This window comes from Pontibacter toksunensis, assembly GCF_042686245.1.
GTDB lineage: Bacteria > Bacteroidota > Bacteroidia > Cytophagales > Hymenobacteraceae > Pontibacter > Pontibacter toksunensis.
This window is the reverse complement of record NZ_JBHUOX010000013.1, coordinates 57,672-173,014: the sequence shown is the minus strand read 5'-3', so window position 1 is coordinate 173,014 and position 115,343 is coordinate 57,672. Positions and strand designations below refer to the sequence as shown.

Genomic DNA, 115,343 nt, shown 5'->3' with positions numbered 1-115,343 from the left:
GCGGGCGTAGCCGATGAGCATGGGCGGGTGAAGTGAAAAGGTGAACAGTAGAATTCTACCCTAATATAGTCAAAAAAGATAAAGAAGCAAGGGTTCTTGGGCGTTCATTAGTAGACCGGGTTTCTGGACTGATTGGGGCCGGAAACGGGTAGGGTCGGCGGGGGAGGCGGGAGGAGTCCAGAAAACGAACGTTGTTTGGACTCACTGTTTGTGTGACTCGTCCTAAAATCAATGGATAGCGCGAGCACTATTGAAATAGGCATGACAACTGAAGCTCCCGAAGCACGGTATATCTGTATCTGCTTCAGAAAAAGCCCCTTATGTTAATGGAACCTGAAGAGTCCTTCCTAAAATATGGGCTGGAATGCATAGGCCTTTGCTATGCATGGGCATTTGGTGAATGAACTGGTGATCTCTGCTGAGAATCCCGTACAGAAAAAATCTTATGCTATAAATGCATTCCCTGGAGCTATTTATCACCAATAGAGAAACGCCATGGGAAAAGCACTGCCACTTCAGATCGTAAACCCACATGCCGCTGGCATAGACGTGGGATCCCGCAGCCACTTTGTGGCCATAGACCAAAACAGGGAGAATGTCCGCTCATTTGGCATTGGCACCAAAGACCACCAGGAGCTCATTCTGCACTTGCGCGATGCAGGGGTCACGTCAGTGGCCATGGAAAGCACAGGGACCTACTAGCAGACCCTTTTCAATGCGCTTCAGAAAGCCAGATTCGAAGTGCTGCTCGTCGGGGGAAGCCAGACAAAGCACGTGCAGGGGCGCAAAACGGATGTACTGGACTGCATGTGGATCCAGAAGCTGCATTCCCTGGGTTTACTGTCGGGCAGCTTTCTTTTGAGCGACACGCTCCAGGAGCTGCGCACCTACTATGACCACAGGCAGCACCTGGTGGAGCAGATCTCCAGGTACACGCACAAAATGCAGAAGGCGCTCCGGCTGATGAACGTTAGGCTGGACGTGGCCATCCGTGACATCACCGGCAAGTCAGGGCTGGCCATCATAGAGGCGATTCTGGCGGGGAGCCGGGATCCGCAGTACCTTGCCTCTCTGGTGGACGTGAGGATGAAAAGGTCCAAACAGCAGATCGCCGAGGCGCTCCAGGGCTCCTGGCGGGATGAGCTGCTGTTTGAGCTGAGGGCTTGCCTTCACTTCTACAGGCTCTATGAAGAAGCCCTGAAGGAGTGTGACCAGGTGATCGAGCGCTCCCTGATAAAGCATGCGCCGCAGCAGACAGCAACCGAACCCGAAGAGAAGGCAGTGAAACTGCCTAAGAAGAAGAGCAGTAAGAACGCTCCCGGCTTCAATGTCCCTGAGCTTGCCTACCGATACTTCAAAACTGACCTTTTTGCTATCCCCGGTATCAGCTACGGCACCGTGCTCTGCCTGCTGACGACGATGGGAAATGACCTGCACAGGTTCCCTTCCGGCAAAAGCTTTGCCAGTTGGCTGCGCCTGGTGCCCAATAACAAGATAAGCGGTGGCCGTGTGATCAGCAGCCGCACCCGAAGGGGTAAGTCTTCATTGGCCTTGGCTCTTCGCCAAGCGGCTAATGCTATTGGCAACCAGAAAGAGCATGAACTCACGCCGTTCTTCAGAAGAATCGCCTTCAAGAAAGGGAGGATAGCCGCTATCACGGCAACGGCAAGGAAGCAGGCCGTCATCATTTGGAACATGGTCACCAAGAAAGAACCCTACAAGAAAAAAGAGATAAAGGAAACCAATGAGAAAAGCAGACGGACAGGGTTAAGGCAGGTGGAAAGACGCATTCAGGCGCTTCAACTAAATCAGGGCGAACTTGAAAAACTTTTCTCAAGAGCTTCTTTTTTAGCTACTTGAAATAGAGTTGTACAGAAAACATTGACCGTTTGTTGTTAATTCTTCCTTGTATTGACAGGCATGTTTAGTGGTGTTTCAAAGCTTGCACCTACGCCTCGTAAGCGGTAACCAAGACAAGGCCAAACACAAGATGAGCGATAGCACTTGTCGCCAGTACGGCAAGCGGCTTGGGCTGCTGCCAAAAGAATCCGCTTGGACCGACGAATGGCCCCGCCACCAGTTGCGCAGCAAGGGTGCTGACGATGCCGACAATGATACCCCTCATCCACACAGAGTGCCCTGGCACCATGCTCCTCCAACGTGCATACATCAGCCCCAGAATGATGCCGTTCATGAAATGCGTGGCCAGCCCGAAGAGATAAGGGGCCTGGCCGAAGGAGTAAGCCATAAGGCGGCTAGGATCGGCGGGAGGAAGACCAACAGCGCGCACCCAATGGGCCGCTACAGTCATCAGGTAGGTGGCAATGATGCCACTAAAGCATCCTCTCCAATAATTAGTGTATTCATAAGTGGCTTTATCGGCTTGAGAAAGAGAAAAGGCTGCCTCTTCAGGCAACCTTTTTCATAGTAAGTCAAAACTACTTCATTCAGCTACAGTGCTTTTTTAAGGCAGGCTTACTGCTCGAACTCCTTCACCTTCGCATCCGGGACGAAGAACCTCTGCGGCTCAAACTCTTCCAGGTCTCTGCCTTCTGCTACTCTGCTGACCCAGTCCTTGTTGGCCAGTGCCGCCTTGCCCAGGGTAATCACATCCACCTCACCCCTTTGCAGCATCGACTCACCCTGCTCAGGGTTGTTCAGGTTGCCGTTCACCACCACGGGCAGCTTCCCATACTTTTTCGCCAGTGCGGCAAGCGTAGGACCTCCCTCATTGAAAGCGGGCTTATCGGCATTGAACTCGGTCACATGGATGAAGTCCAGGCCCGCTCTGCCCAATGCTGAAAAAATGGTCTCGGCATCCCTTTCCTCGCCGGCCCACTTGTGCGTATAGTCGTTGACTTTGCCCTGGGAGATTCTTATCCCCACCGGAAAGCCTTCGCCCACTGCCTTGCGGCAGGCCTGCACCGTCTCCACCAGCAGCCTTACCCTTCCCTCTGTGCTGCCGCCGTACTCGTCCTGCCGCTGATTGGTGTAGTCGGTGAGGAACTGGTCAAGAATATAGCCGTTGGCGCCGTGGATTTCTATGCCGTCAAAGCCAGCCTCCTTGGCGTTGCGGGCCGCCTGTGCGAATCCTTTGACCACATCGGCAATGTCTTCTCTGCTCATCTCCTTGGGTACAGGGTAAGCCCCCTCGCCGCCATAGAACCCCAGCTGCTCCCCCTTAGGCTGAACGGCAGAGGGGCCGATGGTTTCTTTTGTGTAAAAGCTGCCCTGTGTCAAGGCGCCGGCATGCATGAGCTGGCAGATAATCTTTGCCCCTGCCTCATGCACGCTTTGGATAACTTCTTTCCAGCCGGCCACGTGCTTTTCATTCGCAATGCCCGGCTGGTTCAGGTACCCCTGGCTGTGCTTTTCATCCGGGTAGGTTCCCTCGGTGATAAGAAGGCTGAAGCCCCCTTTCGCATACCGGGTGTAGTACCTCCTCATCGTCTCGTTTGGTACGCCGTTCTCCTCGGCCGATGTTCTGGTCATGGGGGCAAGGCCGATGCGGTTCCTGAGCTGCAGGTTTCCAAGCCGCCCCTCAGAGAACAGCAAAGGGTACTTATCTTTTCCTGTTTCTTGATTACTCATATGATAATTGTATTAATATAAGCTTTGCAACTTGCGCTGGCTCCTCTAGCGAGGCAGTCACTCTTCCCAGTTGCTATAGGTTTTATAACTGGAACACCTGCAAAAGGTTGGCGCTGGCAAAGCAACGCGCGAAAACTGCCTGCCTCCACTACAGGCAGAAAACCCCTCGCCCAGGGTCCCGTTTCTCTAAAGACAAACTAAATGATTAACGATGGACCTAAAGAATAAGAAAGTACTCATTACAGGTGGCAGCGCCGGTATAGGCAAAGCAATCATAAAAGAGCTGGTGGACCGGGGTGTGCAGGACATCGCGGTCATGGGAAGAAGAAAAGAACCGCTGGAAGCGCTGAAATCAGACTTCCCTTCCGTTAACTTCCTCCCCATCCAGGGAAACGTTGGAAAGGCTGAAGACCTGGACAGAGCGGTTTCCGCTGTATCTCAACAGTGGGGGGCGCTGGACATCCTCATCAACAATGCGGGTGTGGTAAGTGCCGGTTTGCTTGCCGAACAGAAGGACGAAGACATCATCAACCAGATTAACATCAACGTGACAGGGCTGATACTGTTAACGAAAAAGGCGCTCCCCCTGCTGCAGAAGAGCAAGGGAGGGGCCATCATGAACATTTCCTCCGGCTTCGGGTACATTGCCATGCCGTTCTACAGCGTGTATGCAGCCACAAAGGCGGCCGTAGGTCAGTTCTCGGATGCCATGAGGAGGGAGCTCCACCAGTACCCGCTGCACGTGATGACAGTTTACCCTTCCGCCACTAACACTGACATGATGGAGACAGCCAACGTCGGAGAGATGGACACTCCTGAAGAAGTTGCCCGTGTTTCTGTTGAAGGTCTGCTGAACAGGGAGATAAACGTCATCGTTGGCGGTAAGGAAAGAGAGGAGCATATAAAGCTCAATTTCCTGGAGCCAAGGAAGTTCGATGAATATGCTATCGCAAACTACGAAGGCATGAGCGAGATGGCCAGGAACCACCGTTCCATGTAGCACCTGCTGTAGCTTTTAAATGATAATAACACTTTAGAGCCAGCTCTGCAGAAACACTGTGGGGCTGGCTTTACTGCTCTAAGCCAGCATCCTTTTCTTCCGGAGCTTTTCCCTTTTTGTCGGCCAAACGACTAAACACCGATTAGTGAGGCGCGTACCTGCTAAAGGTGAAGCGAACAGACGCCTCACCCTTTAAATCCAGTGAGCATGTTAAAACCAAGAAATAAGGTACCGGAACTGTCTCTCCCTTTGGCTGGTGGAGGATAATGGTCTATAAGTGAAGTTGAGAAGGCAGATTTCCTGACGCTGCTGATTGTTTACAGGGGCTACCACTGCCCTGTCTGCAAGTCCTATATACCGCAGCTGGACAAGATGAGAATCCAGTTTGAGGAGATGGGGGTGCAGGTGATAGCGGCAAGCTCCGACTCTAAGGAGAGGGCAGAGCAGACTGTAGAGGAGTGGGAGATAAACGAGCTGAAAGTGGGTTACGGGCTCTCCATTGAAAAAGCAAGGGAATTCGGCCTCTATATCTCCAAAGGTATCAAGGAAGAGGAGCCGGAAATATTCAGCGAGCCGGGGCTCTTTCTTATAAAGCTGGACAGACCCCTTTATGCGGCAGCCATTCAGACCATGCCCTTTGCCAGACCAAACCTGAGGGAGCTGCTTCAGGGGCTTCAGTTCGTCAAGCAAAGCGACTATCTCGCTAGGGGAGAGGCTTAAGTCTGTTGTCCCAGGATAGAAGTATTAGCTCATAAGCGAGTTTATAAAAGTTGGACTTTTTAGCAGGAGCCCCTTTTGTGCCGCTTATGTATGCCACAAGTGCCGCTTGTGCCATGTGTCCATAATGTAAAATGTTATCCTGTAGAAGGGTAATAAATCCAGAACAGGGTACAGGCTGCAGCTGAGGTAAAAAAGAAGCTATAAAAGATACTTGTATGTAAAATGTATGCAAATAAAAAAGCACTTACCAGTTTTATCTTGTAAGTGCTTGATTATAAGTGGAGAATATCGGAGTCGAACCGATGACCTCTTGCATGCCATGCAAGCGCTCTAGCCAGCTGAGCTAATCCCCCTTGTGTGGCACAAAAATAGAGGAAATATTTTAGATGTAAAAACATCCAGCTGAAAAAATGCAAAAGAAAAGGAGCAGCGAAAGCTGCCCCTTTTTAATATATATTCTAAGAACTGCTTAGTTGAAGATGTAACGAAGGCCAATTTGTGCTCTCCAAACATCATCTATACCAGCTGAGGTGTTGAATGTGTTAGTTAGCAGCTGGTTTCCGATTGTCTGCATTCTGTAAACAGGAACATTATCATCATTTACACCCGCAGCTATAAGCGGTGAGGTTTGCAGCACTCTGTTGTTCACACCCCAGTCACTGTTAATCAGGTTACCAACGTTGAAGATATCACCTCGTAATTGCAGTGTGTTACGCTTACCACCAACGTTCACGAAGAACTCCTGTACAACACTAAGGTCAGTCTGGTATACCCAAGGCATGATAGCACCGTTACGCTCTGCATACTGGCCACGGCGTGAGTTCAGGTACTCGTCCTGTGCAATGTATGCCTCGAAAGCGGCAGCCTGCTGCTCTGGTGTAAAGACAACTATTGTTTTGCCATCCGCATCCTTACTTGTGATAGGTAAGAAAGTAAGTTCACTGCCAGTGTTTGGTACATAGAGCAGGTCGTTGCCAAAAGTGCCATCACCGTTCATATCGCCGTTATAGGTGTAGCTGAAGCGGCTTTGGTTACGTGCTTCGCTGAATATGGAGATTTGCGTAGCACCGAATCCTGCATACTCTTTACGGTAAGAGATGGAGCCGATTACACGGTGCCGCTGGTCATTGTCAGAGAAAGCAAGCTCAGGGTAGTTGTTGCCGTTAACGCTACGGATACCGCTGTAAGTACCACCCGCTGTGCTACCGGCCGACAATAAGTCTTTCGCCTCACCGAAGTTATAAGCCAAACGGGCAAACAGACCGTTGTTGAAAGGCTTTTCTAACTGAGCAGTGAAAGAGTAAGAGTATCCTTTATCTGTGTTAGTCAGGTAAGGAGCTGAGGTGATGGTAGGGTTGATGCGGCTTGCTTCGTTGAAGGCATCATTTCGCAGACCAAAGCCTGGGTACATCAAACGGTTATCCGGGCCACTAAAAGAAGTAGTGGCAGGGGCCAGGTTGATGTTGATATAGTTGGCACTGTTCAAGTTCTTGCTGTAAATGAACTCCACTGTACCTACTATACCAGCGAAAAGAGCTTTGTCAACAGCAAGGTTGCTTCTCCAAACCTGCGGGAAAGAGAAGTCTTTATCAGAAACGTTAATTTCGTAAGAGCTTGGCAGTGTTGGGTTAGCTGGAATATGCGTGGTTGGGTCTGGGTTGAATGGATACTGTGTTGTTCTGTCATTCGAGATAAAGCCTGTCAGCACACCATTGTTTCCAATCTGGTTAGAGATCCACACGAATGCAGGGCGACCAGAGAAGATACCTGAACCACCACGTATTTGCAGTGTCTTGTCATCCAGCACATCCCAGTTAACACCTACACGTGGTGACCAGAGAACTTTAGTGTCCGGAAGTTTAGCAGTATTTACCTGCAAAGGATTGCCATCCGCATCTTTGAAAGTCATTTCAGCTACGGCAGCGTTTTCAAATCCTGTTTCGTCAAACGCAGATACATCAGCACGTAAACCAAATGTTACTGTCATGTTACGCATGGCAGCCCATGAATCCTGCAGGTATAACCCGCTATAGGTTACTCTTGTAGGCTGAACAGGCTCAGCGCCGCCAGGCAGTGCCGAGTAACGCAACTGGAATCTTCTTAGCTCAACAGGTGATGTTGCAAGGTTTGGATCTTCCAGGTATCCGTTAGCGGCAGTATAAAAATCATCCAATGAATTGAACACATACACACTCTGTGAACCTGGGAAGAAAACGTTTTCGAATGAAAGACGCTCTACGTTAACACCAGCAGTTAAAGTGTGGGCTCCAGCATAATATGTGAAGTTGTTCTGAAACTGTAGTGTTGTATAGCTAAGTCTGTTGTTTGGGGTAAATGGCTCGAAACCGGCAGTAATGTAGTTAGCGCCAGCATTCTGAATCTCGATAAGCGGGAAGAAATCGCCACGTGAGCCTCTGTCCTCGTTCTGAGACGTGTAACCAACAATCATATTGTTAGAGAACTTAGAACCGAAGGTTGAGTTCAATTCACCGATTACAGAGTGTATTTTCTCATACTGGATATAATTCGAGTTCTGGTAGTTCAGCGCATTCAGGTTGGTTCTGCGGTTACCGAAGCCAAGGGAGGAGCTGTTGCTAGTTAAGGCATCTCTTTCAGAATCGAGCATGTTGTAACGGATACTTGCTCTGTGGTTGTTGTTGATGTTGTAATCCAGCTTGGCTAGGAACTTGTTGCTTTTTGTTTCGTTGTCATAACCCTGGTAAGGGCCTGTCTCATAACCGAATCTGTCTCTCAGGAAGGTGCTTAGGTTATTTAAGTCAGACTCCAGTACGCGGGTTACGTTACCTTCTACATCCTCACCGCCTTTGTTGGCTCTGAAAGTAGTAGCTGGCTCAGTACGGCGCTCAATTTCACCGTTCACGAAGAAGAATAACTTGTTTTTGATAATCGGGCCACCCAAACGGAAACCTGCCTGTGTATTGTTGAAGTTGTCAGAAGCTACTTCTCTTCCTTTTGCTTCAGTACCGATGAACTTCTCATTCTGGACGTTGTAAAACACAGAACCGGAGAATTCGTTTGTACCTGAGCGGGTTACAGCATTTATGCCTGCACCAGTAAAGCCACCTTGTCTAACGTCATAAGGAGCTAAATTTACCTGTACCTGCTCAATAGCGTCCAGGGAGATAGGAGCAGTACCTGTACGGCCTCCAGGCTGTCCGCTCAAACCAAAGCTGCTGTTCAGGATAGAACCGTCCACTGTGATGTTGTTCAGGCGGTTGTCCTGCCCACCGAAAGAGGTGCCACTTGCCTGAGGCGTTAAACGTGTGAAGTCGTTAATGGAACGGCTGATTGTAGGTAGGGCGGTGATGGCCTCACGGGAAATATTCGTGGCAGCACCAGTACGCTCTGAACTAATCACAGCATTACGGTCAGAAACAACCTGCACCTCGCTGAGTTCATTAGACTGCTGCGCCAAGGCAACATTCAGGCTTTGAGCAGTACCAAGATTTAAGTTGATATTGTTGTAGACTTTGTCCTGAAAACCTACATAGCGAACTGTTACAGTGTAAGGTCCGCCAACACGCATGTTAGGGATTGTGAACCTTCCATCTACTTGTGTAGCGGTACCATAATTAGTTCCGGATGGGGTATGAACTGCGACTACAGTTGCTCCAGGTAGGCCTTCGCCGTTACCATCGGTCACAACACCTGTCAAAGAAGAGGTAGTAACCCCTTGTGCCCAGGCATACTGCGTCATCAGTGTCATCACCAGGATGAGACTTAAAAGACTATAAAACTTTTTCATAAAAGGTTGGTTGATTTGGCCGCAAAAGTAAGGCGCTTATTCTTCACTATCAACCCTATGCAAGATTATTTAATTGTTAACTTCAGCTTGTGTATTTGAGAAAGCGGGTTAGCAAATTTAATATTGCCAATATCTAACCAGATAGAGACATTATATAAAAAAGGCAGAGCTTTTGCCCCGCCTTTTTGCCAAATAAAGAAACTGTGCTTAGTTAAATATATACCTTAATCCTAATTGTCCTCTCCACCTCGACTGAAAGTCGTTCACAAAATAAGGATTTCCGTTAGTCAGGCCTCTGCCCGTATAGTTGAACATTGGTGTATTCGTACCCGTTTCATATCCAACAAAGTCAATGGCCTGAAAAGCGTTGAAGTTAGCCTGGTATTGTCTTCCCCAGTCTCTGTTCAGCAGATTGGTGAAGTTGAATACATCAAATGTTATCTGGAGCCTGTGCGTATTATCTGACTGGTCCAGTTTAAATTCCTGTATAAGACGGAGGTCTATCTGGTTTGTCCAAGGTAAACGGTCGGCGTTGCGCTCTGCATACTCTCCTCTTCTGGCGCTGAGGTAGTCGTTGTCAGATATAAAGGCATCAAGTTCTTCCCACTGTTCTTCCGGAGTAAGCGTACCCGGTATTACATTTCCGCTACGGTCTGTAACAGGCACTAGGTTTATCTCAGATGCGTTTCTAGGAATGTATATCAGGTCATTTGTTCTGCCCGCGTCACTGTTGATGTCACCATTATAAATGTAAGATAACGGCAATCCAGACTGACCATTGTAAAAAGCCGAAATAGTGGTGGAAGCAAAACCAAGGTAGTTTAGTACATAAGATACACCTGCCACCACTCTGGAACGTATATCATTGTCGGCGAATGCTGCCTCTACATTGTTAAGGCCATATACCTGATTCACATTTATCCAGTTGGATCGCGCCTGGCTTGAATTACCAGGGTTGACGTCTTTAGCGCGAGCATAAGTATAGGCCACTGATCCGGATAAGCCTGTTTCATAGTTTTTCTGAATCTGCCCTGTAACGCTATAAGCGTAACCCTCGCTGGTATTGGTCAGGTAGATGATATCCTGAAATGAATTGCCTTGTATTCTGCCGAAAACTGGACGATTGTCTGCACCATCCAAAGTACCTCTCTGCTCTAAGTTTAGGTTCTGGTAATAAATGTTATTCAGGTTCCTGGAATATATACCCTCCAGAGTCGCTATAAAGTCACCTGGTAACCTTTGGTCAACAGCTGCATTTACCCGGAACAACTGCGGAAACTTAAAATCAGGATCTGTTATGTTAATCTCAGATGTTCTGTCAGAAAGGCCCAGAGCAGACGCATTTGGCTGAGCTGCAGGGTTGGGTTCGAAACGGACATTTGCAAGAGTAGAGCCAGAGGTAAGGGCGACGCTTCCTAACAAAAGGCCCGTATTGGTGTACTGGTTAGCTATCCAAACAAAGGGAGCCCTACCGGTAAAGATCCCAACTCCCCCGCGCACCTGCGTAATGCTGTTGTCAAAAACATCCCAGTTAACTCCTAGCCTGGGAGAAAGCATATACTGGGCACCCGGGGTTTTGTTCGTGGCAAGTCCCCGGCTAGCGAATGCTTCGTTGAACTCCTGATTGGCAGGAGGGTCGTCATTAAAGGTTGGAATGTCTAACCTGAGTCCAGCAGTTACCTTTAAATTGTTCATGATGGCGTACTCATCCTGGGCGTAAAATCCAAGCTGGAAAGCAGAGAAGGCTGCACCCTGCTGCCGGTTACTGGTTCTGGAGTAATTTCTGAAGAAAGCGGAAGGAGCTTCTTCATCCGGTGTGCCAATTGCTTCAAAAGCTTCGATAGAGTTATACTCGTAGGCACCAAACTCCTGCCTGATGAATAAGTTAAACGTCTTGTAGAATTCGTTGTGCGTACCAAGGGTAATAGTGTGCTTGCCCAGGAAGATGTTGAAGTTATCTGTTATAGTCAACACATCCTGGTCCAGTTGGTTTTGTGCGGAAAAACCCTCACTACCCAATGATATTGTTCTGCCGCCTGAAAGCCTCAGGGTAACACTGGGAAACGGATCTCCTATGATATCACGGTCATCGCGCACCCTTGTATAACCGATAATGGCCTCATTGGAATACTGATTTCCGAACTGGCTTCTGAGCTGCAATACACTGGAGTTTGTAGTGCTAGGGAAGAACTCTGCATTGTTGGAGAACCTCAGTGCATTAGGGTTTCTGCTGTTGTCAATGTTTTCGCCATATACATAGCTGTGGCGAAGCGTTAGTTGGTGGTTGTTTGTGATGTTCCAGTCCAGGCGGGCAAATATTTTATCACTTAATGTCTGATCTTCTATGCCCCTAAAGCTTCCCGGGTCATATCCAAGGCGGTTGGCCGCTGCCAGTACACGGTTTGCTTCGTCCACTGTGATGTTGGATGTTGCAGAACCCGGCTCGAATAGGAGGGGAGCAGTTCTGTTGGTCTTCTCGCCGTTTACAAAAAAGAACAGCTTATCTTTTATGATAGGACCGCCTACCCTTAAGCCTGCCTGGTAATCAGTGTACTCCGGCAGCCTTGTTCTTTCATCATCCGGGCTTCTGCCGACCAGCCTCTCATTGTTGCCAAAGTAGTATGCCGAGCCTGTAAATCTGTTAGAACCGCTTCGGGTGATGGCATTGATGCCGCCGCCGGTGAAGCCGCTCTGGCGCACATCAAAGGGAGCGATAACTACTTGGATGGCCTCTATCGCATCCAGGGAAATAGGTTGTACTCCTGTTTGTCCGCCATTTGTTCCTGAACTGGAAAGGCCGAAAACGTCATTGTTTACAGTACCATCAATTGAGAAGTTATTGAAGCGATTGTTCTGACCAGCAAAAGAGATGCCCGAGCCAGCTGTTGAAGCCTGTGGTGTAATACGCGTAAAGTCCTGTATACTTCTCGATATAGTTGGGAGTGACTGAATCTGCTCCGTAGAAATATTAGTAGCTGCCCCAGTCCGATCAATGCTAATCAGGTCGTCTCTCTTGCTGACCACCTCTACCTCCCCTAATGCCTGGCTACTTGGAGCCAATGCATAATTAAGTGTCAGGTTTTGGCCCAGTCCCAGGTTTATATTCTCTGTAACTTTATCCTGGTAGCCGACATACCTTACTGTTACAATATAAGGCCCGCCAACCCGCATGTTCTGGAAATTGTATCGGCCTTCTGTATTGGTGCCTGTGGCATATTGTGTGTTTGTCGGAGTGTGCACTGCGATAACAGTTGCTCCCGGAAGTGCTGTGCCGTCCTGATCTTGTACCACCCCGTTCATGGCAGCAGTGGTTGTGCCCTGAGCCCATGCCATCTGCACCAGCAGCAGAAAAGAAAAGCAAAATAGTAATCGTTTGTAAATAATTTGCATAACTCTTAATAACTGATTGAACAACAATATTTTCGCTTAGTTATTACGTACGTGAGTTAGGGGCTTTTAATATTAACTTAATGTAAATTTTCTATTTTAATGCAATTTCCAGCTGTTACTTCAGAACACCGGCGGCCTTACGGCTTTGATGAAAATCTTCTGGAAGTGGTCGGCATACAGGTTGGTTTCTATTACGCCAACCGAGGAAGAGGCATGTATGAAGCGTACCTCATCCTTGCTTATCACCTGGGTTACCATGCCCACATGCGTAATGTCGCGGCTAAAGCGGTTGGCTCCGAAAAATACCAAATCGCCTTCTTTTATATCTTTTGGTCTTACCTTCTTCCCGTAGCGGCTCTGCTCATCCGAAGTGCGCGGAAGGCTCACATCAATCGACTGAAAGGAGGTGCAGAGTAGTCCGGAGCAATCCATGCCCACCCGGGTAGTGCCACCCCACTTGTAAGGTGTGCCGGTGTATGAACGGGCAGCCTCAATAACAGTGGCTACATCCTGATCTAAATTACGGGACCGGGTTCGGGTGCGGCTGGTGCGGTCTTTAGAGGAGGCGATGGTTCTGCCGGCGTTGCCACCTTTTCGTGCTTGGCGCTTCTCTGCGGCTATTTCACGGGCAGTCTTGTAGGTCTCACCGCGCTTGCTGAAAGTTGGCTTTGTAGATTGGCAGGACGCTGCCAGCAGCAGAAAAAAGATGAAGAGGGCGGAAGTAGTAAAATGTGTTTTCAAAGCGTATTTTAGCATTCTGAGTGCAACAAGTAATCTTAACTGATGGCCAAAGTACTGAATAACCTTCCTTTTTAAAAATGAAATTTAACGCTGTTACGCCAAAATTAGTAGACGGTCTCTCTGCCATAGTGGGCGCAGAGCACGTGTTGTTGCCAGCCGCTGCTGACGATATGCTTCGCTACACGCACGACGAAACCGAGGACCTGCGTTACGAGCCGGAAGTGGTCCTTAAACCTGCTAACGCCTCCGAGATAAGTCTTATTATGAGGTTTTGCAATGAAAATTTACTGCCGGTTACCCCCCGCGGTGCCGGTACGGGCTTAAGTGGGGGAGCTTTAGCCGTACATAAAGGGGTTGTGCTTTCTACTGAGCGGCTGAACAAGATTATCCGGATAGACGAGCGCAACCTGCAGGCCACGGTAGAGCCGGGTGTTATTACCCAGGTGTTTCAGGAGGCTGTTATTGAGCGGGGGCTGTTTTACCCACCGGACCCCTCCAGCCGGGGCAGCAGTTTTTTGGGAGGCAACCTGAGCGAATCCAGTGGCGGGCCAAGAGCCGTGAAGTATGGCGTGACAAAAGACTATGTGCTAAACATGGAGGTGGTGCTGCCTACAGGGGAAATTACATGGACGGGCGCCAATGTGCTCAAGAATGCCACCGGCTATAACCTGACGCAACTAATGGTGGGCAGTGAGGGTACGCTGGGCATCATTACAAAAATCGTATTCAAGCTCATCCCTTTCCCGCCGCAGAACCTGGTCATGCTGGTGCCTTTCAGAAAAGAAGAAAAGGCCTGTGCCGCTGTTTCCAGGATTTTCATGGCCGGTATTGTGCCCTCGGCGCTGGAGTTTATGGAACGGGAAGCCATTGACTGGGCAGACCGCTACCTGGGCTTTAACACTAAAAGGCCGGCAGACGAGCTGGCGCACCTGCTGATAGAGCTCGACGGCAACGACATGGACCTGCTCTTTAAAGATGCGGAGCGGGTGTATGAGGTGCTGGAGCAATTTGATGTGGGAGACATACTGGTAGCAGATACTGAGAAGCAGAAGGCAGAATTATGGCAACTGCGTCGGAATGTGGCACATGCCGTGAAAGCCAATTCTATCTATAAAGAAGAAGACACCGTGGTGCCGAGGGCAGAACTGCCCAAGCTGCTGCGGGGCGTGAAGGAGATAGGGGAGAAGTATAATTTCAAGTCTGTTTGCTACGGCCACGCCGGCGACGGGAACCTGCACGTAAACATCGTGAAGGGCGACATGAGCGATGATGACTGGAACAACAAGCTCCCAGAGGGTATAAAAGAGATATTCAGGTTGTGTGTGGAACTGGGTGGGACTATTTCAGGTGAACATGGCATTGGGCTGGTGCAGAAGCCCTACATTGGCCTGGCGCTAAACGAGGTGCAACTGCGGCTGATGCGCGGTATAAAAGAGTTGTTCGACCCACGTGGCATTCTGAACCCGGGTAAAATATTCTAAAACAAAACAGGCGCAGTACATACGTTCTGCGCCTGTTTTATTTTACAGTCAGCTGAAGTGGCAGCGCCACGCCAACGACTATAATATTTTGTCCTTTTTCTCATGATTCTTTTTTTTCGTCCATGTCTATGTTCTTGGTTTCTGCCAGCTCATTGTCCATGTTGCGTAGGTTCATCCAGGAATGCATCAGGTTTATATGAGACTCGTTCAAGGGGGCGTGGTGCGCATTATTCATGTATGACGCCTGATCCGGTCTTTCCATAGAAAATAGCTTTTCCTGCGGCTGGGTAATTTTTCCGGTAGAGGGATAGGCCCTTAAGATAGCCTCATCCAAAGATTTTTTGGGTTCCATAAAATTTAAGTTTTGAAAATTTATTGATGTATTAATTCACGCTTCATACTCTCTTCCTTCACAAAGTTGCTCACATAGCCGGCAATCTCCTCCGCGTTCTCTTCTTGCAGAAAATGACCACTGTCTTCAAACGGAATGACATAGCTTTCGTGGAAGAACTTTTTCCAGCACTGGAGCGCCTCTATCTTTATAAGCTTGTCCCGTTCCCCCCAAAGTATAAGCGTCGGAATGTTCTGTATCTTTTTCCGGTCCTTCCAGAGTTCATCGTACCAGTGTGTTATGCCTACCAGCTCCCGGGCACAGGCTAACTTGCGCACATGGTCGTCCGGGTTTCCCAGGGCTTTCACATAATGCTGGCGAATTGGCTCCGGCATCTTATCCTCCCCTTCAAACAGTTCGTCTATAAGTGTGTGAGCCGACACATTCAGCTTAGAGTGCAGGAATTTGCCCAATGGCCCCACCAGGTATTTGCTGGTACCTGTAAAAGACTGGTGCTTTGATAATGACCAGGTCCAGGAGTTCAGCATCACAATGTTCTTTACTTTCTCCGGATGGTTTATGGCATAGGCAAAACCGATAGGCGCCCCGAAGTCATGCACGAGCAGTGTTATATCCGTTAACTGAAGGTGCTCCATCAACTGCTCGAAATTAGCGGCATGTGCCCGTGGTTTATAGCTCCAGTTCTCCGGCTTGTCTGACAGGCCGAAGCCAATCATGTCCATAGCAATACACCGGTACTTCTTGCGCAGTATCTTGATTAGGTTGCGGTACAGGAACGACCAGACGGGGGTACCATGGATCATTACAATCGGCGGCCCTTCTCCCTCGTCTATATAATGCATCTTACCCGCCTCTACTTGTATATATTTGGACTTGAAAGGATACTCTTTCTTATCCAGCCAGTCTGGTTTCATAAATTTTAAGGATGCTCTATACATTAGATATACTTTTAAAGCGAAAGCAAGTTGCTTCATCCACCCAAAAAGCTTTCGCTTTAAGACAAATATTTAGGCACCGCCTTTAGGCTGGCAGACAAGGTTAAAATATTAAGTTTAACTTTGCCCGAAGGTATGTGTGGTATAACAGGAGTATTTGCGTTTACGGAGCTGGGGTATAAAGCAATGGAACTGCTGCCAAAGGCTGTGGCCGCGCTGCAGCATCGTGGCCCTGATGCCGAAGGCCTGTTTTTCAACGGCCCCGTAGGGCTCGGCCACCGCAGGCTTTCCCTCATTGCGCCCACTGCTGCCGCCAACCAGCCTTTTAAAAGTGACAACGGCCGTTACACCATCGTCTTCAACGGGGAAATCTTCAACTATAAGAAGCTTCGAAAAGAACTGGAGGCAAAAGGAGCCTTCTTCCGGAGCGACTCCGATACAGAAGTGCTGCTGCAACTGTACGCCCGGGAACGGCAGGAGTGCCTTAAGAAACTGACCGGCTTTTTCTCGCTGGCTATTTACGATGCCGAAGAAGACAGCCTCTTCCTGGCCCGCGACCGCTTTGGAGAAAAACCCTTGCTGTTCTACAAAGATACAGACAAGTTCCTGTTCGGCTCAGAACTATCTGCCTTACTGAAGCTGGGTGTTCCACGTGAAGTAGATTACACCTCACTTTACCAGTACCTGCAACTCACCTATGTGCCTGCGCCAGCCACTATGCTGCAGGGGGTGAAAAAACTTTTGCCCGGTCAGTCGTTGTACGTGCGGGGCAGCAGAGTGCAGGAGAATGTGTGGTACCGGCTGCCGTTTGATGGCGAGAAGGCAATGCAGAACCCGCTTAGCTACACACAGCAGCAAGCGAAGCTAAAGCATCTCCTGCAGCAGGCTGTCACAGACAGGCTGGTGGCCGATGTGCCTGTGGGGGCCTTCCTGAGTGGGGGTATAGATTCCTCGGTGGTGGTAGCGCTGGCGGCCCGGCAGGTAGAGAAACTGAAGACCTTTGCCGTCGGCTTCCCTGAGCAGCCTTTCTTTGACGAAACCCGCTACGCCCGCCTGGTGGCAGATAAGTACGACACCGAACATACAGAACTGCTCCTTTCGAACAACGATCTTTACAAAAACCTCTTTGGGGCACTCGACAGCCAGAGCGAGCCTTTTGCCGATTCTTCTGCGTTGGCAGTTTATACTTTAAGCAAGCATGTGGGGCAGGAGATAAAGGCGGTTTTAAGTGGCGACGGTGCTGATGAGCTGTTCGGGGGCTATAACAAGCATCTGGCGGAGTACAGAGTACTGGCTGGCGGAGCCAAAGCTGGAGCTGTAAAGAAGTTAAAGTTTTTGTGGGATGTGCTGCCGAAGTCAAGGAACTCATTTACCGGAAACAAAGTAAGGCAACTGCAGCGTTTTGCTATAGGGGCAGGAATGCTCCCCCAGGAGCGATACTGGCTATGGGCAACGTGGCAGAAGGAAGAAGAGGCATTGGCTTTGTTAGCACCAGAAAAACGGGTGGCGGCACAAAGCAGGCTGTACCTTGCACGCAAAGGAAGGGCGCTGGAATGTGTGAGTAGAAAACATTATGATTTGAACCACGTATTGTGTGCCGATTGGCGCCTGGTGCTGCCAAACGACATGCTGATGAAGGTTGACTTAATGGGAATGGCAAACAGCCTTGAAATCCGTAGTCCTTACCTGGACCACAGGTTGGTTAAGTTTGCTTTTTCACTGCCGGCCTCATCAAAGATTGATGAAAATCTGCAGAAAAAAATTCTGCGGGACACCTTTCGGGAGCTGTTGCCAGTTAAGTTATATAAACGGCCGAAGCAGGGGTTTGAGATTCCGCTTCTCTCATTTCTTCAGTCGGAGGGGAGGTGCCTGATAAATGAATATCTTTCTGATACATTTGTTTTATCGCAGGGTATCTTTGATGTACAGCAGGTGCAGCGCATCCGGCAGGTTCTGAACTCTGACAAGGCGGCACTTGTGCAAACGCAGGCATGGATGCTGCTTGTGTTCCAGTATTGGTGGAGAAACTATATTGCTTAGGAATACACAAATTAATCTCATATGTTTAGCAACCTTATTTGATTATCTACTGTATTCAATACTAGTAATATTTATGTATATATATTATTGAATTTAGTTAATAAGATTTGAATTATGAGAATAGCCGTTGTTGGTACTGGATATGTAGGCCTGGTGACAGGAACATGTTTCGCAGAGGTGGGTATTGATGTGACTTGCATCGACATCGACCAGAAAAAAATAGAAAACCTGAAAAAGAACATCCTGCCGATTTACGAGCCGGGCTTGGAGGAAATGGTAGCACGTAATGCCCAGAAAGAGCGCCTTTCCTTCTCTACTGACCTTGCCACAAGCATCCAGGGATGCGATGCGGCTTTTATCGCTGTGGGAACACCTCCAGGCGAGGATGGCAGTGCCGACCTGAAGTATGTGCTGGCCGTTGCCCGTAGCATTGGCCAGAACATGAACTCTTATTTAGTGGTAGTTACCAAGAGCACCGTACCGGTAGGCACAGCCAATAAAGTACGTAAGGCTATAGAAGAGGAACTGGAGGTGCGTGGCGTGGACATTCCATTCGATGTGGCCTCCAACCCTGAGTTCTTGAAAGAGGGAGCTGCCATAGACGATTTCCTGAAGCCAGACCGTATTGTGGTGGGCGTGTGCTCTCAGCGGGCTCAGGAGGTAATGAAGAAACTCTACAAGCCGTTCCTGATGAACGGACACCCGCTTATCTTTATGGATGTCCCTTCTGCAGAGATGACCAAATACGCCGCCAACGCTATGCTGGCCACTAAAATCAGTTTCATGAACGACATCGCGAACCTGTGTGAAATCATGGGTGCCGACGTGAACATGGTACGTAAGGGTATAGGCAGCGACGTGCGTATCGGTAACAAGTTCATCTATCCAGGCATTGGTTACGGCGGTTCATGCTTCCCGAAAGACGTGAAGGCGCTTATTCGCACAGCTTCAGAGAACGGCTACGAGATGAAGGTCCTTAAGTCAGTGGAAGATGTGAATGAGAACCAGAAGTCAGTGCTTTACAACAAAATACTAAACCACTTTAGCGGTGATCTTGCAGGTAAGACGTTTGCCATCTGGGGCTTGTCCTTTAAGCCGAAGACAGACGACATGCGGGAGGCACCGTCGCTGGTAATCATACAGAAACTGTTGGAGCAGGGCGCCAAAGTGCGAGCCTACGACCCGGTGGCCATGAAGGAGGCGCAACACTCTTTGGGAGATTCTATCGAGTACGGCAAAGATGAGTATGAAACCCTGATTGATGCAGATGCACTGCTGCTGGTAACAGAGTGGCCGGAGTTCCGCTCTCCAAACTTTAATGTGGTGAGCAAACTGATGAAGGAGAAAGTGGTATTTGACGGCAGAAATATATACGATGCCACAGACCTGAATGAGAAAGGCTTCACTTATTACGGTATAGGCGTGAAGCAGCAGGTGCCACAGCAACTGGACGCTTCGATATAAAGAGATATGTCAGGTAAAAGAGTGCTTATAACAGGTGGGGCCGGGTTTTTAGGCTCGCACCTTTGCGATAGGTTTATAAAGGAAGGCTATCATGTGGTAGCCATGGATAACCTGATCACAGGTAATCTCGAAAACATCGAGCACCTGTTCAAACTGCCGAACTTTGAGTTCTATCACCACGATGTTTCAAAGTTTGTGCACGTGCCAGGAGAACTAGACTATATCCTGCATTTTGCATCACCGGCCAGCCCCATTGACTACCTGAAAATTCCGATCCAGACGTTAAAGGTAGGCTCGTTGGGTACCCATAACCTGCTGGGCCTAGCCAAAGCGAAAGGTGCGCGGATGCTTATTGCCTCTACTTCAGAGGTATACGGCGATCCTCAGGTGCACCCGCAGCAGGAAGACTATTGGGGGAATGTAAACCCAGTTGGCCCGCGTGGCTGCTATGATGAGGCAAAGCGCTTTCAGGAAGCCATGACCATGGCTTACCACATGCACCATGGATTAGAGACACGCATTGTGCGCATCTTTAACACCTACGGTCCGCGTATGCGCCTGGATGATGGCCGTGTGCTGCCTGCCTTCCTGAGCCAGGCCCTGAGAGGAGAACCACTCAGTATTTTTGGGGACGGAAGCCAGACGCGTTCTTTCTGCTATGTAGATGACTTGGTGGAAGGCATCTACCGCTTGCTGCTAAGTGACTATCACCTGCCGGTAAACGTTGGGAACCCATCCGAGATCACGATAAAGGAGTTCGCTGAGGAGATCTGTAAGCTTACAGGCGTAGAACTGAAAGTAGAATACCAGCCCTTGCCAAAAGATGATCCGCAGAAACGCCAGCCAGACATCACCAAGGCCAAAGAAATCCTAGGCTGGGAGCCGCAGGTGGACCGGGCGGAGGGTCTGAAAAGAACACTGGAGTATTTTAAAGATAAAATTAAAACTCCTGCCGAACAGGAAGCATAACTGTCCCAGAACGAAAAGCAAGGAGGCAGTCTGAACAGACTGCCTCCTTGCTTTTACAGGTCATCGCTTAAAAGAATCTCCCGTAGGCGCTCACCGGCTTTACCGTCAAACTTATACATCCATTCCTCAATGAACTTTGCCTTATGAGGCAGCTGCTTCTGGTGTAAAGTTTTTATGTTTTGTAAAATGCTGTGCAGTTCCTCCAAATCATAAACTGGTTCTGCCACGCCAGCATCAATAAAAGACTTTGATACATCAATTTTGCCCATAGGGTGGTTCTCTAAGGTAACAACAGTAGTGAACGGCAAGGCCATCAGCGGCAGTAAGTAAGTAGAAAAGAAGCCAATAATAAGATTAGTATGTGGTAAATGTGACGTCAGCTCTTCATTGTCTATGAGTTTTACATTGTCGAAGGAGGTCCATAAATTTTTATCCGATTCAGGTTGTACAGGGTGAAGCTTTACGAGAAGTTGATACCCATACCGGTTGCAGATAGATGCAAACGTTTCAACAAATTTCCTGTAGTTCTTTTCATTCCAGTTAAAGAAGCGCCTTGGTACAAGTCCCTGATCAAGGAAAATGATTTGTTTTTTATTATTGGAAGCCAATTTAAGTCCTGCTAAATGGTCATAGCCAGGAAATCCTATAAAGTGAACTTTTTTGTCTTGTGGCAGGTGATCGTAGTGAACATGTACCTCGTAAACTTTTGGACTAAATGAAATATAAGCTTCTGCCATTCGTAAGGGAGATGTGACCTTCTTCCACGTTTCCAAGAAGTGGTTGTTTCTTCTAACAGTGTAATACTGTTGGAAAAAAGAAGCATAAGGGCTGGGCAATAGCCTAATAGACCTTATCAGGAATAATCTCGTTCTTATTCTTGAAAAAAGATGGGTAAATTTTTTTGTAGCGTCTAACTGAGACGTAAAACTTTTTTGAGCAATAAAGCTTTTTTCGAAACGGAGATTTATATTCACATCCCTTACACCGTGATCAATGAGATACGTAGGAATATTCAGGCTCTTACAAGCTAAATTTAGTACAACATGATAATATGACTCTATAAAAAGGAACAACACCTTTTTAGGCTTTATCTGCTCCAATAAATTATATACATTTTGGTAGTCACTCCAAAAAAGTGCACTGCCATAGGTTTTATAGTAATAACTTGTGACCTCTTTTTTGGATGAAAACTCAAGGAAGAAGAAGTTAAAGTCTTCCTTGCTCTTTAAAAACATGTCGATGTACTCTCTTCTGTTGTAATCCCCAACCACTAATAAATTTGATTTCCCTGACATTTTATTGAAATTTGATGAATTACCTACTTTTCTTGATTTGAAGCAACGAATTCTGCATGTAACTGAGTCACTGAACAGGGGAGGAGCAGAGGTGCTTTTAGTAGGTTCTGTTAATGCTTTGCCTGATGAGTTCGAGAATGTTGTTGTCTATTTACAAGAACCATCTACACTGAAGCCTGCATTGAACAACGTGTCTGCAGTTTACTGTCTTCACTATAAAGGTAAAAAAGACTTGGTTCCTGCAGCCCTTCGCTTATCAAAAATAATTCAGAAGCATAAAATAAAGTTAGTGCATTCTCATCTGTACTGGCCTACTATCATCGCAAGGCTGGCTGTCAGCAAAAAGGTACCCTTGATATTTAGCGTGCATAGCACCATAACTGACGATGCCTTTAAACCGAATATTCTCAGCAAATACCTTGAAAAGCTAACCTACAGCAAGAGGCAAACAGGTGTTTTTGTGTCGAAGACTGCTTTAGATGACTATAGGCAGCACATTAAAGCGACTGGTGAAAATGTAGTGCTATACAATTTTGTTAAAAATGAGTTCTATGCTGAAGATGCTGAATGGAAACAAGCAAGTTCTCCTAATCAGCTAAAACTGGTTACGGTAGGCAACTTAAGGCCTCAAAAAAATCATCTCTTCCTGATTGAGTGTGTACGTTTGCTGGCTGATGATGGGGTCACTCTTGATATTTATGGTGCTGGTCATTTCAGAAGTGCTTTAGAGTTATACATTGCTGAAAATAACATCAATAATGTAAAGCTTATGGGAAGCCACCCACATCCTGAACGAGTGCTTAAGCACTATGATATTTTTGTCTATGCTTCGCGCTACGAAGGGTTTTGTATAGCCATGGCTGAGGCTATGGCAGTTGGCTTGCCTTGTGTTGTTCCAGGTTTGAAAGCTTTGAAAGAAGTTTCTGGTGAGGGACAAATATATTATGCACCAGAGGATAGAGAAGCATTCCTGAAGATAATGAGAGACTTGAACAGTAAACCAGAAAGTTTGATAAACTATTCGACAGCAGCAAAGCGGAAGGCGCTTGAGTACAGATGCGAAAAATACGTGAATGAACTTGCGGCTTTGTATTATCAAACTTTAAAGCTTTAGATATGGCTGGCAAAGCTTTTATGTTCCTAAGTTATTGGGGCATAAATGATGTTTTAACGGCATCAACTGTCATTCCTCATGCATACGAGGTAACCCGCTTTAGTAAAGATAACAGAGTTATACTTGTTACAGTTGAGCGAACTATGCCTGTAGGAGATGTATTGAATGGTGATGTAAAGGACAGTAGTTTTCGACATAGAGCTATGTACAGTAAAAACTACCCACTCAACCTCCTAAATAAGATCAGCGACTTTATGACGTTCCCAATGCAGCTAGAGCAAATTATTGTGGAGGAAAAAGTGGAGGTAATTATTGCGGCAGGTACCTTGGCCGGTACATTGGCCATGCTTGTTCACAGGAAAACAAATACGCCCTATTATGTTAGCTTTTACGAGCCACATGTTTTGTACATGCGTGATACGGGCGTCTGGAAGAAGTATGATCCCCGCTATCTTTTCCAGCTTAGATGGGAGAGGGAGCAAGCTCAGGAGGCAGAGGGGCTGATTACTGTTTCAGAAAAATTCAGACAGAAAGTTATTACTAATAACTTGTCTTCAGAAGAAAAAGTGCGCTCTGTGCGTAATGCACCGGATTTATTCACCTTTTCCTTTTCTGAGGGAGACAGAGCAATGGTGCGAACAGAATTTGTAGCTTTGCATACTACGGTGGGCATTTACGTTGGCAAGTACGGCGATTTGTACTACAAAGAAGTAGCCTTTTCCATCTATAAAACGTGTTTTGACACCATACCTGATTTCAGACTCATTATCCTTTCACCACAGCCGCAGAAAGAAATCTACAAATTACTACAGCAGTATCAGATTGATACAGCTAAGGTTCATGTTGCCTCTGTGCAGCACAGAGAGGTTCCTCAATACCTGTCTGCGGCCGATTTTGCTTTTGCTACTATAAAGTCCTACCCCTCCGCCAGGTACTGCTCCCCTGTTAAAATCGGCGAATACTGGGCAAACGGGCTGCCGGTACTTTTGACGGAAGGCGTTGGCGACGACAGTGATATTATCAAAAAGGAGGGTGGGGGCGCAACGTTCAACCTGCAGGAGGAGGGAAGCGTGGAGAAAGCGCTTCAGCAGATACTGCAGATACTGGAAGACCCGAACCACCGGCGGGAGATACCGAAACTGGCCCAAAAGTACAGGTCACCGGAGCGGATAAGGGAGGCGTACGCCTATTTCTTCGGACAAAAGCAGGAGGGGCAAAAGTGAGGGTTTTGTTTGTGGTGTCTTACCCGGTAGGGCAGGCGGCTTCGCAGCGCTATCGGGTGGAGCAATGGCTGCCGGTATTGGAAGAGCGGGGGGTAACGTATACCCTCGCGCCGTTCTGGAGCCAAAGTGCCTGGGCCGTACTATACAAACCGAACCACTACTGGCAAAAAATAGTGGGGCTGGTATCTGGCTTCACAAGCCGTTTACTTTTGTTGTTTAAGCTGCCGTTATACGATTTCATCTTTATACACAGAGAAGCCACGCCTGTCGGACTGCCATGGTTTGAGTGGCTGGCGGCAAAGGCCTTCCGGAAGAAGATCATTTTCGATTTTGACGATGCTATCTGGCTACCTAATACCACGTCAGAAAACAATTGGGCTGCAAAATTGAAGTGGCACCACAAAACAGGTAGCATATGCCGGTGGAGCCATAAAATAAGCAGTGGGAACGGATACTTGCGGAACTACGCCTTGAAGTATAACCCAGAAGTGGTGCTGCTACCTAGTGTGCTGGATACAGAAAACCATTACAATGAGCAAAAAAAGCAGCACACGCAGGAGGTAGTGATAGGCTGGATTGGTTCACACTCTACCGTGCCTTACCTGCAACTGCTGGAGCCGGTGTTGCAGCGCCTGGAGCAACAGTATAAGTTTAAGCTGTACGTGATAGCGGACAAGGCACCTCAGCTGCAGCTGAAGTCACTGGAATTTAAAGTGTGGCAAAAAGAGACGGAAGTACAGGAACTGCTACAGTTCAACATTGGCTTGATGCCCTTGCCTGAAACCGAATGGGCAAAGGGAAAATGTGCGTTCAAAGCACTGCAGTACATGGCGCTGGGCATTCCGGCTGTGGTTTCGGGTGTAGGGGCTAATGTACAGGCGGTGGTGCATGGCACTTCAGGATACATCTGCACTACTGAGCAGGAGTGGTATAAGCACCTCGAGACTCTATTTCTTAACCCCGAAATGCGTTCAAGTATGGGGGGAGCGGGTCAGGCCTGGGTAAGGCAACATTATTCCTTGCAGGCACACAGGCAAACATTTCTTAGCCTCTTTTCTTTATAGGCTTCTTCTTTTTCAGGTCCTTCAGGTATTCTTTTGCTTCCTTGTAATTTTCTGACTTCTTCTCGCTGATTTGCATCACTACTTCATAATAGTGCTTAGCAGCAGCAGGATTGTTTTCCTGTTTCGCGATGCGGGCTAAGTTAAGGTAGGAGTTAATAAAATACCCAGAATCACGTTCATTTGACATCTCAGCAAACATGATGGAGTTCTTATAGTACTGTTCCGCTTTTTCGAAGTTGCGGTACTTGTGCTGGTTGATATAGGCCAGAATATAAGAGGCATAGCGTCCGCTCACAGCCTCGTAACCTGGCATTTGCTGCTCCAACTTGTTCAGAATATCCAGCGATACCCGTTCAGCTTTAGAGAAATAGCCCTGCACAAACAGCAAACGGGCATAGAAGCGCTGGAAATAAGCATTATCTGGGTATTTCAGCGCGAGGTCTTCTGACAGACGCAGTGCCTCGTCCATTTTCTTTTCGTCGTTCGCATAAATCTTCATCAGGAAGAACTTTGACTCTGTGCCGGTGTAGAAGCCGGTATTAGCCACATAAGCCAGCTGCTTCAGCCCAAGGCGCTTATCTCCGTCCGGGAAAAAGACCAGAACAGGACGCAGCATGGGGTAAGTCTCATGAATCCAGATGGAGTAGTAGTTGAACAATGCCTCGCCAAACAGGAACTCAGGGCTCAGGCCATTGCCTGCCTTAGCCTTTTCCATAAAGTCCAGGGCACGCTTGCTGGCCACGGTGGCTTTGCGCCAGTTGCTGCGCTCAGAGTGCAGGCGTGCTGAAAAGCCATAAGCGGCTGCCAGAAAAAAAGACGCCTCAAAGTCTTTTTTATCCTGGTCATACATCTTTTCCGCTTTCTGGATGGTCGTGTCCATATACGCAAAGAAAAGCTCGTCGTACTGTTTCGTCTGTATGTTGGTAGGGACAATTTTCCACCACTGGCTCAGGCCCATCAGGAAGTAGGGCAGTGGATGCTGGGGGTAACGGCGGCGCATCGATTTGAACTGCTTCTCGGCCACAGCGTACTTGAAGTTGTACATATTGTCTACGGCACCCTCTAACTCATACTGAATATCCTTGTTAAGCAGCAGCATTCCTTTTACACTACCTGCCGCCGGAATCACCTCAATCTGGTCGAAGGTTACGTGCCGCATGGCGGTAGTGTCTGTAGGCGCTTGTTTCTGTTGCGCAAAAGCTACAGCTGGTAAAACAAAAGTGAAGATGATAAAGATTAACTTCTTCATGAATAAGTCAAAAAATTCAGAGTTGAACAGAGCCGTTCTTTATTGCAGCCTCCGTAGATTCTAAAAGTACAACATTTCTTCTAATTTTGAATTCCATAAAACGAAAATAATTATGAAACTACTGGAGCAGCTGTGCCAAATCCATGCCCCGTCCGGCAATGAGCAAAACCTCTCAGAATTTCTTCTGAACTATATTCAAGAACATAAAAGCCAGTGGAAAGTGCAGCCTCAAGTATTGCATGGCGAAGCTTTTCAGGACTGTATAGTGCTGGTATTTGGCAAACCCAGGAGTGCAATTTTTGCCCACATGGACTCCATTGGTTTTACAGTGCGTTATGGCAGGCAGTTAATTAAAATAGGCGGCCCCGGCATCGAAAACGGTTATAAATTGGTAGGCGAAGATGCGCAGGGAAAGATTGCGTGTACCCTGGGACTTGATGAAGAAGAAGGCGAACTGACTTATGTGTTTGAGCGGGAGATAGAGCGGGGTACGGAGCTGGTTTTTAACTGCGATTTCAGGGAAACAGAGGATACTGTGCAAAGCTGCTACCTGGATAACCGATTGGGTGTATGGAGCGCACTAAAAGTAGCGGAGACGCTGGAGAACGGTGTCATTGCCTTTAGCTGTTGGGAAGAGCACGGTGGTGGCTCTGTCTCCTACCTCTCCAGGTACCTCTATGAGCAGTATGGGGTGAAGCAGGGCCTTATTTCCGACATCACGTGGGTAACAGAGGGAGTGCGTGCCGGCGAAGGCGTGGCCATCTCTATGCGCGACAGCCTGATACCGCGCCGCGCCTATGTACAGCGGATTATCTCAATAGCAAAAGAATCAGGAATACCGTTCCAACTGGAGGTAGAGGGTGCTGGCGGCAGCGATGCCAAGGAACTGCAGCGCAGCGACTATCCCTGGGATTGGTGCTTTGTTGGTGCCCCGGAAGATAATGTGCACACCCCGGATGAAATCGTGCACAAGAAAGACATCGAAAGTATGGTAGCGCTATACAAGGTGCTGATGGAGAAACTTTGAATGACCGTATCTTAAACTCTGCTTTAGTAGCTGCACTAGTTCACTATTCGCTGCCCTCCTCCTGCGAACGCTTAAAGGTAATTAACTAACATTATCCTATAGAAGCAATAGGTGGTGCGGAGAAGCATGGGAATCCCTAAGGCTGCTATTAAAGAGGTGGAAAGTAATTGTGGAATAGGTTAAGTAATTTTTCAGTCATAAACTATGTTTGGCAGGACAGAATTAAATAAACAGTATCAATGGCAGAAGTATGAAAAGCACAGTAGCTACAAAGTCTCTGATATTATAACCGTATCTGACATAAACTTTTAATCAAATGTCAGTGTAAAACCATAAGTCATTCATAATCAAAGAGGTTGATCCTGTCGCAGGGCCAACCTCTTTAACTTTGTGAAATACCCAGACACAGATAGTAAAATAGGAGCTAAACTTAATACATACCTGATGTTGTAACTTCTTAAAAAGTAGACGTATAGCCTTCAGGTGCAGGAGCAGGAATGGTAGCGGAACATTTGGAAAAGTCTATAAAATATTATTTCTTTAATAGAGATATATAAATATTTCTTAACCCTTAATCATACTGAATGGAAACTATTCTTTACGCAATTCCTGCTTTTGGTCTGGCGGCGCTGGTATATACCTGGATAAGGTCGGCTTGGGTGACAAAACAACCGACCGGCAACGAGCGCATGAGCACCATCGCCCGCTACATTGCTGAAGGAGCAATGGCCTTCTTAAAATCTGAATACAAGGTGATGGCTTATTTTGTCATCATTGCTTCGATATTTTTATTCTATTTAGGTTATACAGGCGAAAAGTCGCATCCGCTGATAGTAGTAGCCTTTATCATAGGCGCCATCCTGTCGGCGCTGGCTGGCTTTATCGGGATGCGGATTGCTACCAAGTCTAACGTGCGTACAGCTGAAGCAGCGCGTAGCAGCCTTGCCAGGGCTTTGAATGTTTCTTTTGCGGGTGGTTCTGTGATGGGGATGGGAGTGGCCGGTTTGGCCGTGCTGGGTTTAGGGTCGCTATTCATTGTTTTCTACTACATGTTTGTGTTCAGCACCGGCGAAGATGTGAACGGTGTGGAAATGGAGCGCGCGCTTGAGGTACTGACAGGCTTCTCGCTGGGTGCTGAAAGTATCGCCCTATTTGCCCGTGTGGGGGGCGGTATTTATACCAAAGCGGCCGACGTGGGTGCCGACTTAGTGGGAAAGGTAGAAGCCGGTATTCCGGAAGATGACCCTCGCAACCCCGCTACTATTGCCGATAACGTAGGTGACAACGTAGGTGACGTGGCCGGTATGGGCGCTGACCTTTTTGGCTCTTATGTAGCCACTATCCTGGCCACCATGGTATTGGGCCGCGAAGTAGAGGTAGTAGACAATTTCGGGGGACTCTCTCCAATTATACTTCCTATGCTGATTGCAGGCCTCGGTATTGTTTTCTCCCTTATCGGAATGTTGTTCGTGCGCGTGAGCGAAGGCGGCGATGTGCAGGCTGCACTTAACCGCGGAAACTGGATTTCAGTTATCCTCACAGCCATAGGTGCTTATTTCTCCATCCACTGGCTGCTCCCGGAAAGCCTCAACCTGCGCAACTTCGACTTCACTGCTAATGGCGTTTTTCTGGCGGTTATAGTGGGCCTGGTGGTAGGCGCACTCATGAGTATCATCACGGAGTACTATACTGCAATGGGCAAAAAGCCGGTAAACTCGATTGTGCAGCAGTCATCAACCGGGCATGCCACTAACATCATTGCCGGTCTGGCCGTGGGTATGCACTCTACGGTGTTGCCCATCATCGTGCTGGCGGCGGGCATTGTGCTCTCTTATTCTGCGGCGGGTTTATATGGTGTGGCCATCGCAGCGGCAGGTATGATGGCTACTACAGCCATGCAGCTGGCCATTGATGCTTTTGGGCCTATTGCCGACAATGCCGGTGGTATTGCCGAAATGAGCGAGCTGCCGAAAGAAGTACGCGAACGCACAGACATTCTGGATGCCGTAGGCAATACTACTGCTGCCACTGGTAAAGGTTTTGCCATTGCTTCCGCAGCGCTTACCTCACTGGCCCTTTTCGCTGCCTTTGTGGGAATAGCTGGTATACGGAGCATCGACTTATACAAAGCGCCTGTACTGGCAGGTCTGTTCATCGGAGCCATGATACCCTTTATCTTCTCGGCACTGTGCATTTCGGCAGTGGGTAGAGCGGCTATGTCAATGGTGCAGGAGGTGCGCCGGCAGTTCCGCGAAATACCGGGCATCATGGAAGGTACAGGTAAACCGGAGTACGAGAAATGCGTGGCCATTTCCACAGAAGCGGCCATCCGCGAAATGATGCTGCCAGGCGCCATTGCCCTGCTCGTTCCGATTATCATCGGATTCGGCTTCAGGGATGTGTTCCCGGATACGTCTTCTGCGGAAGTGCTGGGCGGTACTTTGGCAGGGGTAACGGTATCAGGTGTACTGATGGCAATGTTCCAGTCGAACGCCGGTGGTGCGTGGGATAACGCCAAGAAATCATTTGAGAAAGGCGTGATGATAAACGGTGTGATGGAGTTTAAAGGCTCAGAGCCTCACAAAGCCTCTGTTACCGGAGATACTGTGGGTGATCCTTTTAAAGATACTTCCGGTCCATCCATGAACATCCTCATCAAGCTCATGTCTATTGTGTCGCTGGTGATTGCGCCACATATTGCGCTGGAGCAGGAGCCTGCTATTCCGGAGGCACCAATCGACCTGGAGCCCATCAACCTGGACGTAAAAGAGCTGTACCCGCAAACAGCCAAAGTAGGCATTAACCTGGAGAACACGGTGATGTTCGGGCAGGTCCTGCTGCGGATGTAGTACTGCTGCTATAGTTTGTATAAGCCCGACCTTTGTGTTGGGCTTATTTTTTTATTATACGTACCTTTGTACAGGCACCAAAAAATTTCTGATGAACCCGCGTACCATTCAACTACACGACTGCAAATTCGATACTTACATTTATGAGGATGAGATTATAGCCCGCATTGTGATGCTGGCTGAGCAAATTGACCGCGACTATGCGGAGAAACAGCCGCTGTTTCTGGGGGTACTCAATGGCTCCTTCATGTTTGTGTCAGACCTGCTGAAACGAATCACTATTCCATGCGAAATCTCCTTTATCCGCCTCTCCAGCTACCAGGATACCAAAAGCACAGGTAAGGTAAAAGAGATACTGGGCCTGTCAGAAGAGGTGCAGAACCGCCATGTGGTTGTGCTGGAGGATATTGTAGATACAGGCCATACAGTGCAGGGATTGCTGCAGCAGTTGAAAGAACGCGGGCCATCTTCTGTGGAGGTAGCCACCCTTTTACTGAAGCCGGAATGCCTGCAGCACCAGCTGGATATCAAGTATATAGCCAAGTCAATACCGAATGATTTTGTGGTAGGCTACGGGCTGGACTACAATGGGCTGGGGCGTAACCTGCGCGACATCTACAAGATTATTCCGTAACCCTACCGGTTGTTTGCCGCGTTAGCAAAAATTCAGGGGCAACTGTCACGCATGGCCAGCCCATACTCTCAATATTAGAAACTACATCAATTAATACTTACATTTGTCTTTTATTATTAAGCCAAGATATGCTCAACATCGTTTTGTTTGGACCTCCAGGTGCTGGTAAAGGTACCCAAAGTCAAAAGCTGATAGAAAAATACAACCTGATTCACCTCTCTACCGGTGATTTGCTCCGCTCACAGATTGCCGCCGGCACGAAGCTGGGTATGGAAGCAAAGAAACTGATGGACAACGGCCTGCTGGTTCCAGACGAGGTGGTGAGTGGCATGATTGACAGCAAAGTGAAAGAGCATCGGCATGCGGCGGGTTTTATTTTCGACGGCTTCCCGCGCACAGTGCCGCAGGCCCAGAGCCTGGACAAACTGCTGCGGGAAAACGAAACAGAAATTACGTGCATGATTGCCCTGCGTGTGGACGATGAGGAACTGACAAAGCGACTGCTGCTGCGCGGCCTGACCTCAGGCCGTCCGGACGACCAGAACGAGGAACTGATTCGCAAACGCGTGCTGGAGTATAATACCAAAACAGCTCCTGTGGCAGATTATTATGCCGGGCAGGGAAAATACCTCGCTGTGGATGGCATAGGGGAGATAGAAAGCATCTTCAACGAACTGTGCCAGCAGATAGACGCATTAAAAGAACAACAATAGAATATATAAGCACATTTACGCTTACCCGATTTGGCTTCAAGCAACTTTATAGATTACGTTAAGATTTGTGCACGCTCCGGCCACGGTGGCGGCGGTTCCGCGCACTTTCACCGCGATAAAATGACGGCGAAAGGGGGCCCTGACGGGGGAGATGGCGGCCGTGGCGGACATATTATCCTGAGAGGAAACTCCCAACTCTGGACACTGCTGCACCTGCAGTACCGCAAGCATGTTATCGCTGAGAACGGCCATAACGGAGGTCCTAACCACTCCTTTGGAGCACAGGGTAAGGACGACGTGCTGGAAGTGCCGCTCGGTACCATTGCCAGGGATTCTGAAACCGGGGAGATTAAATGTGAAATAACCGAAGACGGGCAGGAGATAATCCTTACTCCAGGTGGCCGCGGTGGCCTGGGAAATGCTCATTTCAAGTCATCTACAAACCAGACGCCACGCTATGCCCAGCCCGGCGAGCCTGGCATTGAGGAGTGGGTGGTGCTGGAACTGAAGTTGCTGGCTGATGTAGGCTTGGTCGGTTTCCCCAATGCCGGCAAATCTACGCTGCTCTCCGTTGTTTCTGCGGCAAAACCTAAAATAGCCAATTACGCCTTTACCACCCTCGAGCCTAACTTGGGCGTGGTGGCTTACCGCGATTACAAGTCTTTTGTAATTGCCGACATACCCGGTATCATAGAAGGAGCATCAGAGGGCAAAGGCCTGGGGCTAAGGTTCCTGCGCCATATAGAGCGGAACTCGATGCTGCTGTTCATGATTTCGTGCGAAAGTGCCGATATAGCAGAAGAGTACCGGGTGTTGCTCAATGAACTGCAGACATTCAATCCGGAGCTGTTAGATAAAAAGCGCATCCTGGCCATTACCAAGTCTGATATGCTGGACGAAGAGCTGGAGTCTGAAATGCGGGCCACTTTACCAGGAGATTTATCTGCCGTATTTATCTCCAGTATCACCGGTAAGAACATCCCTCAACTCAAAGACATGATCTGGAATGCACTGAACAGCTAATCTAAAACCTGTTTAGTAAAATGATAATCGGTAGAAAGCTGCAAAGCTGGCTACCGATTTTTTTGTACTAAAAATATGGTGGGTAGCTTTACAATACCATTATCTATTAAATGTTGCGCATGAATCTGTTCTACAGTTACCAAACAGCTTTAACCCCCTCCTAACCCATCCAAGGAGGGGAAATTACCTATAAACAGGTAAAATACAATGCGCATAAACAATTTGATATTGGTATAAGAAGCACGTTTTATAGCTCGAATATTCAGTCATTCAAAATTAACTTATTTAGAATTACCCAATGCCAGAATGGCACAAATGCGTGTTTGGCAAGTTAATTGACAAAGAGAAGGAGACTTATTAACCTAACTTTTTAAGGCATTATGTCAGATAAAGATATTAAGAAAGAGCAGGAGAACGAAGAAGTAAAAGATACTACTGCCAATACTACTGAAGCAGATGCTCAGGAAGAAGATGAGAACTACGCAGAAGATGCTGAGACTACAGAAGCCGCACAAAATGGCGGACCAACTGCAGAATTGGCAGAAATGAAAGATAAATATATCCGCTTAATGGCTGAGTTTGAGAACTTCAGGCGCAGAACAGCCAAAGAACGCATCGACCTTGCCAAGACAGCCACACAGGACCTGATGGGCGACTTGCTGCCGGTGATTGATGACATGGAGCGCGCACGTCAGTCTATAGAAGCAACTAAAGACGTGGATGCAATGTTGCAGGGACTCGAGCTGGTGTTCCATAAGCTGAAGCATGTAACGCAGCAGAAAGGCCTGAAGCCGATGGACATTGGTGCAGGCGACAGTTTCGATAGTGACATGCACGAGGCTGTTACCCAAATTCCGGCCCCGTCAGAAGAGCTGAAAGGCAAGATTGTAGATGTGATTGAGAAAGGATATACGCTGAACGATAAGGTTATCCGTTTCGCGAAAGTAATAATAGGAGCGTAAGCTATGGCTAAGAGAGATTATTATGAGGTTTTGGGGCTAAGCAAAGGCGCAGGCCAGGATGAGATAAAGAAAGCTTACCGCAAAATCGCCATCAAATTCCACCCCGACAAGAACCCTGACGACCCCACTGCCGAAGACAAGTTCAAAGAGGCAGCGGAGGCGTACGAGGTGCTGAGCGATCCGCAGAAACGCCAGCGCTACGACCAATTCGGTCACCAGGGTATGAACGGCGGCTTCGGCGGCGGTGGCATGAATATGGAGGACATCTTCTCGCAGTTCGGCGATATCTTTGGCGGCGGTGGCGGAAGCCCGTTTGAGAGCTTCTTCGGAGGCGGCCGTTCAGGTGGAGGCCGGCGCACCCGCAAAGGCAGTAATCTGCGCATTAAACTAAAGCTTAACCTGGAGGAGATAGCCAACGGCGTTGAGAAGAAGATAAAGGTGAAGCGTTACGTGGCCTGCGGCACCTGCGGTGGTAACGGCGCGAAAAACGGCACCGACATGCAAACCTGTAATTCCTGCCAAGGCTCTGGCCAGGTGCGCAAGGTGGTGAACACGATGCTGGGCCAGATGGTATCCACAGCTACCTGCCCTACCTGTAATGGGGAAGGACGCATCGTTACAAACAACTGCGAGACCTGCCACGGAAGCGGCCGAGAGCTTCAGGAAGAAGTTATCTCCATTAATGTACCAGCCGGTGTAATGGATGGTATGCAGCTGTCTATGAGCGGCAAAGGGAACGTGCCGGAGCGCGGTGGCGTACCAGGCGACTTGCTTATCCAGATAGAGGAAGAAGCACACCCAACACTAAAGCGCGAAGGCAATAACGTTATCTTCGATCAGTACATCAGCTTTGTAGATGCGGCCTTGGGTGCAGAAATTGAAGTGCCGACAATTACGGGTAAAGTAAAAATCACCATTAAGCCAGGTACGCAAAGCGGCGAAATCTTCAGGCTGCGTGGCAAAGGCGTGCAGGACATCAACGGTTACGGCAAAGGAGACCAGCTGATTCACATCAACGTGTGGACGCCTAAGTCGCTGAGCAGCGAAGAGCGGGCAACACTTGAAGGCCTGCGCGATTCCAATAACTTTGCACCACATCCAGGCAAGAACGAAAAAGGCTTCTTCGAAAAAGTGAAAGACTACTTTCAGTAGGAGAACTCAAAATACAGCAATAAACAAGCCCTGCTTTTTTATAAAGGCAGGGCTTGTTTGTCTTCGATTCAATCCACCCGCTGTTTCATCTGGATAAAAACTGCCTTTGTCGATATAAATAAAGGTAAACTATATATTGTTGCTGCTTTCAGTATAGAAAGGTATTTTTGGATACATCTAAAAGAATATCAGCTTTGAGCATTCTGAAAATTGAAGGCGTAACCAAAACCTACGCCAATCACGTGGCACTCGATAATGTGAGCTTCGAGATTCCAACGGGCTGTATCTTCGGTTTATTGGGCCCAAACGGTGCCGGAAAGACCTCCCTTATCCGCATCATCACTCAAATTACCGGGGCAGACAGTGGCAAAATCTTCTTCAAGGGAGAAAAGCTGAAGCCAGACCACATCAAGGATATCGGGTATCTGCCGGAGGAGCGCGGGCTTTACAAGAAGATGAAAGTAGGCGAGCAGTTGCTGTACCTGACGCAGCTCAAAGGGCTAAGCAAATCCGATGCGACGGCACGCATCAAAACATGGATAGACCGCTTTGAAATACGCGACTGGCTGGGCAAGAACATCGAAGATCTCTCGAAGGGAATGCAGCAGAAGGTGCAGTTTATCGCAACTGTCTTGCATGAACCTGCACTCATTATCCTGGATGAGCCTTTCTCCGGCTTCGACCCGATTAATGCCAATCTCATAAAAGATGAAATCCTGCGCCTGCGCGACAACGGGGCTACCATTATTTTCTCAACCCACCGGATGGAATCAGTAGAGGAGTTGTGCGATAATATTGCCCTTATTAACCGGGCACAGAAAGTGCTGGACGGGCCTGTGAAGGAGGTGAAAGACGCCTACAAGACCGATACATTCCAGGTAATAGGAAATGGCCAGCTCATGGTGATGTCACCGGACTTCCAGGTGATGGAGCAGCATAACAACCACGGCGTTTTCAGGGCCAACATCAGGCTGCTGAACAACACAACGCCGAACGACCTGCTGCGGTACCTGATCCAACGCGTGGAGATACACTCCTTTATAGAGCTGGTGCCAAGTATAAATGATATTTTTATTCAAAAAGTAAAGGAGACACACCATGTCTAAAATCTGGTTGATTATACAGCGGGAGTACCTGACGCGTGTCCGCAAGAAGAGCTTCATCATCATGACGCTCCTGACGCCTGTGCTGCTGGCGGCGTTCATGATTCTGCCGGGTCTGCTCATTACCATGTCCGGAGACACAGAGACCGTGATGGTGCTGGACAAAAGCGGCTTGTTTGAAGGTAAGCTGAAGAACCAGAAGGACCTGAAGTTCGTTCAACTTGCCGGTTCATTGGAGCAGGCAAAGATGGCGTACCAGGAAACGGATTACACGGCGCTGCTTTACATACCGGAGATGTCGATAGACGACCCAAAGGGAATTACCGTGTATGGCAAGAAAAACACCAGCCTGCAAACCCAGATACGCCTGGAAAATACACTGGATAAGGAGATTGAGAACCAGCGCTTTCTGGCGTCCGGACTGGACCGCGAAATGCTGGACAGGATTGAGGCGAACGTAAAGGTGAACACCATCAACTTGAGCGATGAAGGCGAGAAAGACAACAACGCCATTATCACTTCCATTGCTGGAGTGGTCGGAGCTGTTATCATCTACTTCTTCATTTTCCTGTATGGCGTGCAGATTATGCGCGGCGTAATTGAGGAGAAAACGAGCCGTATTGTGGAGGTGATGATTTCGTCGGTGAAGCCTTTCCAGCTGATGATGGGTAAGATTGTCGGCATTGCGGCAGTAGGGCTGACACAGTTCCTGCTTTGGATTGTACTTTCGTTCGTATCTGTAACTGCCGTGTCTGCAGTTTTCGGTATCGATGCCGCACCATCGCCGGCAGCGCAGTTTGCTGCAGGGCAGGCCGCTGCGCAAGGGGAGGAAATAGAGGAAGAAGAGGCTACAGCAGCCACCGTAGATAATGCAGCGGAGGAAAACGAGGTAGCCAACACCATAAACGACATAAAGCGTGGTGTTTCAAACCTGCCCATCGCCTTAATTTTTGGTTGCTTTCTATTTTACTTCCTGGGAGGTTACCTGCTGTACGGCTCTCTTTTCGGAGCCATCGGAGCAGCCGTCGATAACGAGACAGACACGCAGCAGTTCATGATGCCTATCACCATCCCGCTGATTATCTCGTTCATCATGTCATACTCCGTAGTACTGAAGAACCCCGATGGACCGGTAGCTTTCTGGATGTCAATCATTCCATTGACTTCACCTATTGTGATGATGGTGCGCGTGCCGTTTGGTGTGCCTGCCTGGGAACTGCTGCTCTCCATGGCGTTACTGGTAGCTGGTTTTATCTTCACCACCTGGATAGCGAGCCGCATCTACCGTGTTGGTATTTTGATGTATGGCAAGAAAATCAATTATAAAGAGTTGTCGAAGTGGCTGTTTTATAGAGTATAAACACCCAGTCAAGCATAAAACAAGTATAGTCGGCCCCACCAAAGGCCGGCTATTTTTTTGTAAATTGGGTTGATAATTTCGAATTGAATGAAAAAAATGTCTCTCCTAATCCTGTTTCTCCTGATGTTTACTGTTAATGCCTCTGCCCAGGATAGGGATAAGCCTGCTTACCGGCTCTTCACGAAGAGCGGGAAGAGTATAAGCTATGGCAAAATGCTGAAAGAGCTGAAGGAAGCCGATGTGGTGTTGTTCGGGGAGCAGCACAACGACCCGATTGCGCATTGGTTGCAATTGGAGTTAGCCAAAGATTTGCACCAGGCACACCCGCAGAACTTTGCCATTGGCGTGGAGATGTTTGAGGCGGATGTGCAATTGGTGCTAAATGAATATTTGGCAAACCAAGCACCTGAAAGTAACTTTGAGCAGGAGTCGCGGCCGTGGCCAAACTATAAAACAGACTATAAACCGGTGCTGCGTTATGCCAGAGAGAAGGGAATACCGGTTATTGCTACCAACGTCCCGCGCCGCTATGCCGCCATGGTATCAGCAGGTAGCCTGAGTGCCTTGGGAGGTGTGTCTGAAGATGCAAAAAAGTATATTGCTCCGCTGCCGATAGCCGTGGACTTGAACCTGCAGGGCTACAAGCGAATGATGGGTATGTTCGGGAGTAATATGCATGGCAACACCAAAAGCGAGAACATAGTGCAGGCACAGGCGCTGAAAGACGCCACCATGGCGCACTTTATACTACAGCAGGTAAATCAAGGCAAACAGTTACTGCACCTCAACGGGGCTTATCACTCTGATAACTTCGAAGGCATTGGCTGGTACCTGAAGCAGGAGCAGCCACAACTGAAAACCTTAACGCTGACTACCGTTCTGCAGGAAGACCTCGATAATTTATCGAAGGAGAATAAAGAGAAAGCCGACTTTATTATTGTGGTGCCCGCCAGCATGACCCGAACATATTAGAAACTATACTGAAATAGCTTCTGCTCTAAGACCTAGCAGCGTGCGCAACTCCTGCGGGTATATGTAAAAGTAACACATAAAAACAGCAAAGCCCGGTTGAACAACCGGGCTTTGCCTGTCAAAAAGAAAGAAGGTATCTGGTTATGAAGAGAAAGAGCTTCCGCAACCACACGTGCTCTTCGCCTGCGGGTTGCTGAATGTAAAGCCACGTGCATTCAGGCCATCCTGGAAGTCTACTTCCATGCCCATTACATACATGCCGTGCTTCTTATCCATGATTAGTGTCAAACCATCTATATCAAAGGTTTCATCAGACTCCTTTGGCTTATCAAAGCCGAGCAGGTAAGACATACCGGAGCATCCACCGCCTTGCACACCAACGCGCAAACCGTATTCTGCCGGTACATTTTTTTCCTGCATTATATTTCTTGCCTCAGCTAAGGCTCTTTCAGTCAAAGTGATAGGTGCAGTTCTTGTTTCTGTTGCCATAGTGTATGCTCTTTATTTGTAGCCACAAACTTACAAAATTCTCCTGAATTATGTCGTATGGTTGCCTGTTGTACTGATTAAACAGCCAAACCGGGGGAATGATTCATGTATCTTCCGTTAATTTTTTACGATATTTGAGCTTTCATCAGACAACAAACATGAACGAATTTCTCATTTTTATTATAGACCTCCTGAAGATTGCATTGCCAGCCATTATTGTGGCGGTGGCCATGTACTACCTCGTGAAGAAGCATTATGAGCGCGACTACAAGGTAAGACTGCTGGAGCTGCGGCAGAAGAACTCAGAAGTAGTGCTGCCGATCCGGCTGCAGGCGTATGAGCGCGTCGTGCTGCTGCTGGAGCGGATTACGCCAAGCAACCTGCTACTGCGCGTGGGTGGCGCCGGGCAGACGGCTGCAGATTACCACCGGGTGCTACTGAACGAAATCCGGAACGAGTTTAACCACAACATGTCGCAGCAGGTATACATGACGGAGCAGGCCTGGCAACAGGTAAAGCATGCCCGCGAAGATGTGGTGAACCTGATAAACAAGACATACAAAGAGCTGCCTGAAAATTCACGTGGCACTGATTTGGCCAAACGTATTCTGGAAACTGTACTCACCACAGAACAGGACCCGACCTCGCGCGCACTCATTTATGTGAAGCAGGAGATAGGGCAGGTGTTTTAAGTTAGAAAGTTAAAGAGTTAAAAAGTTAAAAAGTTAGAGCTTTATAAAAAGGAAAGAGGTAGAACGGCTTACGTTTCTACCTCTTTCTGCTTTGTATTCTTTTATTCTGATTAGCCAAACAGCTCCTTTAGCTTCTTTACCAAAGTCTGTACCTGCTCCGGGCTGTGTGCCGGGAAATTGGCGATGCGGATTTGGGTTTCTTTGTACTTACCATAGCCGCTGCCTAGTGCCATATCAAATTCAGCAAGTCGTTTATTTACTTCCGATGCAGGCACAGAGGTGTTGGCTACAATAGTAGTTGGAGAACGGTGCTGCGGGTTCAACACTGCAGGGGTAAAGACCTTACTCTGCTCCAGGTAATCATAGACTATCCGGGCTTTGGCCGCTGTTTCTTCTCTGATTGCTTCCACGCCCTTGCTGTTCATATCCTCTACCACTTTACCCAACAAGTAAATATCCAGCACATTTGGGGTTTCCACTGTCTGTTTGGCTTTGGCTTTGTTCAGCATAGCAGGTATGCTGTGGTAAGAGCCTATAGTACTACCCTCGGCTGCCAGAGCTTCTGCTTTTGCAATACAGCGGTCGTTCAGGAGCCACACACCTAAGCCGGCTGGCAAACCAAAACACTTCTGTACGGAGAAATAAACAGCATCCACTTTAGAGAAATCAAACGCAGGGTGAGGCAGTGATGAAACCGCATCTACATGAATTAAAGCCTCTGAAGATGCTTTATCCCGGAACTGGTTTATCTCGGCTATAGGCATACAGGCTCCGGAACTGGTCTCGTTCTGAATAAGCGCTACCAGTTCTGCTGATTTCGGTACCGTGATGTTCGCCACGTCAAAACCCTCGCTGAAAGGTACCTCATGCTTTTGCGCTTTCAGCCCCAGTTCCTGCGTTGTTTCGAAGAAGCGGGCCGAGAAAGAGCCATTTACCAAATGGAAACTCTCCTGCTGCACGGTATTCTGAATGGCCCTCTCCCAGATTTCCGTTGCTGAAGCCAGGAACAGCACCTCATAGTTGTCAGGAAGTTGCAATAGCTGCCGCAGCCCTGCCACCGCATGCGCAAATATCTCCTGAAACTGCTTGCTGCGGTGCGAGATACTGCCAATCTTTTCCTGCAGTGCCGTATGCATGTGCTGCGGCACAGTAGGGTATAACTCCGACGGCCCAGGGGTAAAGTATATCTTATTGTTCATGGTTTGTGATGCGTGCTACTAGTTTTGTACTAATACAGCATTCTGAACTTGATGGTGTGTGCTACACCACGCATATCGTTCACCAGCTGTTTGTCATACTTCTTATTCACGTCCGTAATCACGTAGCCTACATGTTCATTTGTTTTCAGGTACTGGCCCAGGATGTTTACCTGGTTCTTTGCAAGCACATTGTTTATGTCGGCCAGTACGCCCGGTACGTTTTCGTGTATATGTATCAGGCGATGCGCATTCTTTAGCTCCGGCAGCTGGATGTTCGGGAAGTTTACGCTTTGGTACGTGTTGCCAGAGTTGATATAATCCATGATGCGGTTCGGCACAAAGTTGGCGATATTCACCTGTGCCTCAGACGTACTGCCCCCAATGTGCGGCGTCAGAATCACGTTAGGCAGGCCACGCAGCTCGCTCACAAAAGGCTCATTGTTTGTAGCCGGCTCATGCGGAAACACATCTACGGCTGCGCCACGTAATTTGCCTGATTTCAGGCTTTCCACCAGTGCTTCTATCTCCACCACGTGCCCGCGGCTCAGGTTCAGGAAAATGGCACCGTCCTTCATGGCGGCAAATTCCTGTGCCCCGAAGATATTTTTGTTCTCCGGGCGGCCATCCACGTGCAGCGACACAAAGTCTGCTTTCTCCAATAGCTCGCGCAGGGTGTCGCATTTACGGGCGTTACCCAGTTGCAGTTTCTCTACTACATCATAATAGTAAACCACCATACCCATTGCCTCGGCCAGCACAGATAACTGCGCACCGATATTACCGTAACCTACGATGCCCAGCTTCTTGTCGCGCACCTCAAAGCTGCCGGCGGCCGACTTATCCCAGTTACCCACGTGCATTTTGCTGCTCTTATCTACAATGCCACGGCTTAGCATAATAATTTCCCCGATGGCCATTTCCACCACACTGCGGGTGTTGCTGTAAGGGGCATTAAACACGGTTACACCAGCTTCGAGGCAGGCATCTAGGTCAATCTGGTTCGTGCCGATGCAGAAGGCCCCAACGCTCATAAGGCGGTTTGCATGCTCCAGCACTTTTCGTGTCACGTGCGTTTTGCTTCGGATGCCCAGTATAGAAACGTTCTGAATTTTCTCACATAGCTCTTCCTCACTCAGTGCACCGGGTATGGTTTCCACCTGATACCCTTCATTCCGGAACATCTCTACTGCCTTAGGGTGTATATTCTCCAGCAGCAGCACGCTGATTCTGTTCTTAGGGTAGGAGATGGCCATCGGTAGCTTATTCTGGTAGAGGAACTCATCCAGGCTCGGGGCAATATGCTCTGCCTTTGCTATCACGCTGTCGCGGGACACATTTTCAGTGAAGGCGTAGAACTTGTTGGCCAGCCCTGCTTCCTTTATTTCATAGTCTGTGTAGCCGTCGCCAATCACGTATACATCACCGGTTAATGCCAATTGCTCCAGCAGCTTTATTTTTCCCTTGTCAAGGCTGAGCACGTTCTCCTCGTCAAAGCCAATAATATTTCCGTTATCGTCTAGCCGGAAGGTGTTGGCATAGATGTTCTCCTCTTTTATTCCGTACTGCGTTACAATTGGCGTAATAAACTCTTTGAAACCACTGGACACAATAAAGATCTGGTCTGAGTACTCTTTCAGGAACTCCTTGTTTCTGCGCACAGACTGAGAAACCTTGTCCTGCAGTACATTGATAAGCTGGGGCAGGTGTTTCTGATGTGCCTTCAGCAGGTCCAGTCGCTTACGGAGGCCTTCTGCAAAAGAGCTCTGACCGGCCATGGCGCTGTCTGTCAGCTCTTTTACCTGCTGCAATACACTTTCCTTTTCTGGGTCTCCCTCAAGAGACAACTCACCAAGTTCGTCAAGGGCTTCTACTTTAGTGAAAGTACTGTCAAAATCAATGATAAAGTATTTGTCTTTGCTCATGTCTGTTTATGATGTTTAGGCTGTGCTTAACTAATTACAACCATAAGGATAAGAGGCCATAAATATAAAAAAAAGAACTGGCAACTAATAAGAAGCCAGTTCTTTTTGATTCTAAAACTTGTCGAGTGTTTGAATTTATAGCAAAGCTAACTGTATATTTATAGTTTTTTGATAAAAATTCTCGTAAAGGGGCACAATTTTATTAACATCAAAGTCTGTGGCGCGCCGCAGGGCGTTCGCCTTGAAGCGGGGGAGGTTTTCATCATTCAGTATATATAAGGCCTTCTCCACCATTTCGTCTATGGCTCCAACAGGGCTTGTGAAACCCGTTTCTCCATCCACATTCAGCTCCGGAATACCGCCGGCATTGGTGGAGACTACCGGTACTTCGCAGGCCATTGCCTCCAGCGCCGCCAGACCAAAGCTTTCTTTCTCGGAAGGCATCAGGAACAGGTCTGCGATAGAGAGCACTTCTTCCACGGCATCAAGCTTTCCTAAAAAGCGGACATCCTGGCATATCTGCAGCTGACGGCAAAGCTTCTCCATCTTCGGCCGGTCAGGGCCATCGCCAACCAGCAGCAGCTTACTTGGAATTTGCTGGCGCACCTTCGCGAAAATACGGATAACATCCTCCACACGCTTTACCGCCCGAAAGTTGGAAGTATGCACCAGCAGTTTCTCTTCTGTAGGGGCAATGGCCATCCGGAAGTGCTCTTTGCGCTGGCGCTTAAATTTATCGAGGTTAATAAAGTTGGGGATTACCTCAATATCCTTCTCAATGTCGAAGTACTCGAAAGTTTCGGTTCGAAGGCTATCAGAAACGGCTGTTACGCCATCTGACTGGTTGATACTAAAGGTCACTACCGGCTCAAAAGAGGCATCTTTGCCTACCAGTGTAATATCCGTGCCGTGCAGGGTGGTGATGACGGGAATGCTGATGCCTTTGGTCTTTAGGATTTGCTTGGCCATGAAGGCTGCGGAGGCATGCGGAATAGCATAGTGTACGTGCAGCAGATCCAGCTTCTCAAAACGTACGATATCCACCATTTTACTGGCCAGCGCCAACTCGTAAGGGGGGTACTGAAAGAGTGGGTAAGTAGGTATAAATACTTCGTGATAATAGAGGTTCTCGCTGAAAAGGTCGAGGCGGGCGGGCTGGCTATAGGTAATAAAATGCACTTTATGGCCCTTGAGTGCAAGGGCCTTGCCTAGTTCTGTGGCCACCACGCCGCTACCACCAAATGTCGGGTAACAAACTATACCGATTTTCATTTTATGCTATGTAAAAAAACAAAGTGCAGCCGACGAATGTGGCTGCACCTGCTAAACTACTAATAATGTTTTATGTTTTAGGAATAATCGCTTTATAAACGACATCGTGAATCCTGGTCCGGATATTATACTTTACAAGCCTGTTATTGCCGCCATCCGGGAATACTCTGTTTGAGAGGAAGATGTAAATAAGCTTATTCTCAGGATCTACCCAGGCTCCTGTACCTGTAAAGCCTGTATGGCCAAAGGTGCTTAAAGGGGCGAGCTCTGAGGTTGGGCCGTGGCCGTCAGGGTCAGGCTTGTCCCAGCCAAGTCCGCGGCGGCTGTCGGTAGAGTTCCTCTTCGCGAATTCAGTTACCACATTGGAGTTATAGAACTTGTGCCCACCGTAGTTGCCGTTCTGCAGGTTCATCTGCAGCAGAATAGCCAGGTCGTTGGCATTAGAGAACAAGCCGGCATGTCCTGCAACACCACCGAGCATGGCTGCACTCTGGTCGTGGACACTACCCCATATCAGGTTGTGGCGGAAATATTTGTCGTCTTCTGTTGGGGCAATTACATCACGGGAGTGCTTCAGCAGCGGCTTGTACGTCATAGTGCTCAGGCCAAGGGGAGAGTAGAAGTTCTGGTCCATGAACTCATCCAGGGGCTGGTTCAGCATTTTCTCCGCCACACGCTTCAGTACATAAAAATCGAGGTCGCTGTACTTGTATTCGTAACCTCTTCCTCCTTTTTTAGCTGGCAATAATCTGGATCTCACTGTCCAGGTCCAGAGCGAGTCTTCCATGGTCTTGATGGAATAGAAACCCGGGATTACTTCGTTCGGGTAAGAGTCAGACCGGTTGCTGGCATAAAACAATTTTTTAGTCTCCAGAGGGGCCGATGTTTTTTGCCAGTTCGGCAGACCCGCCAGTAAGCCCGCCTGGTGCGTCAGCACGTCACGTAAAACAATATTTTCCTTGTTTGTCCCCTTCAGCTCCGGCAGGTAAGCAGACACTTTCGCGTCGAGGTTAATCTTGCCCTGGTCTTTCAGGAACATGATAGCCTGTAGTGTAGCCGCCACTTTCGTGATAGAAGCTATATCATAAACGGTGTTAGAGGTGACAGGCCTTTGCTTCTCGTAGGTGTAGTGGCCGTAAGATTTATCAAAAATAACGGTTCCGTCTTTCACCACCAGCACCTGTGCACCCGGTGTAGCGGCATAGGTTATGGCCTCTGTGGCAATATTGTCAATCTGCTGCAGCACCTTTGAGTTCATGCCAACACTTTCAGGGGTGCCATACTTCAGCCTCCCTATCGCTTGCGTAGGGATGCCCTTGCCAGACTTATAGGTGGCGGAGGCTGTTACCGGGAGCTTGCCTTTGGCCGCACGTGCGCCAAACAGCACCTGCGGCACTAGCGACTGCGCTACCGGGTTGTCTTCGTAGCCACACACCAGCCAGTTGCTTTCTTCAAAAAACTTCAGGCTGTAGGCATTGCCCATAACCACCACCACTACCTTTTTATTTGTTCGCTCCTGCAGGTACTTGATAAAGGCCCTGGTACCAACGCCTATTCCAAAGTTTTTGGCAGGCGTAATGTTCATGTTGTGGATGCTCACCACCACCAGGTCGTTATCCTTCAGTTGCGGAATGATTTTCGTGAAAGCGGAGTCAGGTGCAAAGCGGTCAGGAATGGCAAATTTATTCAGGGGAGCATAGTTGCCCAGCGTCTCCTGGAATACGTTTTTGACCGGCGCTCCGATAGCAACGGAAGCAATGCTTAAGGTGTCGAGGTTACGGAATGGAAGCAGGTTGCCCTTGTTCTCCACTATGGTGACAGAGTGCTCATAAAGCTGCTCCTGCACCACAGTGCTCAATGGCCGGTCTACTTCTTCTCTGAGGTTGGCCAGTACAACAGGCTTGTATTTGTTAAGCCCTGCCCAGTACTTGGCTTGCAGGATTTTTCTTACATGCTGATCTACTTCCTCCTGCGTCAGCTGCTTCGTTACAATGGCTTCTTTGATTTTGGTTACAGCGGCTGGTACATCTTCCGGGAAGAGCAGCACGTCGTTTCCGGCCATCAATGCTTTTAAGTCTACCACTCCAGGCTTATAGTAGCTGCTTACGCCCTTCATGTTCAGCGCATCTGTAAACACCAGGCCCTGGTACTTCATCTTCTCCTTTAAAAGGCCTGTTACCAGTGGGCGCGACAGTGTAGTGGCTAAATTGCGGGTGCTGTCGATGCTTGGGGTAAACAGGTGCGCCACCATTACGCCCATCACACCGGCTTCGAAAGATTTCTTAAAAGGGTAAAGCTCAACCTCTGTCAGGCGCTTCATGTCATGTGGCACAATCGGAAGAGAATAATGGGAGTCAGTGTCTGTATCACCGTGGCCAGGGAAATGCTTGGCTACTGCCATCACGCCGTGGTCCTGCAGACCTTTAATATAGGCTATACCGCGTCGGGTAACTTCTTCTGTAGACTCCCCGAAAGAGCGGCTTCCAATAACAGGGTTGGCTGCATTTACATTCACATCCAGCACCGGAGAAAAGCTTACGTTCACACCCATCCGCTTCATCTTCAGGGCAATCTCACGGCCCATCAGGTAGATGTACTTATCATCCGTTATGGCGCCTAATGTCATCTGGCGGGCAAAGTGCATGCTACTGTCCAGGCGCATATCCAGACCCCATTCGGCATCCATAGCAATCAGCATCGGCACCTTTGCCTGGCGCTGGAAGCGGTTCGTAAGCACGGCCTGGCGCATCGGGCCGCCCTGCATAAACATAATGCCGCCAATGCCATAGCGGCTTACCAGGGTATCTATCTCACGGAAGTGCTTTTCGTTTTTGTTGGAGTAGGCAGCCACCATAAAAAGCTGACCGATGCGCTGGTCAGGGGTGAGCTTTGTCATCACGCTGTCAACCCATTGTTTCTCTTTTTCATTGACAACCACTTGCTCTGACGGCTTTAACGACATCAGTGGCCCCACTGCGAGAAAAACAAGTATCAACAACCCTAAACTAAAACTCTTCAACATCCTGCGCTACTATTTTTATAATTGGAACAAGTCAAAATTAAGCCTAATTTTGCAAAAGGCAGTTCAGAAAAACAGACAAAAATTCAGAGGTGATGCTCGTCGCTTTCAGCTAATCTGGTAAAAAGGTAGAGAACTATGCCTGCCTATTTAAGCGAACGTGGCTCCAAAGAATAGCTTTTTAAGCTAACGCCACCAGCCCCTGCATCGACACATAAACCTTTGCTATATATTTAGACGAAAATAAATGCAAATCGTTAGCTGTTGTTCCTGCCTGTTTGTAAATCGGTCTCTAAATTAATAATATTTTTTGTACCGATTAAGTTCTGTTTTTACATATTTAGTAAGAGCAAATATTTTGCCGTGAATGCCTTAACCGGCTGATTTATAGAAAATACTATATATTTATAAGGAATTAAAGAACCGGATGCCCGACATCATACATTTACTGCCTGATTTCCTTGCCAACCAGATTGCTGCCGGTGAAGTGGTACAACGCCCTGCCTCGGTAGTGAAGGAGTTGCTGGAGAATGCTGTGGATGCCAAAGCGACCAGCATCCAGGTAATAGTGAAGGAGGCAGGTAAGCTTTGGATACAGGTGGTGGACAATGGCACAGGTATGTCAGAGACAGACGCCCGGATGTGCTTTGAACGCCACGCCACCTCTAAAATTGCCACCACCGAAGACCTTTTCCGCATCCGGACGATGGGCTTCCGGGGCGAGGCAATGGCCTCCATCGGGGCAGTGGCGCAGGTGGAACTGAAGACAAAGCCACATGGCGCCGAAGCCGGAACAAAGCTGTTGGTAGAAGGCTCTGCAGTGGTACTGCAGGAGCCGGCTGCTGTGCCCGCCGGAACCTCTATTGCTGTCAAGAACCTGTTTTACAACGTGCCGGCCCGTCGTAATTTTCTGAAGACAAATGCGGTGGAGATGCGCCATATCCTGGATGAGTTTCAGCGGGTGGCGCTGGCCTACCCGGAAGTATCTTTCACGTTGCACCACAACGACACAGAGGTGTTCAACCTGCCCGGCGGTAAGCTGAGCCAGCGCATCGTGAGCATTTTCGGCAGCAACTACAAAGAACAGATGGCTTACTGCGAGGAGGATACGACCTTCCTGACAGTGAAGGGGTACATAGGTAAGCCGGAGCATGCTAAGAAAACGCGTGGGGAGCAGTTTTTCTTTGTGAACAACCGTTATGTGAAGAGTGGTTACCTGAACCATGCGGTGATGATGGCTTTCGAAGGTTTGGTGCCGAAGGAGAATCACCCGTTCTATGTGCTGTTCATTGAGCTGGACCCGGAGAAGATAGACATCAACGTACACCCTACCAAAACAGAGATCAAGTTTGAGGACGAGAAAACAGTATATGCCATTGTGCATGCCGCTGTGAAGAAAGCCCTGGGTGCTTACAACATTGCCCCTTCGCTTGATTTTGAAGGGGATGTGAACTTCGCACCGCTGCAGGCCATACGGGTGCAGGGTGGCAATACCGAGTTTGACCCTGAAAACAAGTATAGAAGCAGCGGAAGTACAGCCTTTCCGGGTTTTACTCCGCCTGCGACCTCCAGGAGAGCCACTTCTAAAGGCTGGGAGCAACTGTATGAGCCATTGAGGGAGCATCCGCAACAGGAAGAGGGTACTACCTCCGCCTCATCTGGGATGGGGCTGCTCGACGAAGCCTTCGCCGCAACAGACATACCGGCAGCCTCCACTAACAAAGCGATTCAGATACACCAGAAGTACCTGTTGGTGCAGGTAAAATCCGGGGTGATGATCATCGACCAGCAGGCGGCACAGGAGCGTATCCTGTACGAGAAGTACATTGCCTCGCTCCAAAAGAAAACCGGCGCTTCGCAGGCACTGCTCTTTCCGCAGACCGTGCAGCTTTCTCCGGCTGATGCAGTTTTGATTCATGAGCTGGCAGCCGAGTTCAAGGACATGGGCTTCCTGTTCGAGGATTTTGGCGGGAACACCATTATCCTGAACGGTATACCTGCTGATGTGCATGCTGTAAATGAAAAAGAGCTTTTAGAGGAGTTAATAGAGCAGTATAAAAACAATTCGTCGACCTTAAAGCTTGATAAACGGGAGAATCTGGCCCGGGCCATGGCCAAGCGCCTCGCCTCCAGATCTCTGTCGCGTATGTCGGACCTTGAGATGAATTCTCTCGTAGATAAGCTTTTTGCGTGCCAGGTACCAAACTATGCCCCGGGCGGACAGAAGACACTGGTTATTATGCAGCTTGGCCAGCTGCATGACCTATTTATGAAAGGCTGATGTAATTGCCAATAGATGTTGTTCAGGATAGCCTGATTTGGCCGGACTTTCCTGAACATTAATTTCGAACAGGTACCGGCCCTGAGCTATGGCTGAGGCGGGATTTATACTTCTTAAAACAAAATTAGCATGTTTAATATTACCCCTATGGTCAGGAATCTCCTGATCATTAATGTGGTTGTATACTTGTTGCAACTTAGTGGCGTAATCAGTGTCGAAACTTTCGCACTGCATTATTTTGGGTCTGATTATTTCCGGCCCATCCAGCTGTTCTCGCACATGTTCATGCATGGCAGTTGGGGACATATTTTCAGCAATATGTTCAGCTTGTTCATATTCGGGCCAATGCTGGAGCGTTTCTGGGGGCCGCAGCGCTTCCTGGCTTTTTACCTTATCACCGGTTTGGGAGCTAGCCTGCTTTACTCCGGCGTGCGTGGTTACGAGTTGAACCAGCTGGAGGAGGAAGCAATGACCTACATGGCAAATCCTGACCCTGGTCGCTTCTATAGTTTTATGGAAGATAACTATTCTGGTGGGTATGAGCGGACCTTTGCCATTGAGTATCAGCGCAACCCGGATAACCAAGCGTACATAGAAGAAAGTAAGGAGGCTGTGCGTTATGTATTCAGCCGCATGTACAACAGCCCCATGCTGGGAGCCTCAGGCGCTGTTTTCGGAATACTGATGGCTTTTGGCCTGCTGTTTCCGAATCTGGAGCTGATGCTGCTGTTTCTGCCGGTGCCCATAAAGGCAAAATACTTTGTACTGTTCTACGGCGCTTATGAATTGTACACGGGCTTCAACCGGACACCGGGGGATAACGTAGCACACTTTGCACACCTAGGGGGTATGCTGTTCGCGTATATACTTGTAAAGATGTGGCAGCGAAACGATTATCAGGATAATATTTAAAACACATAATGAGCATCCTTGAAGATATAAAGTACTCTTTCCGGCAGTCCAGCAATACGTTGAAGCAGCTTATCATCATCAACGTGATTGTGTTCGTGGTACTGATCGTGATGCGTACGATCCTGGTGTTAACCGGCGGTTCAGAGATATACGGACTGATAATGAGCTACCTGGCGCTCAACTCTTACCCCCTTACCTTCATTACCCGCCCCTGGACACTGATTACCTATTTCTTCACACACGAAGGCTTTCTGCACATCATCTTTAACATGCTGAACCTGTACTGGTTCGGGCAGATAGTGCGGGAGTACCTGGGCGAGAAAAAACTGCTGAGCCTGTATGTGCTGGGAGGTCTGGCGGGAGGTATTCTTTACCTGCTCTGCTACAACTTTATCCCGTACTTTGCTGATCGGGCTGCTGTTTCTATGATGATTGGTGCCTCGGCAAGTGTGCTGGCCGTGGTGGTAGGCGCTGCAACGCTGCTGCCGAACTTCGCCTTCAACCTGATCCTGATTGGACCTATCAGGATCAAGTATATCGCTGCTTTTCTGGTGCTGTTGTCAATATCCGGTGCTGTTGGCGATAATGCCGGTGGTAATATCGCTCACATAGGCGGGGCTGTTCTGGGGTGGGCGTTCATCAAGCAGCTGCAGCGTGGCAACGACATGGGGCGACCCGTTCATGCTATTCTGGGCTTCTTTTCCCGCTTGTTCAGTCGCAGCCCGAAGATGAAAGTGACGCACCGCCGCACTTCAGCTACTTCCTCTACCTCCACAAACGGCAACAGGGCGCCCTTTGGCCAGCCTGGCAAGCCAAGCCAGAACGAAATAGACCGTATCCTGGACAAAATATCCAGCTCCGGCTACGAAAGCCTATCGAAGGATGAGAAGCAGAAGTTGTTCCAGGCAAGCCAGAAAGACTAAAAATCAATCAGAAGTTCCAACTTAACCTATGGCTGTTTTCGAGAACACACCCGAAGAGTGGCAACGGCTGGACTGGTCTATCCTGCAGAACGGCTACATCTGCCTTTACTCCCGCCAGGAGTTCCTGCTCATCGATACTATGTGGTTCCGGAAAGCGCGCTATAGAGTGCTGGAGTTCGATTGCACTGCCTGGGCAGAAGAACAGGCCATGCATGACGATCTGAAGCAGAAACTGAGGTTCCCGGATACCTATGCTAGCACCTTCGGTTCTTTGAAAGAAAGCCTGAAGGAGATTACTATAACAGGCAAAGGCATGGTGCTGCTGCTTCACCACTTCGACCAGGTAGAGAAAGAAACGGCTCAGATTCTACTTGATATTTTAGCCAAAGCCTCCCAATGGCACCTGCTCCTCGGCCAAAGGCTCCTGACTCTGCTCCAGATAGATGACCCCAAGGTTACCTATGAACCCGTAGGAGCCAGGCCTGTTGTCTGGAACCCCCATGAGTGGCTGGATTTGCCTTAGCTGACGCTACAAAATAAAACAGCAGCGGCGCTCTTTTTGAGGAGCGCCGCTGCTGTTTTAGTATAAAATATAGTGCTTACGCGTTAGCAGACATCTTGTCCAAAGCATCCATCACTTCCTTCACATGCCCACGAGAATCCTCCAGGAGTTGTTTCTCCTCGTCGTTCAGCTGCAATTCAATTACTTTTTCGATACCGTTTTTACCAAGAATAACCGGTACTCCCAGGTACACACCATCAATGCCGTACTCGCCTTCCAGTTTTACGCAAACCGGGAACACGCGGCGCTGGTCACGCACAATGGCTTCTACCATCTGGGCAGCTGCTGAACCCGGCGCATACCAGGCAGAAGTACCCATTAGTTTCACCAGTTCGCCGCCACCTGTTTTGGTGCGCTCAATAATGGCATTCAGTTTATCTTCTTCTATCAGCTCTGTTACCGGAATACCGCCTACAGTAGTATAGCGTGGAAGCGGCACCATGGTATCGCCGTGGCCACCCATCAGCACTGCCTGAATGTCTTTTGGAGACACGTTGAGTGCTTCAGCAAGAAAAGCTCTGTAGCGGGCTGTGTCCAAGATACCAGCCATACCCATTACGCGGGTGCGTGGCAGCTTGGAGGTAAGGTGCGCCTGGTACGTCATCACATCCAGTGGGTTAGACACAACGATGATGATGGCGTTTGGCGAGTGCTTTACAACATTCTCCGTTACAGATTTCACGATACCCGCATTCGTAGAAATAAGGTCGTCGCGGCTCATGCCCGGCTTTCTTGGGAGGCCGGACGTAATTACCACTACATCAGAATCAGCGGTGCGGGAGTAATCGTTTGTGACGCCAACGGTGCGGGTATCATATAAGTTGATAGGTGCTTTCTGCCAGATATCAAGCGCTTTGCCTTCCGCAAACCCTTCTTTGATATCCACTAAAACTACTTCGTTTGCGATTTCGCGGTAAGCCAGCACATCTGCGCATGTTGCCCCAACGTTACCTGCTCCAACTACAGTTACTTTCATTTCGATATGTTTTATTTTGTTTGAGATTCGATTAACTTCTGTAAAACTAAGAAAATCTATGTACTAACAAGCGGCAATCTGTTTTTTCGTATCAAGTAGCACGACACACGTATCCCGATAATCAAACGACGTTTTCTGAGCCCCTTCACAAGGCACTTTGAAAAGAAAGCCCGCGGCGCATGCTGCTGTGGCTCTGATTAAGAGCCCAGGTTTTTCAGAAATCGTGCTACCAGATACGTGCTACGTGAATCGTAAAAAGCTACGGTTTACGCTGCATCGTGATTTCTACCACCTTCTGCGTCTTGTCTGTCACCTTAAAGCGGTTATCAGGCCGTATGCCTACTACCCAGGCAATAGATTGCTCAGACACTAATACCAGTGTTTGAGGTTTTAGGTTGGCGGGTACTTTTTTATCAATAAGTAAGTCGCTGATTTTCTTCTTTCCGTTCATGCCCAGCGGAACGAACCAATCTCCTTCCTGCCACGCACGCAGCTTCAAGGGGAACTTAAGCTGATCTGCATCAAGGGCTGCCACGTGTGGTTTGGTGTTCAGTTTATACTGCGCCGCATCTTCGTGCCGGATGCTGAAGCGCATGTTTCCGGCCTCCACAGTCGTATCGCCCTCCGCTATTGCTATACTTCCAAAGCTGCTGATGTTCTTCGGCGTGATCACCAGCTGGTCTCGGTCTTTTACGAGGGTGTGCGTGGGAGAGCCAAACTGCTTGCCCGAAATGCCCTCCAGCGCCGCCGCCATCTCCAGCACCACGCTATAGCTGAAGTTGTAAGGTCGCAGCAGTTCATGCAGTACCACGGGCAAACCCGTTGCCTGCAGAAGGGGCTGCAGCGCCACATATATAGCCTCTTCCGCTTCCTTTATACACTGCTGGCGCAACTGGTCTATGTAAACGGCCACAATGGCCTCTGCGTGGCTCACCCGCTCGGCCGTGTGCTGCATCGTCTCCTCCAAGCTGGGGTTAATTTCCTTCAGTACCGGAATTACATCGTGCCTGATCTTGTTGCGCTGGTACTTAGTGGTTTCGTTAGAGGTGTCTTCGCGCCATACGAGCCTGTTGGCTGTTACGAATTCATAGACATCGTCTTTTGTGACCGACAAGAGCGGGCGGATGATGTGACCGTTTCTGGCCGGGATGCCGTGCAGGCCTGCAATGCCGGTTCCCTTTGTCAGGTGCAGCAATATGGTTTCGGTTGTGTCGTTGCTATGGTGGGCTGTTGCTACATAGTCATAGCCTTCCAGTTGCCTCACGGTTTCAAACCACCCGTAGCGCAACGTGCGGGCTGCCATTTGTATGGATAGCTTCTCCTGTGCGGCAAAGGCGCTGGTATTAAAATTCTCTGTGAAAAAAGGCACATCGTACTTTTTGGCCAGCTTTTTGACGAATAGCTGATCAGCCTCGGCATCCTCGGCACGCAGGCCGAAGTTGCAGTGGGCAATAGCGAAGGTATACTTCAGCTGGTGCAGCACTTCGCAAAGCACCACCGAGTCGATGCCACCGCTTACGGCAGCTAATATTTTGCTCTCTGGCTGGCAGAGTTGATGTGATTGTATGAAATCTGAAACTTTCTGTAGCATAAAGCAGCTGCTGGTGATTTTTTTCTAATTTTGAAGTCAAATTTTAAGACGCTGGATGTTAGACAATAGACACAAGATGAAGGATTCCGAAATCAGCAACATAAGTGGCTGATGGAATCTTAAAAATCAGGTTCAATCAACTATACAACCAAGCAAAATCTAGCATCTAATGGCTAGTTTCTAACATCTCAAATTTAAATGAATAGCACAAAAATACTGTTTTCCCTTGTCTTTACCCTGATGTCTCTAACGGTTTTAGGGCAGCAGCGGCCTCAACCACAGCAAGGGCAGGCAGAGAAAGTACAGTTGCAAGGAGCCGAGGACCTGATAGGAGGGACATTCAACGGCCGCGAAATTGTGAAGCTGATTGGCTCTGTGGTGTTTAAGCAGAACGATACCTTTTTATATGCCGACTCGGTGTACCAGTACCGTGACAGCGACATGAATATGCTGGAAGCTTTCGGCAATGTACGCATTAACCAGGCCGACTCAGTGACCATCACAGGGAACCATGCCATTTACGATGGCTCAAAGCGCACTGCTAAAATGACCGGGAACGTGGTTATGCGCGACCCGAGAATGACCCTGACCACGCCCAGCCTGGACTATGACATGACCACCAAAACCGCTGTGTACACGGAAGGCGGTGTTATTGTAGATCCGGAGAACCGATTGGAAAGCCGCAGAGGCTCCTACGACCTGAACAATAAACTCTATACTTTCCAGCAGAACGTGAAGGTGACTACGAGGGACTACAACATCACTTCTGAGAACATGAAGTATAACACGCTCTCTAAAGTTGTGTACTTCCAGGGGCCAACCGTCATCAAAGGCCAGCAGGGAGATCTGTATGCCGAAGAGGGGACTTATAACACCATTACCAAGATTTCAAATTTCGGGCGTAATGCTTACATCCTGACGCCTGAGTACCGCCTGGGCGGAGACAAACTTTTCTATGACCAGAATACGGGGTACGGTTATGCAGAGCGCAACGTGACATTAAAGTCGCTGAAAGATGACGTGACAATATATGGCCAGACAGGCCGCTACTGGCGCAACAGAGGTGAGGCGAAGGTGTACGGAAATCCCGTGATGGAGACTATTCTGGAGCAGGATACTCTGTATATTTCAGCAGATACCCTTTACTCCCGTGAACCGAAGGATGCGAAAGCGACCAGTATGATTTTTGCCTATCCGAACGTAAAAATCTTTAAGTCTGATTTGCAGGGGAAAGCCGACTCCCTGAGCTACAACCGCACTGACTCCCTGATGCACCTGAACATAAAGCCGGTACTTTGGAGCGATAACAGCCAACTGGTGTCAGATACTATCCATATAGAGCTTCGCAATAAGACTATCGACAGGATGTACATGTACAGCAGTGCCTTTATAACCTCGGAAGACACTTTAAAGAATTACAACCAGGTAAAAGGCCGCGACATGACGGCCTACTTTCAGGATGGCAGAATCAGGCGGGTGAACGTGAACGGGAACGGGGAAAGCCTGTACTATGCCCTGCAAGGTGATACGGTGATGACAGGAATGAACAAAGCAATCTGCAGTGACATGGTCCTGAAGTTCGATGAAAATAAACTGAAGACAATCTCGTTCCTCGTGCAGCCCGATGCCAGCTTTGTGCCCCCGCATGAACTGAAGGAAGAAGAGAAGAAACTGACGGGCTTCACCTGGATGTCAGAGCTGCGGCCAACCAAGCAGGAGGTAACATCCAAGCGCGCTGTAGTGGCAAAACCGCCGGCAAAGCCGAAGCAGCAGGCCCCTACAGCACAGGCAGCTGAAAAAAAGAAAGCGCCTAAGAAAAAGAAATAGAAGATTTAAGAGCCCAGACGCCATATCTCAAATTCATTTTTGTAAATCATACTGATATTCTATAATTTTGCCTGTTCATGAATAAAGGCTTTTTAAATACCGTCGTACTTTTTTGCCTCCTGCTGCTGGCCAGCGGATGTAGCAATTTTCAGAAACTCCTGAAGAGTAACGATGTCACCAAGAAATACCAGGCTGCGCTTGAATACTACGAGAAGGAGGAATATTACCGTGCCTCCCAACTGTTAGACCAGGTGACACCGCTGTTAGCAGGTACGGAAAACTCGGAAAAAGCCCTGTTCTACCAGGCGCAGTCGCACTATATGCAGGGTAACTATATCCTGAGCGATGCTTATTTCCGGAACTTCTATACCACGTATCCGCGAAGCCCTTTAGCTGAGGAGGCCATGTACATGCAGGCAAAGTCGCTGTATGAGCAGTCGCCGGACTTTGAGGAAGACCAGACGCCAACATTAACTGCTATTCTGGCGTTTGAGGAGTTCATGACACGCTACCCTACCAGCGAGCATGTGCCGGAAGCCAACAAAACAATAGAGGAGCTTTACCTAAAGATTGACAAGAAAGAGTTTAACCAAGCACGCTTGTATTACCAGTTGCGTTACTGGCGCTCCGCTGTGGTGGCGTTTAATAATTTCCAGCGGGAGCATGCTTCTTCTGCGTATAGTGAAGAAGCCGCTTTCCTTAAGCTTGACTCACAGTACCGTTTTGCTTTGGAAAGTATACCGAGTAAGCAGGAAGAGCGTTTCGACGAGGCAGTCGACTATTTCCAGAGTTTTGTAGATCAGTATCCTGACAGCAGGTTTAAGCGTGATGCAGAGCGGATTTACGACCAGGCGAGAAGCGAACTCGCGAAAATCAGAAAGAATAATAACAATCAGGAGAATTCATAAATTATAAAATATGGCATCAGTTTCATCATCAATCGTTACCCGCAACATGGCCGACTTTGCAGCGCAAACCGGCAACGTGTATATGTCTGTGGCAGTGATTTCTAAAAGAGCAAACCAGATTTCTGTGAAGCTGAAAGAGGAGTTAAACTCCAAGCTGGCTGAGTTTGCTACGACTGTAGATAACCTGGAGGAAGTTTTCGAGAACCGCGAGCAGATCGAAATCTCCAAGTACTATGAGCGCCTGCCAAAGCCTACCAACCTGGCAGTGGAGGAGTTCCTGGAGAAGAAAGTTTATGTAAGAAACCCGAGCGAAGAAGAGACGCAGGAGGAAATCAACCTGTAGTACAGGCGAATGCTGAAGGGCAAAAAAATTATATTGGGAGTTTGCGGAAGCATCGCTGCCTACAAAGCCGCGCTACTTGTTCGCCAACTCATAAAAGCAGAAGCAGAAGTACAAGTCATTTTGACTGCTTCTGCTTCTGAGTTTATAACCCCTCTCACATTAGCCACGCTCTCTAAACGGCCGGTGCTCAGCCAATTTGTGAAAGACGAAACAGGAACCTGGAACAACCACGTGGACCTCGGGCTCTGGGCCGATGCCCTGGTGGTGGCCCCGGCAAGTGCCAACACGGTGGCTAAGTTCGCGAACGGCTTCTGTGATAATCTCCTTTCTGCCACCTATCTCTCCGCACGCTGCCCTGTGTTTGTCGCTCCTGCCATGGATCTGGATATGTACCGCCACCCTGCGGTGCAGGCTAACTTCAGAAAGCTGCAGGGCTACGGCAACCATATTATAGAGGCAGGATACGGAGAACTGGCAAGCGGCCTGGTAGGGCAGGGGCGTATGGCGGAGCCGGAAGAAATTGTACAGGTACTTCAGAACTTCTTTGGAGGTGACTCAAAAATCGTTTAAAGGCAAAACAGTACTCTTAACGGCAGGTCCGACGCAAGAGCCTATAGACCCCGTTCGTTTTATCGGGAACCACTCTACAGGCAAAATGGGATACGCCATTGCCGAGTGTTTTGCACAGCACGGGGCTACCGTGCAACTGGTGGCAGGCCCCACCAACTTACATACCCACCATACCAACATCACAATTACGAAGGTAACGACAGCCGACGAAATGTATGCCGCTGTGCTGCAACATGCTGATGCCGCTGATATACTGGTATTTGCCGCTGCCGTGGCCGATTACAAGCCAAAAGTAACAGCAGATAAAAAAATCAAAAAATCAGGGAACGAGCTTACGATTGAACTGGTTAAGAACGTTGATATAGCAGCGGAATTAGGGCAGCGTAAAAAGCCGGGGCAGTTTTCAGTGGGCTTTGCCCTTGAAACCCACGATGAAAGTACCAATGCCCGCAAAAAGCTGCATAAAAAGAATCTGAACATGATTGTGCTGAATTCCCTGAACGATGATGGGGCAGGTTTTCGGCATGACACGAACAAAATCACTGTTATTGAACAGGAAGCCACGACACCCTTTGAGCTGAAGCCGAAGAGCGAAGTGGCACAGGATATAGTAAACCTAATCTGGGACAGGCTACATGGTTAAGAAAATTTTTGTACTGCTGATGCTAATTTGCACGGCCTGGACTGTCAGGGCGCAGGAATTACAGTGTGAAGTGGTGGTGAACAGCGAGCAGGTGCAGTACACAGATCGGTCGCTGTTCTCGGACATGCAGACCAGCATCTCTGAGTTCATGAACAACCGCCGTTGGTCAGACCAGCCTTACCGGCCAGATGAGCGGATAAAGTGCCGGATGCTGATTAACCTGACAGCTATGCCTGAGATTGGTATCTTCCAGGCCAACGTGCAGGTGGTGTCGCTGCGGCCAACCTATGGCACCGGTTACGAGACTATCCTTTTCTCTTTTATCGATAAAGACTGGACCTTTCAGTTTAACACGGCACAGGCGCTTGACTTTTCTGAGAATAACTTTACATCCAACCTTTCCTCTATGCTGGCTTTCTATGCTTACATGATTGTGGGAATGGATAACGACAGCTTCGGCCGTCTGGGTGGGGCACCTGCCTTTGATAAAGCTAGAAACGTACTGAATATAGCTGCCTCCCAAGGAGCTGGTTATGCTGGCTGGAAGGCCTTTGACAGCAATCGTAACCGTTACTGGCTGATTGACAACCTGCAGGACCCACAGTTCCTGCCGTACCGCGAGGGTATGTACAACATGCACCGCCAAGGGCTGGACATTATGGCTGAGAACCCTGAAAAGGCAAGGACAACTATGCTGGGAATTCTGGCAGACTTACAGCGCCTGCAGCAGCAAAAGCCAAACTCTGCTGTGCTCCGTTCATTTTTCGATGCAAAGTCTGATGAGCTGGTGAATATGTTTAAAACGGCTGCGCCAGCCCAAAAGCAGCAGGCTTTCACGATGTTGTCACAAGTAGACCCTACCAATAATACGAAATACGAGATTTTGCTAAAACGCTAAAATTTTTAGAATTCAACTAAAACAGCGTATCTTCACGCGCCCGGCAGCAAAGCCGGGTTTTTACCTGTATCCCTATGGGCAAGCGGCAGAAACGCATCTTCAGAAACGACATAAAAGACCATATTCAGGAACTGCTGCAACGGAGAACAGTGCAGGTAGTGCTGCGGAGCAAAGTGGTCATGAATGGCGACATCACAAAGCTGACAGAAGAAGAGCTACACCTGAAGGACCATCGCTTTGGAAAACACACCGCGGCTATAGGTGATATCGAAGAAATCATCTACGATATAGAGGCGGCCTATTAAAAGCAGGACGTAGTGCGCGCTTTGGCCTCGTACTCAAAAACTGCTCCCCATAATTTTATCTTACATTTCAACAGAATTTCCGAACTTTAGAAGAGGCAAAAAGTCTTATACCTTAAGTCTTATAGTCTTGTGTCTTGATGTATGCTGATAGATCTTAAAATAAAGAATTACGCCCTGATAGAGAAACTGGAGATGCGTCCGTCGCCGGTGCTCAACATTATCACGGGTGAAACCGGTGCGGGTAAGTCCATTATGCTGGGGGCAATTGGCCTGCTGCTGGGCAACCGTGCCGATACTAAACTGCTGTTTAAGCAGGACGAGAAGTGTGTGATTGAGGGAGTTTTCGATATATCACACTATAATTTACAGGAGCTTTTTGCAAAAGAGGACCTGGATTTTGATGACCAGTGCATTCTGCGCCGCGAGATCAGCCCGAGCGGAAAGAGCCGTGCTTTTGTGAACGATACGCCTGTAACCTTGGACGTGATCCGGAAGATAGGAGAGAACCTGATGGATATCCACTCGCAGCACGACACGCTGCAGCTCGGCGACACGAGTTATCAGCTGAACATCCTAGATATTTATGCCGGTAACACGGCGGCCATGGGCAATACGACCTTCGATATATACGCTGGTAATTTGTCTTACCTGCGCAAGTACAACGAGAGCTACCGCCAGTATAAAAAGCTGGAGAGCGACTATAAAAAGCTGACAGACCAGCTGGCACAGGCGCAAAAGGAGCACGATTACCATGCTTTCCTGCTGAACGAGCTATCGGATGCCAGCCTGCAGGAAAAAGAGCAGGAGGAACTAGAGGAAGAACTGAAGCAGCTGGAAAACGCCGAAGATATCAAACTGAAGCTGACGCAGGCAGTGCAGAGCCTGACAGAGTCGGAGTTTAACATCACCTCGGCTTTAAAAGACACGGTTTACCTGATAGGGCAGCTGGCGCAGTTCTCCTCTAAGTATGAGGAGTTGCGTACCCGTACCGAGAGTTGCATGATTGAACTGAATGATGTTGCCGGTGAGCTGGAGGACGCGGAACGTAACACTGAAGCCGATCCACAGCGGACGGAAGAGGTACAGGAACGACTGAATTTGATTTATACCCTGCAGCGCAAGCACCAGGTGCTAACGGTAGCGGAATTATTAGAAATACAGCGCGAGCTGGAGGAGAAAGTAGGCAGCGTCTTGAACTTAGACAATGCCATTGCCAGCACCGAAAAAGCCATGAAACAGGCGGAGAAAGAGGTACACGAGAAAGCCGCTATCTTGTCGGAGCGCCGCAAGGCATCTTTTAATACGTTTGAGCAGGAGCTATACATTTTGGTGGCTGACCTGGGTATGCCAAACGCCCGTATCGTTATTCAGCACAATGAAGTAGCGCCTACGGCCACGGGTACCGATGACATCAACATCTTGTTCAGCGCCAACAAAGGAGCACAGCCGCAGACGCTGATCAAGGCTGCCTCCGGTGGTGAATTCTCACGCCTGATGCTCAGCATTAAGTATATGCTGGCTGATAAAACCGCCTTGCCAACCATTGTGTTCGACGAAATTGACACAGGTATATCCGGAGAGGTGGCTGTGAAAGTGGGTAAGATGATGCAGCAGATGGCGCAGAAGCACCAGATTATTGCTATCTCGCACCTACCTCAAATTGCCGCACAGGGCAACTCGCATTACTTTGTCTATAAAGAAGATACCGCAGAACGTACCATCAGCCGCGTGCGGAAACTGGATGAGGAGGAGCGCGTGAATGAAATCGCGCATATGATAGCAGGCGCCAATCCTAGCGCAAACGCCTATCAAAGTGCGAAAGAGTTGCTTTCACTCTAAGGACTTATTATTATATTGCTGTCTTAATCGCCGTTACAACCAAACAACAACATAAAAAGACATGTCCTATAATCTGTTAAAAGGGAAGAAAGGAATCATTTTCGGAGCGCTGGACGAGAAGTCTATTGCCTGGAAGGTAGCAAAGCGTGCCCATGAAGAAGGTGCTCAATTCGTGCTGACGAACGCGCCGCTTGCCATGCGCATGGGTGAAATAAAGAGACTGGCTGAGGAATGCAACGCAGAGATTGTTCCTGCTGATGCTACTTCTGTAGAGGACCTGGAGAACCTGTTCACTAAGTCACAGGAGATATTGGGCGGCAAACTCGATTTCGTGCTGCACTCCATTGGTATGAGCCCGAACATCCGCAAAGGCAAAACATACGGCGACCTGAACTATGATTGGTTCCTGAAAACGCTGGATATTTCTGCGCTGTCTTTCCATAAGGTGATGCACGTGGCAGAGAAGCAGGATGCGCTGAATGAGTGGGCATCGATTGTGGCTTTGTCTTACATTGCAGCGCAGCGTGTATTCCCCGACTATACTGATATGTCGCAGGCGAAGGCGGTGCTGGAGTCTATTGCCCGCAACTACGGCTACCGTTTAGGCACACAGAAGAAGGTGCGCGTGAATACGATTTCACAGTCGCCGACCAAGACTACAGCCGGAACAGGCGTGGGTGGTTTCGATGCGTTCTATGACTATGCTGATAAAATGTCGCCGCTGGGTAACGCCTCTGCTGAGGCCTGCGCCGACTATACCATCACGCTGTTCTCTGACCTCACTAAGATGGTGACGATGCAGAACCTGATGCACGATGGTGGCTTTAGCAGTATGGGTATCTCAGAAGATATCGTGAACATGATTCAGAAGTAAATTTGAAGAGGAGGAGATTTGAGAATAATTTCCTGTCTCAATCATAACAATGAGGCCCCTGCTATGGTAGCAGGGGCCTCATTGCTTTTAACCAGTTTAGAAGATAGTTGCTCTTCTGTTATCCTGTATGGATCGGGTGAGGTCCTACTTATAGTCTACAAAGAACCTTACAGGATAACAGGAGCCAAAGTATGGCTAATTTTCCAAAGGTGCATACCAATGTTACCGCTCCAGTTTTGCATCCGGGTCTGTGGTAAGCCTTTGCGGAGCCTCTGAAACAGCCCAGCCGGTGGCATACATCCAGCGCGTCATCTTGGTTAGCTTCTCCAGGTCAATGCGTTCTGCTTCGTCCCGTGGCGTGTGGTAGTCCGGGTGCAGGAGCGTAGTGAAGAAGATAGCAGGAATTCCGGCGCGGGCGTATGGTAAGTGGTCGCTGCGGAAGTACCAGCCCTCCGGATGGCTTGCCTCATCCCAGGAAGTATCTATGATAAACTTTGTATGCTGCTCATTTGCCTGCATGGCCATATCCACTAAGGCGGTAGAGTTGCGGTGTGGCGCTATAGACCCCAGCAGAGCGGCAGAGTCAGGTGCGTTGCGCCCAATCATGTCTGCGTTCAGCACTGCCACAATCGATTCCTTGTCCACGGTAGGATGCTCCACATACCAGCGGGAGCCTAGTAATCCCCGCTCTTCAGCACCATGCCATACAAACAGGGCAGAGCGCTTGCCGGGTTGTTGTGCCCAAGCCCTTCCAATGGCAAGTAGCGCTACTGTAACAGAGGCATTGTCGTCGGCACCGTTGTAAATAGAGTCCCCGTCTACCGCTGCACCTATACCGTCATGGTCGTGGTGGCCGCTAAACAGCACATGCTCCTTTCGTAATTCAGGGTCCGAGCCGGGTGCCTTGGCAACCACGTTCATAGACGGGTAAGTGTAGTTATCAATGTTGATGCTAGCTGCCAGTTTTGCGCCAGGATGCTTAAGTGTGGAAGCTAAAGAAGAATGAGCCAGCATGACAGGCGCACTGTTGCTTTGCCGATTGGCATCGCCTTCCAGTTGGTAAGTGCCTTCCTCAAAAACGTGGGCTATAAAACCAAAATCCGCTTCGGCAGTGGAATCTGTTACAAGCAGAATGGCGGCAGCCTTCTGGTTCCGGAGGGCATTAATTTGCTGGCGAAGGGCAGTGGCTACATAGCGATAGTTCCAGAGGCTCATTCCCGCTGCGGGCATGCGGGTTGGTGGTTGAAGTGTCATCGCCACAACTTTGCCTTGCAAGTTTTGCCGGGCAGTATCTGCCAGAGCGTTCAGCCACACCACAGGAGCTTCTATGCGTGCCTCTGTTGGCGACGTCACCCATACGTTCTGCCATAGGTTAGCTGGCTTGCCGCTGATAAAAACAGAACTGTTATCTGCTACACGTGATCGGCTGACGGGGAAAAATTGGAAATAGGTGCCGTCTTCTCCTGCAGGCTCCAGGCCGGCTTTGCGCGCCTGCTCTGCTACCCAGGCAGCTGCTCTGAGTTCATCTACTGTTCCTGCCCTTTTTCCGCGCATGTCATCGCTGGAAAGGGTAAAAAGGTCTTCACGTAGCTCGGCTTCTTTTATATATGAAAAAGCGGGTTCTGTGCTGGCAGCAGGAGAGGTACTGGAGGGGCTTTTAGTGCAAGCCATGGCTAAAACCGCAGCTAAAGCCAGGCTCAGGTTTGAAGTCTTCATAAAGGGGATATTATAAGAAATGCGAACATCATCTATCCTGCTCTAACTTTAGTGAAGCAGGGGAAGCTGTCAGTCTAATCATCTTCCCGGTGAACGGTGCTGATGTCGAAAGCAGGAATGCAAATAGACCAGTATTCTGTTTCCTCTTCATAAGGGTTAGAATATCGAATACGGGCGCCCGCCTTTATGAGGATAGATTCTCCGGCCTTTACTTCTACCTCCTCACCGTCTACCTCTATCAGTTTGCGACCCCGCGTTACGATTGTAATCTCATCAAACTCCGGCTTCTGGTGCGGCTCGCCCCAATGTGGCGGAGACACCATGTGCGCTACGCTGAAGCCGCCGGTCTGGGTGGAGGCATGGCCAAAATGCTCTTCTATTAGTTTCCCGTCGTGGGTAGGTACCCGGAACGGCTTCGTTTGTTTAAAGTATTTTTTCTCGCTCATTTCTTTTGTTTTAATGTATATATAGCGGAAGCGGCTTTTAGTCGCTGTCACCACTGCAGGCTCCTTTAGTGTAGGAGGTAATGCCAGTATTGTCGGCTACACAGGCATTGCTGTAAGTTTTGTTGTCGCAGCCGCACACGGGGTCATACTGCATGGTGCAAATGCCGTCAGGGTTTATCTTTTCAGGATCGATACAGACATTTTGAGCGGTTTCTGTGCCCGCGCAGGAGAAGAAGCTGCTCACCAGCAAGGTAAAAGCAGCAGCAGGTATACCTTTCATTTGTGTGTTTTGAATTACTTAAGCCCTTATACGCTGTCGTGCACTTGTTGTGCCTATATTAACTAAATATGGGTGAAACCGTATGTATTTTCGATGCGCAAAACTATGGAAAGAAAAGTGGAATACGGCTATATGCTGCTGTTATCTGCATCTGAACGTGTATAGCATTAAAAGCACAGAATGATACTCAATTAAAACCACGACGATGAACAACAAGAACAAAGACAACGAAAAAATACTTTTGGCTTCCCTGGCAGGATTAGGTGCAGGTGTACTGGCAGGTTTGCTGCTGGCGCCGGAGGATGGCCGTGCAGCCCGCCAGAACGTGATGCAGAGCCTAACAGAGGCAGGAGAGGAGGTAAACCAGACGTTGAAGCGCTGGACAAAGAAACTGCAGTCGATGTCAGGTAGAGAGCAAAGCAGCGGTGACGACGAGTTGATATTACAAGGATCCTGGGAGGATGTGAAAGGGCAGATGAGAAACAACTACGATGAACTGACAGAGGATAACCCGGACGTAAATATAAAATAAGTGCTCTGCCTCCGGCATTATTGCTTTTTAAAGCTGTTTAGCTTCTTCAGGACAGCAATAACTGAATTCTTTTGTATAGATATAACTTAATGCTATAATTGAACGTTATTAAAGCAACATTGTAAAAACAGAATAAATAAAAATTAATCACACCAATCAAAGACTATGAAAGATAATAGCGGAAAGATATTATTAGCTATGTTGGCTGGCGCCAGTGCAGGTGTAATTGCAGGTTTACTGATGGCACCGGATACCGGTGAAGTAACCCGTACCAGCGTAAAGAAATGGGCTGGTAAAGTAAGCAAAGACCTGGAGAAGAACCTGCAGGCTGGTTTAGAGGAAATCAAGAACATGAGCGGCGATACGTTCGGCAAGTCCAGCGGTTCCAATCAAAGTGGTTCCAATGCAGGACAAAGCAACAAATCCGGCGCAGGTAACTCGTCAACTGGTTCAACAGGCGGCAGTTCAGCAGGTTCTACTGGCGGCAACGCCTAAGCACCTGTTGCCATGAAACAAATGATGATGTGCAGACCAGGGAATTCCCTGTTACAAAAGCCTGTGTGAGCGTTGCTCTTCGGCAAAAATAGCGTTACCATCAGAAGCGCCTGTTCCCTTATCTGGAGCAGGCGCTTCTTGTTTTTATAGGTGCTTTGTTAACCTATTATTTCCTATCTCGTTACTAAAAGAATGTAAAGGTTTTTTGACCTTTAATAAAATGTTATACCCCAAATTTTAAAAGAACACGAACTATGAGAACAGACATGGAATGCAGATCACTAGGAGAAAGCAGATCAAACTATACTACTGATTCATCTTCATCACTTCACCAGATGAAACAAAAAGATACTTCTTCCAAGAAGAAGAAAAAGAAAGCTGCTGCTGCCGGAGCTGGTGGTTTTACCGCAGGCTTACTGGCGGGTGCTGGTGTAGGTGTTCTTGCCGGATTGCTTCTTGCCCCTGAAAAGGGTACAGCGACCCGTAGAAAGGTAACGGAATCCGCAAAAAAATATACTGACCAGTTAACAGAGCTGAAAGACCAGGCCAGCGACTGGGCTAAAAAGCAGATGAATAAGAGCGGCAGCACAGATGCCCATGTGAATGAGGCGCCTGATCTTCCTCCTACTGCAAGTACCGGAAGAATGGCAACCAGCACGACTACTACCGGCACTACAAAGAACAGCCCTTACACAGACACAAACAAGCACAGCGACAGTGAGGTGAAGGACATGATCAACGATCCAAGAAACCCTGGAAGCACAGGCAACACACGTCCTGGCACCTCCGGGCCGGGAGCTACTGGCACAGGAACTACAGGTGGCCCAACAACGCCAACTACTCCGCCACGAGTTTAAACGATTGATATTTTATAAAAAAGCGCCTGTTACATTGTAACAGGCGCTTTTTTTATTCTGAACAAGCCAAGGAGCTTCCTATTTCTCCTCTTCTTTCTTATCCTGCTTTTCCGGCTTCATCTGCGGGAAGAACAGGACGTCCTGAATTGAATGTGAGTTTGTCATGATCATGCTCAGGCGGTCGATGCCGATACCCAAGCCTGCTGTTGGCGGCATACCGTATTCCAGGGCACGCAGGAAGTCCTCGTCCAGTACCATGGCTTCTGTGTCGCCGCGCTTGCCTAATTCCAACTGCTCCTCAAAGCGGGCACGCTGGTCAATCGGGTCGTTCAGCTCAGAGAAGGCATTACAGATTTCCTTGCCATTACAGATGGCTTCAAAACGCTCTACCAGCCCCGGCTTACTGCGGTGCTTCTTCGCCAGCGGGCTCATCTCAACCGGGTAGTCTGTGATGAAAGTTGGCTGGATCAGGTATGGCTCACAGGTTTCTCCGAAAATCTCATCAATGATTTTGCCTTTTCCCAGTGTTGGATCTATTTTGATGCCCAAGCCTTCTGCTGTCTGGCGCAGTTCTGGCTCATCCATTTCAGAGATATTTATCTTGGTGAAGTGCTCGATGGCCTCAAACATAGTAAAGCGCTTCCAGGGGCGCTGAAAGTTGATGATGTTCTCACCCACTTTTACTTCAGTTGTACCGTGCAGGTCAAGTGCCACTTTCTCTACCATCGCCTCCACCAGGTCCATCATCCAGTTATAGTCTTTGTAGGCTACATAAAGCTCTACCTGCGTAAACTCCGGGTTATGGAATCGGCTCATACCTTCGTTGCGGAAGTCTTTTGCAAACTCAAACACACCGTCGAAACCACCTACAATCAGGCGCTTCAGGTATAGTTCGTTGGCAATGCGCAGGTACAGCGTCATGTCCAGTGTGTTGTGGTGCGTTTTGAACGGACGGGCTGCTGCGCCACCATACAATGGCTGTAGGATAGGGGTTTCCACCTCTAGGTAGCCTTTTTCGGTGAGGAAGCTGCGCATGGAGTTTACCAGTTGCGTACGCTTTTTGAAAGTTTCGCGCACCTGTGGGTTCACCACCAGGTCCACGTAGCGCTGGCGGTAACGCAGCTCCGGATCACTGAACGCATCGTACACGTGCTCCACGCCGTTCTCGTCTACCTCACGCTTCACAATCGGAAGCGGTTTCAGGGATTTTGTCAGCACCTTCAGTTCGGTTACGTGTACTGAAATCTCGCCTACCTGCGTCACGAAAGCATAGCCTTTGATACCGATGAAGTCACCGATGTCGAGCATTTTCTTGAACACGGTATTGTACATGTCCTTGTTCTCGCCGGGCGCAATGTCGTCGCGTGACACGTAAATCTGGATGCGGCCGGTGCTGTCCATAAGTTCCGCAAAAGAGGCTTTCCCCATAATGCGGCGGCTCATTAAACGGCCCGCCAGGTTCACTTCCTGGTAGTTATTCTGTTCCTTATCGAAATTGTCCTTTATTTCTTTGGCAGTGGCAGTAACTTCAAAGGTTTCAGAGGGATAAGGGTTTATACCCATTTTCTCCAGCTCTTCGCGCTCATGGCGCCTGCGTAGTTCCTGTTCGCTCAGTTGCATGCGTTTTTAATAATGGTGGTCGTTTTGAATAATCTGCAAAATTCGTAAATAAATGGCAGCTTTTAAAGGTTAATCTTTTAATTGTTAAATGGCTTGATTGCTAAACCGTGAGTTTGGGAAGGTGTAGCGATGCAAAATTTGCGTTTCTCGCTAGCACACTTTGGCTTGGGGTACCTTCTCTTCAATATAACTATACCTTATCCTATCGGAAAGAACTGCATTTAATCCTTGTCATCCTGAAAGGATCTTGTGGGCAAGCTGCAAAAGCTTAACCTCCCTTCTACCAAGATCCTGGCAGGATGACAGAATAGAGAAGCTGGATCCTTTATTTACAAAATTTACAAACTCCCCGTTGAAGGTGGAAAGATTTGGTAGAGAGTGCTCTCACCCGACTAACCATTCCTTCGAAATTCACTCATTCAAAATAAAAAAAGCTCCCGCAGGTATATACCCACGGGAGCTCGCAGTATAGGTATGGCTAAAGCAGATTATGCTGCCTGGCCCAGTCGGAAATCGTCTTCTGTGAAGAGCGGCCTGATGCGCTCCTGCAGTCTGGCAGCTACAAAAGAGCCTTGCAGGTGTTTTGGCAATTCCTGTACAAATGCCTCGTACTGCTGCATGCCCATTGCCTGTGCTACATAGCTTTCGTGTATGCCGTTCAGGTAGCTCACAATCTCCAGCAGCGACTCATGGAACAGCTTAAAGTCAATCTCTGCCTGCACAAAGCGCTCAATCTCACGGTGCGAGGAAGAAATGCGCAGGCGTGCCATCAGGTCGAAAATAGTGGTATAGCCCACGCGCCAGGTAAGCTGCTGCCAGTGCTGTGGCGCAAACTTCTGCAGTATATCGCCAGTGCGGCTGCTTCGGATGGCAGTGGCAGGGTTTGCCTGCACCTGCTGCCTTACCGCTTTCGCTTTCTGGCGGCGCGTGGTGCGCAGGAACTGGCCAATCTGTGCCTGTGCCTCCAGTTCCTTGCCTGCTATCTGTAAGCCCGGCTTGTAATGCGCCAGCGGCAACCGGTTAACGTTAAAGTCTTCGTAATGGCCGGAAGCATAAAATCCTATTGCCCTTGGATACGCATGTTTCACAACCAATCGTCCTGCCTCGCGGAGTACCAGCGCCTCATTGTTAGTGTTTACACCACGCGTGCGCAGGAAGGCCTGCAGTCCAGCAAATACGGTATAGTAAGCCTGCGGAAAAGTCCAGTGCAGGGCATTGCGCATATAATCCTCGTCGCCCAGTTCTGCAGTGGCACGCAAGGCATATTCTGTGCTCCATGAATTCAGTAGCAGGCGTTTAACGGCCTCTAAATCCTCCTCACCCAATGCCGAGGCAGCCTCTTTGAAAAAAGTAAGATGCGCTAAGCCATTATCGTTGAAGTGCTGAATATGGTAATTTATCGCAAAAAAGTAGTTCAGAAATACCTGGGCCGGGATGGATTTCTGCCACTCTTTTTCCGTCATTTTCTGCTCCTCCGGATACAGCGAAACAACATTTTCTTCTTCTCTCTCTTTCATACACTAACAACATTTATAGGCCATTAACAGTTGCAATAATTGCTAATATTTGTAGCACAAGTTAAAAATAATGGGCCTAATAATCAAGCTTTTATGAAGTGATGGGAAAATAATTTATGCGTTTATGACGCCTTAAAGTACATAAACGGAATAGTATACACTAAATGCTAATTTATTTAGCAAATCAGCATTCTGCGAGCATAGTAGCTGCTGAACGTTAAGTGCTATGAAGGAGTAAAAGGAGATGGAAACGCACAGAAACTATGGACCTATCATACATCATCAATCAGTTGGGGGAGGAGCGGGAGCAGTACTTCGAGTCAGTGGCACCACCCATTATACAGAGCAGCAACTTTGCGAGTAAAACCGTAGCTGACATGCGGTATAAGATGAAGCATGAGGTGGATGAATACATGTACACCCGGGGCAACAATCCTACTGTTTCCATATTCGAAAAGAAAATGGCAGCGCTGGAAGGGGCAGAGCACGCGGTTGCCTTCGGTAGTGGCATGGGCGCGGTTGCAGCGGCTGTACTCTCCCAGGTTAAGGCTGGTGACCACATAGTATGTGTGAAGCGCCCTTACACCTGGACTAAAAACCTGCTGCGCAGATTTCTGCCGCGCTTTGGTGTAGAGGTCACGATGGTGGATGGAAAAAACATTGGAAGAATTGAAGAAGCCATCCGGCCAAACACCAGGTTAATCTACCTGGAGAGCCCTACCTCTTTTACATTTGAGCTGCAGGACCTAACAGCCGTGGCAGCTGTTGCAAAGGAAAACAACTGCAGCACCATCATCGACAACAGCTTTGCCAGTCCGCTGCACCAGAACCCGATTTCCTTTGGAATAGATCTGGTGGTTCATTCCTGCACTAAGTATATCGGCGGGCATTCCGATGTGATGGGAGGTGTAGTTTGTGGCTCAAGAGAACAGATAAATCAGATTTTCAAAGGAGAGTTTATGACGCTTGGGGCGGTGATGTCGCCGCACGATGCCTGGCTTTTTATCAGGGGGCTTCGGACGTTGCCTGTACGGATGGATCGTGTGGCGGCCACTACGCGCAGGGTAGTGGACTATTTGCTCCAGCACCCGAAGGTAGAGCAGGTGCTGTTTCCTTTCCTGCCCACGCACCCGCAGTATGAACTGGCGCAGCGGCAAATGCGGAATAACTCCGGTCAGTTTACCCTGCTGCTCAAAGCGGCGCGTATGGAGCAGGTAGACAGGTTCTGCGACAGCTTAAAGCACTTCCTGATGGCAGCCTCCTGGGGAGGGCATGAGTCACTCATTTTCCCGATATCGGCCACGTACGCTTCCGAAGAAATGAAGTCTGACCTGCCCTTTAACATGGTGCGGTTTTACGTGGGGCTGGAGGACCCTGATTACCTTATCCGGGATTTAGAACAAGCCCTAGACACAATGTAGCAACCGCTGCTTCACAAAACTTCCAAGAAGGACGGTTTCACTTTGATAAGTCTTCAGTCTAAGCTCTTACCTGTACCTCAAAATTAAGTATAACTCCAGAAGGCCGCAGCTGGTAAAAGGTAAAAATTGAAAAGAGATGAATATAGTTGACAGACCAGATATCGCGAACAACGCACACGCTGCTACCTTGATTGGAGCAGGATTAACCAGTTACTTTCTAAACGAGAGCAGACCTAAAACAGCTTTAATTCCAACGGCAGTAGGAGGGGCTTTGCTTGCTCTTAGCTCCGGCGTGAAAGCAGGCAACAAAACAGTGGCGCACGCAGCCGTAGGCCTTACCTCTGTACTCACACTGATGACTGGAAATATGTTTGCCAAAGCGGTAGCACCATCCAAAGAAGATAAGAAAACATTTACCCCGGATGTTCTGAACCGCAGGGCCACCGTCTTCGGGCTAATGACAGCGACCGGTATTGCTGCGGTAAGTGTGTATGTTGCCGGCTTTATTCAAAAGAGAAAACAGCAGCAGGTATAAGTTAATCAGAAGCCAACGGCTAGGTCATCCCCGCGCGGATCTGCACCTCCCTCTAGTTTGCCATCAGGCAAGACTAAAATAGCGTCTATACGGCCGTATGGTGCCCTCTGCTGCAGTTTATAGCCCTTATTGATAAGTTGGGTCCTTACCTCAGGAGAAATGGCCTCAGCCTCGTGCTGTATCTCATCCGGCAGCCACTGGTGATGGAAGCGTGGGGCCGCTACTGCCTGCTGCATGGTCATGTTGTGCTCCACTACATTCAGGATAGCTTGAAAAACGGAGGTGATGATGGTGGAGCCTCCCGGGGTGCCTACTACCATGTATAGCTTTCCGTCTTTCTCCAAGATGGTGGGCGTCATGGCACTGAGCATGCGCTTACCCGGTGCAATGGCGTTTGCTTTGCCACCTATCAGCCCAAACATATTTGGAACGCCAGGCTTCGCGCTGAAATCATCCATTTCGTTGTTCAGCAGAAAGCCTGCACCTTCTACCATTACTTTTGAGCCGTATCCACCATTGAGGGTAGTCGTGATGGAGGCCGCATTGCCAAACTGATCTACAATGCTGAAGTGGGTGGTTTGCTCGGACTCATACACCGGAATTTCTCCTGCTTTTATAGCAGCAGAAGGAGTGGCCTTGGCTAAACTTACATTTGCCATTCGTTCTTTCAGGTAGTCAGCGTCAAGAAGTTCCTGAATAGGTACCTGAACAAAATCAGGGTCGCCAAGGAAGGTGGCGCGGTCCGCGTATACCCTTCGCTCCGCCTCCGTCATCAGCTGAACGCTTTCTGTGCTTTGCCAGCCATACTTGCTCAGATTGTACGGTTCAATCATCTGCAGCAGTTGGAGCAAGGCTATGCCACCGCTGGATGGCGGTCCCATGGAAATAACTTTGTAGTTTTTGTAGTCGCCTATGATTGGCTTTCGCCATTGGGCGGCATAGCTCTCCAGATCCTGGTGTGAGATGATGCCGTTGCCGCGCTGCATTTCCTGCACAATCAGGTCAGCGGTCTTGCCGGAGTAGAAACCTTCGCGGCCTTTGTCGCGGATGCGGATTAAGGTGCGGGCAAGGTCCGGGTGGCGCAGGGTATCGCCTGCCTTCCATACTTCTTCCTGGACCAGGTAAGGCACATGCTTGTTAAGCTTCATAAAGCTATCCTTCGACCTGTTCAGGCCGCTTGCTTCCTTCTCTGTCAGTACCACACCCTTCGTAGCCAAATCAATAGCGGGTTGTACTAACTCTGCCCAGGGTAATGAGCCTAACCTTTCATGCAGCTTCACCATGCCGTCTACTGTACCCGGAACCCCGGCGGCTAAATGCCCGTCTGTGCTCAGCCCTTCTACTACATTGCCCGCTGTATCTTGGTATATCGTTTCTGTTGCAGCGCCCGGAGCTTTTTCACGGTAATCCAGGGAGCCTGTTTCTCCATTGTTTTGCCGGTATACCAGAAAGCCGCCTCCGCCAATGTTGCCTGCCACCGGAAATGCCACCGCCAGTGCAAACTGCGTGGCAATGGCCGCATCATACGCATTACCTCCTTTCTTCAGAACCTCCACCCCGATGCGGGAGGCCTCGGGGTGTGCCGAAACCACCATGGCTTTGTCTGTCACCAGACCTCTTTCCTGAGCAGTGTTTTCTGTCTTTGAGCCTGTCGCGCAACTGCTCAGGAAGGAGGGAAGCAGCGTGATGAGCAGTAGCCAAGGCATGAGCCCTGCCTTCGTAAGTATTTTCTGTAGGTGAGGTGTAGCGTAGACAGTTCGATTTGGCATGTTCAGTATTTGTTTCCTGGTGTGGTAATATAAAAGAACGCCGGCTATGATTCATAGCCGGCGTTCTCAAATGTCTTTAAGAGACCTATTTCCTATCTTTTCCTGTGATGGCCGCAGCTGGTTTTAAATCATTCTGGATAATTGCTACAGCCTCTTCCACGTATACATCCTGCTTCAGGCTTTTGATAAATTCTCTGCTGCGGGCCACTTTGGCAGTATCGCTTCCTAAAGCCTGTAGGTCCTGCTGCAGACGTGTAACATCCAGCACCGGAATAGTTTTCTTGGCTGCTTCAAAGCGCTTGGATGCAGCCTCTGCCTTGGCTTCTTCTGCCTGGTACTGCTCTAACTGAAGAGAACGTTCCGTTGCGTCAGACTGCTTTTTCAGGCGGGTTGCACTTTCTTCAATCAGGTTAAAGTTCTTGTCAGTGGCTACCCTGTTTTTGCTGTTGGTCTGCACCCTTGCCAGGTTCAGATTACCTTGTGCCCATGGCTTATACTTGGCAGGAGCAATCTCATCGAACGGAAGCGGGTATTCCTGCTCTTTCTCACCAAACTCAAGGTAACGGTAAGCATCCGGAAGAACAACATCCGGCGTTACGCCGCGCAACTGGGTAGTACCACCGTTAATGCGGTAGAACTTCTGCGTTGTCAGTTTCAGGGCTCCAAAAGGCTTGTAGTTATTAAACTGTGCTGGCAGCGCCTCGTCCAGTTCAAAGAACTGCTGTACGGTGCCTTTACCATATGTAGGGCTACCTACAATCACGGCACGTTTGTAATCCTGCATAGCGGCTGCTAAAATCTCAGAAGCCGATGCACTGTTAGAGTTAACCAGTATTACAAGCGGCCCATCATACTGCACCTGCGGGTCGCGGTCGTTCAATACCACGGCTTTGCCTGCAGCTGTTTTTACCTGTACAATTGGCCCCTGGTCAACAAACAGACCAGCCATTTCAATGGCATCTGAAAGCGAACCGCCACCGTTGTTACGCAGGTCAAGGATCAAGCCTTCCATACCTGCTGCCTTTAGTTTCTCTACTTCCTGCTTTACATCGGCACCGCTAAAGCGGCCGTCTTTGTTCTGGAAGTCGGCGTAGAAACCTGGAAGCTTAATATAGCCAATCTTCTCTTTGTCATTGATAATGGCAGACTGTGCATATCCTTCTTCTAAAACAATGATATCACGCACAATCGGAATTACCTGAGTGGAGCCATCCGGCTTCTTCACCGTCAGGCGTACCTCTGTTCCTTTCTTACCGCGGATAAGTTGAATCGCATCGTCAAGACGCATGCCTTCTACCAAAACCGGGTCGTTGTTGCCCTGCGCTACTTTCTGAATAACGTCACCTGGCTTCAGATCGCCCTGCAGGTACGACGGGCTGCCTGGTACAATTTCCATTACCCTGATCTGGTTGTCTCTTTCCTGCAATGAGGCACCAATGCCTTCTAAGCGGCCAGTAAACTCAATATCGAAGTTATCTTTGTCCTTAGGAGGGAAGTAGCTTGTATGTGGGTCATACACGTTGGTGATGGCATTGATGTAAGTGGTACGGCGGTCATCTTTGTTGATTCTGGCCATACGCTCATACAGGTCGTCATAGGATTTTTTCACCTTTTCACGAGCCTCTTTCTCCATCTGCTCAAACGTCTTGGTCTCTACTTTCTCCCCTTTTTCCAGTGCCTTCTCCTGCTCTTTCTTTATTTCTGACAGGCGAACCAGCGTTTGGTATTTCAGCTGCTTGCGCCATGCCTCCTTTAAAGCGGCTTTGTCTTTGGCATAAGAAAGCTTCTCCCCGTCCGTCTCGATTGTCTCATTTTTCGTGAAATCAAAAGGCTGGGACAGAATCTCCTTATAATACTCCTTCGACTCCTTCGTGCGCTGATCTACAAGTTCGGAAGACACATCAAAAAACGCCAGCGAGCCCTCGCGGAGCTGGTCATCTATGCTGGTTCTGAACTTGCGCAGGTTCTGCACATCAGAGGCAAGTAAGAATTTCTTATTATAGTCGAGGCGCTGTAAGTAAAGGTCAAATACCTTTTGAGAAAAAGCGTCGTCAATTTTTTCCGGTCGGTAATGTCCAGTATTCAAGCCCTGCATCAAGGCTTTAATCAGGATCTGATTCTTCCCTTCAGGCGTGTCGTCGCTCCTGTAGAGGATGAAAGAAGCTGTTAGCAGGATTACTGCAAATACAGACAAGAATATTTTGAAACGAGTTGTCAATGATAGCATCTAGTTTAATTGAATGGACTTGTTAATGTAGTACGCAAAAGTGATGCCGAAGATCATATACGGCCCTAGAGCGAAGCTTTAATTCGTAATGTAGTAAAATATTTTTATAACATAAACAGGCACATACTTTACGTTTCCGGAACCTGCCGCCTATCAGAGTATATACGGCTCCTGCGCCTCCTTATTATAACTCTTACTGGTTTGTTTTCGTTTCGGATAGTGTAACCAAAACTGATAAAGCTATGCAAAACAACAATGAAACCACGGTAAATGTTCTTCAGGAACTGAACCAGTTTGTAAATGATAGAATAGAAGGCTATAAGCATGCTGCCGAGGCTACAAAGAATCCGGCGCACCAGTCTTACTACAAAGACCTGGTAAATGAGAGCAACATGTTCTCGAACGAGATAAACAGAAACATCAGCAAATACGGTGGTGAAAGACAAGAGAGCACCACTGCAAAAGGTAAAATATTCAGAGGGTGGATGGATGTTAAGTCAGCCGTAACCGGTAGTGATGAAGAGTCTATCATAGAAGCGAACTTAACCGGAGAAGAGTGGGCGCAGAAAGCCTACAACGATGCCCTTGACCATAGGGCTGAGCTGCCTGAGAGTATTGTTCAGATGGTAGAAAAGCAAAAACAAACCTCACTGACTACCTGTGAGCGACTCCGGCAGATGAAAAAAACTGTAGACTAACCAAATAAAGAAAGTAATAGAAGGGGTTGCCAGCAATGGTAACCCTTTTTGTTTTTAACTGGTAGGGTAAGAAGCACCTCCGCCTAATAACATAAAAGCCACAGAGAGATGAAGAACATATTATTTTTGGGAGACAGCCTAACTGCTGGCTACGGCTTGCCTGCCGCGCAGGCTTACCCAAGCCTGATACAGGAGATGCTGAAGGAGAAGGGGCACGATTATAAAGTAATTAACGCGGGTCTGAGTGGTGACACGACCTCCGGAGGTGTTTACCGGATAGACCGCTGGTTAAACGAGCAGGTTGATATTCTGGCGCTGGCGCTGGGAGCAAACGATGGTCTGCGGGGTATACCTACCCGGGAGACAACAAAAAACCTGCACGAAATAATACGAAAAGTACGGTTGAAGAACCCTGAAGTGAAGATTATACTCTCCGGTATGGAAATACCCGATATCGTGCCCGGCATGTACGCAGCAGAGTTCAGGAAACTGTTCCGGGAACTGGCGCTGAAGGAGAACGTCTCCTTTATCCCCTTTCTGCTGGAGGGAGTGGTGGGTAACCGCTACCTGAACCTGCCGGATGGGATACACCCAAATGCAGAGGGGCAGAAACTACTGGCGCAGCATACCTGGAAGGTGCTGGAAGAGCTACTCTAGTGAAAGGTAAAACAACAATGGCGAAGGAATGCTTCGCCATTGTTGTTTATGTTTACTATTGGTCTCCAATCCGAGCCCCGGAGCTCTCATCCGGGTTGGCTCTAACACCTGCCGGCCTATCGTACTCCTGCATAAAATCCTGCGTCTTGGCTTGTTCCATCTGTGCCTGTAATTCTTTTCTGGTATTGCGTGCCCATAAGCTGAAGGCAGATGCCTCTGCTTCTTCCACGTCTTTCAGCGAACTGTCAAACTCATCGATTGCATTCTCCTGCGCATCAGCCAACTCCTCCCAATACTTGTTATTAAACTCACTGGCTTGTGTCCCGCGCAGTTCTTCTACGTGCTGCAACTGGTCTTCTTCCATCTGTTGTGGTAGTGTGAGGTTGTATTGCTGCGCTAACTCCTGTAACTCCTGCTGCTTTGTAGTGTACCAGTCTACCAGTTGCTGCCCGTATTGCTTTATCGGGTCGGTGGTACCCTGCTGTGTTGCCAGGCGACCCAGTTCTATCTGCAGCATGTTGTTGCGTGCCGCAAAAGCCATTAAGTCCTGCCTGTCCTGTGTCAAGGTAGAGTCAATGCCGGCTACTGTGGGGGTTCCTGTTATATCTGTTTCCTGCTCGTTTGTGCCTGAATCGCCGCAGGAAGCAAAGGCTAACATTCCTGCCAGAAAAGCGGCGGCTATCTTCATCTTTCTCATAGTGTTTATTTTCATTAAGTAGAAAAACAAGTTATATACCTGATGCATACGAAACTACCGCAATTTGTTTGCTGAACGGCTTAGCGTCTCCATTTTCGGACAGGCTACTTATTCATAAAATTGGCAGTCTTCAATTTAGGATTGTAGTGAAGTATACCAGATGGGCTTGGGCTTATACCAGATAGGCTTGGGCTTAAAACAGAAGAGCCTGCCCTTTTTAAGGCAGGCTCTTCTTATAATTAAATTAGTGCATCTTAATAATAGATGTGCTCACCTCTGTTTTTCTGGAAGTGGGTTTCGAAGTAACGTGCATCTTCTGCGTTGTGAGGTCTGAAACCAAGCACAATGTTACCTTCTTTCACACCTGACTCGTAAACTTTAGCACGCTCTTCAGGAATACCTGCGCCTACCAAAGCACCAATCAGACCACCTGTAAGACCACCAGCACCAGCACCGGCAAGACCTGCTGCCAGCGGACCGGCAACTACAAGGCCTAAGCCTGGAATAGCCACTGATGTACCAATGGCGGCTACCGCACCAACAATAGCACCAAGGGTACCACCAATTGCGGAACCGGCACCTGTACCTTCAAGGGACTTGTTACCAAGTTCTGTTGTGTCGTCTTTATCCTCGCCTGCGAAATGGCGCTTACGAGCGTCATCCGACATTACTACATTTATATCATCTTTATCATAGCCACGTGCTCTTAACTCTTCATAAGCGCGTTCTGCACTTTCTCTGTCAGGAAACATCGCGGTCATCATACCTGCATCATCTGTTCTGTTCATAGTTTTGTTTTTTAGTTCGGTTTATTAGTTCATAAGGAGGTGAAAGCGCAATTATCTAGCTTTCCCTGCCCCTTATCTTAACGGTGTCAGTCGGCTATGGTTACATTTTGGGTTTTAAGCTTAAGCTACCTGTCGTTGTTTTGCGGCGGGACAAGTACTTTGTCTACCACATGAATGATACCGTTGGAAGCCTGTACATCGGGAGTTATAACTCTTGCTCCACCCACTGATAAGACAGCACCGTCTTTGGTGACAATTACTTCTTCGCCCTGTGCTGTTTTCATGGGCATGTTATGTTGCATTTCAGCAGCACTTATTCTGTTTGGGAGCACGTGAGCCTGTAAAATGCGGGTTAGCTCCATTTTAGCGGCAGGGTCTTTCAGGCTTTCAACTGTGCCTGCCGGAAGAGCGGCAAAGGCCTCGTTGGTTGGGGCAAAAACAGTATAAGGAGCCGGGCTTTCCAAAACAGTAACAAGATCAGAGGCGCGTATCAACTCCAGAAAAGTAGACAGATTCGGATTCTGCTGCACCAGCGCCACAATGTTCATGTTTCGGCCAATCTCGTTGTTAGCCGATACGTTATTGTCTCCTGTCCGCTCCGCCGACATGTCTGTGTCTGGGTCCATGGGAGCCTGCGAGCCGGACTCATTTTCGGTGATCCCGGCTTCGACAGCGGTGCCTGTGGTATCCATGGTAGAGTCTGAACTGGCGCAGCCATAGCTCAAGACAGCCGTTGCAGCTACTAACATTGTTTTTTGGATTGTTCTTTTCATAAAGGTTGTTCTCGTGTGGTTTAGTTAAACGGGCAAAGGCTCAAATCTGTTCTTAATGTCTGCCCTGAGTTGAAGTAAGTGTGGGAGGTAGCAAGCTGGTGAAGCTAAACTTGAAATACAGTAAGGAGAATTTGCCTCCTGAAGGTGCCGTTGCGGTTTTGCTTTCAGAGCACTGGGGTAACAACCGTAGGGGCCTTTTACAGCCTCCGGAATTAAAATGAGATGAGTATTAAAAAGAAGAGCTCTCCCTGTGCAGGAAGAGCTCTTCTTATGTCTATCTGTTTATCCAGGATTAGTATCCTATACCAGCACCGCCTTCAACGGCTACCTGGTCTGGTAGAATTACACTGTCAACAACGTGAATAAAACCGTTAGAGGCTTCTATGTTGTTCTTTACAATACTGGCACCACCTACTACAACGTTAGTACCGTTCATAGTTACATCAATCGGGATATAACGATCTTCAGTTAACTGGATACGCTGTGTTGTGTTAAACTGCAAAGAGCTTACTTTGCTTGGTAGCACGTGGGCCTGAAGTACCTGCATTAACTGCGCCTTGTTCTCAGGCATCAGCAGCATCTCCAGCTTCTGTCTATCCATTTTGGCAAAAGCCTCATTAGTAGGGGCAAAAAGCGTGGCTTCGTTCAGTCTGTTAATGTCCTGTACGAGGTCTGCATACTCAATAAGCTTTACAAAAGTGGAAAGGTTAGGGCTCTTTCTGGCCAAATCCATTACATTGAACTGCTCGGTATCAGCAACGTCTTCGTACATCTCATCAAGCTCTACCGGGTTCTCCATAGGGAGAGCAGCAACTGCTATAGTAGCAATCGGAGCTACAATTTCTCTTTCTATTATGAGGGCTTTTACTGTACCAGCATCTGTAGTGGTAGTGGCATCAGCAGCGGTACCTGCCATAGATTGTGTCTCACTCATTGTGGTAGACGTATCCATTGCAGTAGTGTCATTCATTGTGTCATTTGATCCAGCACAGCCAAAAAGCATAATGGCGGCAAATGCTGTAGGGATTATTGTTCTCTTTTTCATAGTTATCAGTTTTTTTAAGTTCGGAAGATTAATGCAATCTAAATTGATTGTATAAAATCTATTTACTTATTATTATAACTGATTCTAAATGAAAATGTTAAGGTATGGGGGTGATTTTTAGCTGCTGCTAAGGGGGTAATTTTAACCTTCACTAAAGGGTTTCAGGGTCTTACTAATTAATTATACACCTTCACTACAAAAACGTAATCTTTAAGCTTTTTAAGCTGCTGTGGTCTGTTTTGGTCTGAAAGTGCATTTTTCTGTGGTAGAGAGAGTGCAATTGCGGCCGAAGTATCTGATTTCGGTAACTCATTGATCATCTGCAATAAATACGCAGATTTAATGGCAAAAGCTGCACCTTCCTGCCCGGCCTGCTTTCCGCTGATCACACCTATTAAATTGCCTTTATCATCCAGCAGCGGTCCGCCGCTGTTACCCGGGTTAAGGGGTATGGATATCTGGTACGCTGTCGTGTCACCCTCAAAACCGGTAGCGGAACTCAAGGCGCCTTCTCCAAACACAATGTCCTCACGCGGATATCCCAAAGTATACACTTTTTCTCCTAAGTCTGATTCTGCCGTTTTGAAGGTATAAGGCAGTTTGCCAAAAGAGGTGAACGAAGGATCAGATACTTTCAGGATAGAGAGGTCGTGAATCTGGTCACGGTAAATCTCTACAACTTTATACTTCTGCCCGGCCTCGTTTTCTATCAGCACAGAGTCAGCACCTTCTACTACGTGTGAGCTGGTCACAAGATAGCCGTCTGCATTGATGGCAAAGCCTGTACCGCTGAAAGCAGCAGGACGAGGAGCTGGTTTAGTGGCATCGTTGATGCCATTGATGATAGCCGTCTGCGTTTTCTTGAGGAGTTCTACTTCGCGGCGCAGCTCTACATAGCGTGCTGTTTGCTGGCGCACGGGCGCCTTCAACTGCTGCACGCTGAAGAGTGTACCCAGCACAGAAAGCATTGAAACGCTGGCGGCAACGGCAACTGTCTGATAGTGGCGGTTCCAAAACACCTTCCACCCGGCTGGTATGGCCGTAGTCGCAGCTGCAGTAGTTTCGCTCTCCATTTCTGCATGGATGCGGTTCAGCTGCAGCTTCAGCGACTGGCGCTTGCCAAAGCTGCGCATGGTTTGCAGCAGTTTCCTGTGCTCCCGTACCTGCTCTGCCAGGCGCACATCCGTGCGCAACAGCACTTCAAAAGCTGCTTTTTCGTCGGCAGCCATTTCATTGTTCAGGTAGCTCTCTATTTGCTCGTAAGCGCGGTACTCTAACATCTTTGTTTCCTCTGTGGCCTTGTGCAGGCCTGGTAAAGCTAACCCTTATACCTCGGGCTTATAGGTGGCAAAAAAAAGTTTTTTCAGGCGTTGCAGGCACTTATACTTCTGGTTTTTGGCTGTATCAGAGTTGGTATAGCCAAACTTCTCTGTAATATCCTGCATATTCTGCATCCTGATGTAGTAATCCTCCAGCAAAGACCGGCAAGGTTCTCCTAACTGCTCCAGAGACTCGCCCATTACCCCGAACTGCCTTTCCTGCTCTTCGTGGTGCTGCGTATCTTCCTCCACAGGAAGGAAAGACTCTGAGTCCTCCACTTTTACTGCATACCTTCCTTTCTCAGCCAACCGCTTTAGCCATAGCCTGCGGCATACGGAGTACAGGTACGTTTTTATCTGGCAATTCAGTTCAAGCGTGTTTCCCCTTATCTTCTCATAAAACACGATAACACCTTCCTGGTAAATGTCTTTCGCCTCGTCGTCGGTTCCAGAGTTATTTAAAATAAGATGCGATATCATTGGGAAGTAAAGTTTGTACAGGTAGGCCAACGCTCTCTCATCGTCGCGCCGGATGCCATTTATTATCGCCTCATCCGTCTCATACAAACTCTTCTTCATTCCAGTCAATTTTAATACGTTTGGGCCCCAAATGTAACCCTCTGAAAAAAAATAATTTTAATTTTTTGAAAAAGCTGGGTTACCTATCGCCGGTTCCGGTATGAAGTTCAAAATCGAAACCAAAACACTTAATCACAAACGCAAAATGAAAAATTTATTCAAATTCGCTTTCGTAGCTCTTGCTCTTACTGCTTTCACTGCTTGCAACGAAGAAGCAACAACTGAGGCTGAGGCTGTTGAAACTGAGGTTGTAACTGAAGAAGAAGTTGCTCCAGTTGAAGAAGTAGCCCCTGCTACTGAAGAAGTTGTAGTTGACTCAACTGTTGTAGTTGAAGAAGCTCCAGCTACTGAAGTTCAGTAATTTTAGCAGGAACTACTGCGAATAGCATATAGTTCTAAAACACACAGAAGGGCCCCATGCGGATATGCATGAGGCCCTTCTGTTTTTATCTGATATCTGAAAAGCGCCTGTCTTTTATTCACCCTGTTAAGCCGGGAACCGGTAAAAAACAGACGCCTTTTGTATGCTTCTTAGAGTTGTGATAGCTGCTAGCGCTGCTTTGCAAGCTTGCGGCGCTCCATCTCTTTTTTGATGAGGTTAAACTCGCGGCTGCTTTGACCGGCAATGGCAGTGTTCTCGTTAGCCCTGCGCAGCAGGTAAGGCATTACCGCTTCCACAGGTCCGTAAGGTACATACTTGGCAACATTGTAGCCCGCCTTGGCCAGGTTGTAAGAGAGGTTGTCGCTCATACCATACAGCTGCGAAAAGTAAACGCGCGCATCACCGGGCGCAATGTTGTGTTCTGCCATCAGCTCCATCAAAAGATAAGAGCTTTGCTCGTTATGGGTACCGGCACAAAAATATATCCGGTCTATATGCGCTACACAAAAGCGCAGCGCATCATCAAAGAGTTCATCAGAGGCTTCTTTGGTCGGGTTGATTGGGTCTGGATAGCCTTCTGCCTGCGCGCGTCTGCGCTCTTTCTCCATATAAGCTCCACGCACCAGCTTAGCTCCCAGATAGTAACCATCCTTTACGGCATTGGCATAGTCGCGTTGGATTACCTCCAGGCGGTCGTGGCGGTACATCTGGTAGGTGTTGTAAACAATGGCCCGCTCTTTATTATACAGCGCCATCATCTCATAGGTCAGGTTATCTATGGTCTCCTGAATCCAGCTCTCTTCTGCATCTATAAACACAGGCACATTAGACTCAAAACAACGCTGGCAGATTGCATTTACACGGTCGCGGCCTCGCTCAAATGCGGCACGCTCCTCTGCGGTCAGTTCCTGCCTCGTCTGTACTTTCTCCAGCAGGTTTATATCTACCAAGCCTGTTACCTTGAACACAGAAAAAGGAATCAGCTTGTGGCCTTTGGCTTTGTCTACTGTGCGCAGGAGTTCGTCGCGGGTAGCGTTAAAGCTTTTTTCGTCTCCTTCTCCCTCTACAGAATAATCCAGTATGGTGCCAATGTTGTATTGGCTTAGCTCCCGGATGGCCCGCTCTGACTCTTCAATGGTTTCGCCGCCACAGAAGTGGTTAAAGACGGTTTTTTTGATGATGAATTTTACTGGTAGATGTAGATCTAAGGCAGTGTTCAGCAGGGTGCCACCTGTTTTCACGAGGAAGTTGCTGTTCATCATTTTAAACAGCAGGTACAGCTTGTACAGCTCTGCGTCTGACTTCGAATAGAATGCAATAGCTGTGTCTTCGAAAGAAACGTTGGTAACAGTGTTCATGTACATAAAATTAGTGCTGCAAAGATAGCGGTTCAGCTACAGAAACAATCATCTTAATAAGCTGATATCTGGCAAAAAAGCTGCTCCAAGCCCGCCTTTCGCCTTAAAACGGCAGGTAGTAACATCGCGTTATGCTTCAAGTGCTTAAGGGCATGATGATACTTTTTTCCCCTCAGCCGTCATACGCAGATCTCTAACCTGCCCGTAAGCCGGTTGCCTGTAGCGGATAGGTGCAACAGAAAGTAAGTGTGGGGTGGAAAATAGTACCACGTTTTGCATGACCCATGAAGCTGATCAGGACCTGTTTCTGACACTTAATCTTCTCTTTCAGACTGAAAGTTCGTCGGTAGCTACTATATTGCGCTTGCAGCATGCCTGGCAGCGGCCATTATGGCTGAGCAAAACAGGCTGCTTTTGAGTGTTAATGACAGTTAAAGCATACCACTACTGTGACAGAGACGATACACATCGGAAATAATGCACTGCAGGAGCTAACCATATTGCTGCAGAACCGTGCCTTTCATAAAGTGGCGGTGCTGGTAGACGAGCATACTTTAGCGCACTGCTACCCGCAGCTTAAGCAACACCTGCCTGCCCATGAGCTTATCCAGATAAAGAGTGGGGAGGAGCACAAGACGCTGCAAACCTGCGAGACCATTTGGCAGCGCATGACGGAGATGCACCTGGATCGCTGGTCGGTGCTGGTAAACCTAGGCGGTGGGGTGATAGGGGATATGGGCGGCTTCTGTGCAGCGCTCTTCAAACGCGGAATATACTTTGTGCAGGTGCCTACCACGCTGCTGGCGCAGGTAGATGCCAGTGTGGGCGGCAAAACTGGTGTTGATTTTCATGGCCTGAAAAACCACATCGGTGTGTACCAGGAACCACAGGCTGTATTTATTCACCCCACTTTTCTGGAGACACTTCCGCAGCGGCAGCTAAAGTCCGGCTATGCCGAAATCATCAAGCACTGGCTGATTGCAGATGGAGAAAAGTTCGAGGAGCAGCGGCACATCGGTATCATGACAGATGACTGGGAGGAGCTGATTCGCCATTCTGTCGCGATCAAATCGAAGGTAGTGGAAGCGGATCCGCTGGAGGGCGGCTTGCGGAAAATCCTGAACTTCGGGCATACCATCGGACATGCCGTGGAAACGTACCTGATGGGCCAGCCAGGCCGTGAGATTTTACATGGTGAAGCCATTGCCGTTGGAATGGTGTGCGAAGCCTTTCTGTCGGTGAAGAAGGAGCTGCTATCCGAAGAAGATTTAGGAAAAATTGAGGTGTTCCTGGAGACGATTTATGAGAAGGTGGTGCTGAAGCCCGAAGATGTTGAGAAGATAGCTGTACTGGCGCTGCAGGATAAAAAGAACTCTGGCTTCGCCATTAACTGCACCTTGTTACGGGGCATTGGCCACGCCGTCTACAATCAACCTATCACGCTCCACGACATCGAGGAGTCATTACGCTACTACGAATTACTATGATATCATCAAAAAACCTTACCTCCTTTACGCTGACCCATCCAACGGGTATTCTGAACGGAAGTATAAAATTGCCTGCATCCAAAAGCGAGGCAAACCGTGCGCTTATCATTGCAGCATTGTCCGGGAAAGAGTCAGAATTGCACAACCTGTCGGAGGCCAACGACACACAACTGCTGCAGCGCCTCCTGAAAAGCGATGCTGAAACAATTGATGCGGAAGATGCAGGTACTGTGATGCGCTTTCTGACGGCATACTATGCTGTAACTGGCCAGCAAAAAATATTGACCGGAACAGAGCGCATGTGCCAGCGCCCTATCAAAGTGCTGGTGGAGGCGCTGAAAGAGTTAGGTGCCAGCATCGAGTACCTGGGAGAGGAGGGATATCCTCCCATGAAAATGAGTGGCTTTAACGGGAATGGCAAGCGCAACCTAAAAGTACGGAGCGATATCAGCAGCCAGTACATCTCTGCGCTGCTGATGGTGGGGCCCCTGCTGCCGGATGGCTTGGAACTGGAACTGGAGGGAAAAATAGGTTCCCGGCCATACATTGAAATGACGCTTTCGCTGATGCAGCATTTTGGTGTGTCTGCATCATTTGAGGGGAATACGATTACAGTGCCGCACCAGCAGTACAAAGCGGCTACCTTTCAAGTTGAGTCTGACTGGTCGGCGGCAAGTTACTGGTATAGTCTGGTGGCGCTGGCTAAAGAGGCGGATATTACGCTGCTCGGCCTGAAGGAAAAGTCTTTCCAGGGCGACCGCGCCATTGTGGATATCATGAGCCGCCTGGGGGTATACACTTCTTTTGTGGAAGGCGGCGTGCAGCTAATCAAGAAAGAGCATGAGCGCCAGGTATCCTATGACTTCTCCGACTGCCCGGATTTGGCGCAAACCATTGTGGCACTTTGTGCGGGTTTGGGTGTGACGGTAGAGATGACAGGCTTAGAGAGCCTCCGAATCAAAGAAACAGACCGTATTCAGGCGCTGCAGCTGGAGGTACTCAGCATTAACTCCTCCATGCAGGAAATATCGCCAAACGTTTTCCGCTTAGTGCCAGGCATCATCACCAAAGACAGGCTTTCCTTCCGCACCTACCAGGACCACCGGATGGCCATGGCCTTTGCACCGCTGGCACTCCTGGAGCCTGTGCAGATACAGGAGCCAAGCGTGGTGCGAAAGTCTTACCCGCGCTATTGGGAAGACCTGGAGAAAGTAGGATTTAAAATTGAGCATGAACAGTAAAAGGCGCTTATACGGAGATGCCAGCCTGATTGAAGAGCAGCTCAGCCAAATGCAACTGATGGAAGAAGCTGCCGGCGGTTGGGCTGCTGTATACAAGCACAAAGACTCCGGCGCTTTCTGGATGAAGTGCTATGCTACCGCCGCCGCAGAGGGTGGCGGCTATCTGCTTTTGATAAAGCTGCCTTTGCCGACAACAGCTGAGCTGATAAAAACTGCTGTGCATACGCCTTATGAAGATGAGGCTGTGGCTGCCGTGTTTCGCTTGCTCGATGAGGAGAAGATAGAGCATAAGGACTTCAGGCTGCCGTTAATAGAGGCCTTGGAACAACTGCCGTTGGAGGACCTAATCATGGAGCAAAAGAAACGCATCGAAAGAATCGTTACTCTTTCTGCTTTAGCTGAGCCTGATAACAAGCGGGAAGTGCTGCGCAAAAGTGCCGTCGAGGTGCAGCAGGATGCCGCTTATTTCAAAGAAGTTTCCGATAGAGCGAAGCAGTTGTTACAGGGGTTGAAATAGCCTTATCATGTCTGCTGTCGCAAGTTTAGCGCAGTGTAACAACATTCTTCTTTAGGCTCTTTCTATAGCTTTGTCTAAGCTGCTGTAGCCACGGCTTATCCATCGACTTACTAACAGCCTTTTCCATCTTGTTTTCTGTGCTCTCTAGGCCGAGAGGCCTCGTCTTCGGGCATCGCGCTGTGTATATTTCCTGCCTTGCGGCTGCCACTAGCGTGGCACCGGAAATTTACAAGGCGCTCAACCCAAAGACTGGATACACATTCACTCCGTGCCGGCAAATTATAATATTACGTTTTATAAGTAAAGCCACAACAATGAAAAAAGCGCTTTGCAAATTTAAAAAGCAGGCTCCCCTCCTTTGACAAGGAGGGGCAGGGGTGGTTGGACCCGGTACATCAGGAAAAGTTGGTACTACAGAGAAAGTTTGATGTAATTCGGTATGGGTTGCATTAAACTTGCCTAAACTTGCGACACTAAAGCGAGTCTAGAAACCTGCACCCACTCTGCATCATGGTATAGATTCCCGCGCCAGGGCTTAGGGGCTAGGCCTATGGAAGCTCCTGCTTTACCTCCTCAATTACCTGCTGCAGATAGGCTGGTGCATTTATTAGCCTGCTGCCGTACCAACTGAACATTTCACCGTCAACAATTTTTATTACCGCCTGCGGGCAAAGTTCCCGGAATTCTGCCACATGCTTTTCCTTGAACGGGTATGGCTCTGAGGATAGTAGTATGAATTGCGGATTTGCCTGTTGCAGCTGTTCTGGAGTGATTTCAGGGTATCGTGCCAGGTCTGAGAACACATTCTGGAAGCCGCAGCGTTGCAGCATATGGTCTATGATGTTGTGGCTGCCCACTGCCATGTAGGGCTTGCGCCAGATAAAGTAGGCAGTGCTGATGAGTGGCTGATTGGGTTGCAGGGAAGAAAAGCCTGTGCTTATACCCTGCATCAGTTCCTGTGCTCGGGCCTCGGTGCCTGTTAACTGCCCCACCTGCTGCATCATCTGCAGGGCATCATCTAAGGTATAGATATCGCTCATCCAGACCGGGTACTTTTGCTGCAGCTGCTCTATGCCTTCCTTGTAGTTTTCTTCCTTGTTACCAACAATCAGGTCTGGCTGCAGTTCAGCAATGGCATCGAACCGGAAGTTCTTGGTGCCGCCAATGATGGCCTTCTGCTTTACCTGTGGCTCCGGATGGATACAGAACTTCGTTACACCAATGATGCGATCTCCTAGACCTAAATCAAACAACAGCTCCGTTTGGGACGGCACCAGCGAAATAATACGCTGCGGTAAGTCCGGCAGCGTAACCTCGTAGCCCATCTGGTCTTGGAAAATCAACTGGTATAGTTTGAGTAATAAAGTTTAATTATGCTGTGTGCCTGCCTATACTTCCTGGAAGTACAGGCGCTTGTATTCTTTTGTACCCCAAAAAGGCACGAACGCCTTAAACGTTTCGCGTATGGTGAGGCCTACGGATATTCTACGGATGTTAATGACGATGACCAGGTGTATGATCAGCGATACAAGTATAAAAGCAGTGACGCGCGGATCTTCTTTTGGCCTGCTCAGGTAAATGGCAAGTACAACCCATGGCAGAATCATCAACGTCCAGAACATGTATCGGTGCATTGGCTATACCTCTAAACTGCTAAAAGGCAGGTTCCCTGAATATAAAAACCTCCGTGCTTTTGAAGCTCCGGAGGTTTCATTTATTTGTATCAACATTAGCTCAGGTAGCGGAAATCCTGCTTGTCCTGAATTTTGAGTACTGTTTCGTAAATCATCTTAATCACGTTGTCCACATCATCTTTATGCACGGTTTCCACGGTAGTGTGCATATACTTCAGCGGAAGTGAGATGAGTGCGGAGGCCACACCTGCATTAGAGTAGGCGAAAGCATCTGTATCTGTGCCCGTGGCACGTGAAACAGCCGAACGCTGGAACGGAATTTCCTTCTCTTTGGCTGTATTAATAATCAGGTCACGCACGTTGTTCTGCACAGCCGGTCCGTAGGCAATCACAGGGCCTTTGCCACAGTGAATGTCACCGCTGGTTTTCTTTTCGTACATCGGCGACTGTGTATCGTGGGTAACGTCTGTGATGATGGCTACATCCGGTTTGATGCGGTGCGCTATCATTTCAGCACCACGCAAACCAATTTCTTCCTGTACTGCATTCACAACGTAAAGGCCAAACGGAAGCTGGTTGTTGTTCTCCTTCAGCATACGCGCGACTTCTGCAATCATAAAGCCACCAATGCGGTTATCCAAAGCACGGCCCACATAGTAGCGGTCGTTCATCACCATGAACTCATCCTCAAATGTGGCGACGCAGCCTACATGAATGCCCATTTCTTCTACTTCCTCCCGGTTTTTTGCACCGCAATCCAGGAACACGGTTTCAATGGTTGGGGCCTTGTCATTCTCCACCTTGCGCACATGAATGGCGGGCCAACCGAATACGGCTTTCACAATGCCTTTGGAGGTATAAATGTTCACACGCTTGGACGGCGCTATCAGGGCATCAGAGCCGCCGTTGCGCTTCAGGTAAATGTATCCCTCTGCTGTAATGTAGTTCACAAACCAGGAAATCTCATCGGCATGCGCCTCTATGACAACTTTATATTCTGCCTCCGGGTTAATAACGCCGACCACAGTACCGTAAGTGTCAGTAAAGTAACTGTCGATGTAAGGCCTTACATACTCCAGCCAAAGTTTCTGCCCTTCTGCTTCAAAGCCGGTAGGAGAGGAGTTGTTCAGGTATTTCTGTAAAAAGTCGAATGATTCTGGTCGCATAGGTGTGTGTTAGCAGTTTGGGTTGTCAGGAAACAGAAAGATAGATATTTATGTACGTACATTTTACGTTTTTTTATTCACATACATAAATTTTAAAGTGGAATGTTACCGTGCTTCTTTCTAGGCAGTGAAACTGCTTTGTTTTCCAGCATTTTAAAAGCCTTGATCAGTTTGGAACGCGTGTCTGCAGGCATAATTACTTCATCTATAAAGCCCCTGTGTGCAGCACGGTAAGGTGTGGCAAATTTCTTCTTGTATTCCTCTACTTTCTCAGCCAGTTTAGCCTCCGGATCCTCGGCTGCGGCAATTTCGCGTTTAAAGATGATTTCGGCTGCTCCCTGCGCACCCATCACCGCAATCTCTGCTGTTGGCCAGGCAAAGTTCATATCGGCGCCAATGTGCTTTGAGTTCATTACATCGTAAGCGCCACCATAAGCCTTGCGCGTGATAACCGTAATGCGCGGAACGGTAGCTTCGCAGAAGGCATACAACAACTTCGCACCGTTTGTGATGATGCCGCGCCATTCCTGATCTGTGCCCGGCATGAAGCCCGGTACATCTTCCAGCACCAGCAGGGGCACATTAAAGGAATCGCAGAAGCGGACAAAACGTGCTGCCTTGGTGCTTGCGTTTATATCCAGTACGCCGGCCAGTACGGCAGGCTGATTACCCACAATACCGATGCTGCGGCCTGCTAAACGCGCAAAACCAACGACAATGTTCTCACCGAAATTCTTGTGTACTTCAAAGAAAGATTCGTCATCAATAATGCCTTCAATTACTTCGCGAATGTCGTAAGGCTGGTTCGGGTTCTCAGGGATAATCGTGTCAAGGATTTCCCTAGTCTCATTGCCGGAAGATTCGTATGGCAGGGACGGTGGGAGGTCCTCGCAATTCTGCGGGATGTAAGAAAGCAGCTTTTTAATGTACAGGATGCACTCAGCTTCGTTGGCACATGAAAAATGTGTAACACCGCTTTTTGTGCTGTGGGTGCTCGCACCGCCAAGCTCCTCCGATGTTACTTCTTCATGCGTTACCGTTTTCACCACGTTCGGACCGGTCACGAACATATAGGAAGTGTCCTGCACCATCATAATAAAATCAGTGATGGCAGGAGAGTAAACCGCACCACCCGCACATGGCCCCATGATGGCTGAAATCTGAGGAATAACGCCGGAAGCCAGTGTATTTAGATAGAAAATATCAGCATAACCGCCCAGCGACACAACGCCTTCCTGTATACGGGCACCGCCGGAGTCGTTCAGCCCTATCACAGGAGCACCGTTTTTCATGGCAAGCTCCATGATTTTTACAATTTTCTCAGCATGTGTCTCCGAGAGAGAGCCGCCGAGAACGGTAAAATCCTGGGAGAAAACATAGACCTGCCGACCGTTGATGGTACCGTATCCTGTTACCACACCGTCACCCAGGTAGTACTGTTTATCAAGGCCGAAATCCTTTGAACGATGCATTACAAACTTGCCGATCTCTTCAAAAGAGTTCTCGTCCAGGAGCAGGTGAATGCGCTCACGTGCTGTTAGTTTCCCTTTCTTGTGCTGTGCATCTATTCTGTCTTGTCCGCCGCCAAGAAGCGCCTCCGCATTTTTACGCTGCAGCGCCTCTATTTGGCTTTGCCTGATTTCTCCTGCCATGTATAAGTGTTATAACTCAGATATATTATGAAATTATTATTTGTCAAATTTAAAAACTCTACAGCGAAATCTTGTACAGTTGTATCATTTTTTCAATATAGCTGCAATTGTGTGCCCCGTGCTGTACAAACAGGCAAAAAAATAAGGGCTGCCCTTGCAGGCAGCCCTTATAACTGTACTTCAAATTGTTTACTCTTTGTCTTTAGACTTATCTGAATCAGAAGACTTGGTTGGCTCTGACAGATCCTCGTCAGAAGCGCTTTTGGCTTTTTTGCTGTTGCTCTTCTTCGAGACGAAGGTCAGCTTCTCGTCGCCTTCCTTATAGTCTACCATGATGACATCACCCTGGTTAACTTCTGCCTTTAGTATCTCCTCCGCAATCGGGTCTTCGATATATTTCTGAATGGCGCGGTTCAGCGGACGTGCACCATACTTTGGATCATATCCTTTCTCGGCCACAAAGTCTTTTGCCTCTTTCGTAAGCTCGATGGTATAGCCAAGAGACTCTACACGTGTAAACAGCTTGCTAAGCGACAGCTCGATGATCTTGTGCATATCCTCACGGTTAAGCGAGTTGAACACAATCACATCATCCAGACGGTTCAGGAACTCCGGAGAGAACGTCTTCTTCAGCGCGCTGGCAATCGTGCTTTTCATGATATCGTCTACGTTCTCCTGCTTGCTTTTAGACATGAAGCCGATACCGGCTCCAAAGTCCTGAAGGTCACGGGCTCCGATGTTCGAAGTCATGATGATGATGGTGTTACGGAAGTCAACCTTGCGGCCCAATCCGTCTGTCAGAATACCATCGTCCAGCACCTGTAACAGCAGGTTGTACACATCCGGGTGCGCTTTCTCGATCTCATCCAGCAGCACCACAGAGTATGGCTTGCGGCGGATTTTCTCGGTCAGCTGGCCACCTTCTTCGTAACCCACATATCCCGGAGGCGCTCCCACCAGGCGGGATACACTGAATTTCTCCATGTACTCACTCATGTCGATACGCACCAGCGAGTCTTCCTTATCGAACAGATAGGTAGCCAGCACTTTGGCAAGCTCTGTTTTACCAACACCTGTCGGGCCCAAGAACACAAAGGAACCTATTGGCTTTTTCGGATCTTTCAGACCCACACGGGTACGCTGGATGGCTTTCACCAACTGGCCGATCGCTTTGTCCTGGCCAATTACTTTGCCTTTCAGTTCTTCGCCCATGTTCAAAAGCTTCACGCCTTCTTTCTGCGCGATACGCTTCACAGGAATACCTGTCATCATGGCAATAACTTCTGCCACATTTTCCTCTTTTACTGTGTAGCGTCTTTTCTTTGTCTCTTCTTCCCAGCTTTTCTTGGCAGAATCCAGCTGGTCGATGAGCTTCTTCTCCTTATCACGCAGTTGGGCAGCCTCTTCATACTTCTGGCTCTTCACCACGCGGTTCTTCTCTACCTTTATGTTCTCAATCTGCTCTTCGAGCTTCAGGATATCATCCGGCACAATAATATTGTTGATGTGCACGCGTGCTCCAGCCTCGTCAAGGATATCAATTGCCTTGTCCGGAAGGAAGCGGTCGCTCATGTAGCGATCACTCAGCTTCACACAGGCTTCGATTGCCTTGTCTGTATAGTTCACGTGGTGGTGATCCTGGTACTTGTCCTTAATGTTGTTCAGGATCTCGATAGTCTCTTCTGGTGTAGTAGGGTCTACCATCACAATCTGGAAACGACGGGCCAAAGCACCATCTTTCTCGATGTACTGGCGGTACTCATCCAGGGTAGTCGCACCGATGCATTGAATCTCGCCGCGTGCAAGCGCAGGCTTGAACATGTTAGAGGCATCCAGGGAGCCAGAGGCGCCACCGGCACCCACTATAGTATGAAGCTCATCAATGAACAGGATCACGTCCGGGGACTTCTCCAACTCGTTCATCACGGCCTTCATACGCTCCTCAAACTGACCACGGTATTTTGTACCGGCTACCAGGGAGGCAAGGTCCAGCGTAACCACACGCTTGTTAAACAGCACGCGGCTTACCTTTTTCTGGATAATGCGCAGGGCAAGACCTTCGGCTATAGCTGTTTTACCAACACCAGGCTCGCCAATCAGGATCGGGTTATTTTTCTTGCGGCGGCTCAATACCTGTGCCACACGCTCAATTTCTTTTTCACGACCAACTATCGGGTCCAGTTTGTCATCCTCGGCCAGTTTTGTAAGGTCGCGGCCAAAGTTATCGAGCACAGGTGTGCGTGATTTTTCGCCTGCTTTCTTGCTTGTGCTGCCTGAGCGTGAAGACGAACTGCCGAATAACTTGTCAGAATCGTCAGAATCGTCAGTGTCTGACGACGCAAGTGGATTATTGCTGTGATAATCCAGGGAATCTCTTATTGCTTCGTAGTTCACGTTGAATTTCGCTAAAATTTGAGAAGATATATTGTCTTCATCCCGCAGGATGGATAATAAGAGGTGCTCCGTGCCTATAATATCACTCTTGAAGATCTTTGCCTCCAGGTATGTTATTTTAAGCACCTTCTCGGTCTGCTTTGTGAGCGGGATACTGCCGGTTATGTTGCTGCTCTGTGTTGCTGTATTTCGTGTAGCCTGCTCTAAAGCGTACTTTAACTCATCTATCGAAACCCCAAGCTTCTTAAGCAGGGCAATGGCAGTGCCTTCTCCTTCCCGAATCATGCCCAGTACCAAATGCTCGGTACCGATATAGTCATGACCGAGCCGAATCGCTTCCTCACGGCTGAGTGAGATAACCTCTTTTACTCGGTTTGAGAATTTTGCTTCCATGTATACTATACTCCGTGTAATCTTAAAAATCTGATTAATTGTAACTGAATGAGGCTAACAGGTAAAGCCTACTCTTTTAAACAAGCCGTGACATGCAAATGTTCAGTTTGTTGGCCCTACTACTGTAGGTAAGAAAGTGATGCGGGCCCCTGTGTAAACAACAAATCAATTATACTAAGGTCTGATGCAAATTGTTTGCCAAATACTTGCGTATAGGGTTTTACGTGCAAAATGTCAGGATAGATTTTAGGATGTAGCCTATTTCTTAAATCCAATACGTTATTGGCGTGCTCTGCATAGTAAGCCTCTGTATAAATGAGTGGCTTGTTCAGCTTTAGTAATTTAAGATAAAGCTGCAACAAATCCTCGTTGAGCTGAAATAAATATTTTGGCTGCCGTTCATACACCGCTTTCAGGTAGTCGCTGTAGAATTCAAAATAGGGCGCACGCCCGTATGCCGCCTGTATCGTGCGCCAGTGCACATTGTACCACTTCTGGCTGTAGTCTATTTCAATATCCGTAATCAGGGTTTTGTTTTTGCTGCCGCCCCGAACAACCGGAACGCTCAGCGGCTGCACGCCCTGCGCTGTGAGCACATGGCAGCGGTTGCGGTAACTTTGTTTTATATAATTTTCATGCCGCTCCACCATCAGACCTTCGGAGCGGACGGCATGCCAGAAATAGGAAACTGGCGGGTTGTACTGGAATTCGGTAAGAAGGATCAATTTGAGTTAGAAAGTATGGGAGTTAAAGGGTTTAGGAGTTAGTATTTGGTTTTGGCGCATGACCTCAAACTTTGATATTGTCTCCATGGCCTTTCTATACGTCGTGATACGTGTGTCGTGATACCTGATACGTGTTGATGCCTGATCCACGTTTGCCGCTAAAGTAGCACGAATTATGGAATTTCATAATCAGGCGGCAGGTTGTACCTTTGCGACAGCTTCTGCTTATGAATAAAGATATTAAAATACCGCCGCTGTATTACCCGCTCTGGTTTTTCCTGAAGGGCCTGTCTTTGCTGCCGCTGCCTGTACTGCATGTGCTGTCTGACTTCCTGTACTCTGTGGTGTACTATATTGTTGGCTACCGCAAGAAGGTGGTGCTGCAAAACCTGCGCAATGCCTTTCCTGAGAAAAGTGAGCAGGAGATAAAGCAGATTGCAAAAGGCTTTTACAAGCAGTTGGCTGATGTGGTGGTGGAGACGCTGAAGCTGTCTTCGATGTCTGCGGAGGAGATGAGACGGCGGATTACATTCACAAACCAGTACCTGCTGGACGATTTGGTAAAGCAGGGTACACCTGTTCTCACCATGGGGTCTCATGCGGCGAACTGGGAGTGGGTGCTTCCGGCAGGGGCGGTGCAATTCGGTTTCCCTACCAACGGCATCTATAAGTCATTACACAATCCTTTCTTTGAGGCCTACATGCTGCACACGCGCAGCCAGTTGGGTGCCCGCCTCATAGAAATGAAGGACACCAGCCGCGATTTTGTCCGGAACAGGAAGGTGCCGCGCGTGGTGGCCATGCTGTCGGACCAGACGCCTATGCGGAGCGAGATACAGTACTGGACTACTTTCCTGCACCAGGATACTCCTTTTTATGTAGGCGCTGAGAAACTATCCAACATGTTCGGTTACCCTGTGCTTTACCTGGATGTGCAGCGCACCAGCCGTGGCCATTATACCCTTACCTTCGAGACCATAACAGATGGGACACAGCCAAAACCGGCTACAGAAGACCACTACCCCATTACAGAGGAATTCGCCAGAAAGCTTGAGGCTACTATCTGCCGCAGCCCCGCCGACTACCTCTGGACCCACAAACGCTGGAAACATAAGCGCCCGGAAGGCGCGAGTCAGGAAGCCTTTTGATTTAGAAAGTTAGGAAGTTAAAGAGTTAGAGGTTTTAAGTGATGAGATGAGAGTCCACATTTTGTATTCGTGCTGTCTTTTCACTTTTGACAATATGATCTATGCTCTCCAATACGTGGAGCGCAACTGTACTCCATTATTCTACTACAATCAACCTTTGAACTGTCTAACCTTATAACTTTCTAAATCAAAAGGCTTTCTGACTTACAAAAATTGCTCAATATCGCCTGCTCCTTCTCTTAGTACTTCAAAGTTGTTGGTGACATCCACTACGGTGGAGGCTACATTATTGCCAGGGCCGCCGTCAATTACGGCATCAACAAGATTCCTGTACTTCTCGAAAATAAGATCCGGGTCAGTGCTGTACTCAAGCACCTCATCATCATCCCGAACAGAGGTGGAGAGGATGGGATTGCCCAGTTCCTTTACCAGTTGCAGCGCAATCTTGTTGTCGGGCACCCGAATACCAACCGTTTTCTTGGTGCCTGCATACTTTGGAACACGGCTGTTGGCATCTAATACAAAAGTGAATGGCCCCGGCAAGGCTTTTTTCATCACCTTATAAGTAGGCGTGTCAATTTTTGCATAATCGGAGATATGCGTAAGATCGGAGCAGATAAAGGAAAGGTTTGCCTTGTCTGGCTTGATGCCCTTGATCAGGCAGACGCGCTCCACTGCACGGGCATTGTGAATGTCGCAGCCCAGGCCATAGATGGTGTCAGTAGGATAAATGATAACCCCGCCGTTCCGGAGAATCTCAACAGCCTCTAAGATTTTGCGCTGTTGTGGCGTGTCGGGGTGTATCTGAAGTAAAATTGCATTGCTCATCGTCTGGTTGGTCTTTTAAGAATGGGTTTTCCCTGCCGGTAAGTATAGCAGGTGTAATAACATACTTATTTATTCCCGCCAGCGTTTCATAGGCTGCTGCTGTAGAACCTGTAACTGAATGAGTAGCAGGAACTAATACTGTAGCGCTGTTGGGCATGCATAGCGTACATCGCAAAAGGAATAGCAATCGCTGCTGTCTAGCCATTTGCTGAGTATGCACTGACAGCTTTCAATCGTGATTTCAGGGACGAACAGCAAAGCGGCAGGAACAGGAAAGGTGCTGAAATTGCAAACTAAGGTAGGCAAGTCTATTTAAATCAGTCGCTCGAAATTGCCAGGAAAAGGAAGATTAGTATTAATTTTGCGCTTGAATATGAACGGGTACGGAACCTATGTTCCTGTTCTTAGCATTTTACCATCACTATGGCCCAGGAAGTAAATAGACCCATACAAAGAAGAAAGAAGAAACAGAAGAGCATGCTGCTGCCAGGCCTAATTGTGCTGTTCCTGTTTTTATTCGTGAGCTTCTCTTATTACGCGTACCAGATTGTGTATACGGCAAACGTAGAAACGAAAGACCGCGATACCTACGTCCTCATCCCGACAGGCGCTACTTACGCCGAGGCAATGGACTCTTTGGAGGCCACAGGGGTGATTATCGATAAGCTGTCGCTGCGCTTCATGTCAAAACTCATGGACTATGATGAGCTGGTGAAGCCAGGCCGTTATAAACTGGAGCACGGCTGGAGCAACCGCCAGTTGATTGGTGTCTTGCGCCTCGGGCAGCAGACGCCCCTTAACCTGACCTTTGCCAATATCCGCCTGCGTAGCCAGCTGGCAGAAAAGCTGGCCGCCAACGTGGAGCCAGGCGAGGAGGAGATAGACAGTCTGCTGAATAACCAGGCGTACCTGGCCTCGCTGGGCTTTGATACCACAAACATCGTCAGTATGTTTATCCCGAACACCTACGAGGTGTACTGGACCACTACTGCGCCTGAGTTGATGGAACGCATGAAAAAAGAGTATGACAAATTCTGGACACCAGAGCGTAAGGCAAAAGCAGATAAGCTGGGGCTGTCGCAGCAGGAGGTGTCTACGCTGGCCTCTATTGTGCAGGCTGAAACAATCAAGAACGATGAGAAGTCACGTGTGGCAGGTGTTTACCTCAACCGCCTGGATAAAGATATGCTGCTGCAGGCCGACCCAACAGTGGTGTTTGCAGTAGGCGACTTCACCATACGTCGTGTTCTGAATGCACACCTTACCTACGATTCCCCATACAACACCTATAAATACAAAGGTCTGCCTCCTGGTCCTATCAATGTGCCGAATATCTCCAGCATAGACGCCGTTCTGAACCCGGAACAGCACAGTTACCTCTATTTCTGTGCAAAAGAAGATTTTTCGGGATATCATGCCTTTGCCACTACAGTAGCTGAGCACCAGGCAAATGCACGCCGTTTCCACCAGGCGCTGAACGAGCGCAATATCCTTCGTTAAATTGTTTTAGCTTAAATTGCTACATTGTTGGTTCAGTCAGTTTAATTTGATTGAATCAACAATGTTTTATTTTAGGACTTACCTGTGCTCTTGCCGCAGGACGAATGGAAAATAAACAACTAAGCCATTCAGCAATTTAAAAGGAAAACGATCCAGTAATGTTTGAATCAGAAGTGCAGATCCGCGTGCGTTACGCCGAGACTGACCAGATGGGCTATGTATACTATGGAAACTATGCCGCCTATTATGAAGTAGCGCGGACCGAAGTTTTCAGAAAATTGGGCATCGAATATAAAGAGATGGAAGCCACCGGCACCATGATGCCGGTGCTGGAACTGAAGTGCAAGTATTTTCGCCCGGCCAAGTACGATGATATGCTCACCATCAAGCTTCTGCTGAAGAAAAAGCCTTCCGGCTCACGTATACTCTTCGAATATGAAGTATACAATGAGGGAGGCACCAAGCTGAATGTAGGTGAAACTACCATGGTTTTCGTAGATATGAAGACGGGCCGGCCAACAGCAGTACCCGAACTGATACACCAGAAAATGGATGCTTATTTTAGTGAATGAGGATAAACCAGCAATATCTGAAGCGCCGCAGGGCGTACCGCAAGTTCATCGTTTTCCTGAAGCGGTGGCGTTTTAACAACGGCCGGTCTTCAGTGTATGACATTGCAGACGTGCTGTTGGGAGAACTCCGCCTGGACTCCATCACAAAGCGGGCATCATACATGGCCTTCAACTTCACGCTGGCCATCTTTCCAAGTATCATCTTCCTTTTCACGCTTATCCCTTACATCCCCAGCGTGCTGTCACTTGACCTGAGCGAGAGCATACTAAATTTTATAGCGGACTTTATGCCGGAGGAGATGTATGCCGTTGCCTATACCACCATTGAGGATATTGTAAACAAACCACGCGGTGGCTTGCTCTCGTTCGGTTTCCTGTTTGCGCTGATACTCTCCACCAATGGCATTATGTCTTTAATGGATGCCTTCGACAAGAAGTACCATACCTTTTATAAGCGCAGGTACATGAAAAAGCGGCTGATTGCCACGGCGCTGACAGTGGTGCTGGCCCTAATTCTTTTTCTGGCAGTAGCCATTATTTTCTTTGGGCAGTGGATGCTGGATGTGCTTGTTTTCTATGAGGTGGTAACGGAAAGCTACACGTATACTTTGTTGATTATACTTAAGTACATTGCCATCGTGCTGCTTTTCCTGCTGGCCACCTCGCTTATCTACTACTTTGTGCCTGCCATAGAAGATAAGTGGCCTTTCTTCTCGGCTGGTGCAGTAGTGGCAACTGGGCTAATCTTTCTGGTGTCGATGATTTTCTCTTTCTACATCAGCGCCTTCGACAGCTACAACAAATTCTATGGTTCTATCGGGGCACTTATTGGTTTGATGATCTGGCTTGATTTCGTGTCTATGATTCTTATTCTTGGGTTCGAGATAAATGTGAGTATTGATACGGTAACAAAGCGCCTGGTGCGGAAGAGGTCAACACCTGCTATTCGTACAGCAAAAGCCTGATGTGGCTATAAAGAGCAGTTTAAAAGTCAGCCGTTGTTTTAAGGCAATGGTGGTAAAACTGTTCCCGAAGACATGTAGAATTCTTGCTTCACAATCAAGTGTTTACAATTCCAGTGCTGGAACAGTCGAAAAATTTCATCGTATAGTTTTGATAATTCAGTACGAGCCCCTACTTTTGTACACGAATTAAGAAAGAGAGTTGGCGGAGTGGTCGAACGCGGCGGTCTTGAAAACCGTTGACTGTAACAGGTCCGGGGGTTCGAATCCCTCACTCTCTGCCGGTAGCGATACCAAAAAGAGCAAAAAGCCCATAAATCGTTGATTTACGGGCTTTTTTGTTTCTGCCCCTGTTAAATCATTCAGTTTTTCTCCATCCTGAGGGGTACAATTCGGGTACCAAAAGCCAGATATGTCCCAGATACCCGCATTTATTGCAACTAATTGCTTTTCGGTAATAGGAACGCTTGCTGTATAACTTGTGGAGCCAGCAAATGAATGGTAACTTAAACAGCGAAAGCAGGAAACGAAATGGCCACTCGAATCAGCAACCTGTTCTCCGGCAAAAAAGTAAAGACCACCAGCAATAATCTGCTGCCCATCTACCTGCGCGTCACTATCAGCGGAAAGCGGTTCGGAAGGAGCATAAACCGCTACATTGCCTTGGGCAAATAATCTGTGGAGGCAGGCCGTGTGGGGGGAAATGCCAAGGAGGCAATGAGAGTAAGCATATACTTTGGACCTGCTCAGGCCCAAAGTATATGCTTACCAGCAGGAACTTCTGCAGGAGGGGAAGCCGGTGACAACAGAGACTATCAAAGATAAGTGGCTGGGCGTGTAGGAGAAACCCGTTTTGCTCCTCGGGGTCTTCCAAAAGCACAACGAGCAGGTAGAGCAGTTGGTGGGGAAGTACTTTGCGCCGGGAAATCCGATACATTTTACCTGGTCCCATGTTCCACACCCTCTTCTTTACTTAAACCGATATACATGTAACTATGACTAAAATCAATAGCCTTATCAGAAAAAGCCGCACCGCTGCATTATGGTACTTGCCCTTGCTAGTGTGCTGTTTTATGGGATGTTCCGGCAAAATTTCTGGGAAGTATGACCAGGCATCTGCTTTCCCTCAGGCAAATGAAGTTACCTTAAGCATAGATGCTTCAGACAGACACCAAACGATAGATAATTTTGGGGCCTCGGATGCATGGGCTTGCCAGTTCGTTGGCAAGTGGCCACATGAAAAAAGAAACGCCATCGCCAACTTGCTATTCAGCATGGATACAGCCTCAAATGGCCAACCGGATGGCATAGGGCTGTCTCTGTGGCGCTTTAACGTTGGGGCCGGAAGCGCGCAGCAGAGGGAGCAAAGCGGGATCCGGGATGAGTGGCGACGGGCAGAGTCGTTTTTAGGAGAGGACGGGAGCTATGACTGGCAGCGGCAGGCCGGACAGGTCTGGTTTTTGAAAGCGGCGAAGGACCGCGGCGTAAATAAGTTACTGGCTTTCCCAAACAGTCCTCCTGTTCATTTAACGAAGAACGGCAAGGCCTTCGCTTCCGAGGCTACACCAAACCTGGCACCTGAGATGCACCATGCCTACGCTGATTTTCTGGCAGATGTCGTACAAGGCGTGGAGCGGACGCACGGCATCAGCTTCGGCTACCTTAGCCCGGTAAACGAGCCGCAGTGGGACTGGAGTGATGGAGGGCAGGAGGGAACGCCCTTTTTGAATGAAGACATTGCTGGTATCGTCAGAGCACTCCAAACTTCGCTTGAAAGGAAAAGCCTCAGCACAAAAATAGACATAGCAGAGGCCGGGAAAATTAACTATCTCTATGAAGCTGCCGATAAGCCGGGTAGGGGGAACCAGATAGAGGCCTTTTTCAACAGCAGTTCTCCGCATTATCTCGGCAATCTTTCTCATGTAGGCAAAGTAGTTTCGGCGCATAGCTATTTTACAACCTCTCCTTTTGGTCAGGCAGTAACTGAGCGAAAGAAACTGGCTGCAAAAGTGGCTACAGTGCCGGGGCTGGAGTTCTGGATGTCTGAATACTGCATTCTGGGTGACAATGCTGGGGAAATAGACGGTAACAAACGGGACTTAGGCATCGACCCGGCCATGTACCTGGCACGTGTCGTGCATAATGACCTGACTGTGGCGAATGCAACTGCCTGGCACTGGTGGCTGGCTGTCTCACCCTATGATTATAAGGATGGCTTGGTGTATGTTGACAAAAATAAAACAGATGGTGCCTACTATGAAAGTAAAATGCTTTGGGCCTTGGGGAATTACAGCCGTTTTATACGTCCTGGTGCCATACGTGTCAGCGCGCAGTTGGCAGGAACGAAAGCGGGGGATGATATGCTGCTGGCCTCGTCTTACCTAGACAACGAAAAAAAGCAGCTTATCACGGTAGCTGTTAATGCCGGAACAGAACCAGTAAAGATAAAATTAGATGTGAAAGGAGTGACTATAGCCAATACCCGGCCTTATGTAACCACAGCGGAAAAAAGTATGGAACCTGGTACTCTGTTAAGCAGTGACAGTGACATCATACTGGCTCCGCGCTCTGTCACCACGCTGGTAGCTCATTTGCAGTAGGCAACATACTGCTCCCATTTACTTACCAGTTCCGGATTCTTGCTCCAGAGGAAAGCAGTACAGGTATTTCTAATTCCTGAAGAAGTTGTTTGGATTTTACATGAGTCAAGGAGAAGAACAACCATCTAAAAAGCCTGTATACATTCTGTGCAACCAAAAGCACATTCACCAGCAATATCTATACATATGAGTTAACTCCATCCTGTGACAAATTACACGCAGGTATCAGCTTAAATGGTACACAGACCAGGAACACCAATCATGCATTGCTTATGGTTTAGCCTCAAAGAGCATCTTTATTGATTATCAACTGAATGCACAAACTCCCCGTAAAGGCCACATTGCTAATTTTGCCTAGCAATGTGGCCTTTACGGGGAGTTTGTTTCTGATTTACTTCTCCTGAGTATAACCGAGGATTATTAACCTCCGTTTTAGGATTCTGATTTTAACACTTCCAACATCTTTTAATTCTTACCATTTTTCCTTTTCTGATATAGTCTCACACAGGCTGCCTCGTATCATCAGGTAAAAGGCGACCGTGTCCTGCTTTATTCCCATCGGAACGGCAGGAACCAGTTGGATGGGTTCATGAGTTTTTCTCGTGTAGCATCAGCAGCAGGATTGCCTGATTTCTGCAGTTTCGCGTAGATTTTATCTGCCAGGAAGGCAGGATCATTTCGGTGCAAAGCCACCCGTACCAGATCACCCCAACGGTTGCCTTCGTACGCTAACTCCAGTGCTGCCTCTTCAATAATCTTACCCTCGATGTAGAGCAGAGAGTCCTGTGAGGATATGTCTTCCGGAATAGTCAGGAACTCCAGGTTGGCTCTGCCTCTGATGCCGTCACTCCTGTGCCAGTTGTCGCGGAAGTAAGGCGTGTTTGAAGAGCGGAAAGCAAAATCGTAGGGAAAGGGTTGGAACGTGTCGTACTCCTGCCGCACATCTGATATGCCCGGATCATTATACGCCAATCTTCCGTTGTTCAACAGTGCCCAGGCTATTTTGTGTTGGTTGTCGCGGTTAGCTGCTTCAGCGAAACGCAGGTGCAGCAGCGCGGTGCGGTATAAAAACCACTTCCCGTTCGTCTGCAATGGATTTACCGGGTCAAAGTTATAGATATGCTTCATCACCACGGGCTGCCCGGCCTGTCTGCTCCAGGACCATCTTCCCCGCTGATCCCAGGGGAATCCATTCCGTTGTACCTGCGACTCCCACATTTCAATGGCGTGTTCGGTAGGTCTTACCAGGTAATCACCGCCAACGTTAGAGAAGAGTTTTACAAAGGGCGTCTTCTGTTGAAATCTGTTGTCAAACGGAAGAGACCAGATCCACTCTGAGTTGAACAGATTATCCTGGTCGCGGATGAACATAGACTTCCAGCCCTGGGTATTGTTGTCAATTAAAGAATAAACATCCTGGTCAGCATACCGGACATACCCTACAGAAAGGTCTTCATGCCTTGTTACATCAGCGTATTTGATTTTGTAGGAATCAAATATATCAACACCAGTAGGCATTTCCATCACTGTTTTATACTGCTCGGCAGCTTTCCGGTAGTCCCCGTTCCACAGGTACAGGTCTCCCATCAGAACTCTTTTGTTGATGAAGAACTTCTGCGTATTGTACCCATCGATAACACGGTTGAGCGTATTGAGCTCAGAATACTGCTCCTTGTATGGCAGGGCCTCCATTTCCTTAATCAGCTCCTTTATTACCTGGTCAAGGGAGAGCACCGGGAATCGCGACAAGTCTGATACGTCGTTTATCTTTGCCAGGGGATCAGTGATGTAGGGTATATTACCATAGTGGATAGCTAACTGCAGGTATAACCAGCTGCGGAGGGAAGTAACGTCGGAGTTCCTTTCATTATAATCAGCCTGCAGCATCTTGCTTTCGGCCAGCATGCGGTCAAAGTTGGTTAATATGTCGTTACAGTTCACGATCAGCTCGTAAAACGGCCGGGGGTTGGCATAGCTGTTTTCAGACGTTACAGTGTGCTGGCTCAGTTGCACCATGTCTTCCCCGGCGGCGGGGGTTACTTCCAGCAAATCGGCCCTCAGCTCATTCAGTACCACATAATGCTCTGCAAGTCCAAGGAACTTGCCGTACAGACCGATCACAGCCGCGTCGGCATCAAATTTATCTTGGTAAAACTGGTCTTGTTCAAGCGCCTTGTCAGGCTCCGCTTCCAGTAGTTTTTCGCAGGAGAATAAACACATCCCCATCATTACTACTGGAACCGTACGCATCAATGATTTGAATAATTTCTTTTTCATCTGATGATAATAAATATGAATAGTCTATTTCTTCAATTAGAGGCCAAACCTCACTCCACCCATAACGGACCGGTACTGTGGCACCAGGCCCGTATCGATTCCCTGCAGGCGTATGTCATTTGACCCGCTGAACTCCGGATCGTATCCGAGGTACTTTGTAAAGGTCAGGAGGTTGGTGCCGGTCAGGTAGATATTGGTGTATTTGATAATGTTGGTTTTGATAGGGAGCTCATACGCCAAGGTCACCGTTCGCAGGCGCAGGTAAGAGCCATCCTCAATCCAGCGGTCGGAGAAGCGGTTGTTGCCCAGCGGGTCTCCCCAGTTTGCCCGCGGCATGTCTGTTTGCTGTCCCTCTGTTCTCCAGCGGTTCAGTACGCGCGGTGTTTGGTTTTCAGCACCACTCACAGACTCAAGCTGCGCGCGGGTATAATTGTAGATGTCATTTCCTACACTGAAGGTGAAGAGAACATCCAGGGACAGGCGCTTGTACTGCAGGCGGTTTGAGAATGACCCGAAGAAATCTGGGTTGGCATTTCCTATAATGACCCTGTCCTGCGCATTTATTAGTTTGTCACCGTTCGTGTCAACAAAACGCATGTCTCCTCCTCTGAATGGCACGAGTGTGCCATCCGGCAATTTGGTATGAAAGCCATCGGCTGTTGCTTCAGCCTCTGTAGCGTAAACGCCACTGGTCTGATAGCCGTAGAACAACCCGGCCGGCTGGCCGACTCTGGTCAGAATAGTGGCACCTGCGAAACTGGTCGTCATGTTATCGGTTGGCAGGGCTGTAATCTCGTTCCGGTTGGCCGCGAAGGTCAGGCCCGCCTGCCACTCCAGTTCCCCGGTCAGGATCCGGCTGTTCAGGGCCACCTCAACCCCCTTGTTCTCCATGGCGCCAGTGTTGGCCAGCATGTACTCGAAACCGGCCACGGTGGCTACCGGCTGGTAGGTGAGCATGTTATCCGTCTCAGACTGGTACACATCCACACTCAGGCCAATGCGCTCGTTTTTGGTAGCCACATCGAGCCCTGCATTCAGCTTGCGGTTAGTCTCCCACTGCAGGGCAGGGTTGGCAATGTTGGCCCGCACCAGGCCTTGCATGCCCAGCAGGTTCTGCGACACGTACAGTTGCCTGGCCGAGTAATTGCCGATGTCGTCGTTTCCGGTGAGACCATAGCTGGCGCGCAGTTTCAGTACTTCAATAGCATCTATGTTGGCCATAAAGCTTTCAGAGGATACCAACCAGGCAGCTCCCAGCGAAGGGAACACGCCGAACTTGTAGCCAAACATGGAAATGCCGTTGTCGATTTCTTTTCCGAAGCGGGAGGAGCCATCCACGCCTATGTTAAAGGACAGAAAGTACTTGTTCAGAAACTGGTAATGTACGTTTGCATAATAGTTGAGCCAGTTCCAACGGCCTGTTCCACCTCCGGTTCTGCGGAGCGCGTTCACTCCCATGCCAATGGTCTGGAGTTCGTCTGTGGCAGAGTTGTAGCCAAAACCGTAATCTTCTTCCAGTTCGTTGTTGCTATAGCGCACTCCAACAGCACTGCTGAAACCGTGGCTACTGTTGATGTCGTGGCTATAGGAAAGCTTGGTGTCGTTGTAAAGGGAAAACAGGCGCTGCAGCTGGCTTCCCATTCTGCTGTAGGCAATGGCGTTGCTGAGCGTGTCCGCTAAAACACCTTGCCGCGGAATAAAGGTGCTTTCGCGTATCTTGTCATACGTCACCCCAACCAGCGTGCTCAGGTTCAGATTAGGCCTGAAGGAGTAAGCAGTAGACACGGAGCCAAAGAAACGGTAGTTGTTGTTCCTGAAATTTGAATTGTTGATAAGCGCCAAAGGGTTGCTGACGTTAAAGACATCGACATCAGCCAGGTTAGGGGAGGCAATACCCTCCTCCGACAGCACGTTTTTGTTCAGCAGCGGCGATTTGACTTGGCCCAGGTACAAAGGGTTGGTTTTTCTTTCAGCGCCTTCCTGCTGTAATTTGTTTTCGCTGTAAGTAAAGGCAAGGCGGGAGTTAGCCGTCAGCTTCGGCGTGATCTGGTAGTCGCCATTGAAGCGGGTCGTGTACCTGTCATAATTGGTTTCATCCACAATTCCTTTCTGGTTCATATAACCTACTGACAGCGCATACTTTGCTATGTTGTCTCCACCCGTCACACGCAGGGAATAGTTGTTGTTTATCCCGTTGCGGATGACCTGGTCCTGCCAGTCCGTGTTATTATGGTAGGTGTAATAGCCCGGACTGGTTACATTGTCATTCATGTAGGGGAGTGCCTGAATCTCATCATCTGTCAGCCCTCTGGTTTTCAGCACATCCGCCAGGTAAATGCGATAGTCGTCTGCCTCCATTACTGGTATGGACTCTGGTTTGAAGTTAACGCCTCCATAAGCCGAAAAGTCAATGCGTGTGGCCAGTTCTTTCGAGTAGGCAGTGGTAATCAGGATAACACCGTTCGCAGCCTTCGAGCCGTAAGTAGAGGCAGCATCCTTTATAAAGGTCATGTTCTCGATATCTTTAATATCGATGTGGGCGAGCGGATTTGTATAGAACCCATTGATCAGTGAGTTCCCGTTTTCGTTCATGTCGTAGATCATTCCATCCACCACTACCAGCGGCTGGTTGGTTCCGTTGAGTGAAGAAAAGCCCCGCAGGAACATGTTCGCACCCACACCCGGTGTGGCTGACCGGCGAATGACATTCAGCCCTGCCACCTGCCCCTGCAGGTAACTATCGGGCGTTTCAAAAGGGCGGCCCCATTTATTGGGCATGTTCACCGACACCACCGCGTGGGTAGTCTGGTTCAGGGGCTTCTGCCCGCCTGGCAGGTTTGCCAGGTCGTATATTGAATTGACAGATGCCTCGGTCATAGAAACAGCCAGTGCGTTTCTGCCTTTTACAGGTACCTGCTTCTGCTGCAAACCGTCTCCGGATATGGTTAAGGTAGCGTTGCCGGAAGGTACCGTGATTGTGAACGCTCCGTTATCATCGGTGATGGCCGAAGAAAAGTTTGGCACCGTTACGTTCACTCCGGGAATGGGAGCCTTACTTTTAGCATCTGTTATAACCCCTGTTATGGTTGGCCCCGTCGGCTGCACCATCGCACGGGCGGTAACAGAATCCGCTTGCTGGCCGAATGCTTCCGGCGCACAAACAGCTAAACCAAGAATGACAGCCAGCCTGCTAAATTTCTTTATAGAAGTATACATCATTGTCTCACGTTAAAATTTTACAATACAGGCACCAGCTTGATATAATCCAGCACGATTGGGTTCAGATCATCACCATTCACCGGATTGCTGACGACATACATATCCAGTTTCCCATACTGGTCAACCGTATGCTCTCCCAGGTACACTTCTTCTTCCTGGTTCATGGGGATAGTAACATAAGAGAAGGTTTCGCTCCGGACACTATCCAGCGCCAGTTTCTGCGTGAGAGGAGCTGAACCAAAGTCCTTTGTTCCCCTCATGTAGAATTTATAGGTGCCTGCCGGAAGGTCGCTTATGCGGTAGCGCACCCAGATGCCGTCTCTGTATCCGTGGCTGAACACCCGCAGGTCATAATTATTAGAGGCAGCCGGGCGGTACCGGAAGTGGATGCGGTCGTTTCGCTGGTCCGTTCTGAAGTCATTGGGCCGTACGGCAGATTCTCCTTCCACTAGGATGGGCTGGATTTTATGCTTTACCTGGAAGTCTACCTTGTTCATGACATACACCATTCCATTACTCGTGCGGTAAGAGGAGACAATCGCGCTTTTATCAATCGGCACCTTTACATTGAACAGGGAAACCAGCGTGTCCGGCAGGTTCTCAGGAGTGTAAAGTCCTTTGAAAGCGAGGTCTTTTACCACGTTCCATGAAGTCAGATTCCGGGTACTGTCCTCTGAGGAAGTGGCATAGAACCCCTCTATTTTATTGTATTCATTTTCGAAAGCCTCATCCGTCAGCACTATAAAGGTGTTGAGCGAGTCCTCGTGCATGATGTTGCGCACCTGCTCCAAATAAGTGTTCCGCTTCACAATGCCAGTGCCTGGCTTATAGATCGGGGCACCTGTAGTAGGGTCGACTCCGGTTTGCTCCGCCAGGTCCGGGCTGAAGAAGTCAAAGCTCAGGTTGTTGATAAAGCTTTTTTGTCTGCCTCCAACTGAAAGCGAGTTCACGTACTCCCAGGTGTTCATCTTTGGAGTGATTACCTGGTCTATTACATGGAGCACACCGTTGCTGACCTGCAAGTCTCCTTCTACTGTGGTAGCCCCGTCTATAGTGGAAGTGGGGCCGTCCCAGTTAAGGTATTTTCCGTTTATCGCTTTGATGCGAAGAGCAGGGTTAGGGCTGTAGGTGTAATACTGCTGATAGCTGATATGATTACCGATAAGTTGCTTTAGCTTATCGGTGTCTTCAACTATGGCTGGGTCCAGGTTTGCGAGCGCCTCATTTGTAGGAGCCCACACCGTGAATAGCCTGGAAGAGGAAAGCAACTCATCATATCCTGTTTTCTCCAGAAGCTCGGCGAACCTGCTCAGATTTGGATTCGCCTTTATCGGCTGCATCAGGTTTTCTTTCAGTACAGCATCCTTCAGGGCGTTGTGCTCTTCCCACCTGTCTTCGCAGGCTGCCAGTGCAGTCAGAACAAAGGCTGTGAGAATGATTAAGTATATTCTGGTATATGTCATGGTATGTACTTTTAAATCATTTTTAAACCGGTTTACCTGGTTCCGGCGGGTATGATAACCTCGCCTGCCGGAGCTGTTCATTTGCCATTCCTGCTTTAGAGGCCGGGCAAATACTTTCAGGGTTAATAAACAGGAACTCCTTCCGGAGTAAACCGGGGTGATATCTGGTTCGCATCAATCGGAATAAAATGAATCATATCTAAACGGAAGGCATTACCGGTGCTACCACCCCTGTTGGTAAGGCCCAGGAACCTGAGGTTATGACGGTCAGTGGTTTTTACCTCGATAATGCCTATCATTCTTCCCACGTACCTGTTGTCAGTCGGCTCCGTGTACATTTTCCATCCTAAGGCTTCGGCTTCTTCCGGGGTTACCCCGCTCGGATAGCCAGGAGTTGGGTTCAGGCCGAACAAGCGCGGCAATGGTTCTCCGTTGAAGAAAGCCTGGATGTCGTTGGCGTTCACACGGCGGTAGCACACCCATACCTTGTATTTGCCTTTTACAAGCAGGGGAGTGGTAAAATCAATGTAAGGAACAACTGCCGGACGTAGGTTGAGCGAGAAGTAGTCGTTGAAGGTATGTGGGTCGCCACCGGTTACGTAGTTGATGGAGCCTGAAGGCCAACTGATGTCACTGAGGGTTCCCGGTGCAATCGATGTGCTGGTACCTGGTAGCTTTCGGAAGATGGTTACCATTCTTCGTAACTCAGGCTGATCCGTCACTTCCCAGTAGATTGGTATAGGCGTGCGCATTTTTATCTTGAAATGATCTGCGGCGGCATGCAGCACTCCGTTGGTGGCAGAGAAATCACTTTTCTCGCGTATCACCTCAGCACCTTCTTCCTGTACGCCATTTATCAGGTCAGCATTCAGCAGCAGCGCAGAGCCATCAGTTCGTGTTGTAATCACCTCAAGGGGAGCCAGCGTGGTGTGAGACGGAGATGTAATAAGGTCCACCATGTATTTGTCGCTTGGCAAAATGTGGTACGCCATGTACAGGTAAAGGCTGTCTTCCGTGTTCTTTGGATCGCCTGTATGGGACAGATCGGCTTTCAACTCCTCAAAGGAATTATAACCCGCTTCCCGCAGCACTTCATCGGACTCTGCGATTACTGTAAACCACTTGCGGTTTTCCTTTTTGCTGGCCGATGCCGCTATGTTCAATGTATCGTAAAAACCGGTTGCTTTTGCAGCCTGCGTGAAGATTGAAAAGGAAGTGTTGGCTTCCAGCAGCTGCGCCAGCGTTAGCTTGGCGGGCTCCATCACTTTATCAATCACGTGCATCACCCCGTTGCCAAGCCTGATGTTGCTCTTCAACACCCGGGCCTGCTTATTGATAGTGATGTATGAATCGCCGTTTACATTGGTAGCCCCGGTGGTCAGGTATTGGCCGTACATGGTCGGCTGGAGAATCTTCCCGTCTGTAAACGAGTTGGAAGAAACGGTATCCTGGATCAGGTGAAAACGTACAAGCGCCTTCAACTCGTCCATATCCACCTGGTCTACTGAGGCCTTGCCTTTATCATCTAAGTATTGCTTCACGGCGGTATTGGTAGGCACAAAAATAGTGTATGTGCCGTAGGCGGCCAGGAAGCTGGCATTCCCTGTCAGGTCCAGGATTTTACGGAACTCAGAGTACTCATCCGGAAACCGCTCCAGGTAACCGGTTATGTTCACATCATCAGTCGTTGTTATGACCAGGTCAGGGTCTTTGCAACCACCGATAAGGACACTCAACAACACGAACACCCCGAGGAGCCGTGCTACCATTTTTTTGTGGTTGAGGATAGCTATTTTCATGTAACTCGTATTTAAATTTATTTCGCGTAGAAAGGATTCTGCTCCAGGTTTTTGTTTGTCTGCAACTCAAACAGGAAAATTGGCAGGTAATGGCTCATCTTGTCTCTGTACTTGTTGATGATGCTTTGCTGGCGATCAGCGGGAGCACTCCGCATTACCATGTTCAGGAGAATATCCATGCGCTCGTAGTTGTTGCGCCGGCTGTTGCGAAGCACATCAAACCAGCGTTTCCCCTCAAAGGCAAACTCGCGTGCACGCTCTTCCAGAATATAATCCGTCAGTCCGTTCACATCATCAGGCTCTACCCCAACTTCGGTAGCAGGCAGTGCCCTGGCTCTGTCGCGTATCATCTTCACAATGTCAAGCGCCTCCTGTCCCTGGCCTAGCTGAGCTAGGGCTTCTGCCTTCATCAGCAGTACATCCGCGTAGCGGTACACTACCCAGTTCGGGTATGGGGCCACATCACTCCTGGCAATATTCGCACTCTCACCCAAGTATTTCCATATCCGGCCGTCAGCCCTGAGGGAAGCCCCTTCGGCTCTGATATCATACTGTTCCGGGTCTATGTAATCAATGGTATAAAGCTCTTCCAGCACATGGGGGGCGGCACTGAAGCGGCGCTGGTTCTGGATGATGGTGAAGTAAGGGTGGCGCTGTGCACCGTACTGAAGCTCAAAAATAGATTCGCTGGAGTTTCCGGTTCCAAACACGGTGCTGTACCAGGAGTCGTCTCCAGCCACCAGGCCATACTGGCCCGATGCGATGACTTTGTTTGCCGCAGCGACAGTCTCTTCGTATTTTTCACTCCACAAATACACATCTGCCAGCAGGGCATTGATGCCTGCTTTAGTAAAGCGGCCTTTGTTATGCATGTTGTTTCCGTAGCTGCTCACTGCATGAACCTCTGCTTCCTCCAGGTCTTTGATAATCTGCTGCAGCACTTCGCTTTCAGGTGATTTCGGCAGGGTGAACTCCTGGTCATCGCTTACTGTTGCGGTCAGCTTTAAGGGTACCTCACTAAAGGTACGCACCAGATAAAAGTACATGAGGCTGCGGATAGCCTTTGCTTCCGCGACATAAGTATTCAGTGTCTCTGTCTTGAATGTCGGGTCATGCTCCTGCACCAGTGGGGCATATTCAATTAGAGTGTTGCAGAAGTTGATGGTTCTGTAAAATGAACTCCAGTCGGAGATGTTATTCGTGGCCAGAATGTTGCCGTTCACAATCTCAAGCTCATCGGGCGAGGCTGTAGGGTTGGGCATGATCATGTCTGCCCGTAACTCACCCCAAACAAACATCTGGTAGCCTAAATCAGGGTCCAGTAAGGAGGCATAGCACCCGAAGAGGGCTGCTTCTGCCTGCTCTTTTGTTTTCCAGAATTGCTGGCTAACAATTGCATCCTCAGGCTCCAAGTATAACCATTTGTCGCAGGAGCTGGTGAAAAACATAATAGCTACCAGCGCAACTTTGAATATTTTGCTTTTAAACATGTCTGAACAAGTTAAAATGATGTACAATTACTTTTAGAACCTCGCGTTCAGGCCCAGCGTGAATCCCTGCACAGGTGGTGTCATCGAATCGTCGTATCCCACCCGGAAAGGGTCGTTGCCACGATAGGAAACCTCTGGATCCTGCCCTCTGTAGTCGGTGAAAGTATACAGGTTCTCCAGGGTAGTGAACAGGGAAAGCTCCTGCATCTTAAGTCTTTCAGCCAGGCTAATCGGAAGATTGTAGCGTAGTGTGATGTACCTGATGCGGATAAAAGAGCCGTCTTCTACAAAGCGGTCTGAGCCCAGGGAGTTAAAGTTTGGACCAATCACCGCTCTCGGTATGTCCGTTTCGTCGCCCTCATAGCGCCATCTTCTCAGCACAGCCGTGCTCTGGTTGTTGTAGCCAGACATGTTCTCAGTGTTGATCCTGGTCTGGTTGATTATCTGGTAACCGTAGCGGTAGTTGAAGAATACGTTCACCCGGAAGTTCTTCCAGGTAATGTTCGGCCCGAAACCGCCGGTCAGCTTTGGGTTTGCGTTGCCCAGGTACACCACGTCCATGTGGTTGATGTTGCCGTCATGGTTGATGTCTTCGTAAATGGCATCGCCCGGCTGGAAGAGGTAATCGAACATGGGGTAGTTAAAGCGCATCTGGATCGGGTTTCCGTTTGCATCTGAAATTGCCTCCCCGTTCTTGTCCCTGGCAATGGTAGACTCACCGTCTTTATAAACGCCCTTGTAGCGGAAGCCATAGAAGGAACCAAACGGGTTGCCTTCCTGCATAAAGACTTTATACTGCCCGTTCTGGGCGATATTGCCTCTTTCCCGTGGGTAGTACTCAGAGATTTCGCGGATGATGTTGATGTTTCGGGCAATGTTGAAGTCCAGCCGCACGGTCAGGTCCTGTCTCCTGATCGGCGTAATGCCAATCATCAGCTCCCAACCGTCGTTATCCATCACCCCCACATTCATGTCCACTTCGTTGAAACCGGAGATAGAGGAGATGTCCAGGCCGGGGAAGAACATATCCTTCGTCCGCTTCTTATAGACTTCAGCGTCTACTTCCAGGCGGTTGTCGAAGGCGCGGATGTTTAGCCCGTAATTTGACTGAACCACGGTCTCCCATTTCAGGTCGCGCAGCTCCAGGTTCACCGGGTATACACCGGCTATGCCCATGTAATTCCAGTCGAAGCTACGGTATTGGGCAAAGTGGGCGTAACTGTCTCTTGGCGGGTTACCGGTGGAACCATAACTGGCACGCAAGCTCAGGTCATTCACCTGGGTAATATTCTCCAGGAACTTCTCACCTGATACACGCCAGCGGCCTGAGATGGAGGGGAAGATTCCGTAACGGTTGTTCTCATTAAACTTAGAGTTTCCGTCTGCACGCAGGCCCGCATTGATAATGTATTTATCGAAAAGGGAGTATTGAGCGTTTACAACGGCTCCCACGCTTCTGTTCTGGGCTGTACCGGAGGCAAGGCGCAGGTCCGGGTTTTGGATGCGAGCCGGAATAGACGGGTCCTGGAAGTAAATAGAGGCTGAGTTGGCAGTAGTGACAGCGTAGGATACATTCCGATCGTCATATGTCTGCAGCGACAACAAGGCCTGAAGGTTGTGGTTGGGCCCTAAGTCAGGTGTATAGATGACATTCGTCTTTGTCTGCACGTTAAACCGGTCATTGTCAATATCATCAGCCCGGTTTACGTTGGTATTATCGGCAGGCAGACCAGTTGCATTCTGCGGCAGAAAGCGGGTAGTTTTGCTGTTATTGATGTCAAAGGCTACGTCAAACGTGGTTAGTAAGCGTGATGGGATCAGGTCGTACTGTATATTGAACGTCGGGCGGATTCGGTCTCCCACGTTTCTGCTTTTCCCTGCCATGGCCATCGCCAGCGGGTTGTAGGTCCCGAATCTGTCGCGCCTGCCATTGGGACTGAAAATACCCTGGATGTTTCGGAACGGCGAAAAGAAGTTAGGCGACATTACACCGTTTTCGTCGTATTCGTAAACTGCCATGTTCGGCATCTTGGTGTAGGCCACTGACCGAAGATCCGGCGCATAGTTCATGTTGTTATTCACATGCGTATAGGCCAAGTCAGTCCGGAAGCGAATCCGGTCAGACACCTTGTAGTCCAGGTTGATCCTGGCGTTGATACGGTCCAGGTCGGAGCCGATGGTGGTACCGATTTGGTTGTTGTAGCCAAGTGAGGCAAAATAGGTGGCCCTTTCGCCTCCACCCTGCACCGATACGTTATGGTCGTGCAAGTAGCCGGTACGGGTAATCTCGTCTATCCAGTTCGTGTTGTTGCTATAGTTGTAGAACCAGTA

At 48.7% G+C, this 115,343-nt stretch carries 95 protein-coding genes, 2 tRNA genes and 1 pseudogene (2 of these 98 cut by a window edge); 53 read left to right on the top strand and 45 right to left on the bottom strand.

All coding sequences use genetic code 11. The annotated features are described in order from the left end of the window. Positions 1-21: the 5' end (the start) of a recombinase family protein gene (locus tag ACFS7Z_RS17220; protein WP_377487211.1), read on the bottom strand. 549 nt of this gene lie to the left of the window's left edge; 21 of the gene's 570 nt are visible here — the first part of the coding sequence; its start codon is at positions 19-21; its stop codon lies off the left edge, out of view. 474 nt (positions 22-495) lie between these two features. Between ACFS7Z_RS17220 and ACFS7Z_RS17215 the strand changes: the two genes are divergently transcribed. Further along, positions 496-702 carry a hypothetical protein gene (locus ACFS7Z_RS17215; protein WP_377487209.1) on the top strand — a complete coding sequence of 69 codons (207 nt, stop codon included), beginning with the start codon at positions 496-498 and terminating at the stop codon, positions 700-702. 18 nt (positions 703-720) lie between these two features. Then, a pseudogene (locus ACFS7Z_RS17210) lies at positions 721-1,860 on the top strand (IS110 family transposase); the annotation flags it as partial. Positions 1,861-1,948: 88 nt separating this feature from the next. Here the strand turns inward: ACFS7Z_RS17210 and ACFS7Z_RS17205 are convergent. Beyond that, complete coding sequence (locus ACFS7Z_RS17205) at positions 1,949-2,311, bottom strand: hypothetical protein (RefSeq protein WP_377487233.1); 363 nt, start codon at positions 2,309-2,311, stop codon at positions 1,949-1,951. Between the two features lie 164 nt (positions 2,312-2,475). Further along, entirely contained in the window at positions 2,476-3,591 is a 1,116-nt protein-coding gene (locus ACFS7Z_RS17200) for an oxidoreductase (protein WP_377487207.1), read from the bottom strand. 211 nt (positions 3,592-3,802) lie between these two features. Between ACFS7Z_RS17200 and ACFS7Z_RS17195 the strand changes: the two genes are divergently transcribed. Both ACFS7Z_RS17195 and ACFS7Z_RS17190 read left to right on the top strand, forming a co-directional pair. Continuing rightward, a complete protein-coding gene (locus ACFS7Z_RS17195; RefSeq protein ID WP_377487205.1) occupies positions 3,803-4,591 on the top strand; it encodes an SDR family NAD(P)-dependent oxidoreductase in 789 nt (262 codons plus the stop codon). Positions 4,592-4,864: 273 nt separating this feature from the next. After that, a complete protein-coding gene (locus tag ACFS7Z_RS17190; protein ID WP_377487231.1) occupies positions 4,865-5,311 on the top strand; it encodes a redoxin domain-containing protein in 447 nt (148 codons plus the stop codon). A 279-nt stretch (positions 5,312-5,590) separates the two neighbouring features. Here the strand turns inward: ACFS7Z_RS17190 and ACFS7Z_RS17185 are convergent. From ACFS7Z_RS17185 to ACFS7Z_RS17170, 4 genes are all read right to left on the bottom strand, one after another. Then, positions 5,591-5,664 (bottom strand) — tRNA-Ala (locus ACFS7Z_RS17185). 116 nt (positions 5,665-5,780) lie between these two features. Continuing rightward, positions 5,781-9,077 (bottom strand): TonB-dependent receptor, encoded by a 3,297-nt coding sequence (locus tag ACFS7Z_RS17180; protein ID WP_377487203.1) that lies wholly within the window; start codon positions 9,075-9,077, stop codon positions 5,781-5,783. Positions 9,078-9,284: 207 nt separating this feature from the next. After that, positions 9,285-12,467 carry a TonB-dependent receptor gene (locus ACFS7Z_RS17175; RefSeq protein WP_377487201.1) on the bottom strand — a complete coding sequence of 1,061 codons (3,183 nt, stop codon included), beginning with the start codon at positions 12,465-12,467 and terminating at the stop codon, positions 9,285-9,287. Positions 12,468-12,587: 120 nt separating this feature from the next. Further along, complete coding sequence (locus tag ACFS7Z_RS17170) at positions 12,588-13,208, bottom strand: C40 family peptidase (RefSeq protein WP_377487199.1); 621 nt, start codon at positions 13,206-13,208, stop codon at positions 12,588-12,590. 77 nt (positions 13,209-13,285) lie between these two features. Between ACFS7Z_RS17170 and ACFS7Z_RS17165 the strand changes: the two genes are divergently transcribed. Then, positions 13,286-14,689 (top strand): FAD-binding oxidoreductase, encoded by a 1,404-nt coding sequence (locus ACFS7Z_RS17165; protein WP_377487197.1) that lies wholly within the window; start codon positions 13,286-13,288, stop codon positions 14,687-14,689. Positions 14,690-14,789: 100 nt separating this feature from the next. Here ACFS7Z_RS17165 and ACFS7Z_RS17160 read toward each other — a convergent pair whose 3' ends face one another. Beyond that, positions 14,790-15,041, bottom strand: a complete 252-nt coding sequence (locus ACFS7Z_RS17160; RefSeq protein WP_377487195.1) for a hypothetical protein — start codon at positions 15,039-15,041, stop codon at positions 14,790-14,792. Between the two features lie 20 nt (positions 15,042-15,061). Beyond that, a complete protein-coding gene (locus ACFS7Z_RS17155) occupies positions 15,062-15,955 on the bottom strand; it encodes an alpha/beta fold hydrolase (protein ID WP_377487193.1) in 894 nt (297 codons plus the stop codon). Between the two features lie 156 nt (positions 15,956-16,111). Between ACFS7Z_RS17155 and asnB the strand changes: the two genes are divergently transcribed. The 3 genes from asnB to ACFS7Z_RS17140 all read left to right on the top strand — a co-directional run bounded on the left by asnB (position 16,112) and on the right by ACFS7Z_RS17140 (position 20,449). Then, positions 16,112-18,016, top strand: coding sequence for an asparagine synthase (glutamine-hydrolyzing) (asnB, locus tag ACFS7Z_RS17150; protein WP_377487191.1), 1,905 nt, complete (start codon positions 16,112-16,114; stop codon positions 18,014-18,016). A 114-nt stretch (positions 18,017-18,130) separates the two neighbouring features. Continuing rightward, positions 18,131-19,480: a UDP-glucose dehydrogenase family protein gene (locus ACFS7Z_RS17145; protein WP_377487189.1), complete on the top strand. Its 1,350-nt coding sequence runs from the start codon at positions 18,131-18,133 to the stop codon at positions 19,478-19,480. A gap of 6 nt (positions 19,481-19,486) precedes the next feature. Continuing rightward, complete coding sequence (locus ACFS7Z_RS17140; RefSeq protein WP_377487187.1) at positions 19,487-20,449, top strand: UDP-glucuronic acid decarboxylase family protein; 963 nt, start codon at positions 19,487-19,489, stop codon at positions 20,447-20,449. A 53-nt stretch (positions 20,450-20,502) separates the two neighbouring features. Here the strand turns inward: ACFS7Z_RS17140 and ACFS7Z_RS17135 are convergent, their stop codons facing one another. After that, positions 20,503-21,744, bottom strand: coding sequence for a polysialyltransferase family glycosyltransferase (locus tag ACFS7Z_RS17135; protein WP_377487185.1), 1,242 nt, complete (start codon positions 21,742-21,744; stop codon positions 20,503-20,505). Positions 21,745-21,748: 4 nt separating this feature from the next. On the opposite strand from ACFS7Z_RS17135, the gene ACFS7Z_RS17130 reads away from it, so the two are divergent. The 3 genes from ACFS7Z_RS17130 (at position 21,749) to ACFS7Z_RS17120 (ending at position 25,145) form a co-directional block, all read left to right on the top strand. Further along, positions 21,749-22,858: a glycosyltransferase gene (locus tag ACFS7Z_RS17130; protein ID WP_377487183.1), complete on the top strand. Its 1,110-nt coding sequence runs from the start codon at positions 21,749-21,751 to the stop codon at positions 22,856-22,858. 203 nt (positions 22,859-23,061) lie between these two features. Beyond that, positions 23,062-24,081, top strand: a complete 1,020-nt coding sequence (locus ACFS7Z_RS17125) for a glycosyltransferase (RefSeq protein WP_377487179.1) — start codon at positions 23,062-23,064, stop codon at positions 24,079-24,081. Continuing rightward, the gene (locus ACFS7Z_RS17120; protein ID WP_377487176.1) at positions 24,078-25,145 is read left to right on the top strand and encodes a glycosyltransferase family 4 protein; all 1,068 of its coding nucleotides are present in this window, start codon (positions 24,078-24,080) and stop codon (positions 25,143-25,145) included. Before ACFS7Z_RS17125 ends, ACFS7Z_RS17120 begins: the two co-directional genes overlap by 4 nt. Here ACFS7Z_RS17120 and ACFS7Z_RS17115 read toward each other — a convergent pair. Next, entirely contained in the window at positions 25,126-26,394 is a 1,269-nt protein-coding gene (locus ACFS7Z_RS17115) for a tetratricopeptide repeat protein (RefSeq protein WP_377487173.1), read from the bottom strand. The two genes, ACFS7Z_RS17120 and ACFS7Z_RS17115, sit on opposite strands and share 20 nt — an antisense overlap. A 112-nt stretch (positions 26,395-26,506) precedes the next feature. On the opposite strand from ACFS7Z_RS17115, the gene ACFS7Z_RS17110 reads away from it, so the two are divergent. The 10 genes from ACFS7Z_RS17110 (at position 26,507) to ACFS7Z_RS17065 (ending at position 38,189) form a co-directional block, all read left to right on the top strand. Next, the gene (locus tag ACFS7Z_RS17110; RefSeq protein ID WP_377487170.1) at positions 26,507-27,421 is read left to right on the top strand and encodes a M20/M25/M40 family metallo-hydrolase; all 915 of its coding nucleotides are present in this window, start codon (positions 26,507-26,509) and stop codon (positions 27,419-27,421) included. 584 nt (positions 27,422-28,005) lie between these two features. Then, on the top strand, positions 28,006-30,270 hold the full coding sequence (locus tag ACFS7Z_RS17105; RefSeq protein ID WP_377487167.1) for a sodium-translocating pyrophosphatase: 2,265 nt from the start codon (positions 28,006-28,008) through the stop codon (positions 30,268-30,270). Positions 30,271-30,361: 91 nt separating this feature from the next. Next, positions 30,362-30,904, top strand: a complete 543-nt coding sequence (gene hpt / locus ACFS7Z_RS17100) for a hypoxanthine phosphoribosyltransferase (RefSeq protein ID WP_377487164.1) — start codon at positions 30,362-30,364, stop codon at positions 30,902-30,904. Positions 30,905-31,032: 128 nt separating this feature from the next. Continuing rightward, positions 31,033-31,617 carry an adenylate kinase gene (locus ACFS7Z_RS17095; RefSeq protein WP_377487161.1) on the top strand — a complete coding sequence of 195 codons (585 nt, stop codon included), beginning with the start codon at positions 31,033-31,035 and terminating at the stop codon, positions 31,615-31,617. 30 nt (positions 31,618-31,647) lie between these two features. Beyond that, positions 31,648-32,640 (top strand): GTPase ObgE, encoded by a 993-nt coding sequence (gene obgE / locus ACFS7Z_RS17090; RefSeq protein ID WP_377487158.1) that lies wholly within the window; start codon positions 31,648-31,650, stop codon positions 32,638-32,640. Between the two features lie 380 nt (positions 32,641-33,020). Further along, a complete protein-coding gene (locus ACFS7Z_RS17085) occupies positions 33,021-33,602 on the top strand; it encodes a nucleotide exchange factor GrpE (protein ID WP_377487155.1) in 582 nt (193 codons plus the stop codon). Positions 33,603-33,605: 3 nt separating this feature from the next. After that, complete coding sequence (gene dnaJ / locus ACFS7Z_RS17080) at positions 33,606-34,754, top strand: molecular chaperone DnaJ (protein WP_377487152.1); 1,149 nt, start codon at positions 33,606-33,608, stop codon at positions 34,752-34,754. Between the two features lie 194 nt (positions 34,755-34,948). Continuing rightward, on the top strand, positions 34,949-35,860 hold the full coding sequence (locus tag ACFS7Z_RS17075) for an ABC transporter ATP-binding protein (protein ID WP_377487149.1): 912 nt from the start codon (positions 34,949-34,951) through the stop codon (positions 35,858-35,860). Continuing rightward, a complete protein-coding gene (locus ACFS7Z_RS17070) occupies positions 35,853-37,217 on the top strand; it encodes an ABC transporter permease (RefSeq protein WP_377487146.1) in 1,365 nt (454 codons plus the stop codon). Before ACFS7Z_RS17075 ends, ACFS7Z_RS17070 begins: the two co-directional genes overlap by 8 nt. 96 nt (positions 37,218-37,313) lie before the next feature. Further along, positions 37,314-38,189: a ChaN family lipoprotein gene (locus ACFS7Z_RS17065; RefSeq protein WP_377487143.1), complete on the top strand. Its 876-nt coding sequence runs from the start codon at positions 37,314-37,316 to the stop codon at positions 38,187-38,189. Positions 38,190-38,330: 141 nt separating this feature from the next. Here the strand turns inward: ACFS7Z_RS17065 and ACFS7Z_RS17060 are convergent, their stop codons facing one another. Continuing rightward, a complete protein-coding gene (locus ACFS7Z_RS17060; RefSeq protein ID WP_377487140.1) occupies positions 38,331-38,678 on the bottom strand; it encodes a HesB/IscA family protein in 348 nt (115 codons plus the stop codon). 158 nt (positions 38,679-38,836) lie between these two features. Between ACFS7Z_RS17060 and ACFS7Z_RS17055 the strand changes: the two genes are divergently transcribed. Next, a complete protein-coding gene (locus tag ACFS7Z_RS17055) occupies positions 38,837-39,370 on the top strand; it encodes a DUF7935 family protein (protein ID WP_377487137.1) in 534 nt (177 codons plus the stop codon). Positions 39,371-39,480: 110 nt separating this feature from the next. On the opposite strand, the gene ACFS7Z_RS17050 is transcribed toward ACFS7Z_RS17055, so the two are convergent. The 4 genes from ACFS7Z_RS17050 to ACFS7Z_RS17035 all read right to left on the bottom strand — a co-directional run bounded on the left by ACFS7Z_RS17050 (position 39,481) and on the right by ACFS7Z_RS17035 (position 46,785). Beyond that, entirely contained in the window at positions 39,481-40,569 is a 1,089-nt protein-coding gene (locus tag ACFS7Z_RS17050) for an aminotransferase class V-fold PLP-dependent enzyme (RefSeq protein ID WP_377487134.1), read from the bottom strand. A gap of 29 nt (positions 40,570-40,598) precedes the next feature. Next, a complete protein-coding gene (serA, locus tag ACFS7Z_RS17045) occupies positions 40,599-42,491 on the bottom strand; it encodes a phosphoglycerate dehydrogenase (protein WP_377487131.1) in 1,893 nt (630 codons plus the stop codon). 135 nt (positions 42,492-42,626) lie between these two features. Continuing rightward, on the bottom strand, positions 42,627-43,763 hold the full coding sequence (gene bshA / locus ACFS7Z_RS17040; RefSeq protein WP_377487128.1) for an N-acetyl-alpha-D-glucosaminyl L-malate synthase BshA: 1,137 nt from the start codon (positions 43,761-43,763) through the stop codon (positions 42,627-42,629). Positions 43,764-43,833: 70 nt separating this feature from the next. Continuing rightward, positions 43,834-46,785: a glycoside hydrolase family 3 N-terminal domain-containing protein gene (locus ACFS7Z_RS17035; protein ID WP_377487125.1), complete on the bottom strand. Its 2,952-nt coding sequence runs from the start codon at positions 46,783-46,785 to the stop codon at positions 43,834-43,836. A 424-nt stretch (positions 46,786-47,209) separates the two neighbouring features. Between ACFS7Z_RS17035 and mutL the strand changes: the two genes are divergently transcribed. From mutL to ACFS7Z_RS17015, 4 genes are all read left to right on the top strand, one after another. Beyond that, complete coding sequence (mutL, locus tag ACFS7Z_RS17030; protein ID WP_377487122.1) at positions 47,210-49,063, top strand: DNA mismatch repair endonuclease MutL; 1,854 nt, start codon at positions 47,210-47,212, stop codon at positions 49,061-49,063. A gap of 129 nt (positions 49,064-49,192) precedes the next feature. Next, complete coding sequence (locus tag ACFS7Z_RS17025; protein ID WP_377487119.1) at positions 49,193-49,975, top strand: rhomboid family intramembrane serine protease; 783 nt, start codon at positions 49,193-49,195, stop codon at positions 49,973-49,975. Positions 49,976-49,983: 8 nt separating this feature from the next. Continuing rightward, complete coding sequence (locus ACFS7Z_RS17020; RefSeq protein WP_377487116.1) at positions 49,984-50,898, top strand: rhomboid family intramembrane serine protease; 915 nt, start codon at positions 49,984-49,986, stop codon at positions 50,896-50,898. A gap of 28 nt (positions 50,899-50,926) precedes the next feature. After that, positions 50,927-51,421, top strand: a complete 495-nt coding sequence (locus ACFS7Z_RS17015) for a barstar family protein (protein ID WP_377487113.1) — start codon at positions 50,927-50,929, stop codon at positions 51,419-51,421. 76 nt (positions 51,422-51,497) lie between these two features. Here ACFS7Z_RS17015 and mdh read toward each other — a convergent pair whose 3' ends face one another. After that, positions 51,498-52,436 (bottom strand): malate dehydrogenase, encoded by a 939-nt coding sequence (gene mdh, locus ACFS7Z_RS17010; RefSeq protein ID WP_377487110.1) that lies wholly within the window; start codon positions 52,434-52,436, stop codon positions 51,498-51,500. Positions 52,437-52,695: 259 nt separating this feature from the next. Continuing rightward, positions 52,696-54,027, bottom strand: coding sequence for a tRNA lysidine(34) synthetase TilS (tilS, locus tag ACFS7Z_RS17005; RefSeq protein ID WP_377487107.1), 1,332 nt, complete (start codon positions 54,025-54,027; stop codon positions 52,696-52,698). A gap of 198 nt (positions 54,028-54,225) precedes the next feature. On the opposite strand from tilS, the gene ACFS7Z_RS17000 reads away from it, so the two are divergent. The 9 genes from ACFS7Z_RS17000 (at position 54,226) to ACFS7Z_RS16960 (ending at position 62,234) form a co-directional block, all read left to right on the top strand. Then, positions 54,226-55,854 (top strand): OstA-like protein, encoded by a 1,629-nt coding sequence (locus ACFS7Z_RS17000; RefSeq protein WP_377487104.1) that lies wholly within the window; start codon positions 54,226-54,228, stop codon positions 55,852-55,854. Positions 55,855-55,931: 77 nt separating this feature from the next. Then, the gene (locus ACFS7Z_RS16995) at positions 55,932-56,762 is read left to right on the top strand and encodes an outer membrane protein assembly factor BamD (protein WP_377487101.1); all 831 of its coding nucleotides are present in this window, start codon (positions 55,932-55,934) and stop codon (positions 56,760-56,762) included. A gap of 10 nt (positions 56,763-56,772) precedes the next feature. Next, positions 56,773-57,105, top strand: a complete 333-nt coding sequence (locus ACFS7Z_RS16990; protein ID WP_377487098.1) for a DNA-directed RNA polymerase subunit omega — start codon at positions 56,773-56,775, stop codon at positions 57,103-57,105. Between the two features lie 9 nt (positions 57,106-57,114). Then, complete coding sequence (locus tag ACFS7Z_RS16985) at positions 57,115-57,675, top strand: flavoprotein (protein WP_377487095.1); 561 nt, start codon at positions 57,115-57,117, stop codon at positions 57,673-57,675. Next, entirely contained in the window at positions 57,656-58,318 is a 663-nt protein-coding gene (gene coaBC / locus ACFS7Z_RS16980; RefSeq protein WP_377487092.1) for a bifunctional phosphopantothenoylcysteine decarboxylase/phosphopantothenate--cysteine ligase CoaBC, read from the top strand. Before ACFS7Z_RS16985 ends, coaBC begins: the two co-directional genes overlap by 20 nt. Next, a complete protein-coding gene (gene porD, locus ACFS7Z_RS16975; RefSeq protein ID WP_377487089.1) occupies positions 58,311-59,216 on the top strand; it encodes a type IX secretion system protein PorD in 906 nt (301 codons plus the stop codon). The genes coaBC and porD overlap by 8 nt, the downstream gene beginning before the upstream one ends. Before the next feature lie 74 nt (positions 59,217-59,290). Then, a complete protein-coding gene (locus ACFS7Z_RS16970; protein WP_377487086.1) occupies positions 59,291-59,521 on the top strand; it encodes a hypothetical protein in 231 nt (76 codons plus the stop codon). A 141-nt stretch (positions 59,522-59,662) separates the two neighbouring features. Continuing rightward, the gene (gene recN, locus ACFS7Z_RS16965; protein WP_377487083.1) at positions 59,663-61,360 is read left to right on the top strand and encodes a DNA repair protein RecN; all 1,698 of its coding nucleotides are present in this window, start codon (positions 59,663-59,665) and stop codon (positions 61,358-61,360) included. Between the two features lie 61 nt (positions 61,361-61,421). After that, positions 61,422-62,234: an enoyl-ACP reductase FabI gene (locus ACFS7Z_RS16960; protein ID WP_377487080.1), complete on the top strand. Its 813-nt coding sequence runs from the start codon at positions 61,422-61,424 to the stop codon at positions 62,232-62,234. 222 nt (positions 62,235-62,456) lie between these two features. Here ACFS7Z_RS16960 and ACFS7Z_RS16955 read toward each other — a convergent pair whose 3' ends face one another. From ACFS7Z_RS16955 to ACFS7Z_RS16945, 3 genes are all read right to left on the bottom strand, one after another. Beyond that, a complete protein-coding gene (locus tag ACFS7Z_RS16955; RefSeq protein WP_377487077.1) occupies positions 62,457-63,950 on the bottom strand; it encodes a M28 family peptidase in 1,494 nt (497 codons plus the stop codon). 74 nt (positions 63,951-64,024) lie between these two features. After that, the gene (locus ACFS7Z_RS16950; protein ID WP_377487074.1) at positions 64,025-64,396 is read right to left on the bottom strand and encodes a cupin domain-containing protein; all 372 of its coding nucleotides are present in this window, start codon (positions 64,394-64,396) and stop codon (positions 64,025-64,027) included. A 37-nt stretch (positions 64,397-64,433) separates the two neighbouring features. Then, on the bottom strand, positions 64,434-64,676 hold the full coding sequence (locus ACFS7Z_RS16945) for a Kazal-type serine protease inhibitor domain-containing protein (RefSeq protein ID WP_377487071.1): 243 nt from the start codon (positions 64,674-64,676) through the stop codon (positions 64,434-64,436). Positions 64,677-64,881: 205 nt separating this feature from the next. On the opposite strand from ACFS7Z_RS16945, the gene ACFS7Z_RS16940 reads away from it, so the two are divergent. The 3 genes from ACFS7Z_RS16940 to ACFS7Z_RS16930 all read left to right on the top strand — a co-directional run bounded on the left by ACFS7Z_RS16940 (position 64,882) and on the right by ACFS7Z_RS16930 (position 66,560). After that, positions 64,882-65,208 (top strand): YtxH domain-containing protein, encoded by a 327-nt coding sequence (locus ACFS7Z_RS16940; RefSeq protein WP_377487068.1) that lies wholly within the window; start codon positions 64,882-64,884, stop codon positions 65,206-65,208. A gap of 165 nt (positions 65,209-65,373) precedes the next feature. Further along, positions 65,374-65,703: a YtxH domain-containing protein gene (locus ACFS7Z_RS16935; protein ID WP_377487065.1), complete on the top strand. Its 330-nt coding sequence runs from the start codon at positions 65,374-65,376 to the stop codon at positions 65,701-65,703. A 335-nt stretch (positions 65,704-66,038) separates the two neighbouring features. Then, positions 66,039-66,560 carry a YtxH domain-containing protein gene (locus ACFS7Z_RS16930; RefSeq protein WP_377487062.1) on the top strand — a complete coding sequence of 174 codons (522 nt, stop codon included), beginning with the start codon at positions 66,039-66,041 and terminating at the stop codon, positions 66,558-66,560. 78 nt (positions 66,561-66,638) lie between these two features. Here the strand turns inward: ACFS7Z_RS16930 and lysS are convergent, their stop codons facing one another. Beyond that, entirely contained in the window at positions 66,639-68,180 is a 1,542-nt protein-coding gene (lysS, locus tag ACFS7Z_RS16925) for a lysine--tRNA ligase (RefSeq protein ID WP_377487060.1), read from the bottom strand. A 488-nt stretch (positions 68,181-68,668) separates the two neighbouring features. Next, positions 68,669-69,697: a hypothetical protein gene (locus ACFS7Z_RS16920; RefSeq protein ID WP_377487057.1), complete on the bottom strand. Its 1,029-nt coding sequence runs from the start codon at positions 69,695-69,697 to the stop codon at positions 68,669-68,671. Positions 69,698-69,960: 263 nt separating this feature from the next. Here ACFS7Z_RS16920 and ACFS7Z_RS16915 point away from each other — a divergent pair, with 263 nt between their 5' ends. Together ACFS7Z_RS16915 and ACFS7Z_RS16910 are read left to right on the top strand one after the other, a co-directional pair. Beyond that, positions 69,961-71,118: a trans-sulfuration enzyme family protein gene (locus tag ACFS7Z_RS16915; protein WP_377487055.1), complete on the top strand. Its 1,158-nt coding sequence runs from the start codon at positions 69,961-69,963 to the stop codon at positions 71,116-71,118. A gap of 136 nt (positions 71,119-71,254) precedes the next feature. Beyond that, the gene (locus ACFS7Z_RS16910) at positions 71,255-71,653 is read left to right on the top strand and encodes a hypothetical protein (RefSeq protein ID WP_377487053.1); all 399 of its coding nucleotides are present in this window, start codon (positions 71,255-71,257) and stop codon (positions 71,651-71,653) included. Positions 71,654-71,658: 5 nt separating this feature from the next. On the opposite strand, the gene ggt is transcribed toward ACFS7Z_RS16910, so the two are convergent. After that, on the bottom strand, positions 71,659-73,248 hold the full coding sequence (ggt, locus tag ACFS7Z_RS16905; RefSeq protein ID WP_377487229.1) for a gamma-glutamyltransferase: 1,590 nt from the start codon (positions 73,246-73,248) through the stop codon (positions 71,659-71,661). Positions 73,249-73,507: 259 nt separating this feature from the next. Then, positions 73,508-75,649 (bottom strand): carboxy terminal-processing peptidase, encoded by a 2,142-nt coding sequence (locus ACFS7Z_RS16900; RefSeq protein WP_377487051.1) that lies wholly within the window; start codon positions 75,647-75,649, stop codon positions 73,508-73,510. Positions 75,650-75,891: 242 nt separating this feature from the next. Here ACFS7Z_RS16900 and ACFS7Z_RS16895 point away from each other — a divergent pair, with 242 nt between their 5' ends. Then, a complete protein-coding gene (locus ACFS7Z_RS16895) occupies positions 75,892-76,347 on the top strand; it encodes a PA2169 family four-helix-bundle protein (RefSeq protein ID WP_377487049.1) in 456 nt (151 codons plus the stop codon). 108 nt (positions 76,348-76,455) lie between these two features. Further along, positions 76,456-77,004, top strand: a complete 549-nt coding sequence (locus ACFS7Z_RS16890) for an arylesterase (protein WP_377487047.1) — start codon at positions 76,456-76,458, stop codon at positions 77,002-77,004. Between the two features lie 55 nt (positions 77,005-77,059). Here ACFS7Z_RS16890 and ACFS7Z_RS16885 read toward each other — a convergent pair whose 3' ends face one another. The 6 genes from ACFS7Z_RS16885 to ACFS7Z_RS16860 form a co-directional block, all read right to left on the bottom strand. Next, positions 77,060-77,701 (bottom strand): DUF4142 domain-containing protein, encoded by a 642-nt coding sequence (locus tag ACFS7Z_RS16885; protein ID WP_377487044.1) that lies wholly within the window; start codon positions 77,699-77,701, stop codon positions 77,060-77,062. A gap of 254 nt (positions 77,702-77,955) precedes the next feature. Then, entirely contained in the window at positions 77,956-78,489 is a 534-nt protein-coding gene (locus ACFS7Z_RS16880) for a hypothetical protein (protein ID WP_377487041.1), read from the bottom strand. A 125-nt stretch (positions 78,490-78,614) separates the two neighbouring features. Further along, a complete protein-coding gene (locus ACFS7Z_RS16875; RefSeq protein WP_377487039.1) occupies positions 78,615-79,262 on the bottom strand; it encodes a fasciclin domain-containing protein in 648 nt (215 codons plus the stop codon). 292 nt (positions 79,263-79,554) lie between these two features. Further along, positions 79,555-80,307, bottom strand: coding sequence for a fasciclin domain-containing protein (locus ACFS7Z_RS16870; RefSeq protein ID WP_377487036.1), 753 nt, complete (start codon positions 80,305-80,307; stop codon positions 79,555-79,557). A 176-nt stretch (positions 80,308-80,483) separates the two neighbouring features. Then, positions 80,484-81,587, bottom strand: coding sequence for a S1C family serine protease (locus ACFS7Z_RS16865; RefSeq protein WP_377487034.1), 1,104 nt, complete (start codon positions 81,585-81,587; stop codon positions 80,484-80,486). Positions 81,588-81,632: 45 nt separating this feature from the next. Further along, a complete protein-coding gene (locus ACFS7Z_RS16860; RefSeq protein WP_377487032.1) occupies positions 81,633-82,205 on the bottom strand; it encodes an RNA polymerase sigma factor in 573 nt (190 codons plus the stop codon). Positions 82,206-82,350: 145 nt separating this feature from the next. Between ACFS7Z_RS16860 and ACFS7Z_RS16855 the strand changes: the two genes are divergently transcribed. Beyond that, on the top strand, positions 82,351-82,566 hold the full coding sequence (locus ACFS7Z_RS16855; RefSeq protein ID WP_377487029.1) for a hypothetical protein: 216 nt from the start codon (positions 82,351-82,353) through the stop codon (positions 82,564-82,566). 188 nt (positions 82,567-82,754) lie between these two features. On the opposite strand, the gene ACFS7Z_RS16850 is transcribed toward ACFS7Z_RS16855, so the two are convergent. Next, positions 82,755-83,945 carry a proline dehydrogenase family protein gene (locus ACFS7Z_RS16850; protein ID WP_377487027.1) on the bottom strand — a complete coding sequence of 397 codons (1,191 nt, stop codon included), beginning with the start codon at positions 83,943-83,945 and terminating at the stop codon, positions 82,755-82,757. A gap of 449 nt (positions 83,946-84,394) precedes the next feature. On the opposite strand from ACFS7Z_RS16850, the gene aroB reads away from it, so the two are divergent. Genes aroB through ACFS7Z_RS16835 form a run of 3 tightly spaced genes read left to right on the top strand, consistent with a single transcriptional unit; the run spans position 84,395 to position 87,190 of the window. Next, positions 84,395-85,432 carry a 3-dehydroquinate synthase gene (aroB, locus tag ACFS7Z_RS16845; protein ID WP_377487025.1) on the top strand — a complete coding sequence of 346 codons (1,038 nt, stop codon included), beginning with the start codon at positions 84,395-84,397 and terminating at the stop codon, positions 85,430-85,432. Then, positions 85,429-86,673, top strand: a complete 1,245-nt coding sequence (locus tag ACFS7Z_RS16840; RefSeq protein ID WP_377487023.1) for a 3-phosphoshikimate 1-carboxyvinyltransferase — start codon at positions 85,429-85,431, stop codon at positions 86,671-86,673. The genes aroB and ACFS7Z_RS16840 overlap by 4 nt, the downstream gene beginning before the upstream one ends. After that, on the top strand, positions 86,663-87,190 hold the full coding sequence (locus ACFS7Z_RS16835) for a hypothetical protein (protein WP_377487020.1): 528 nt from the start codon (positions 86,663-86,665) through the stop codon (positions 87,188-87,190). The genes ACFS7Z_RS16840 and ACFS7Z_RS16835 overlap by 11 nt, the downstream gene beginning before the upstream one ends. Positions 87,191-87,738: 548 nt before the next feature. Here the strand turns inward: ACFS7Z_RS16835 and ACFS7Z_RS16830 are convergent. The 6 genes from ACFS7Z_RS16830 to ACFS7Z_RS16805 form a co-directional block, all read right to left on the bottom strand. After that, the gene (locus ACFS7Z_RS16830; protein WP_377487227.1) at positions 87,739-88,515 is read right to left on the bottom strand and encodes an ABC transporter substrate-binding protein; all 777 of its coding nucleotides are present in this window, start codon (positions 88,513-88,515) and stop codon (positions 87,739-87,741) included. A gap of 63 nt (positions 88,516-88,578) precedes the next feature. Then, positions 88,579-88,824, bottom strand: a complete 246-nt coding sequence (locus ACFS7Z_RS16825; protein ID WP_377487017.1) for a hypothetical protein — start codon at positions 88,822-88,824, stop codon at positions 88,579-88,581. 95 nt (positions 88,825-88,919) lie between these two features. Next, on the bottom strand, positions 88,920-89,990 hold the full coding sequence (locus ACFS7Z_RS16820; RefSeq protein ID WP_377487014.1) for a M42 family metallopeptidase: 1,071 nt from the start codon (positions 89,988-89,990) through the stop codon (positions 88,920-88,922). 92 nt (positions 89,991-90,082) lie between these two features. After that, positions 90,083-91,642, bottom strand: a complete 1,560-nt coding sequence (locus ACFS7Z_RS16815; RefSeq protein WP_377487011.1) for an acyl-CoA carboxylase subunit beta — start codon at positions 91,640-91,642, stop codon at positions 90,083-90,085. A 189-nt stretch (positions 91,643-91,831) separates the two neighbouring features. Next, positions 91,832-94,429 (bottom strand): ATP-dependent Clp protease ATP-binding subunit, encoded by a 2,598-nt coding sequence (locus tag ACFS7Z_RS16810; protein WP_377487008.1) that lies wholly within the window; start codon positions 94,427-94,429, stop codon positions 91,832-91,834. Positions 94,430-94,548: 119 nt separating this feature from the next. After that, positions 94,549-95,154: a WbqC family protein gene (locus ACFS7Z_RS16805; protein ID WP_377487004.1), complete on the bottom strand. Its 606-nt coding sequence runs from the start codon at positions 95,152-95,154 to the stop codon at positions 94,549-94,551. A 227-nt stretch (positions 95,155-95,381) separates the two neighbouring features. Here ACFS7Z_RS16805 and ACFS7Z_RS16800 point away from each other — a divergent pair, with 227 nt between their 5' ends. After that, positions 95,382-96,302 carry a lysophospholipid acyltransferase family protein gene (locus tag ACFS7Z_RS16800; RefSeq protein ID WP_377487000.1) on the top strand — a complete coding sequence of 307 codons (921 nt, stop codon included), beginning with the start codon at positions 95,382-95,384 and terminating at the stop codon, positions 96,300-96,302. A gap of 204 nt (positions 96,303-96,506) precedes the next feature. Here ACFS7Z_RS16800 and ACFS7Z_RS16795 read toward each other — a convergent pair whose 3' ends face one another. Continuing rightward, positions 96,507-97,130, bottom strand: a complete 624-nt coding sequence (locus ACFS7Z_RS16795) for an L-threonylcarbamoyladenylate synthase (RefSeq protein ID WP_377486997.1) — start codon at positions 97,128-97,130, stop codon at positions 96,507-96,509. Positions 97,131-97,553: 423 nt separating this feature from the next. Here ACFS7Z_RS16795 and mltG point away from each other — a divergent pair, with 423 nt between their 5' ends. From mltG to ACFS7Z_RS16765, 6 genes are all read left to right on the top strand, one after another. After that, complete coding sequence (gene mltG, locus ACFS7Z_RS16790; protein WP_377486994.1) at positions 97,554-98,630, top strand: endolytic transglycosylase MltG; 1,077 nt, start codon at positions 97,554-97,556, stop codon at positions 98,628-98,630. Positions 98,631-98,788: 158 nt separating this feature from the next. After that, on the top strand, positions 98,789-99,202 hold the full coding sequence (locus ACFS7Z_RS16785; protein WP_377486990.1) for an acyl-CoA thioesterase: 414 nt from the start codon (positions 98,789-98,791) through the stop codon (positions 99,200-99,202). Continuing rightward, a complete protein-coding gene (locus ACFS7Z_RS16780) occupies positions 99,199-100,167 on the top strand; it encodes a YihY/virulence factor BrkB family protein (protein ID WP_377486987.1) in 969 nt (322 codons plus the stop codon). The genes ACFS7Z_RS16785 and ACFS7Z_RS16780 overlap by 4 nt, the downstream gene beginning before the upstream one ends. A 193-nt stretch (positions 100,168-100,360) precedes the next feature. Beyond that, positions 100,361-100,445 (top strand) — tRNA-Ser (locus ACFS7Z_RS16775). A gap of 250 nt (positions 100,446-100,695) precedes the next feature. Continuing rightward, positions 100,696-100,839: a hypothetical protein gene (locus ACFS7Z_RS16770; protein WP_377486984.1), complete on the top strand. Its 144-nt coding sequence runs from the start codon at positions 100,696-100,698 to the stop codon at positions 100,837-100,839. A 320-nt stretch (positions 100,840-101,159) separates the two neighbouring features. Beyond that, the gene (locus tag ACFS7Z_RS16765; RefSeq protein WP_377486981.1) at positions 101,160-102,764 is read left to right on the top strand and encodes a glycoside hydrolase; all 1,605 of its coding nucleotides are present in this window, start codon (positions 101,160-101,162) and stop codon (positions 102,762-102,764) included. A 549-nt stretch (positions 102,765-103,313) separates the two neighbouring features. Here ACFS7Z_RS16765 and ACFS7Z_RS16760 read toward each other — a convergent pair. From ACFS7Z_RS16760 to ACFS7Z_RS16735, 6 genes are all read right to left on the bottom strand, one after another. Continuing rightward, the gene (locus ACFS7Z_RS16760) at positions 103,314-105,041 is read right to left on the bottom strand and encodes a RagB/SusD family nutrient uptake outer membrane protein (protein WP_377486978.1); all 1,728 of its coding nucleotides are present in this window, start codon (positions 105,039-105,041) and stop codon (positions 103,314-103,316) included. Between the two features lie 36 nt (positions 105,042-105,077). Beyond that, complete coding sequence (locus tag ACFS7Z_RS16755; protein WP_377486975.1) at positions 105,078-108,260, bottom strand: SusC/RagA family TonB-linked outer membrane protein; 3,183 nt, start codon at positions 108,258-108,260, stop codon at positions 105,078-105,080. Between the two features lie 17 nt (positions 108,261-108,277). Beyond that, positions 108,278-109,723: a fasciclin domain-containing protein gene (locus tag ACFS7Z_RS16750; RefSeq protein ID WP_377486971.1), complete on the bottom strand. Its 1,446-nt coding sequence runs from the start codon at positions 109,721-109,723 to the stop codon at positions 108,278-108,280. Positions 109,724-109,845: 122 nt separating this feature from the next. Continuing rightward, a complete protein-coding gene (locus ACFS7Z_RS16745) occupies positions 109,846-111,522 on the bottom strand; it encodes a fasciclin domain-containing protein (protein WP_377486967.1) in 1,677 nt (558 codons plus the stop codon). A 17-nt stretch (positions 111,523-111,539) separates the two neighbouring features. After that, a complete protein-coding gene (locus ACFS7Z_RS16740; RefSeq protein WP_377486964.1) occupies positions 111,540-113,012 on the bottom strand; it encodes a RagB/SusD family nutrient uptake outer membrane protein in 1,473 nt (490 codons plus the stop codon). 33 nt (positions 113,013-113,045) lie between these two features. Next, positions 113,046-115,343: the 3' portion of a SusC/RagA family TonB-linked outer membrane protein gene (locus tag ACFS7Z_RS16735; protein ID WP_377486961.1), read on the bottom strand. It continues 981 nt past the right edge of the window; only the last 2,298 of its 3,279 coding nucleotides appear in the window; its start codon lies off the right edge, out of view; the stop codon is at positions 113,046-113,048.

Coding starts and splice junctions, on each gene's coding strand:
- ACFS7Z_RS17115 (WP_377487173.1), bottom strand. CDS start 26,394: ATGAAGAAGTTAATCTTTATCATCTTCACTTTTGTTTTACCAGCTGTA.
- ACFS7Z_RS16985 (WP_377487095.1), top strand. CDS start 57,115: ATGCTGAAGGGCAAAAAAATTATATTGGGAGTTTGCGGAAGCATCGCT.
- ACFS7Z_RS17140 (WP_377487187.1), top strand. CDS start 19,487: ATGTCAGGTAAAAGAGTGCTTATAACAGGTGGGGCCGGGTTTTTAGGC.
- ACFS7Z_RS16865 (WP_377487034.1), bottom strand. CDS start 81,587: ATGTTAGAGTACCGCGCTTACGAGCAAATAGAGAGCTACCTGAACAAT.
- ACFS7Z_RS16935 (WP_377487065.1), top strand. CDS start 65,374: ATGAAAGATAATAGCGGAAAGATATTATTAGCTATGTTGGCTGGCGCC.
- mdh (WP_377487110.1), bottom strand. CDS start 52,436: ATGAAAGTAACTGTAGTTGGAGCAGGTAACGTTGGGGCAACATGCGCA.
- ACFS7Z_RS17110 (WP_377487170.1), top strand. CDS start 26,507: ATGAAACTACTGGAGCAGCTGTGCCAAATCCATGCCCCGTCCGGCAAT.
- ACFS7Z_RS16870 (WP_377487036.1), bottom strand. CDS start 80,307: ATGAAAAAGAGAACAATAATCCCTACAGCATTTGCCGCCATTATGCTT.
- ACFS7Z_RS17025 (WP_377487119.1), top strand. CDS start 49,193: ATGTTTAATATTACCCCTATGGTCAGGAATCTCCTGATCATTAATGTG.
- ACFS7Z_RS16990 (WP_377487098.1), top strand. CDS start 56,773: ATGGCATCAGTTTCATCATCAATCGTTACCCGCAACATGGCCGACTTT.
- recN (WP_377487083.1), top strand. CDS start 59,663: ATGCTGATAGATCTTAAAATAAAGAATTACGCCCTGATAGAGAAACTG.
- ACFS7Z_RS17085 (WP_377487155.1), top strand. CDS start 33,021: ATGTCAGATAAAGATATTAAGAAAGAGCAGGAGAACGAAGAAGTAAAA.
- ACFS7Z_RS17155 (WP_377487193.1), bottom strand. CDS start 15,955: ATGAAACCAGACTGGCTGGATAAGAAAGAGTATCCTTTCAAGTCCAAA.
- ACFS7Z_RS16835 (WP_377487020.1), top strand. CDS start 86,663: ATGAACAGTAAAAGGCGCTTATACGGAGATGCCAGCCTGATTGAAGAG.
- porD (WP_377487089.1), top strand. CDS start 58,311: ATGGTTAAGAAAATTTTTGTACTGCTGATGCTAATTTGCACGGCCTGG.
- ACFS7Z_RS16855 (WP_377487029.1), top strand. CDS start 82,351: ATGAAAAATTTATTCAAATTCGCTTTCGTAGCTCTTGCTCTTACTGCT.
- ACFS7Z_RS17095 (WP_377487161.1), top strand. CDS start 31,033: ATGCTCAACATCGTTTTGTTTGGACCTCCAGGTGCTGGTAAAGGTACC.
- ACFS7Z_RS17105 (WP_377487167.1), top strand. CDS start 28,006: ATGGAAACTATTCTTTACGCAATTCCTGCTTTTGGTCTGGCGGCGCTG.
- ACFS7Z_RS16920 (WP_377487057.1), bottom strand. CDS start 69,697: ATGAAAGAGAGAGAAGAAGAAAATGTTGTTTCGCTGTATCCGGAGGAG.
- ACFS7Z_RS17055 (WP_377487137.1), top strand. CDS start 38,837: ATGAACGAATTTCTCATTTTTATTATAGACCTCCTGAAGATTGCATTG.
- asnB (WP_377487191.1), top strand. CDS start 16,112: ATGTGTGGTATAACAGGAGTATTTGCGTTTACGGAGCTGGGGTATAAA.
- ACFS7Z_RS17200 (WP_377487207.1), bottom strand. CDS start 3,591: ATGAGTAATCAAGAAACAGGAAAAGATAAGTACCCTTTGCTGTTCTCT.
- ACFS7Z_RS16850 (WP_377487027.1), bottom strand. CDS start 83,945: ATGAACACTGTTACCAACGTTTCTTTCGAAGACACAGCTATTGCATTC.
- ACFS7Z_RS17020 (WP_377487116.1), top strand. CDS start 49,984: ATGAGCATCCTTGAAGATATAAAGTACTCTTTCCGGCAGTCCAGCAAT.
- ACFS7Z_RS16755 (WP_377486975.1), bottom strand. CDS start 108,260: ATGATGTATACTTCTATAAAGAAATTTAGCAGGCTGGCTGTCATTCTT.
- mutL (WP_377487122.1), top strand. CDS start 47,210: ATGCCCGACATCATACATTTACTGCCTGATTTCCTTGCCAACCAGATT.
- ACFS7Z_RS17070 (WP_377487146.1), top strand. CDS start 35,853: ATGTCTAAAATCTGGTTGATTATACAGCGGGAGTACCTGACGCGTGTC.
- ACFS7Z_RS16875 (WP_377487039.1), bottom strand. CDS start 79,262: ATGAAAAGAACAATCCAAAAAACAATGTTAGTAGCTGCAACGGCTGTC.
- hpt (WP_377487164.1), top strand. CDS start 30,362: ATGAACCCGCGTACCATTCAACTACACGACTGCAAATTCGATACTTAC.
- ACFS7Z_RS16940 (WP_377487068.1), top strand. CDS start 64,882: ATGAACAACAAGAACAAAGACAACGAAAAAATACTTTTGGCTTCCCTG.
- ACFS7Z_RS16890 (WP_377487047.1), top strand. CDS start 76,456: ATGAAGAACATATTATTTTTGGGAGACAGCCTAACTGCTGGCTACGGC.
- ACFS7Z_RS16960 (WP_377487080.1), top strand. CDS start 61,422: ATGTCCTATAATCTGTTAAAAGGGAAGAAAGGAATCATTTTCGGAGCG.
- ACFS7Z_RS17015 (WP_377487113.1), top strand. CDS start 50,927: ATGGCTGTTTTCGAGAACACACCCGAAGAGTGGCAACGGCTGGACTGG.
- ACFS7Z_RS16745 (WP_377486967.1), bottom strand. CDS start 111,522: ATGAAAATAGCTATCCTCAACCACAAAAAAATGGTAGCACGGCTCCTC.
- ACFS7Z_RS17180 (WP_377487203.1), bottom strand. CDS start 9,077: ATGAAAAAGTTTTATAGTCTTTTAAGTCTCATCCTGGTGATGACACTG.
- ACFS7Z_RS16815 (WP_377487011.1), bottom strand. CDS start 91,642: ATGGCAGGAGAAATCAGGCAAAGCCAAATAGAGGCGCTGCAGCGTAAA.
- ACFS7Z_RS16930 (WP_377487062.1), top strand. CDS start 66,039: ATGAAACAAAAAGATACTTCTTCCAAGAAGAAGAAAAAGAAAGCTGCT.
- serA (WP_377487131.1), bottom strand. CDS start 42,491: ATGAGCAAAGACAAATACTTTATCATTGATTTTGACAGTACTTTCACT.
- ACFS7Z_RS16740 (WP_377486964.1), bottom strand. CDS start 113,012: ATGTTTAAAAGCAAAATATTCAAAGTTGCGCTGGTAGCTATTATGTTT.
- ACFS7Z_RS17215 (WP_377487209.1), top strand. CDS start 496: ATGGGAAAAGCACTGCCACTTCAGATCGTAAACCCACATGCCGCTGGC.
- ACFS7Z_RS17160 (WP_377487195.1), bottom strand. CDS start 15,041: ATGGAACCCAAAAAATCTTTGGATGAGGCTATCTTAAGGGCCTATCCC.
- ACFS7Z_RS17205 (WP_377487233.1), bottom strand. CDS start 2,311: ATGACTGTAGCGGCCCATTGGGTGCGCGCTGTTGGTCTTCCTCCCGCC.
- ACFS7Z_RS16800 (WP_377487000.1), top strand. CDS start 95,382: ATGAATAAAGATATTAAAATACCGCCGCTGTATTACCCGCTCTGGTTT.
- ACFS7Z_RS16880 (WP_377487041.1), bottom strand. CDS start 78,489: ATGAACAGAACAGATGATGCAGGTATGATGACCGCGATGTTTCCTGAC.
- ACFS7Z_RS16750 (WP_377486971.1), bottom strand. CDS start 109,723: ATGACATATACCAGAATATACTTAATCATTCTCACAGCCTTTGTTCTG.
- ACFS7Z_RS16970 (WP_377487086.1), top strand. CDS start 59,291: ATGGGCAAGCGGCAGAAACGCATCTTCAGAAACGACATAAAAGACCAT.
- ACFS7Z_RS16945 (WP_377487071.1), bottom strand. CDS start 64,676: ATGAAAGGTATACCTGCTGCTGCTTTTACCTTGCTGGTGAGCAGCTTC.
- ACFS7Z_RS16760 (WP_377486978.1), bottom strand. CDS start 105,041: ATGAAAAAGAAATTATTCAAATCATTGATGCGTACGGTTCCAGTAGTA.
- ACFS7Z_RS17175 (WP_377487201.1), bottom strand. CDS start 12,467: ATGCAAATTATTTACAAACGATTACTATTTTGCTTTTCTTTTCTGCTG.
- ACFS7Z_RS16950 (WP_377487074.1), bottom strand. CDS start 64,396: ATGAGCGAGAAAAAATACTTTAAACAAACGAAGCCGTTCCGGGTACCT.
- ACFS7Z_RS16885 (WP_377487044.1), bottom strand. CDS start 77,701: ATGAGAAAGATGAAGATAGCCGCCGCTTTTCTGGCAGGAATGTTAGCC.
- ACFS7Z_RS16795 (WP_377486997.1), bottom strand. CDS start 97,130: ATGAGCAATGCAATTTTACTTCAGATACACCCCGACACGCCACAACAG.
- bshA (WP_377487128.1), bottom strand. CDS start 43,763: ATGAAAATCGGTATAGTTTGTTACCCGACATTTGGTGGTAGCGGCGTG.
- mltG (WP_377486994.1), top strand. CDS start 97,554: ATGGCCCAGGAAGTAAATAGACCCATACAAAGAAGAAAGAAGAAACAG.
- ACFS7Z_RS17125 (WP_377487179.1), top strand. CDS start 23,062: ATGTACAGTAAAAACTACCCACTCAACCTCCTAAATAAGATCAGCGAC.
- ACFS7Z_RS16780 (WP_377486987.1), top strand. CDS start 99,199: ATGAGGATAAACCAGCAATATCTGAAGCGCCGCAGGGCGTACCGCAAG.
- dnaJ (WP_377487152.1), top strand. CDS start 33,606: ATGGCTAAGAGAGATTATTATGAGGTTTTGGGGCTAAGCAAAGGCGCA.
- ACFS7Z_RS16785 (WP_377486990.1), top strand. CDS start 98,789: ATGTTTGAATCAGAAGTGCAGATCCGCGTGCGTTACGCCGAGACTGAC.
- ACFS7Z_RS16995 (WP_377487101.1), top strand. CDS start 55,932: ATGAATAAAGGCTTTTTAAATACCGTCGTACTTTTTTGCCTCCTGCTG.
- ACFS7Z_RS16955 (WP_377487077.1), bottom strand. CDS start 63,950: ATGAAGACTTCAAACCTGAGCCTGGCTTTAGCTGCGGTTTTAGCCATG.
- ACFS7Z_RS16860 (WP_377487032.1), bottom strand. CDS start 82,205: ATGAAGAAGAGTTTGTATGAGACGGATGAGGCGATAATAAATGGCATC.
- ACFS7Z_RS16770 (WP_377486984.1), top strand. CDS start 100,696: ATGGCCACTCGAATCAGCAACCTGTTCTCCGGCAAAAAAGTAAAGACC.
- ACFS7Z_RS17035 (WP_377487125.1), bottom strand. CDS start 46,785: ATGTTGAAGAGTTTTAGTTTAGGGTTGTTGATACTTGTTTTTCTCGCA.
- ACFS7Z_RS17060 (WP_377487140.1), bottom strand. CDS start 38,678: ATGGCAACAGAAACAAGAACTGCACCTATCACTTTGACTGAAAGAGCC.
- ACFS7Z_RS17195 (WP_377487205.1), top strand. CDS start 3,803: ATGGACCTAAAGAATAAGAAAGTACTCATTACAGGTGGCAGCGCCGGT.
- ACFS7Z_RS16765 (WP_377486981.1), top strand. CDS start 101,160: ATGACTAAAATCAATAGCCTTATCAGAAAAAGCCGCACCGCTGCATTA.
- ACFS7Z_RS16810 (WP_377487008.1), bottom strand. CDS start 94,429: ATGGAAGCAAAATTCTCAAACCGAGTAAAAGAGGTTATCTCACTCAGC.
- ACFS7Z_RS16915 (WP_377487055.1), top strand. CDS start 69,961: ATGGACCTATCATACATCATCAATCAGTTGGGGGAGGAGCGGGAGCAG.
- ACFS7Z_RS17145 (WP_377487189.1), top strand. CDS start 18,131: ATGAGAATAGCCGTTGTTGGTACTGGATATGTAGGCCTGGTGACAGGA.
- ACFS7Z_RS16900 (WP_377487051.1), bottom strand. CDS start 75,649: ATGCTATCATTGACAACTCGTTTCAAAATATTCTTGTCTGTATTTGCA.
- ggt (WP_377487229.1), bottom strand. CDS start 73,248: ATGGTGGTTTCGGCACACCCCGAGGCCTCCCGCATCGGGGTGGAGGTT.
- ACFS7Z_RS16820 (WP_377487014.1), bottom strand. CDS start 89,990: ATGCGACCAGAATCATTCGACTTTTTACAGAAATACCTGAACAACTCC.
- ACFS7Z_RS16895 (WP_377487049.1), top strand. CDS start 75,892: ATGCAAAACAACAATGAAACCACGGTAAATGTTCTTCAGGAACTGAAC.
- lysS (WP_377487060.1), bottom strand. CDS start 68,180: ATGCAACTGAGCGAACAGGAACTACGCAGGCGCCATGAGCGCGAAGAG.
- ACFS7Z_RS16910 (WP_377487053.1), top strand. CDS start 71,255: ATGAATATAGTTGACAGACCAGATATCGCGAACAACGCACACGCTGCT.
- ACFS7Z_RS17000 (WP_377487104.1), top strand. CDS start 54,226: ATGAATAGCACAAAAATACTGTTTTCCCTTGTCTTTACCCTGATGTCT.
- ACFS7Z_RS16830 (WP_377487227.1), bottom strand. CDS start 88,515: ATGGGCTACGAGGTTACGCTGCCGGACTTACCGCAGCGTATTATTTCG.
- ACFS7Z_RS17165 (WP_377487197.1), top strand. CDS start 13,286: ATGAAATTTAACGCTGTTACGCCAAAATTAGTAGACGGTCTCTCTGCC.
- ACFS7Z_RS16825 (WP_377487017.1), bottom strand. CDS start 88,824: ATGCACCGATACATGTTCTGGACGTTGATGATTCTGCCATGGGTTGTA.
- ACFS7Z_RS16840 (WP_377487023.1), top strand. CDS start 85,429: ATGATATCATCAAAAAACCTTACCTCCTTTACGCTGACCCATCCAACG.
- ACFS7Z_RS17050 (WP_377487134.1), bottom strand. CDS start 40,569: ATGAACAATAAGATATACTTTACCCCTGGGCCGTCGGAGTTATACCCT.
- tilS (WP_377487107.1), bottom strand. CDS start 54,027: ATGCTACAGAAAGTTTCAGATTTCATACAATCACATCAACTCTGCCAG.
- ACFS7Z_RS17135 (WP_377487185.1), bottom strand. CDS start 21,744: ATGTCAGGGAAATCAAATTTATTAGTGGTTGGGGATTACAACAGAAGA.
- ACFS7Z_RS17065 (WP_377487143.1), top strand. CDS start 37,314: ATGTCTCTCCTAATCCTGTTTCTCCTGATGTTTACTGTTAATGCCTCT.